At 71.0% G+C, this 115,343-nt stretch carries 98 protein-coding genes, 2 tRNA genes and 2 pseudogenes (2 of these 102 running past the window's edge); 71 read left to right on the forward strand and 31 right to left on the reverse strand.

The window, feature by feature from the left end; all coding sequences use genetic code 11:
• Both E5082_RS03305 and E5082_RS03310 read left to right on the forward strand, forming a co-directional pair.
• Positions 1-160: the 3' portion of a helix-turn-helix domain-containing protein gene (locus tag E5082_RS03305; protein WP_030807538.1), read on the forward strand. Its footprint begins 50 nt before the window's first position; 160 of the gene's 210 nt are visible here — the last part of the coding sequence; the start codon falls outside the window, past its left edge; it ends in the stop codon at positions 158-160.
• A complete protein-coding gene (locus tag E5082_RS03310; protein WP_135789753.1) occupies positions 160-723 on the forward strand; it encodes a Clp protease N-terminal domain-containing protein in 564 nt (187 codons plus the stop codon). The genes E5082_RS03305 and E5082_RS03310 overlap by 1 nt, the downstream gene beginning before the upstream one ends.
• Positions 724-745: 22 nt before the next feature.
• Here the strand turns inward: E5082_RS03310 and E5082_RS03315 are convergent, their stop codons facing one another.
• From E5082_RS03315 to E5082_RS03325, 3 genes are all read right to left on the reverse strand, one after another.
• Positions 746-1,786 carry a PadR family transcriptional regulator gene (locus E5082_RS03315; protein ID WP_135789754.1) on the reverse strand — a complete coding sequence of 347 codons (1,041 nt, stop codon included), beginning with the start codon at positions 1,784-1,786 and terminating at the stop codon, positions 746-748.
• A gap of 1 nt (position 1,787) precedes the next feature.
• Positions 1,788-2,678, reverse strand: coding sequence for a DUF4097 family beta strand repeat-containing protein (locus E5082_RS03320; protein WP_135789755.1), 891 nt, complete (start codon positions 2,676-2,678; stop codon positions 1,788-1,790).
• Positions 2,679-2,946: 268 nt separating this feature from the next.
• Positions 2,947-3,126: a DUF6104 family protein gene (locus tag E5082_RS03325; RefSeq protein ID WP_003992906.1), complete on the reverse strand. Its 180-nt coding sequence runs from the start codon at positions 3,124-3,126 to the stop codon at positions 2,947-2,949.
• A 226-nt stretch (positions 3,127-3,352) separates the two neighbouring features.
• Between E5082_RS03325 and E5082_RS33645 the strand changes: the two genes are divergently transcribed.
• The 8 genes from E5082_RS33645 to fxsT all read left to right on the forward strand — a co-directional run bounded on the left by E5082_RS33645 (position 3,353) and on the right by fxsT (position 16,774).
• Complete coding sequence (locus E5082_RS33645) at positions 3,353-4,201, forward strand: CU044_2847 family protein (protein ID WP_373310059.1); 849 nt, start codon at positions 3,353-3,355, stop codon at positions 4,199-4,201.
• 80 nt (positions 4,202-4,281) lie between these two features.
• The gene (locus E5082_RS03335) at positions 4,282-6,297 is read left to right on the forward strand and encodes a VMAP-C domain-containing protein (protein ID WP_308437537.1); all 2,016 of its coding nucleotides are present in this window, start codon (positions 4,282-4,284) and stop codon (positions 6,295-6,297) included.
• A gap of 106 nt (positions 6,298-6,403) precedes the next feature.
• Positions 6,404-7,438 (forward strand): AAA family ATPase, encoded by a 1,035-nt coding sequence (locus E5082_RS03340; RefSeq protein ID WP_135789757.1) that lies wholly within the window; start codon positions 6,404-6,406, stop codon positions 7,436-7,438.
• Positions 7,439-7,445: 7 nt separating this feature from the next.
• A complete protein-coding gene (locus tag E5082_RS03345; protein ID WP_135789758.1) occupies positions 7,446-10,736 on the forward strand; it encodes an SAV_2336 N-terminal domain-related protein in 3,291 nt (1,096 codons plus the stop codon).
• A gap of 40 nt (positions 10,737-10,776) precedes the next feature.
• Positions 10,777-10,962 carry an FxSxx-COOH cyclophane-containing RiPP peptide gene (gene fxsA / locus E5082_RS03350; protein WP_086695674.1) on the forward strand — a complete coding sequence of 62 codons (186 nt, stop codon included), beginning with the start codon at positions 10,777-10,779 and terminating at the stop codon, positions 10,960-10,962.
• A 137-nt stretch (positions 10,963-11,099) separates the two neighbouring features.
• The gene (locus E5082_RS03355) at positions 11,100-12,245 is read left to right on the forward strand and encodes an FxsB family cyclophane-forming radical SAM/SPASM peptide maturase (protein WP_135789759.1); all 1,146 of its coding nucleotides are present in this window, start codon (positions 11,100-11,102) and stop codon (positions 12,243-12,245) included.
• Complete coding sequence (locus tag E5082_RS03360) at positions 12,242-13,639, forward strand: aKG-HExxH-type peptide beta-hydroxylase (protein ID WP_135789760.1); 1,398 nt, start codon at positions 12,242-12,244, stop codon at positions 13,637-13,639. Before E5082_RS03355 ends, E5082_RS03360 begins: the two co-directional genes overlap by 4 nt.
• 129 nt (positions 13,640-13,768) lie before the next feature.
• Complete coding sequence (fxsT, locus tag E5082_RS03365) at positions 13,769-16,774, forward strand: FxSxx-COOH system tetratricopeptide repeat protein (protein ID WP_135789761.1); 3,006 nt, start codon at positions 13,769-13,771, stop codon at positions 16,772-16,774.
• 225 nt (positions 16,775-16,999) lie between these two features.
• Here fxsT and E5082_RS03370 read toward each other — a convergent pair whose 3' ends face one another.
• The 4 genes from E5082_RS03370 to E5082_RS03390 all read right to left on the reverse strand — a co-directional run bounded on the left by E5082_RS03370 (position 17,000) and on the right by E5082_RS03390 (position 23,792).
• Positions 17,000-20,833, reverse strand: a complete 3,834-nt coding sequence (locus E5082_RS03370; protein ID WP_135789762.1) for a multifunctional oxoglutarate decarboxylase/oxoglutarate dehydrogenase thiamine pyrophosphate-binding subunit/dihydrolipoyllysine-residue succinyltransferase subunit — start codon at positions 20,831-20,833, stop codon at positions 17,000-17,002.
• 314 nt (positions 20,834-21,147) lie between these two features.
• Positions 21,148-22,260, reverse strand: a complete 1,113-nt coding sequence (locus E5082_RS03380; RefSeq protein WP_135789764.1) for a HAMP domain-containing sensor histidine kinase — start codon at positions 22,258-22,260, stop codon at positions 21,148-21,150.
• A complete protein-coding gene (locus tag E5082_RS03385) occupies positions 22,257-22,997 on the reverse strand; it encodes a response regulator transcription factor (protein WP_030816749.1) in 741 nt (246 codons plus the stop codon). The genes E5082_RS03380 and E5082_RS03385 overlap by 4 nt, the downstream gene beginning before the upstream one ends.
• A gap of 108 nt (positions 22,998-23,105) precedes the next feature.
• Entirely contained in the window at positions 23,106-23,792 is a 687-nt protein-coding gene (locus E5082_RS03390) for a spermine/spermidine synthase domain-containing protein (protein ID WP_135789765.1), read from the reverse strand.
• 126 nt (positions 23,793-23,918) lie between these two features.
• Between E5082_RS03390 and lon the strand changes: the two genes are divergently transcribed.
• Entirely contained in the window at positions 23,919-26,348 is a 2,430-nt protein-coding gene (lon, locus tag E5082_RS03395; protein WP_135789766.1) for an endopeptidase La, read from the forward strand.
• A gap of 63 nt (positions 26,349-26,411) precedes the next feature.
• Here lon and E5082_RS03400 read toward each other — a convergent pair whose 3' ends face one another.
• Positions 26,412-27,239, reverse strand: coding sequence for a lysozyme (locus E5082_RS03400; RefSeq protein ID WP_135789767.1), 828 nt, complete (start codon positions 27,237-27,239; stop codon positions 26,412-26,414).
• A 226-nt stretch (positions 27,240-27,465) separates the two neighbouring features.
• Between E5082_RS03400 and E5082_RS03405 the strand changes: the two genes are divergently transcribed.
• Positions 27,466-27,957, forward strand: coding sequence for a MarR family winged helix-turn-helix transcriptional regulator (locus E5082_RS03405; RefSeq protein ID WP_135789768.1), 492 nt, complete (start codon positions 27,466-27,468; stop codon positions 27,955-27,957).
• A 19-nt stretch (positions 27,958-27,976) separates the two neighbouring features.
• Here the strand turns inward: E5082_RS03405 and E5082_RS03410 are convergent, their stop codons facing one another.
• Entirely contained in the window at positions 27,977-28,765 is a 789-nt protein-coding gene (locus tag E5082_RS03410; RefSeq protein WP_135789769.1) for a protein phosphatase 2C domain-containing protein, read from the reverse strand.
• A 381-nt stretch (positions 28,766-29,146) separates the two neighbouring features.
• Between E5082_RS03410 and E5082_RS03415 the strand changes: the two genes are divergently transcribed.
• The 5 genes from E5082_RS03415 to E5082_RS03435 are packed head-to-tail and all read left to right on the forward strand — an operon-like array spanning position 29,147 to position 34,715.
• Positions 29,147-31,876 carry a sensor histidine kinase gene (locus tag E5082_RS03415; RefSeq protein ID WP_190045313.1) on the forward strand — a complete coding sequence of 910 codons (2,730 nt, stop codon included), beginning with the start codon at positions 29,147-29,149 and terminating at the stop codon, positions 31,874-31,876.
• Positions 31,873-32,373: a roadblock/LC7 domain-containing protein gene (locus E5082_RS03420; RefSeq protein ID WP_135789771.1), complete on the forward strand. Its 501-nt coding sequence runs from the start codon at positions 31,873-31,875 to the stop codon at positions 32,371-32,373. Before E5082_RS03415 ends, E5082_RS03420 begins: the two co-directional genes overlap by 4 nt.
• Entirely contained in the window at positions 32,370-32,792 is a 423-nt protein-coding gene (locus E5082_RS03425; RefSeq protein ID WP_031181189.1) for a DUF742 domain-containing protein, read from the forward strand. Before E5082_RS03420 ends, E5082_RS03425 begins: the two co-directional genes overlap by 4 nt.
• Entirely contained in the window at positions 32,773-33,429 is a 657-nt protein-coding gene (locus tag E5082_RS03430) for a GTP-binding protein (RefSeq protein ID WP_031181190.1), read from the forward strand. Before E5082_RS03425 ends, E5082_RS03430 begins: the two co-directional genes overlap by 20 nt.
• Before the next feature lie 29 nt (positions 33,430-33,458).
• Positions 33,459-34,715 carry a styrene monooxygenase/indole monooxygenase family protein gene (locus E5082_RS03435; RefSeq protein ID WP_135789772.1) on the forward strand — a complete coding sequence of 419 codons (1,257 nt, stop codon included), beginning with the start codon at positions 33,459-33,461 and terminating at the stop codon, positions 34,713-34,715.
• 36 nt (positions 34,716-34,751) lie between these two features.
• Here the strand turns inward: E5082_RS03435 and E5082_RS03440 are convergent, their stop codons facing one another.
• From E5082_RS03440 to E5082_RS03470, 7 genes are all read right to left on the reverse strand, one after another.
• Positions 34,752-35,798: a C40 family peptidase gene (locus E5082_RS03440; RefSeq protein WP_135789773.1), complete on the reverse strand. Its 1,047-nt coding sequence runs from the start codon at positions 35,796-35,798 to the stop codon at positions 34,752-34,754.
• A 112-nt stretch (positions 35,799-35,910) separates the two neighbouring features.
• Positions 35,911-36,222 (reverse strand): hypothetical protein, encoded by a 312-nt coding sequence (locus E5082_RS03445; protein ID WP_135789774.1) that lies wholly within the window; start codon positions 36,220-36,222, stop codon positions 35,911-35,913.
• A complete protein-coding gene (locus tag E5082_RS03450) occupies positions 36,219-36,887 on the reverse strand; it encodes a TetR/AcrR family transcriptional regulator (RefSeq protein WP_135789775.1) in 669 nt (222 codons plus the stop codon). The genes E5082_RS03445 and E5082_RS03450 overlap by 4 nt, the downstream gene beginning before the upstream one ends.
• A gap of 50 nt (positions 36,888-36,937) precedes the next feature.
• A complete protein-coding gene (locus E5082_RS03455; protein ID WP_086695161.1) occupies positions 36,938-37,876 on the reverse strand; it encodes an AurF N-oxygenase family protein in 939 nt (312 codons plus the stop codon).
• 120 nt (positions 37,877-37,996) lie between these two features.
• A complete protein-coding gene (locus tag E5082_RS03460) occupies positions 37,997-39,454 on the reverse strand; it encodes a penicillin-binding transpeptidase domain-containing protein (protein WP_135790123.1) in 1,458 nt (485 codons plus the stop codon).
• A gap of 32 nt (positions 39,455-39,486) precedes the next feature.
• Positions 39,487-40,848, reverse strand: coding sequence for an FtsW/RodA/SpoVE family cell cycle protein (locus tag E5082_RS03465; protein WP_135789776.1), 1,362 nt, complete (start codon positions 40,846-40,848; stop codon positions 39,487-39,489).
• Between the two features lie 25 nt (positions 40,849-40,873).
• On the reverse strand, positions 40,874-41,284 hold the full coding sequence (locus tag E5082_RS03470; protein ID WP_135789777.1) for an SH3 domain-containing protein: 411 nt from the start codon (positions 41,282-41,284) through the stop codon (positions 40,874-40,876).
• Between the two features lie 145 nt (positions 41,285-41,429).
• Here E5082_RS03470 and E5082_RS03475 point away from each other — a divergent pair, with 145 nt between their 5' ends.
• Positions 41,430-42,215 carry an NERD domain-containing protein gene (locus E5082_RS03475; protein ID WP_135789778.1) on the forward strand — a complete coding sequence of 262 codons (786 nt, stop codon included), beginning with the start codon at positions 41,430-41,432 and terminating at the stop codon, positions 42,213-42,215.
• Here the strand turns inward: E5082_RS03475 and ligD are convergent, their stop codons facing one another.
• Positions 42,216-43,097 carry a non-homologous end-joining DNA ligase gene (ligD, locus tag E5082_RS03480; RefSeq protein ID WP_135789779.1) on the reverse strand — a complete coding sequence of 294 codons (882 nt, stop codon included), beginning with the start codon at positions 43,095-43,097 and terminating at the stop codon, positions 42,216-42,218.
• Positions 43,098-43,162: 65 nt separating this feature from the next.
• Between ligD and ku the strand changes: the two genes are divergently transcribed.
• The gene (gene ku / locus E5082_RS03485) at positions 43,163-44,206 is read left to right on the forward strand and encodes a non-homologous end joining protein Ku (protein WP_135789780.1); all 1,044 of its coding nucleotides are present in this window, start codon (positions 43,163-43,165) and stop codon (positions 44,204-44,206) included.
• Positions 44,207-44,935: 729 nt separating this feature from the next.
• Positions 44,936-46,003 (forward strand): hypothetical protein, encoded by a 1,068-nt coding sequence (locus E5082_RS03490; RefSeq protein ID WP_135789781.1) that lies wholly within the window; start codon positions 44,936-44,938, stop codon positions 46,001-46,003.
• Positions 46,004-47,307: 1,304 nt separating this feature from the next.
• On the opposite strand, the gene E5082_RS32260 is transcribed toward E5082_RS03490, so the two are convergent.
• Positions 47,308-47,685 (reverse strand): hypothetical protein, encoded by a 378-nt coding sequence (locus E5082_RS32260; protein WP_167513970.1) that lies wholly within the window; start codon positions 47,683-47,685, stop codon positions 47,308-47,310.
• Between the two features lie 532 nt (positions 47,686-48,217).
• Positions 48,218-48,832, reverse strand: coding sequence for a response regulator transcription factor (locus tag E5082_RS03505; protein ID WP_167513971.1), 615 nt, complete (start codon positions 48,830-48,832; stop codon positions 48,218-48,220).
• 291 nt (positions 48,833-49,123) lie between these two features.
• Between E5082_RS03505 and E5082_RS33535 the strand changes: the two are divergent.
• Positions 49,124-49,474, forward strand: a pseudogene (locus tag E5082_RS33535) (replication initiator); the annotation flags it as partial.
• A 291-nt stretch (positions 49,475-49,765) separates the two neighbouring features.
• On the opposite strand, the gene E5082_RS32265 reads toward E5082_RS33535, so the two are convergent.
• Positions 49,766-49,842, reverse strand: a tRNA-OTHER gene (locus tag E5082_RS32265).
• Between the two features lie 780 nt (positions 49,843-50,622).
• Here E5082_RS32265 and E5082_RS03520 point away from each other — a divergent pair.
• Together E5082_RS03520 and E5082_RS03525 are read left to right on the forward strand one after the other, a co-directional pair.
• Positions 50,623-51,534 (forward strand): helix-turn-helix transcriptional regulator, encoded by a 912-nt coding sequence (locus E5082_RS03520; protein ID WP_135789785.1) that lies wholly within the window; start codon positions 50,623-50,625, stop codon positions 51,532-51,534.
• A gap of 304 nt (positions 51,535-51,838) precedes the next feature.
• Complete coding sequence (locus E5082_RS03525; RefSeq protein WP_135789786.1) at positions 51,839-52,486, forward strand: DUF6308 family protein; 648 nt, start codon at positions 51,839-51,841, stop codon at positions 52,484-52,486.
• Positions 52,487-52,804: 318 nt separating this feature from the next.
• Here E5082_RS03525 and E5082_RS03530 read toward each other — a convergent pair whose 3' ends face one another.
• Positions 52,805-57,688, reverse strand: coding sequence for a DEAD/DEAH box helicase (locus tag E5082_RS03530; protein WP_208766222.1), 4,884 nt, complete (start codon positions 57,686-57,688; stop codon positions 52,805-52,807).
• 679 nt (positions 57,689-58,367) lie between these two features.
• Between E5082_RS03530 and E5082_RS03535 the strand changes: the two genes are divergently transcribed.
• The 14 genes from E5082_RS03535 to E5082_RS03600 all read left to right on the forward strand — a co-directional run bounded on the left by E5082_RS03535 (position 58,368) and on the right by E5082_RS03600 (position 68,533).
• Complete coding sequence (locus E5082_RS03535; protein ID WP_135789787.1) at positions 58,368-59,219, forward strand: helix-turn-helix domain-containing protein; 852 nt, start codon at positions 58,368-58,370, stop codon at positions 59,217-59,219.
• 97 nt (positions 59,220-59,316) lie between these two features.
• Positions 59,317-59,706, forward strand: coding sequence for an ATP-binding protein (locus E5082_RS03540; RefSeq protein ID WP_135789788.1), 390 nt, complete (start codon positions 59,317-59,319; stop codon positions 59,704-59,706).
• A gap of 175 nt (positions 59,707-59,881) precedes the next feature.
• Positions 59,882-60,733: a sigma factor-like helix-turn-helix DNA-binding protein gene (locus E5082_RS03545; protein ID WP_135789789.1), complete on the forward strand. Its 852-nt coding sequence runs from the start codon at positions 59,882-59,884 to the stop codon at positions 60,731-60,733.
• A complete protein-coding gene (locus tag E5082_RS03550) occupies positions 60,730-61,551 on the forward strand; it encodes an integrase (protein WP_135789790.1) in 822 nt (273 codons plus the stop codon). The genes E5082_RS03545 and E5082_RS03550 overlap by 4 nt, the downstream gene beginning before the upstream one ends.
• A gap of 184 nt (positions 61,552-61,735) precedes the next feature.
• Entirely contained in the window at positions 61,736-62,083 is a 348-nt protein-coding gene (locus E5082_RS03555; protein WP_135789791.1) for an SCO3933 family regulatory protein, read from the forward strand.
• A 5-nt stretch (positions 62,084-62,088) separates the two neighbouring features.
• Entirely contained in the window at positions 62,089-63,456 is a 1,368-nt protein-coding gene (locus E5082_RS03560) for an FtsK/SpoIIIE domain-containing protein (RefSeq protein ID WP_135789792.1), read from the forward strand.
• Between the two features lie 89 nt (positions 63,457-63,545).
• A complete protein-coding gene (locus E5082_RS03565; protein WP_135789793.1) occupies positions 63,546-64,256 on the forward strand; it encodes a DUF2637 domain-containing protein in 711 nt (236 codons plus the stop codon).
• A 13-nt stretch (positions 64,257-64,269) separates the two neighbouring features.
• Positions 64,270-64,449, forward strand: coding sequence for a mobile element transfer protein (locus E5082_RS03570; protein WP_135789794.1), 180 nt, complete (start codon positions 64,270-64,272; stop codon positions 64,447-64,449).
• Positions 64,450-64,463: 14 nt separating this feature from the next.
• Entirely contained in the window at positions 64,464-64,619 is a 156-nt protein-coding gene (locus E5082_RS03575) for a hypothetical protein (RefSeq protein WP_135789795.1), read from the forward strand.
• Positions 64,620-64,638: 19 nt separating this feature from the next.
• Positions 64,639-64,941 (forward strand): SpdD-like protein, encoded by a 303-nt coding sequence (locus E5082_RS03580; protein WP_135789796.1) that lies wholly within the window; start codon positions 64,639-64,641, stop codon positions 64,939-64,941.
• A gap of 99 nt (positions 64,942-65,040) precedes the next feature.
• The gene (locus E5082_RS03585; protein ID WP_135789797.1) at positions 65,041-66,417 is read left to right on the forward strand and encodes a replication initiator; all 1,377 of its coding nucleotides are present in this window, start codon (positions 65,041-65,043) and stop codon (positions 66,415-66,417) included.
• Positions 66,417-66,587: a helix-turn-helix transcriptional regulator gene (locus E5082_RS03590; protein WP_135790125.1), complete on the forward strand. Its 171-nt coding sequence runs from the start codon at positions 66,417-66,419 to the stop codon at positions 66,585-66,587. The genes E5082_RS03585 and E5082_RS03590 overlap by 1 nt, the downstream gene beginning before the upstream one ends.
• Positions 66,584-67,957, forward strand: coding sequence for a tyrosine-type recombinase/integrase (locus E5082_RS03595; protein ID WP_135789798.1), 1,374 nt, complete (start codon positions 66,584-66,586; stop codon positions 67,955-67,957). Before E5082_RS03590 ends, E5082_RS03595 begins: the two co-directional genes overlap by 4 nt.
• A 192-nt stretch (positions 67,958-68,149) precedes the next feature.
• Positions 68,150-68,533: a DUF6083 domain-containing protein gene (locus E5082_RS03600; RefSeq protein WP_135789799.1), complete on the forward strand. Its 384-nt coding sequence runs from the start codon at positions 68,150-68,152 to the stop codon at positions 68,531-68,533.
• 620 nt (positions 68,534-69,153) lie between these two features.
• Here E5082_RS03600 and E5082_RS03605 read toward each other — a convergent pair.
• A tRNA-Arg gene (locus E5082_RS03605) sits at positions 69,154-69,225 on the reverse strand.
• 735 nt (positions 69,226-69,960) lie between these two features.
• Between E5082_RS03605 and E5082_RS03610 the strand changes: the two genes are divergently transcribed.
• The 25 genes from E5082_RS03610 (at position 69,961) to E5082_RS03730 (ending at position 95,934) form a co-directional block, all read left to right on the forward strand.
• Positions 69,961-70,407 carry a response regulator gene (locus tag E5082_RS03610; RefSeq protein ID WP_135790126.1) on the forward strand — a complete coding sequence of 149 codons (447 nt, stop codon included), beginning with the start codon at positions 69,961-69,963 and terminating at the stop codon, positions 70,405-70,407.
• Positions 70,408-70,451: 44 nt separating this feature from the next.
• Positions 70,452-71,465 (forward strand): ArgS-related anticodon-binding protein NrtL, encoded by a 1,014-nt coding sequence (gene nrtL, locus E5082_RS03615; RefSeq protein ID WP_135789800.1) that lies wholly within the window; start codon positions 70,452-70,454, stop codon positions 71,463-71,465.
• Positions 71,466-71,481: 16 nt separating this feature from the next.
• Entirely contained in the window at positions 71,482-72,873 is a 1,392-nt protein-coding gene (lysA, locus tag E5082_RS03620; RefSeq protein WP_135789801.1) for a diaminopimelate decarboxylase, read from the forward strand.
• Positions 72,874-73,006: 133 nt separating this feature from the next.
• The gene (locus E5082_RS03625; RefSeq protein ID WP_190045312.1) at positions 73,007-74,356 is read left to right on the forward strand and encodes a homoserine dehydrogenase; all 1,350 of its coding nucleotides are present in this window, start codon (positions 73,007-73,009) and stop codon (positions 74,354-74,356) included.
• Positions 74,357-74,362: 6 nt separating this feature from the next.
• Positions 74,363-75,421, forward strand: coding sequence for a threonine synthase (thrC, locus tag E5082_RS03630; RefSeq protein ID WP_135789802.1), 1,059 nt, complete (start codon positions 74,363-74,365; stop codon positions 75,419-75,421).
• Positions 75,422-75,681: 260 nt separating this feature from the next.
• Positions 75,682-76,599: a homoserine kinase gene (gene thrB / locus E5082_RS03635; RefSeq protein ID WP_135789803.1), complete on the forward strand. Its 918-nt coding sequence runs from the start codon at positions 75,682-75,684 to the stop codon at positions 76,597-76,599.
• Between the two features lie 405 nt (positions 76,600-77,004).
• Positions 77,005-79,002, forward strand: a complete 1,998-nt coding sequence (rho, locus tag E5082_RS03640) for a transcription termination factor Rho (protein ID WP_135789804.1) — start codon at positions 77,005-77,007, stop codon at positions 79,000-79,002.
• Between the two features lie 348 nt (positions 79,003-79,350).
• The gene (locus tag E5082_RS03645; RefSeq protein ID WP_135789805.1) at positions 79,351-80,481 is read left to right on the forward strand and encodes an LCP family protein; all 1,131 of its coding nucleotides are present in this window, start codon (positions 79,351-79,353) and stop codon (positions 80,479-80,481) included.
• A 169-nt stretch (positions 80,482-80,650) separates the two neighbouring features.
• On the forward strand, positions 80,651-80,869 hold the full coding sequence (gene rpmE, locus E5082_RS03650) for a 50S ribosomal protein L31 (RefSeq protein WP_030815934.1): 219 nt from the start codon (positions 80,651-80,653) through the stop codon (positions 80,867-80,869).
• A 108-nt stretch (positions 80,870-80,977) separates the two neighbouring features.
• On the forward strand, positions 80,978-82,045 hold the full coding sequence (prfA, locus tag E5082_RS03655; RefSeq protein WP_135789806.1) for a peptide chain release factor 1: 1,068 nt from the start codon (positions 80,978-80,980) through the stop codon (positions 82,043-82,045).
• Between the two features lie 83 nt (positions 82,046-82,128).
• Complete coding sequence (gene prmC, locus E5082_RS03660) at positions 82,129-82,968, forward strand: peptide chain release factor N(5)-glutamine methyltransferase (protein ID WP_135789807.1); 840 nt, start codon at positions 82,129-82,131, stop codon at positions 82,966-82,968.
• A gap of 52 nt (positions 82,969-83,020) precedes the next feature.
• Positions 83,021-83,668 carry an L-threonylcarbamoyladenylate synthase gene (locus E5082_RS03665; RefSeq protein WP_086692404.1) on the forward strand — a complete coding sequence of 216 codons (648 nt, stop codon included), beginning with the start codon at positions 83,021-83,023 and terminating at the stop codon, positions 83,666-83,668.
• Between the two features lie 52 nt (positions 83,669-83,720).
• Positions 83,721-84,380: an arsenate reductase/protein-tyrosine-phosphatase family protein gene (locus E5082_RS03670; protein WP_030815947.1), complete on the forward strand. Its 660-nt coding sequence runs from the start codon at positions 83,721-83,723 to the stop codon at positions 84,378-84,380.
• 117 nt (positions 84,381-84,497) lie between these two features.
• The gene (locus E5082_RS03675; protein WP_135789808.1) at positions 84,498-85,736 is read left to right on the forward strand and encodes a serine hydroxymethyltransferase; all 1,239 of its coding nucleotides are present in this window, start codon (positions 84,498-84,500) and stop codon (positions 85,734-85,736) included.
• A gap of 151 nt (positions 85,737-85,887) precedes the next feature.
• Positions 85,888-87,231 carry an MraY family glycosyltransferase gene (locus E5082_RS03680; protein ID WP_135790128.1) on the forward strand — a complete coding sequence of 448 codons (1,344 nt, stop codon included), beginning with the start codon at positions 85,888-85,890 and terminating at the stop codon, positions 87,229-87,231.
• A 277-nt stretch (positions 87,232-87,508) separates the two neighbouring features.
• Positions 87,509-87,949 carry a Cg1360 family ATP-synthase-associated protein gene (locus E5082_RS03685; RefSeq protein WP_135789809.1) on the forward strand — a complete coding sequence of 147 codons (441 nt, stop codon included), beginning with the start codon at positions 87,509-87,511 and terminating at the stop codon, positions 87,947-87,949.
• Between the two features lie 210 nt (positions 87,950-88,159).
• Positions 88,160-88,996 carry a F0F1 ATP synthase subunit A gene (gene atpB, locus E5082_RS03690; RefSeq protein ID WP_086692398.1) on the forward strand — a complete coding sequence of 279 codons (837 nt, stop codon included), beginning with the start codon at positions 88,160-88,162 and terminating at the stop codon, positions 88,994-88,996.
• Between the two features lie 75 nt (positions 88,997-89,071).
• On the forward strand, positions 89,072-89,320 hold the full coding sequence (locus E5082_RS03695) for an ATP synthase subunit c family protein (RefSeq protein WP_018544514.1): 249 nt from the start codon (positions 89,072-89,074) through the stop codon (positions 89,318-89,320).
• Between the two features lie 40 nt (positions 89,321-89,360).
• On the forward strand, positions 89,361-89,906 hold the full coding sequence (locus E5082_RS03700) for a F0F1 ATP synthase subunit B (RefSeq protein WP_086692396.1): 546 nt from the start codon (positions 89,361-89,363) through the stop codon (positions 89,904-89,906).
• On the forward strand, positions 89,903-90,718 hold the full coding sequence (locus E5082_RS03705; protein ID WP_135789810.1) for a F0F1 ATP synthase subunit delta: 816 nt from the start codon (positions 89,903-89,905) through the stop codon (positions 90,716-90,718). The genes E5082_RS03700 and E5082_RS03705 overlap by 4 nt, the downstream gene beginning before the upstream one ends.
• 139 nt (positions 90,719-90,857) lie before the next feature.
• On the forward strand, positions 90,858-92,450 hold the full coding sequence (gene atpA, locus E5082_RS03710) for a F0F1 ATP synthase subunit alpha (RefSeq protein ID WP_135789811.1): 1,593 nt from the start codon (positions 90,858-90,860) through the stop codon (positions 92,448-92,450).
• Positions 92,451-92,471: 21 nt separating this feature from the next.
• Positions 92,472-93,389 (forward strand): F0F1 ATP synthase subunit gamma, encoded by a 918-nt coding sequence (locus E5082_RS03715; protein ID WP_135789812.1) that lies wholly within the window; start codon positions 92,472-92,474, stop codon positions 93,387-93,389.
• The gene (atpD, locus tag E5082_RS03720; RefSeq protein ID WP_135789813.1) at positions 93,390-94,826 is read left to right on the forward strand and encodes a F0F1 ATP synthase subunit beta; all 1,437 of its coding nucleotides are present in this window, start codon (positions 93,390-93,392) and stop codon (positions 94,824-94,826) included.
• Between the two features lie 112 nt (positions 94,827-94,938).
• A complete protein-coding gene (locus tag E5082_RS03725) occupies positions 94,939-95,316 on the forward strand; it encodes a F0F1 ATP synthase subunit epsilon (protein ID WP_135789814.1) in 378 nt (125 codons plus the stop codon).
• A 171-nt stretch (positions 95,317-95,487) separates the two neighbouring features.
• Positions 95,488-95,934: a DUF2550 domain-containing protein gene (locus E5082_RS03730; RefSeq protein WP_135789815.1), complete on the forward strand. Its 447-nt coding sequence runs from the start codon at positions 95,488-95,490 to the stop codon at positions 95,932-95,934.
• A gap of 85 nt (positions 95,935-96,019) precedes the next feature.
• Here the strand turns inward: E5082_RS03730 and E5082_RS03735 are convergent, their stop codons facing one another.
• Positions 96,020-97,846 carry a glycoside hydrolase family 18 chitinase gene (locus tag E5082_RS03735; RefSeq protein WP_135789816.1) on the reverse strand — a complete coding sequence of 609 codons (1,827 nt, stop codon included), beginning with the start codon at positions 97,844-97,846 and terminating at the stop codon, positions 96,020-96,022.
• A gap of 286 nt (positions 97,847-98,132) precedes the next feature.
• On the opposite strand from E5082_RS03735, the pseudogene E5082_RS03740 reads away from it, so the two are divergent.
• The 3 genes and pseudogenes from E5082_RS03740 to E5082_RS03750 all read left to right on the forward strand — a co-directional run.
• Positions 98,133-98,609, forward strand: a pseudogene (locus E5082_RS03740) (sensor histidine kinase); the annotation flags it as partial.
• A 97-nt stretch (positions 98,610-98,706) separates the two neighbouring features.
• A complete protein-coding gene (locus E5082_RS32790) occupies positions 98,707-98,913 on the forward strand; it encodes a hypothetical protein (protein WP_229918884.1) in 207 nt (68 codons plus the stop codon).
• Complete coding sequence (locus tag E5082_RS03750; RefSeq protein ID WP_135789819.1) at positions 98,910-99,110, forward strand: hypothetical protein; 201 nt, start codon at positions 98,910-98,912, stop codon at positions 99,108-99,110. Before E5082_RS32790 ends, E5082_RS03750 begins: the two co-directional genes overlap by 4 nt.
• Before the next feature lie 63 nt (positions 99,111-99,173).
• Here the strand turns inward: E5082_RS03750 and E5082_RS03755 are convergent, their stop codons facing one another.
• Entirely contained in the window at positions 99,174-99,746 is a 573-nt protein-coding gene (locus E5082_RS03755; protein WP_135789820.1) for a cob(I)yrinic acid a,c-diamide adenosyltransferase, read from the reverse strand.
• A 189-nt stretch (positions 99,747-99,935) separates the two neighbouring features.
• Between E5082_RS03755 and E5082_RS03760 the strand changes: the two genes are divergently transcribed.
• The 3 genes from E5082_RS03760 to E5082_RS03770 all read left to right on the forward strand — a co-directional run bounded on the left by E5082_RS03760 (position 99,936) and on the right by E5082_RS03770 (position 104,043).
• Positions 99,936-100,784, forward strand: a complete 849-nt coding sequence (locus tag E5082_RS03760) for a 3-hydroxyacyl-CoA dehydrogenase family protein (RefSeq protein WP_135789821.1) — start codon at positions 99,936-99,938, stop codon at positions 100,782-100,784.
• Positions 100,785-100,963: 179 nt separating this feature from the next.
• On the forward strand, positions 100,964-101,287 hold the full coding sequence (locus E5082_RS03765; protein ID WP_135789822.1) for an STAS domain-containing protein: 324 nt from the start codon (positions 100,964-100,966) through the stop codon (positions 101,285-101,287).
• Between the two features lie 257 nt (positions 101,288-101,544).
• A complete protein-coding gene (locus E5082_RS03770; protein ID WP_135789823.1) occupies positions 101,545-104,043 on the forward strand; it encodes an ATP-binding protein in 2,499 nt (832 codons plus the stop codon).
• A gap of 17 nt (positions 104,044-104,060) precedes the next feature.
• Here E5082_RS03770 and nucS read toward each other — a convergent pair whose 3' ends face one another.
• Positions 104,061-104,732: an endonuclease NucS gene (gene nucS, locus E5082_RS03775; RefSeq protein WP_135789824.1), complete on the reverse strand. Its 672-nt coding sequence runs from the start codon at positions 104,730-104,732 to the stop codon at positions 104,061-104,063.
• 298 nt (positions 104,733-105,030) lie between these two features.
• Between nucS and E5082_RS03780 the strand changes: the two genes are divergently transcribed.
• Positions 105,031-105,423, forward strand: coding sequence for an SCO5389 family protein (locus E5082_RS03780; RefSeq protein ID WP_135789825.1), 393 nt, complete (start codon positions 105,031-105,033; stop codon positions 105,421-105,423).
• Between the two features lie 113 nt (positions 105,424-105,536).
• On the opposite strand, the gene E5082_RS03785 is transcribed toward E5082_RS03780, so the two are convergent.
• A complete protein-coding gene (locus tag E5082_RS03785; RefSeq protein WP_135789826.1) occupies positions 105,537-106,565 on the reverse strand; it encodes an LLM class flavin-dependent oxidoreductase in 1,029 nt (342 codons plus the stop codon).
• Positions 106,566-106,807: 242 nt separating this feature from the next.
• On the opposite strand from E5082_RS03785, the gene E5082_RS03790 reads away from it, so the two are divergent.
• Positions 106,808-107,140 (forward strand): ATP/GTP-binding protein, encoded by a 333-nt coding sequence (locus E5082_RS03790; protein ID WP_135789827.1) that lies wholly within the window; start codon positions 106,808-106,810, stop codon positions 107,138-107,140.
• A 12-nt stretch (positions 107,141-107,152) separates the two neighbouring features.
• On the opposite strand, the gene E5082_RS03795 is transcribed toward E5082_RS03790, so the two are convergent.
• From E5082_RS03795 to mce, 5 genes are all read right to left on the reverse strand, one after another.
• Positions 107,153-108,007: an ABC transporter permease gene (locus E5082_RS03795; RefSeq protein WP_135789828.1), complete on the reverse strand. Its 855-nt coding sequence runs from the start codon at positions 108,005-108,007 to the stop codon at positions 107,153-107,155.
• Complete coding sequence (locus E5082_RS03800; RefSeq protein ID WP_135789829.1) at positions 108,004-109,131, reverse strand: ABC transporter ATP-binding protein; 1,128 nt, start codon at positions 109,129-109,131, stop codon at positions 108,004-108,006. The genes E5082_RS03795 and E5082_RS03800 overlap by 4 nt, the downstream gene beginning before the upstream one ends.
• A gap of 210 nt (positions 109,132-109,341) precedes the next feature.
• Positions 109,342-110,277 carry a coiled-coil domain-containing protein gene (locus tag E5082_RS03805; RefSeq protein ID WP_086694976.1) on the reverse strand — a complete coding sequence of 312 codons (936 nt, stop codon included), beginning with the start codon at positions 110,275-110,277 and terminating at the stop codon, positions 109,342-109,344.
• A 143-nt stretch (positions 110,278-110,420) separates the two neighbouring features.
• The gene (gene scy / locus E5082_RS03810; protein WP_135789830.1) at positions 110,421-114,266 is read right to left on the reverse strand and encodes a polarized growth protein Scy; all 3,846 of its coding nucleotides are present in this window, start codon (positions 114,264-114,266) and stop codon (positions 110,421-110,423) included.
• Positions 114,267-114,474: 208 nt separating this feature from the next.
• The gene (gene mce, locus E5082_RS03815) at positions 114,475-114,915 is read right to left on the reverse strand and encodes a methylmalonyl-CoA epimerase (protein WP_086694978.1); all 441 of its coding nucleotides are present in this window, start codon (positions 114,913-114,915) and stop codon (positions 114,475-114,477) included.
• Positions 114,916-115,064: 149 nt separating this feature from the next.
• Here mce and E5082_RS03820 point away from each other — a divergent pair, with 149 nt between their 5' ends.
• Positions 115,065-115,343: the 5' portion of an acetyl-CoA C-acetyltransferase gene (locus tag E5082_RS03820; protein WP_190045311.1), read on the forward strand. Its footprint extends 921 nt past the window's final position; only the first 279 of its 1,200 coding nucleotides appear in the window; its start codon is at positions 115,065-115,067; its stop codon lies beyond the right edge, outside the window.

Here is a 115,343-nt window from a genome sequence, read left to right on the forward strand (position 1 = left end):
GGTCGGGCTGCGGGCTGTGGCCGCACTGCGCAGGCTGCTGGAGCAACTGGAGGCGGTGCAGGTGCGCGGGGCGCGCAATCAGGGCTGGTCGTGGCAGGAGATCGCCGCCGAGCTGGGTGTCAGCAGGCAGGCCGTGCACAAGAAATACGGGAGGCAGTGATGTTCGAACGCTTCACCAAGGACGCCCGTGAGGTCGTCCAGGGCGCGGTCGCGCAGGCGGAACGGGCGGGCGCACGGTCCATCGGCGCCGAACATCTGCTGCTCGCCCTCCTGGACCGCGAAGGCAGCCGGGCCTCCTTCGCCTTCGCCGCGCTCGGCCTCGCCGAACGCAAGGACTCCCTGCGCGAGGCGCTGGCCGGGGCGCGGCGCCGGGCGGGCCTGACCCGCGCGGACGCGGACGCGCTCGCCGGCCTCGGGATCGACGTCACGGAGATCGTCTCCAGGGTCGAGGAGGCCCACGGTGCCGGTGCCCTGTCCGGCGACCGGCGTGACACGGGCGGCCGGCCGGGCCGCCGGACCTTCGAGCAGGATGCCAAGGACGTGCTGGAGGGGGCGCTGCGCGCCGCCGTCGGCCGCCGTGACCGGCGCATCGGCGACGAGCACCTCCTGCTCGCCCTCACCGTGCGGCCCGGAGTCCCCGCCGAGGTACTCGCCGACCACGGTGTGACCCAGGAGTCGCTGCGTCGGGTCCTGTACGGCGAGGGTGCCGCCCAGGCGGGCTGACTCGAGCCCCCTGTCGAGGGGCTCAGACCTTCGGGCCGTGGAGTATCGCGCCGATATGGGCCGCCGCCGTCGACAGATGGCGGCGGACGTCCTGGAGCTGGGTCTCGGTGACGCCGTGGTCGCGGGCCGCGTCCCGCACGTCGTCCCGGAAGCGGTCCAGCAGACGGTCCAGGTCACGGGCGGGGTCGCCGGTGGAGGGCTCGTGGGTCCAGGCCGGCTGGTACTCCATCGGGAAGTCCGGCGGGGTCTCGGAGTACTCCGGGCCGGGCTCGGCCTTTACGCTCCCGGTGCCCGCCGTGCCGGTCCGCCGGGTGTCGTCCTTGCCGAAGTCGCCGAAGTTGCCGAACTCCCGCGCCAGTTCGGCCAGGCCCTCGCGGACCCCGGTCGGCCAGTCGCCGCGGGTGAAATGGTCCTGCACCCGCTCCTGGACCCGGCCCGCGAGACGGCGCATCTCCTCCTGGGCCCGGGCGTTGGCCCGCGACTGCGCCTCCTGTGCCTGGCGCCGGGCCTGCTGGGCCTCCTCGCGGGCGCGGCGGCTCTCGTCCTTGGCGCGCCGGGCCTGCTCCTTCCACTCCTGCTTGGCGCGGCGCATCTCCTCCTTGGCGGTCCGCCACGCCTCGGAGTCACTACGGGCGCCCGGTTCCTCATAGGAGCCGGTGGTGCCCGCCTTGCCGGCGCGGGTACGGGAGGCGGCCGCGCGCATCTCGCGCCGGAGGTCGCCCGCGGCGCCCCGGACGTCGGCCTTGATCTCGGCGGCGAGTTCCGCGACGGACTCGCCGATCTCCATTTCCAGGTCGGCCAGTTCACCACTGCGCTCGGCCAGTTCGGCGCGGCCCGCGTCGGTGATCGAGTAGACCTTGCGGCCGCCCTCGGTGGTGTGGGTGACCAGGCCCTCGGCCTCCAGCTTGGCCAGGCGCGGGTAGACCGTGCCGGCCGAGGGGGCGTACAGACCCTGGAAGCGCTCTTCGAGGAGCCGGATCACCTCGTAGCCGTGGCGCGGGGCCTCGTCGAGCAGCTTGAGGAGGTACAGGCGGAGGCGGCCGTGGGCGAAGACGGGGGGCATGTCAGAGCACCTTCTTGTCGGTCGTGCCGTCCGCGGGGGAGGCGGAGGCGGGGCCGGGACCGGACTCCCAGGCGGTGTCGTCGTCCTCCTCGGCCGGGCGGCGCAGCAGGGCGATCGAGCCGGAGACGGTGGTGGCCCGGAGCTTGCCGCTGCCCGAGCCGAGGCGGCCGGTGATCTTGTGGGCGCCCCACTGGCCCTGGACGCGCAGGCCGTCGAAGGCGTTGGAGATCGAACCGCTCGCGGTGTTCGCCTCCACGTCGGTGTCGCCGGGGTGCGGGAGCCGTATGGCGATCTCGCCGGAGACGCTGGTCAGGCGTACGTCGGTGGGGCCCTCCGGGTCCAGGTCGATGATCATGGAGCCGCTGACCGAGTCGGCGCGGACGGAGGGGCCCGCCCCCTCGACCACCGTCAGATCGCCGGAGACCGACTTGAACCGCAGGTCGCCGCTGACGGCCTGGGCCTCCACGCTGCCCGAGACGGTGTCCGCGCGGACCGGGCCGGAGACGCCGACCAGGGTGGTGTCGCCGGTGACGCCCTTGACCACGGACGGGCCCCGCACCCCGGAGACGACCGCGGCGGCGCCCACCACGCCCACCTCGACGCGGGTGCTCGCGGGGACGGCCAGGGTGACCACCGCGCTGCGGCGCCAGCCCTCGCGGTCCAGCCACTTCAGGAAGCCCTTCCAGGGCAGGTCCTCGTACGCCACCGTCAGGGTGCCGTGCCGGTGGGTGACGATCAGGGGTGGGCCCTCGATGTCCGAGATCTCCAGACGGGCGGAACTCTCCTCGGTGCCGACGACGTTCACCGTGCCGTTGACCACGCGGACGTTCAACTCGGTCACGGGGGCGTCGAAGCTCAGCTTCTGGGGTTCGGCGACGGTCCACTCGGACACGGGTCCTCCTCGGGCGTGACGCGGACAGGCGGGCGACAAGCAGGCGGAGCGGGGCGGTGCGCGCCGGGCGAGCACGCCCACCCGTCACGCCATATCGCGTCTCCTGGCATTCACGATATATCGTGGCCGTCGGAAGTCAAGACACCCTTTCGGGGGACAAAGGCCCAGCGGTGTCCGGGCATGGCTGCGCGGACCCTGCCCCTTCGGGCGGGCCCGCAGGCGAAGTGGGCGAGGGCGGCCGGGGCCCCCGGGTGAGTGCCCCGAGCGGCTACTCGTCGTCCTCGTCGTCCAGTCGCGCCAGCCACGTGGCCAGGCGTTCCACCGGGACCTCGAAGTCGGGGTTCAGGTCGACGAACGTACGCAGTTGCTCGGCGAGCCACTCGAAGGTGACCTCTTCCTCGCCGCGCCGCTTCTCCAGTTCTTCGATGCCTCGGTCGGTGAAGTACATGGATGACGCTCCGTCGGTCTGTGCAGGGGTAGGGCCGGTCCCGGGCGGGAAGAACCCTCATTCGCGGACGTGACCGCGAGGGGAGAGGGCGCCGCCTGTTCCGGCTGGGGAGCCGGAAGAGGACAGGAAAAGCATAGGCAGCCGCCGGGCGAGGTGGGCAGCCGGTGCCCAGGGGCGCCGGTCACGGCCGGTGACGGGGGACGAGCGGGGAGAGGACGGGGGTCCGATGAACGGGGACTCGACGCGGGTGGCGCGGATCGAGCTGCCGGACGGTACGCCGGTGTGGGCACGGATCTCGGGCGCGGAGGAGTTGTCGTACACCGACACCGGCTTCCACGAGCGGGTGGAGGCCAGCGTGGAGAGCCTGCACTCGCTGATCACCGGGGTGGCGCGCTCGCTTTCCGCCCCACTGAGCGCGGTACGGCCAGACGAGGTCAGCGTGGAGTTCGGCATCGAGCTGACCGCGAAGGCCGGCAAGGTCGTCGGCCTCCTCGCGGACGGGGAGGCGAAGGCGGCACTGACGGTCACCCTGACGTGGAACGGGGGGCCGCCCGAGCCGGGGGCGGGTCCCGCGGCGGGGGTCGCGCCGGTCGGAGGCGTGCCGGAGGCCGGGCCCATGGGGGGCGGGACCGGTCCGGGTGCCGGAACCGGGCCGAGCGGACCGGCGCCGGGAGCCGGACCGGCGCCCACAGCGCCGAGAGCGGGGTCCGGCCCTGCCTCACAGGTGCCGCCACCCGGTCCTCAGCTTGCCTGGGCGCCGGATGCGGAGTCCGTCCGGGGCGGCCCCGTGACGGAAGCGCGAGCCGCCGACCCCACCTTCACCCCCGCCCCAGGAGCATCAGTGCCCGGCCCTCACACGGGGCTCGGCCACGCGCCGGCTGTAGCACCCGCCCGCACCGCCCCGACCGCCGTACCCGCCCCCGAGCCGCAACCCCCATCCCACGCCACCCCCGCCCCGCCCACCCCCGTCGCTCACCCGCACCGCGCCCCCCGCACACCCCCGCCCCCCGCCCCCGAACCCTCCCCGGCCCCCCGGCCCGAAGCGTTGTTCGGCGTGTGGGGGCATCCGGGATGAGCGCGGGGTACGGCGGGGGCGCACCGGAGGGGGACGGTGCTGCGGAGCTTGCGCTGCGTGACCTCGTTCTGGGGGCCACCGTGCGCATTCATCGCGCGGGGGCCGGGTATGCCCACGACGAGCCCGTCAGCTTCCTCGGCAGTGGTTTCTTCGTCGCGCCGAACTGGGTTCTGACCTGCGCACACGTGGTTCACGCCGGGGAGGGGGGCGAGGTCACCGTGGTGTACCGGAACAGCCCCTACGACGACCCGCGCCCGGTGCCCGGCCGGGTGGCCGCGATGCTCCCGGAGCAGACCGGGCGCCCGGTGCCGGGGAGCTGGCCCGCGCCCGACCTCGCCCTGGTCCGGCTGCGCGAACCGGTCGGCCACACCTGTGTGTACGTCTCCGAGCGCCCCAACCCGCACTTCGGCGGCACCAGGGTGTTCTACGCGGGATGGACCGCCCCACGGGGCAGGCTCCAGATCCTGGACGGCTCGCTCACCGTGCAGGGCACCATCAGCGCCTGGTCGCCGGAGGAACAGGTCCGGCTCGGGCAGAACGACCTCCCCTCCGGCGTCTCCGGCGGGCCCGTGGTCGACCCCGTACGCGGCGAGGTCGTCGGCGTGCTCAAGTCCCGCGCGGACCACGGGGGCGGCGGCACCTCCATCGGTGTGGAGCGGCTGCGCACGCTGCGGCTTCCCGCCGGCGGCGAGGACGTCTACCAGTCCGTCTTCCACGCCCACGACCGCTACCACCGCGACCGCCAGCAGAGCGCCGACTCGCCCGACCCCACCTGGGCCGACATCCAGGGTGAACTCGGCGCCCGCCCCGGCCGCACCCTCACCCCGCAGCAGCGCGGCGAGCTGCTCGGGCTGCTCGCCGACCTGCCCCCGCCGGTCAGCACCCGCGGCCTGCTCGACGTACTCCGCGCGCTGCCCGACTTCCGCGTACCGTCGCTGGTACCCGCCCCGCGCGGCTGGCGGGACGGGCTCGGGCTGCTCTACGAACACGCCCGGAAGGACGGCGCGCTGAAGCTGGTGCTCGACTACGCGATGGGCGTGCTCGCCGCCGAACGGCCGCCCGCGCCCAGCGCCCTCGCCGCCGAACGCGCCCTGTGGGAGTGGGTGCGGCACACGGCGGCCGGCCTGGACAGCGGTTACCGGCACGCCCTGGCCCAGCGGCGCACCGAGCTGCTCGGCCGGGCCCAGGCGGCGCACGGACAGGCCGCGTTCAGTGGCGGCGGCCGGGACACGGCGGTACGGCAGCCGGTGCGCCCGCCGCTCACCGCGCCGCCCGAGCCCTCCGTACTGCTGGTGGTGCTGCGCCGGGGCTGGGAGCCGGACCACTGCGACTGGTCGGTCTCGGTCGGCGGCGGCCCCGACCAGGAGCCGGCCCGGCTGTACGAGGGCGAACGCGCCCCGCTGGACGGCCTGGCCGACCACGTGGCCGCGCCCCTCGCCGAGGCGTTCCGGCACTGCGACGAGCCCGGCCGGCCCGCCACCCTGTACGCCGCCCTGCCCCATCTGCACCTCAGCCTGCCCGTGGACGACTGGCGCCTCACCCCCGACGGCCTCCCGCTCGGCGCCGAACGCCCGGTCCTGGTCCGCTGCTCGGACCGCGACCAGCTCCCCGACGAGACCCCGGCCTGGGAGGCGTACGAGGACCCGGACGCCGAGCGCCGGGACCGCTGGCGGCGGCTGCGTCCCCGCCCGGCGCACGCCGAGGTGCTGGACTGCGACGACGGCGTGCGCAGGCCCGTACCGGACACGGCGGCGCTGCGCGGGCTCGGGCCGCAGACCGTGCCGGTGCTGTGCCGTCCCGGCGATCCGCGTGCGGCGGACGGGCCGGCCGCGCTCGGCCGGGTGCTGCGGGCCGGGTTCGGGGTGGTGCTGTGGCGGCGGCGGCCGGACGGCGTGTGCGGGGAGTTCCACCGGGGCGTGAAGACGGCCGTGGACGACGGCGAGGGCGCCCTGTCCCTGCCCGGCGTGCTGCACGCCCTGCGCGAGCAGGTGTACGCCGGGCTCACCGAGGCGTACTGGGCGCACGGCACGACCCTGCTGTACGACGATCCGCACCGCCCCCTGCCCGGTACCGGAGACCTGCTGGAGGCCCCGTGATCCGGGGCCCCGGTTCCTCCCTGATCCCCTTACCAGCCGTCCGGCGGATCGATACCGTGAGGGACGTCCCACGGCTGCCCCCGGCGACGAGCGACGAGGACCGGACATGACCGAATCCAGCGAGTGGCTCATCTACCGAGGCGCCGGGGAACCCCACGACGGGATGAGCCGGCTGCCCCCGCCCCCGCCCTGGCGTGACTTCTCCGCACGCGGTGCCGAGACCGCCCGGGAGCCGGACGGTGACGGCTCCCGCGACCGCAGGCTCGGCGCGCACCGGCACCTGGCCGAACTGCACCGGCCAGGCGCCGAGGAGCTGGAGATGATCAACGCGGCGCTGTATCTGCGCCGCCCGCTCCTGGTCACCGGCAGCCCCGGCGCGGGCAAGAGCACACTCGCGCACTCGGTGGCGTACGAACTGGGGCTGGGCGAGGTGCTGCGCTGGTCCATCGTGAGCCGGTCCACCCTGCAGGACGGGCTCTACCACTACGACGCCATCGCCCGCCTCCAGGACGTGCAGATCGCCGCGCAGGGCGGCTACGGCAGCGCGGCCGGGAGCCCCGGTTCCGTCGAGGCCATCGGCGGCTACATCCGGCTCGGCCCGCTCGGCACCGCCCTGCTGCCCTCGGACACCCCGCGCGTGCTGCTCATCGACGAACTCGACAAGAGCGACATCGACCTGCCCAACGACCTGCTGAACGTGCTGGAGGAGGGCGAGTTCGAGATACCCGAGCTGCGCCGCCTGGCGGACCGGCTGCCCGACGGGGAGGCCGAGGTGCTCACCGCCGACGGCACCAAGGTCCGGGTGCGTGACGGCCGGGTCCGCTGCACGTCCTTCCCGTTCGTGGTGCTCACGAGCAACGGCGAACGGGACTTCCCCGCCCCGCTGATGCGCCGCTGCATCCATCTGGAGCTGGGCCGCCCGGACCACAACCGGCTCGCCACCTTCGTCCGCGCCCACCTCGGGGACGAGGCCGCGCGGGCCGGTGACGATCTCATCGCCCGCTTCCTGGAGCGCTCGCGCAGTGAACTGCTCGCCACCGACCAGTTGCTGAACGCCCTCTACCTCACCGACGCGGCCGCCCCGCCGAGCCGGGAGCGCCTGGCCGACCTGCTCATCCAGCGACTCGACCGCCCGAGGTGAGGAGCCGATGCCCGACGCACCGGCACGACACGGCCCCGACACCCCCGATCCGCTCGCCGCGCTCGTGCTCCAGTTGCGGAGGGCCGGCCTCGAACCGGACGTGGAGGGGCTGAGCGACGCCCTGTGGCTGGCCCGGTGGACGGGTGAGCGGGAGCCGGCCGGCGCGGCCGGGCGGGCCCGTGAGGTTCCCCCGCCCCCGCCCGTCTCCCCGCCCAAGCCCCACCTCCCGCCCGCGCCGGGGGGACCCGAGGCCCCGGCCCCCGGTCCCGACCGGAGCGTCCCCCTCTACCCGGCGCCCCGTGACGGCCAGACCCGTGTCGGGCCCGGTACCCGGCTCACCGCGCTCCCGGTCGGCGTCCCGGCCGCCCCCGCACTGCCCTCCACCCTCGAACTCCAGCGCGCGCTGCGGCCCTTGCAGGCGTACCACAGTGCGGCACCCCCGCTCCGCCGCGAGCTGGACGAGACCGCGACCGCCGAACTCAGTGCCCGGGCCGGGGGGTTGATCCTCCCCGTGTACCGCGAGGTACGGCGCGGGGACGCCCGGCTGCAACTGGTGCTGGACGCCGCGCCCTCGATGCGGGTCTGGGACCGCCTCTTCGCCGAACTGGAAGAGGTCTTCGCGCAGTTGGGCGCCTTCGGGGACATCCGGATCGCCCATCTGCACACCGGTCCCGACGGCGAGGCGACGGTCAGCGCCAGCGCCGATCCGCGCGGGGCTCCGCAGCACACCGTGGACCGGCTCAGCGATCCCACCGGGCGCCGGATCACCCTGCTGGTGAGCGACTGCGCGGGCCCGCTGTGGCGGTCCGGGGGCGCGCACCGGCTGCTGCACCGGCTGGCCAGGCTCGCCCCCGTCGCCGTGCTCCAGCCGCTCCCGCAGCGCCTGTGGAGCCGTACCCGGCTGCCGGTCACGTACGGCGAACTCACCCGTGGCGACACCCCCGGCGGCACCGCGCTGCGCGTCCGCACCCCCGACGGCGCGCCCGTCGTACCGCCGCCCGGTGTACTGCCCGTGCCGGTGCTGCCGCCCGAACCCGTGGCGCTCGGGGCGTGGGCGCGGCTGCTCGCCGGGGCCGGTGCCGGGCCGGTGTCCGGCGCGGTCGGCTGGGTGCGCGCCGACCAGCCGCCCGCACCGCAGGTGCGCGGCGGACGCAGGCCGACGCCGGTGGAGCGGGTCAGCCGGTTCCGCTCCGCCGCTTCGCCGGCCGCCGGCCGCCTCGCCGTCTACCTCGCCGCCGCCCCGCTCTGTCTGCCGGTGATGCGGCTGGTGCAGCGCACCATGCTGCCCGGCTCGGGCCCTGCCGAACTCGCCGAGGTGCTGCTCGGCGGCCTCGTCCGGCGGGCGGGGGAGGACCACGGGCCGGACGCCGGGCAGTGGTACGAGATGGAGCCGGAGGTGCGGGAGGCGCTGCTGTCCACGCTCGGCCGGGACGAGGCCCTGCTCGTCCTCAAGCACTGCTCCGAGTACATCGAGCAGCGCTTCGGCAAGGGCGGCGCCAACTTCCCGGCCCTCGCCCTCGCCCAGCTCGGCGGCACCAGCCACCCGGCGCGCGGGGAGGAGGACCCGGCGGGTGCCCGCCTGTTCGGCGCGTACCCCGGTGACAACGGCGACGCCACCCTCGTCCCCCAGCCCTTCGCCGAGGTCGCCGCGCGGGTGCTGGAGCGCTTCATGCCGCTGCCGGAGCAGTTCCGGCTCTACGGCACCCGCCCCGGCACCGCCGCCGGACCCAGGCCCACGCACCCGGCGGTGGTCCGGGCCCGCACGCTCCTCGCCCGGTTCGACGCCGACGGCATGGTGCAGGACGTGATCGACGCCGTACAGCTGCTGCGCGGCGCCACCGAGAACGAGCGCCCCGCCGGGGCCGACCCCGGACTGTGGGCCGAGTACGCGTACGCCACGCTGCGGCTGTGGGAGGTGCAGGGCGGCTCGGCGCTGCTGGCCGAGGCGGAGGCCGCCGCCGAGCGGGCCGTGGCCCATCCGCACGCCCAGCGGGAGCGGGCCGCGCTGGCCCGGGTGCTGCGGGCGGCCGCCACCGACCGCAGACGGCGCGGCGACCGGCCCGCCGCGCTGGACCTGCTGCGCCGCGCCGACCGGGAGTACGCCGTCGCCTGCGCCGCCCCCGACCTGGAGCCCGCGCAGGCGCTGCGGCTCACGCTGGAGCGGGTCGGAGCGCTGGAGGCGCAGTGGCGGCTCGGCGGGGACAGCGCGCTGCTCCAGGGCGCGGTCGGCATGCTGGAGGCGTTCGCCGACATCTGGCCCGACCGCAGACACCGCCCGCCCGAACTGCCCCTGGCCCACGGCAGACTCCTGCTCCGCCTGGCCGACGCCACCAACGACCCCGTACAGGCGCGGGGTTATGCCGCCCAGGCGGCCGGCTCGCTCCGTGACGCGCTGGCGGCCGGCGAGGACGGGGGTCGTGAACTCACTCTCATCCGGCTGGATCTGGTCGACGCTCTCCTCCGCTCCGGCGGTGACCTCGCCGAGGCCCGGGAACGCGTCGACGCCGCCCTCGCCACGACCACGGGACGGGCCCTGCGCGCCCAACTCCACGTCAGGGCGGGCCGGATCGGAGTCGCCCGGTACGCCGAGACGGGCGATCCCCGTGAACTCCGCGACGCGGCGGAGGCGTTCGCCCGCGCGGCCGCCGACACCTCCAGGGAAGCCGCCGACTACCCCGACGTCCTCGCCGAGTGGGGCGAGGTGCTGCTGCGCCGGGCCGACGCCGAGAGCGGGGAGCGCGCCTGGGAGGCCCTCGCCCACGCGATCCGCGTCCTGCGGGACTGCCGGCGCGAGACCCACACCGGCAGCCCGCACACCGCGCACCGCCTGCTGATGCTGGGTCGCGCCCTGATCCGGCGCTACCGGCTGCGCGGCGACCGGGTGGACCTGCGCGAGGCGGAGCACCTCTTCGGGCTCGCGGCGGCCGAGGCGGACGACCCGCTGCTGGCCGCCCGCTGCTCGCTGGAGCTGGGACAGGCGCAGTACGAGGCGTACCGGAGCCTGGCCCGGCCGACCCGGCTGGACGACGCGGTGGACGCCTTCCGGGCCGCGGCCGAGTCGGCGCGGGAGGCGGAGGCGGCGGCCGAGTCGGACCGCGACCGCCGGATCGCCGTCGAACTGGGCGCGCAGGCGCACCACTGGCGGGGTATGTCCTATGAAGCGGCCACCCGGCCGCGCGCGGCCCGCGACGCGTACCGCGCGGCCCGCGCCGAGTGGGCGCGGCTGCCCGAGGACAGCCTCGGCACCGGCGCCCCGACCGCCGAGGACACCGCCGGCCGGCTCGCCGGACTCGGCTGACCGGCACCGAGACCACCGAGGCACACCACGGGAGGCAGCGATGACGAGCGCGGGGGACGCGACACCCGTACCGGAGCACGGCGAGCCACTGCCGGATCTGCTCACACTCGACCTGGAGGAACTGCGCACCCTGGACCATCCCGTACTGCGCGAGGTCCTGGACACCCTCACCGAACGGGCGGGAAAACCCGCCGAGATGCTCTGGGGCTTCAACAACTGCCTCTGATCCAACCGCTCTTGGTCACCCGACGGCGGAATCCGGCAAGTTCCGCCGCCTTGCGTTTGGCGCCGGGCCGCGACCGGGAACGCCCCCGCACACACGGGCGAACGAGCCGCGCCCGCATCGCGGTACGGGGGTACGGGATGTCCGGGACGACCGCCGCCCCGACGCGGGCGCGACCGCGCCCCTTCCGCCAGTTCATCGTCAAGGCGCACGGCCGCTGCAACCTCGCCTGCCGCTACTGCTACCTGTACGAGGGCCCCGACCACACCTGGCGCACCCGTCCCGCCGCCGCCCCCGCGGAGGTGCTCGACCGCACCGCCGACCGCATCGCCCGGCACGCCCGCGACCACGCCCTCACCGCGCTCTCCCTCGTCCTGCACGGCGGCGAACCCCTGCTGGCCGGCGCCGGCACCCTGGCGCGCTTCACCGACACCGTCCGCGCCCGCGTGCCCGAGGGCTGCGCCGTGCACGCCACCGTGCAGACGAACGCCACCCTGCTCACCCACGACCGGGTGGCCCTCCTCGCCCGGCACGGCATCCGTATCGGCATCAGCCTCGACGGCGGGAACGCCACCCTCAACCACCGGCGCGTCGACCACGCCGGCCGCCCCTCCTGGCCCGCCGCGGCGCGCGGCGCCCGCCTGGTCGCCGACCACTTCCCCGAGGCGTACGCGGGTGTCCTCACCGTGGCCGACCCCACCACCGACCCCGTCGGGACCTACGAGTCCCTGCTCACCCTGCGCCCGCCCGTGCTCGACCTGCTGCTGCCCCACGGCAACTGGTCGGCCCCGCCCCCGCACGGGGGCGAGTACGGCGACTGGCTGTGCCGCGTCTTCGACCGCTGGTGGTCGGCCGGGCGGCGCGAGACGCGGGTACGGCTCTTCGAGGAGTGCCTCGCCCTGCTGCTCGGCCTGCCCGCCGCCACCGAGTCCCTGGGCCTCGCCCCCTTCGACGCCGTCGTCATCGAGACCGACGGCTCCATCGAACAGGTCGACTCGCTGAAGTCGGCGTACGACGGCGCCGCCGAGACCGGGCTCGACGTGTTCCGGCACGACTTCGACCAGGCCCTCGCCCACCCCGGCGTCGCCGCCCGGCAGGCCGGGCTCGCGGGACTGGCCGGGCGCTGCCGGGCCTGCCCGCTGGTCTCGGTGTGCGGGGGCGGCCACTACGCGCACCGCTACCGCGCCGGGCACGGCTTCGACAACCCGTCGGTGTACTGCGCCGACCTGCAGCGCTTCATCCGGCACGTGGCGGCGCGGCTCGCCGAGGAAGGAGGCACCCCGTGACGGCCCCGCTGGACCGCGCCCTCGCCGAACTCAGCCGCACCGGGGGCGGCCCCGACACCCTCGCCCTCCTCGTCCGCGACCAGGACACCCGGCGCATGCTGCTGCTGCGCGCCGTCCTCGACGCCGCCGAGGGGGCCGGCCCCGCCGACTGCCCGCCCGCCGCCAGGCGCCGGCTGCGCGAGGACTGGGCCCTGCTGACCGAGGCCGACCGCGCCGCCGACGGACCCCGCTCGCCCGCCCGGACCCGGCTCACCTACCCCTTGACCGGCCCCTGGGCCCGCCGCTGCCTGACCGCGCTCACCACCCCCGACGGCGCGGGTGAACTCCCGTTGGAACTGGCCTACTTCAGCGCCCTCGCCGCAGCCGCCGCAGCCCGCGCGGGCCTGCCGTTCAGCACCGGACTCACCGCCCGCGACGGCCTGCTCTGCCTGCCCTCGCTCGGCGTGCTGCGCACCGGGCGGACCGGCTCCGCCGCCATCGAGGTGCGGCACAAGAACGGCCGCCTGACCCTGCGCAGACGCGGCGCCTCCGACGTGCACGTCCGGCTGGAGCAGGGCGTCGGCGCCTGGTCCGGCGCGCCCGCCTGGACCCCGGCCCACGCCCTGCCCGGACTGCTGCCCGGCGCCGCCCCCGTACCGCTGGACGACCTCGACCCGTACCGCACCCCGCCCCACGACCCCGGACGGTTCGCGTTCAGCGGGGCCGGCGGGCCCGACCACGCCGAGCGCAAGCGCTGGCTGCAGGCGTGGTCCGGCACGGCACAGGCGCTGCGCACCGGCGGCGAGCAGCGGCTCACCGAGACCATCGCCCTGCTGCGCTGCCTGGTCCCGCTCGCGCCCCCGCCCGGCTCGGACGGCCGGGGCAGCTCCAGCGGCACCCGGCGCGAGGCGTTCGGCGCGCTGCTCAGCACCACCCCCGCCACCCCGGCCGCGCTGGCCGCCACCCTCGTCCACGAGATGCAGCACACCAAACTCGCCGCCCTCGGGGAACTGGTGGAACTGCACCGCGCCGGACCCGAGGCCCGCTACTTCGCCCCCTGGCGCCCCGACCCACGCCCCTACGACGGGCTGCTGCACGGCACCTACGCCCATCTGGCGCTGGCCGACCACTTCCAGCGCACCGCGCTCGCCGAACCCGCCCGCCGTGAGGCCGCCTGGGCCGAGCACGCCCGCTACCACGCCCAGGTCGCCGCGGCTCTGCCGGCGCTCGTCGCCTCACCCGATCTCACCCCCGCCGGACGCCGCTTCGTCGACGGCATGGCCGCCGCCCACGAACGGCTCTCCGCCCGCCCCGCACCACGGGGGCACACGGCGCGCGCGCAGGCGTACGTCAAGGCGGTGCGCGCCCTCTGGTCACAGCGCCAGCCCCCCACGCCGCCGATTCCGAACCGGTGAAATGCCGACTTCGCACCCCCCGCTGCGCGAAGATCGGCGCACCGAGGCGTTCGTCTCCGGCGGTCGCCGTACTCCCCAGGGCCGCGCCGAGGTTCTACGATTTCCTGTCTACGTGCTGGAGGCCGCCGCATGTCTGAATCCCGTACGCCGGCACCGAGCGGGAACGGGGCCGCGAGGCAGACCGTCACCATCAGCTTCGCCGGGTTCAACCGCGCCTGGGCCGCCTGGATCGGGGACCGGCTGGAGCGGCGCGGCCTCAGAGTGGTCTACCTGCGCTGGGACGCGCCCCCGGACCAGCCCCTCACCGACCTGCTGCGCGACCTCACCCTTGCCGAGGGCCGCACCCTGATCGTGGTCAGCGAGTGGTACTTCCAGCTCGGCCCGCGCACCCACGACGAGTGGAACGCGGCCCTGCGCGAGGTCGTCGGTGCCGATCCGGGCCGGTTCGCCGCCGTCTCCGTCACCAACGCCCCGCTGCCCTCCGCCGTCGCCGCGCTCGCCCCCGTCGACCTCACCAACATGGGCGCCGACGAGGCCGAACGCCGCCTGCTGGACCGCCTCGACCTGCCCCACGACACCCGCCCGGGCGACGACGCGGGGCGCCTGGCGCCCCGCTTCCCGGCCGCCATGCCCGACGTGTGGGGCGGGGTGCCGCGCCGCAACACCCGCTTCACCGGCCGCGAGCCGCTGCTCAACGACGCCTACCACCTGCTCCAGGGCAGCGATCCCGGCGCGGGTGTCCTCACCCTGCACGGCATGTCAGGCGTCGGCAAGACCCAGCTCGCCGCCGAGTACGTCTACCGCTTCGGCTCCGAGTACGACGTGGTGTGGTGGGTCAACGCCGAGAAACGCGTCAGCTACCGCCGCCTCCTCGCCGAACTCGCCCCCAAACTCGGCCTGTCCACCGGCGCCGAGTACGGCGAGCGGCTGCGCGCCGTCCGCGACGCGCTGCGCCGGGGCACCCCGTACTCCCGCTGGCTGCTCGTGCTGGACGGCGCCGACGAACCCGACCAGATCTGGGACCTCGTCCCCACCGGCCCCGGCCATGTGCTCATCACCTCCCGCAACCCCGAGTGGGGCGAGCACAACAGCAAGCTCCTCGAAGTCCCCGTCTACGGCCGCGACGAGTCGGTCGCCTTCATCCGCCGCCGCGCGCCCCGGCTCACCGAACCCGACGCCGACCAGCTCGCCCAGGCGCTGGAGGACCTGCCGCTGCTGCTGGACCAGACCGCGGGCTGGCTCAACGACTCCGACCTCTCGGTGGAGGAGTACATCGCCCTGCTGGACGGCGGGATCGACCAGGACGTGGTCAAGGTGTCCGCGGACTTCCCGCTCGCCTTCCAGACCGCCTGGTCGATACTGCTGAACAAGCTCCGCGAGACCGTCCCCGAGTCCGTCGACCTGCTGCGGCTGTGCACCTTCTTCGCCCCCGGCTTCATCCCGGTCAGGCTGCTGAAGGAGATGAACCACGACGACCTGCCCGAACAGCTCGCCGGGCTGCTGGACGACCCGCTGCTGTGGAACAAGGCCGTCAACCAGCTCCGCCAGTACTCCGTGGTCCGGCTGGAGTCGCACGAGGCCATGCTGGACGAGGCCGTCGCCTCCGGCGAGTCGGTCTACCTGCACCGGATGGTCCACCAGATCGTGCACAAGGACATGCCCGAGGCCGACCGGAGAGAGTTCATCGAGGTGGTCCGCCGCGCCCTCGCCGAGGCCGACCCCGGCCGCCCCACCGACACCCGCAACTGGGACGCGTACGCCGAGATCGTCCCGCACCTCAAGTACGCCGACGTGCTGCGCAGCAAGGACCGCCGGGTGCAGGGGCTGGTGCTCAACTGCCTGCGGTACATGCTGTTCGCGGGGGAGTACACGGCGGGCGTCAACCTCGGCGGCCGCGCCCTCGCCACCTGGCGCGAGCTGCTCGGCGAGTCCCACCCCCGCGTCTGGGAGGTGACCTACCACTACGCCAACCTGCTGCGCTCGGCCGGCCGCTTCCAGGAGACCGAGGCCATCGACCGCGCCGCCCGCGAGCAACTCCTCGCCGAACGCGGCGAACACGACCTCGACCACCTCAGGATGGCCGGCGGACTCGCCGCCGACCTGCGGGAACTCGGCCAGTACGACGCGGCCCTCGAACTCGACGAATGGCTCTACCCCACCTACCGCGAGCTGTTCGGCGAGCACGACTCGCGCACCCTCAACGCCCAGAACAACCTCGGCTTCACCCTGCGCCTCCTCGGGCGGTACGAGCAGGCCCGCGGCTTCGACACCCGGACCCTGGAGGCCCGCCGCCAGCTCCTCAAGGGCCGCCACCCCTGGACCCTGTTCTCCGAGGTCTCCTACGCGGTCGACCTGCGCCTGCTGGGCCGCTACGCCGAGGCCGAGTCGATCCAGACCAAGAACGTCCGCGAGTACCGCATCGTCATGGGCCCGGACAACCAGAACACCCTGCGCGCCGAGCACAACCTCGCGCTGTGCCGGCTGCGCGGCGGGGACCGGGCCGGGGCGGGCGAACTGCTCACCCGCGTCCTGGAGGGGCTGGAGCGCAAGCTCGGGGACAGCCACACGCACACCCTGGCCGCCGCGGTCAGCCAGAGCTGCTTCGCCCGCGAGCACGGCGACATCGACCAGGCCCGCGAGGCCAGCGAGTCCGTCCTCGCCCGCTACGAACTGCTGCTGCCCGAGGGCCACCCCTTCATCATCGGCGCCCGCGCCAACCACGCGCTGGTGCTGCGCAGCGTCGGCGAACGCGACCACGCCCACGTACTGATCGAGCAGAGCCTCGCCGACATGACCGCCGCGCTGGGGGAGACCCACCCCTACGCGCTCGGCTGCGCCGTCAACGCGGCCGCGCTGCGCAACCTGGTCGGGGACACCGAGGCCGCCGCCGACCTCAGCCAGATCACCATCCTGCGCGCCACCGACACCCTCGGCCGCACCCACCCCCTCACCCTGACCGCCCGCGTCGCCTACGCGGCCGACCTGCGCGCGCTGCGCGACCGCCAGCAGGCGGAGAAGGTCGAGCAGGAGGCCCTGTCCGACCTCGCGGCCACCCTCGGCCCCCAGCACGTCCACACCGTCTCCGCCCGCTCCCGCAACCGCCCGTACTGGGACTTCGAGCCCCAGGCGAGCTGAGCGCCGCCGCGCGGGGGCGGGGCCACGGTCGGACCGGTGCCCGCGCGGCAGCGGCGCCACTTCTGGGCCGGGCGTGGCACGAGGGTGGGACGAGTGGAGCCGCTGCCCGCCCACGGCCGTGGCGGAGCGGGAGATGGCCGGGCACCGCCCGGACGGCGAAGGGCCCGGCCCTCCGGATCAGATCCAGGAGAGCCGGGCCCTTCAGTGTTGCTCAGTGAGCAGGGGTCACGCCTCGAAGACCTCGTTCACCAGCTGCTCCTGCTCCGCCTGGTGGCGCTTGGCGGAGCCCACCGCCGGGGAGGAGCCGTGCGCGCGCGAGATACGGCGCAGGCGCTCGCCCGCCGGGACGTCGGCACCGACGGCCAGGTCCAGGTGGTCGATCAGGTTGAGCGCGATGAACGGCCACGCACCCTGGTTCGCCGGCTCCTCCTGCACCCAGAGGTACTTCTCGGCGTTCGGGTACTTGTTGACCTCGGCCTGGACCTCGGCGCCGGGCAGCGGGTACAGCCGCTCGATGCGGATGATCGCCGTGTCCGTGGCGCCGCGCTTCTTCCGGCCGGCCTCCAGGTCGTAGTAGACCTTGCCGGAGCAGAAGACGACCTTGCGGACGGCGGCCGGGTCGACCGTGTCGTCGCCGATGACCGGACGGAACTCGCCGGAGGTGAACTCCTCCGCCTTCGAGGCCGCCGCCTTCAGACGCAGCATCGACTTCGGGGTGAAGACGATCAGCGGCTTGTGGTCCGGGTTGTGGACCTGCCAGCGCAGCAGGTGGAAGTAGTTCGCCGGCGAGGTCGGCATGGCGACCGTCATGTTGTTCTGCGCGCAGAGCTGCAGGAACCGCTCCGGACGGGCCGAGGAGTGGTCCGGGCCCTGGCCCTCGTAACCGTGCGGCAGCAGCAGGACCACACCGGAGGTCTGGTTCCACTTCTGCTCGGCCGAGGAGATGAACTCGTCGACGACCGTCTGCGCGCCGTTGACGAAGTCGCCGAACTGCGCCTCCCACATCACCAGCGCGTCCGGGCGGGCCAGCGAGTAGCCGTACTCGAAGCCCATCGCCGCGTACTCGGAGAGCAGGGAGTTGTAGACGTTCAGCCGCGCCTGGTCCTCGGAGAGGTACTGCAGCGGGGTGTACTCCTCGCCGGTCTCCCGGTCGATGAGCACCGCGTGGCGCTGGCCGAAGGTGCCGCGCTGGGAGTCCTGGCCCGCCAGGCGGACCGGGGTGCCCTCCAGCAGCAGCGAGCCGATGGCCAGGGTCTCGCCCATGCCCCAGTCGATCGTGCCGTCCTCCACCATCGCCGCCCGGCGCTGGAGCTGCGGCTGGAGCCGCGGGTGGACGGTGATGTTGTCCGGGACGTTGACCTGGGACTCGGCGATCCGCTTGACGACCTCCGCGGAGATCGCGGTCGGGACCGCCGCCGGGAAGCCGTCCTTGGGCGCCTGGGACTCGCCCTGCGCCGGCTGCGAGGTGACCTCGCGGACCTCGGTGAAGACCTTCTCGAGCTGGCCCTGGTAGTCCTGGAGCGCCTGCTCGGCCTCCTCCAGCGTGATGTCACCACGGCCGATGAGGGACTCGGTGTACAGCTTGCGCACCGAGCGCTTCTTGTCGATCAGGTCGTACATCAGCGGCTGGGTGAAGGCCGGGTTGTCCGACTCGTTGTGACCGCGGCGGCGGTAGCAGATGAGGTCGATCACCACGTCCTTGTTGAACGCCTGACGGAACTCGAAGGCGAGCCGCGCGACGCGGACCACGGCCTCCGGGTCGTCGCCGTTCACGTGGAAGATCGGGGCCTCGATCATGCGGGCCACGTCCGTGGCGTACATCGAGGAGCGCGAGGACTCCGGGGCGGCGGTGAAGCCGACCTGGTTGTTGATGACGATGTGGACCGTGCCGCCGGTGCGGTAACCGCGCAGCTGCGACATGTTGAGGGTCTCGGCCACCACGCCCTGGCCCGCGAAGGCCGCGTCGCCGTGGATCGCCACCGGCAGCACGGTGAAGTCCGTGCCGCCCTTGTTGATGATGTCCTGCTTGGCGCGGGCGACGCCCTCCAGGACGGGGTCGACCGCCTCCAGGTGCGAGGGGTTGGCGACCAGCGAGACCGCGATCTGCTCGCCGTCCAGCCCGGTGAAGGTGCCCTCGGCGCCCAGGTGGTACTTCACGTCACCGGAGCCGTGCATCGACTTCGGGTCGAGGTTGCCCTCGAACTCCCGGAAGATCTGCGCGTACGACTTGCCGACGATGTTGGCGAGCACGTTCAGCCGGCCGCGGTGGGCCATGCCGATGACGACCTCGTCCAGGCGCGACTCGGCGGCCGAGTCGATGACCGCGTCCAGCAGCGGGATGACGGACTCGCCGCCCTCCAGCGAGAACCGCTTCTGGCCGACGTACTTGGTCTGCAGGAACGTCTCGAACGCCTCGGCGGCGTTCAGGCGGCGCAGGATGCGCAGCTGCTCCTCGCGCTCCGGCTTGGAGTGCGGGCGCTCGACGCGGTCCTGGATCCACTTGCGCTGCTTGGGGTCCTGGATGTGCATGAACTCGATGCCGGTGGTGCGGCAGTACGAGTCGCGCAGCACGCCCAGGATGTCGCGCAGCTTCATCATCGACTTGCCGGCGAAGCCGCCGACGGCGAACTCGCGCTCCAGGTCCCACAGGGTGAGCCCGTGCTCGGTGATGTCCAGGTCGGGGTGCTTGCGCTGCTGGTACTCCAGCGGGTCGGTGTCGGCCATGACGTGGCCGCGGACCCGGTAGGAGTGGATCAGCTCGAAGACTCGGGCGGCCTTGGTGACGTCGTCGTCGTGGCTGGCGTCGATGTCCTTGAGCCAGCGGACCGGCTCGTAGGGGATGCGCAGCGCCTCGAAGATGTCGTCGTAGAAGCCGTTCTCGCCGAGGAGGAGGTTCGCGACCTGGCGCAGGAACTCGCCGGAGGCGGCGCCCTGGATGACCCGGTGGTCGTAGGTCGACGTGAGCGTCATGACCTTGGAGACGCCGAGCTTGTTCAGGGTGTCCTGGCTGGTCCCCTGGAACTCCGCCGGGTAGTCCATGGAGCCGACGCCCATGATCACGGACTGGCCGGGCATCAGGCGCGGCACGGAGTGCACGGTGCCGAGGCCGCCGGGGTTGGTCAGGGAGACCGTGACACCGGTGAAGTCGTCCATCGTGAGCTTGCCCTCGCGGGCGCGGCGGACGATGTCCTCGTAGGCCTGCCAGAACTCGAAGAAGTTCAGCGTCTCGGCCTTCTTGATGGCCGCGACGACGAGCTGGCGGTCGCCGTTGGGCTTCACCAGGTCGATGGCCAGACCGAGGTTCACGTGCGGCGGCTTGACCAGGGTCGGCTTGCCGTCCTTCTCGCCGAACGAGTGGTTCATCGCCGGCATGGCCTTGATGGCCTGCACCATGGCGAACCCGATGAGGTGCGTGAAGGAGATCTTCCCGCCGCGGGCGCGCTTGAGGTGGTTGTTGATGACGATGCGGTTGTCGAACAGCAGCTTCACCGGGACCGCGCGGACCGAGGTGGCCGTCGGCAGCTCCAGCGAGGCGTTCATGTTCTTCGCCACGGCCGCGGACGGACCGCGCAGCGTCACGTACTCGGGACCCTCGGGGGCCTCCGTGGCGGGCGCGGCGGCGGCCTTCGGCCTGGCCGCGGGCGCCGGCTTCGCCGGGGCCTGTGCGGCCGGGGCGGCCTTGGCCGCGGGTGCCTGCGCCGGAGCCTGGGCCGGCGTGGCCGGGGCCTGCGCGGGCTTGGCGGCCGGAGCCGACTGGGCCGGGGCCTGCGCCGGGGCGGGCGCGGCCGGAGCCGGTGCGGCCTGGGCCGGGGGAGCGGTGGGGGTGGTGCCCGCGGCCCCCGCGGCCGCGGTACCCGCCGGAGCCGAGGCGGCGGGCGCCCCCGGCTTGTAATCGGCGAAGAAGTCCCACCAGGCACGGTCTACCGAATTCGGGTCCTGGAGGTACTGCTGATAGATCTCGTCGACGAGCCACTCGTTCGGTCCGAACGCCGCGGCGGCGCTCTTACCGGCTTGGTCGTCGGTGGAGACGTTCGAGTTACTGGGGGACTGTGGCGACACGGCGGTAACCGCCCTCTTCCGCTTCACAAGGTGATGGACAGCGGGAATAAAGGCTACGCCTCCCGGAGGGGGAAGGTCAGGTCGGGCCCGTTCATCGTCGTGCAAGTCACATCGCGAACCGCGTTTCGGGCCGTGAAATGGCGGGAAACAAGCGAGGTTCCGGATACGGGTGGGGAGTTGCGGGCACGCGGAATCGGGGCCCTGAGCGTCCTCGCTCCGCGCATCGCGCCGGCCCGTGCCTGATCACACGTGTCCGACTGGCGGAACGTATGTGATCTTGATCATCCGACTGAACCCCATGGGGGCCCGGAGCGTCAACTCGACGCCGGAACGGCTCCCGGAAGGGTGACGATGATCCGGCAACCGCGCTCGGATTCGGCCACACCGATCCGGCCGCCGTGCAGATCGACCGCCCAGCGGGCGATGGCCAGCCCCAGACCGGTGCCGCCGTCGCTGCCCGGACCGTGCGGGCGGGTGACCGCGCCCCGGTTGAACCGCTCGAACACGCGGTGCCACTCCGAGCGGGGGATGCCCGGACCCTCGTCCAGCACCTCCAGCTCCAGCGACTCCGGACGCGAGCCGCGCCGGGCCTTCACGGTGACCCGGCCGTGCGGCGGGCTGTGCTTGACCGCGTTGTCTATGAGGTTCGCCACCACCTGGTGGATGCGCTCGGGGTCGGCGTGCGCGGTCAGCTCGGGCGGAGATACGTCCAGGTGCAGATGCACGTCGGTACGGGTGTGGCTGCCGGAGCCGGAGGCGATGCCGGCGCGCGCGGAGGCGACCATGTTGGCCTCCTTGAGCACCCCGGAGAGGTACGGCCACACCTCGAAGCGGCGGGCCTTCAGCGGGACCACGCCGTTGTCGAGGCGGGAGAGGTCGAGCAGGGTCTCCACCAGCCGGCCGAGCCGGTCGGTCTGGCGCAGCGCGGTGCGCATGGTCTCCGGGTCGGCCTCGGTGACGCCGTCGACGATGTTCTCCAGCACGGCGCGCAGGCCCGCGATGGGGGTGCGCAGCTCGTGCGAGACGTTCGCGACCAGCTCCTTGCGCTGGAGGTCCTGCGCCTCCAGCTCGTCCGCCATGACGTTGATCGTGACGGCGAGGTCGCCCAGTTCGTCGCGGCGGCCCTCGCTCACCCGGCGGGTGTAGTCGCCGTGCGAGATGGAGCCCGCCACCGCGTTCATCTCGTCCAGCGGGGCGGTGAGCGAGTGGGCCACGAACTGGGTGATCAGCAGCGTGGCGATCATCGAGAAGACCGTGATGAAGCGCAGCTCGGTCTTGGTGTGCACCGCGATCATGGAGAGACCGGTGGTGATCAGCACCGAGATGACGACCAGCGCGCCCAGCTTGGTCTTGATCGAGAACGGGCGTACGCCGCCCCAGGGTTCGTCCCCGGAGCGCCGGCGCCCCGTTTCCCGTCCGCGGCTCACGGGGTCGGCGTCTCCAGCGCGTAACCGACCCCGTGCACCGTGCGGATGCGCTCGGCGCCGATCTTCCGGCGCAGGGCCTTGATGTGGCTGTCCACGGTCCGGGTGCCGGAGGCGTCCGCCCAGTCCCAGACCTCGGCGAGCAGCTGCTCGCGGGAGAGCACCGCGCGCGGGGTGTTGGCCAGGCACACCAGCAGGTCGAACTCGGTGGGCGTCAGGTGCACGTCGTCCGACTTCACCCGCACCCGGCGCTGGGCGTGGTCGATCTCCAGCTCGCCGAGGCGGAGTATCCCGGAGCGGGGCGTGGTCGCGGCCAGCGCGGCGCGCTCCATGCGGCGCAGCAGGACGTGCACCCGCGCGGCCAGCTCCCGCATGGAGAACGGCTTGGTCATGTAGTCGTCGGCGCCGACCCCGAGGCCCACCAGCATGTCGGTCTCGTCGTCGCGCGCGGTGAGCATCATGACCGGCACCGGACGGGACGCCTGCACACGGCGGCAGACCTCCAGGCCGTCGAAGCCGGGCAGCATGATGTCGAGGATCAGCAGGTCGGGCTGCCATGCCTCGGCCGTGTCGACCGCCGACGGACCGTCACCGGCGGTCTGCACGAGGAATCCCTCGGCGCGGAGCCGGGCCGCGATGGCATCGACGATCGTGGGGTCGTCCTCGACGACCAGGACCCGGCGCTGCGCGCCCTGTGACGTCGTCGCCGCACCGGTCTGGGAGGTGTGTGTCTGCTCCATCGCCCGCCCCTGTTGCTTTCCGGAATCCGTGGGGTGATCCCATGACTGCGATTGACGCTTGAATGATCCGCGTCACGCTGCACATTACGGGGACACGCCGGGCCGTCGCTATCCAGGTCGGACGGCGAGATGGACCACGTCGGGAACGCCACGGGCAACGGGGACCTCTTCGGTACGCACCTGTCGGAACCCGGCATTCCGCAAGGTTCCTTCAAATTCCGGAGAGGGCTGCGCGGACCACGTCGCCAGCACCCCGCCTGGCCTCAACACCCTTGCGCACGCGGCGAGTCCGCGCGGTGTGTAGAGACCTTCGTTGCCCTCCGTGACGGTCCAGCCGGGTCCGTTGTCGATGTCGAGACACACCGCGTCGAACGTGTCGGATGTCTCATTGACGAAACGGAGGAGATCCGCCTCCACGACGCGCGTGCGCGGGTCGGCCAGCGCGGCGGCGGAGATCTCGGCCAGCGGGCCGGTGCGGTGCCAGTCGATGACGGCGGGCTCGCGCTCGATGACGGTGATGCGTCCCCACCTGGGATCGGCGGCCGCGTGTGCCAGCGAGAAGCCGACGCCGAGGCCGCCGATCAGCACCTCCGGCGCCGGGCGGTCGTCCAGCGCGTCCCGCGCCGCGTCCACCAGCAGCCGCTCCGAGCGACCGTCGGAGGTGTCCATCAGGAAGCACCCGTTGGCGATGATCTGGAGCAGCGCCCCGCTGCGGCGCAGCGCCACCTCCCCGTACGGTCCCTCGCGCCGGTCCAGGACCACCGTGTCCGCGGCGCCGTCGTGCGTGGCAGTCATGCCGCCATCCTGCCCCGCCCGCCCGGCGATTCCTCGTTCGCCCAGAGCGAACGATGTTCGGGGAACATTGAACAGCTCAGGAGCATTGAGTCAGTGTTACTCAAGTTGACTGCCGAAGGGGAGATCATGGCTGCTGAGTCGGGTGAGTCCATGGAGTTCACGCTCGTTCTGCCTGTGCTGCCGCTCGACGGCGAGGTCGTGCTGCCCGGCATGGTCGTGCCGCTGGATCTGAGCGACGCCGAGATCCGGGCCGCCGTGGAGGCCGCCCAGGCCGCCGCCCGCGCGGAGTCCGGCAAGCCCAAGGTGCTGCTGGTCCCGCGCATCGACGGCACCTACGCCAAGACCGGCGTGCTCGGCACCGTCGAGCAGGTCGGCAGACTCGCCGACGGCGACCCCGGCGCCCTGGTCAAGGGCCGCCACCGGGTGCGCATCGGCGCGGGTACCACCGGTCCCGGCGCCGCGCTGTGGGTCGAGGGCGCCCGGGTCGAGGAGACCGTGCCCGAGCCGCTGCCCGGCCAGGTGACCGACCTGGTCAAGGAGTACAAGGCGCTGGCCACCACGTGGCTGCGCAAGCGTGGCGCCTGGCAGGTCGTGGACCGGGTCCAGGCCATCGACGACGTCTCCGCGCTCGCCGACAACTCCGGTTACTCGCCGTTCCTCACCACCGACCAGAAGACCGAGCTGCTGGAGACCACCGACCCGGTGGCCCGCCTCAGGCTCGCCGCCCAGCAGCTCCGCGACCACCTCGCCGAGCAGGACGTGGCGGAGACCATCGCCAAGGACGTCCAGGAGGGCGTCGACAAGCAGCAGCGCGAGTTCCTGCTGCGCCGCCAGCTCGAAGCGGTCCGCAAGGAGCTGCGCGAGCTGAACGGCGACGGCCCGGACGCGGCCGAGGAGTCCGACGACTACCGGGCCCGCGTGGAGGCCGCCGACCTGCCCGAGCGTGTCCGCGAGGCCGCGCTCAAGGAAGTGGAGAAGCTGGAGCGCTCCTCCGACCAGTCGCCCGAGGGCTCCTGGATCCGCACCTGGCTGGACACCGTCCTGGAGATGCCGTGGAACGAGCGGACCGAGGACGCGTACGACATCCAGGGCGCCAAGGAGATCCTGGACGCCGAGCACGCCGGTCTGGACGACGTGAAGGCGCGCATCACCGAGTACCTCGCGGTGCGCAAGCGGCGGGGTGAGCGCGGCCTCGGTGTGATCGGCGGACGGCGCGGCGGTGCCGTGCTGGCGCTGGTCGGGCCGCCCGGCGTCGGCAAGACCAGCCTGGGCGAGTCCGTCGCGCACGCGATGGGGCGCAAGTTCGTCCGGGTCGCGCTCGGCGGTGTCCGGGACGAGGCGGAGATCCGGGGCCACCGGCGCACCTACGTCGGCGCGCTGCCCGGCCGTATCGTCCGCGCGGTCAAGGAGGCCGGGTCGATGAACCCGGTCGTGCTGCTCGACGAGATCGACAAGGTCGGCTCGGACTTCCGGGGCGACCCGGCGGCCGCCCTGCTCGAAGTGCTGGACCCGGCGCAGAACCACACCTTCCGGGACCACTACCTGGAGGTCGAGCTCGACCTGTCCGACGTGGTCTTCCTCGCCACCGCCAATGTGCTGGAGGCGATCCCGGAGGCGCTGGCCGACCGGATGGAGATCGTCCGGCTCGACGGCTACACCGAGGACGAGAAGGTCGTCATCGCCCGCGACCACCTGCTCCCGCGCCAGCTGGAGCGGGCCGGTCTCACCGGCGAGGAGGTCACGCTGGAGGAGGGCGCGCTGCGCAAGCTCGCCGGGGAGTACACCCGCGAGGCGGGCGTGCGCACCCTGGAGCGGACCGTGGCGCGGCTGCTGCGCAAGGTCGCGGCCCAGCACGAACTGGGTGAGCGGGAACTGCCGTTCACCGTCCGTGAGGAGGACCTGCGCGGTCTGGTGGGCCGTCCGCACCACGTGCCCGAGTCCGCGCAGGACCCGGCCGAGCGCCGTACCGCCGTACCCGGTGTGGCGACCGGGCTCGCGGTCACCGGCGCCGGCGGCGACGTGCTGTACGTCGAGGCGTCGCTCGCCGACCCGGAGACGGGGGCGGCGGGGCTGACCCTGACCGGGCAGCTCGGTGACGTGATGAAGGAGTCGGCGCAGATCGCGCTGAGCTTCCTGCGCAGCCACGGCGCCGAGCTGGAGCTGCCGGTGGCCGACCTGAAGGACCGGGGTGTGCACATCCACTTCCCGGCGGGCGCGGTCCCCAAGGACGGGCCGAGCGCGGGCGTCACCATGACCACCGCGCTGGCCTCCCTGCTCTCCGGCCGGCTGGTCCGCACGGACGTGGCGATGACCGGTGAGGTCTCGCTGACCGGGCGGGTGCTGCCGATCGGCGGGGTGAAGCAGAAGCTGCTCGCCGCGCACCGCGCCGGGGTGACCACCGTGATCATCCCCAAGCGCAACGAGCCCGACCTGGACGACGTCCCGGCCGAGGTGCTGGAGAAGCTCGACGTGCACGCGGTGACCGACGTCCGCCAGGTGCTGGAGCTGGCCCTCGCGCCCGCCGCCACCGTGGCGGAGGCGCCGGTCGCGGCCTGAGCGGGGCGAAGGCCCGAGTCCCCTTTCACGAGGAGGCTCGGGCCTTTCGCGTACGCGGGAGGCTCAGCCGTTGGCCAGCGCCTGCACCCGGTCCAGGGCGCCGTTGAACCGGTCGTGGTCACCGACCGTCGGGCCGGACGAGGTGTACTGCCACATCGTGTGGAAGTCCCAGCCCGCCGGCAGCGTGCCCGGCGCGGTGGCGTACCGGGCGATCCACAGCGGGTTGACCGCGCCGAAGGCGGCGGTGTTGCCCGTGCACTGGGTCCACCAGCTCGTCGCCGTGTAGATCACCGCGTCCCGGCCGGTGCGCGCCCGGTAGGTGCCCAGGAAGTCCGCGATCCAGTTGGTCATCGCGGCCCCGGCCATGCCGTAGCAGGCGTCGCCGTACGGGTTCCACTCGATGTCCAGCACGCCGGGCAGCGTCCGCCCGTCCCGCGACCAGCCGCCGCCGTGGTCCACGAAGTAGTTCGCCTGCACCGCGCCGCTCGTGGTGTCCGGGGTGGCGAAGTGGTACGCCCCCCGGATCATGCCCACGTTGTACGAGCCGTTGTACTGCTGGGCGAAGTACGGGTTGGTGTAGTAGGTGCCCTCCGTGGCCTTGGTGTAGGCCCAGCGGACCCCGCTGTTCCACAGCGTGGTCCAGTCGACGTTGCCCTGGTGGCCGGAGACGTCGACGCCCTCGGTCTGGGCGGCCCTGGTGCCGGCCGGGACGCCGGAGCGGCCGTCGTGGGAGAGGACGCCCATGCCGAGGTAGGCATCGCCGCGGTGGGGCGCGGCCTGGGCGGGAGCGGCGAAGAGGACACCGAGGACGAGGCTGAGCGCGCCGAGCAGGGCCGTGACCAGGAGTGCGGACGTGCGGGGGCGGGCGGGACCGGGTCTGTGCACGGGCATGGCGTGGCCTTTCGGGGTGAAAGTGGGGGACCGGAAATGACCGACGAGCCTGTTGCGCCGGGCCGCCGCGAGGGGCCCGGCCAAGAAGCTACGCACGTAGATGCGGGGGTGGGAAGGGGGTCCGGATGCCGCCGTTGGTCTACGCCTGCGAAATACTGACGGAGCTGCGGCGATGACGGGGTCCGGCAGAAAATTTCAGACGGCGAAACCGGGCAGGGGTACTGAGGTGCACGAGGACGGGAACAACGGCACGGGCGAGGGCACCGCACCCGTGGCGCCGCGCTGTGCCGACCAGGAATTCCTGGCGCTGGAGCGTGAACTGACCGTGCTGCTGCGCCGGGCGCGCGCCAGTCAGGGGGAGATGGCGCGCGAGGTCCACCCCGACCTGGAATCGGCCGCGTACGGGCTGCTGATCCGGCTCGACGAGCAGGGCGGCCAGCGGGCCACCGAACTGGCCGCCTACATCGGCGTCGGCAAGGCCACCATGTCCCGCCAGTTGCGCGCCCTGGAGGACCTCGGCCTGATCGCCCGTGAGCCCGACCCGGCCGACGGCCGCGCCTGGCTGGTCACCCTCACCGACGAGGGCCGGGGCCGGGTGGGCCAGGTCCGCGAGGCCCGCCGCGCGCGCTACGTCAGCCAGCTCGCCCACTGGGACCGCCGCGAGGTCGCCGAGCTGGCCCGGCTGCTGCACGAATTGAACGGCGTCGCGGAGAAGTAGCCGAGAGCCGGGCGAACCCTCACAGCTCCACGTGGACGGCCGTCGCGTCGTCGTGCGTCTTGCCGCGGCCGAGGAACGCCCGCTCCTCGCGGTCCGCGAGCTCCAGCTCCCGCACCCGGTCCACCAGGGCACGGGTGCCCTCCTTGGCGACCAGGTCGAACAGGGCCGTCCAGTCGCCCTCGTGGAACTTCTCCGTCCAGCGGGCCGCGCCGTCGGTCAGCGCGACCAGCGAGCGCACCCGGGCACGCGGCACCGAGCCGGTGACCGCGTACCGGGCCACCTCGGGGTCGGCGGCGGCCGTGAAGAAGCCGCCCTCCTTGTTGCGCAGCTCGGCGTCCACCCGTTCCGCGCTGGCCAGCGCCCCGCGCGGCAGCCGGGCCAGCCGCTCGTCCAGCACCGGGGTCACCGTGCCGTCCGGGGCGCGCAGCAGCAGCGCGGAGTCCGACAGCACCAGGTACTCGACCGTCTCCGCCGACCAGCGGACCAGCACCACCGTCGCCTGGGGCGTACGCGGGTGAGAAAGGTCACAGCTGGTCAGATGGGCCTTCGATGTTTGGGTGATCGCCCGGCCGAGAATCTCCGCCAGCGTCAGATCTCGGTGGGAAACGGTCAGTTCGGTCAGCGCGCCGCCCAGCCGGGCGGTGAACCAGGGCACCGGGTGTGAGCAGCCCGGCGTGTACGGGGGCGGCGTCACCCCGTCCAGCAAGATCACGCAACCGCCCTGACCGCAGGCGGGTAGTCCGACCCCCGCGAAGTCCTCGTTGGGCCGGTCGGCGGTGCCGGGTTCCGAGACGAGATCAGTACGCACCCCGCCAGTCTGCACGAACCCTTCACGAGCGGGGGCAACGGCCGAAGCGCGTACCCGGATCGGTGCGACCGCCCGGCTCGGGCGCCGGAAATGGCGGCAATTGGCATGGTCCGGGAATGCGTGGCGGCGAATATTGCCAAAGCCTGCCCCGCGCGTCCAACCGGCCCGCCGCGCAAGGGTGTCCGGCGCGCCGCCGCGACTTGCCCGCCAACTCCCCTCCGATGTTCACTCCTTCGGGTGGCGGGTCAGGTGATGCGCGGCCACTGCCCACCGGCGCTGGGAGGGTCGGGAACCATGAACCGGGTGTACGCACCACTTGGCACCGAGACGACGGGGCGCCGCCCGGCCCTTCCGTAGACGAGTTCAGGATTGCGAGCACCGGTGCAGAAGAAGCGGCCTCGGCGCGCAGGCAGGCAGACGGCTCCCCAGGGGACCGCCGAGCAGAACCCCGTGGGCGCTGGACGCCCCACCCATGTGCGCAACCGGTTGATCGTCGCAGTGGCCGTGGTGGCCGCCGCCATAGCCGCGGCAGGCGCGCCCGCCCTGCTCACCGCTTCCGGGGACCTCCATGAGTCCCAGAAGCTGGTGACGCTGGCGGACGAGGCGCAGGACGCCCTCGCGCTCGCCCACTCGCTGGCCGACGAGCGCGACGAGGTCACCTCCTACGTGGCCGCCGGACGCCCCAGGGCCAAGGCGCCCTCCGAGCAGCGCGGCACCCGAGTGGACCGTCAGGTCGAGGACCTGCGCGCGGACACCGACCTGCCGTCCCGGCTGCGTACCGCGCTGGACGGCATCGCCACCGTCCGCCGCGCCGCGCTGACCGGCAAGACAGACGCGCTGCGCACCCACCAGGCGTACTCGGCCACCATCACCGAGCTGCACCGGCTCGCGGAGGAGCTGGCCGACCGCACGCCCCCGCGCGCGGGCTCCGGCGCCTACGCGCTCGCCGGTCTGGACACCGCCGTCCAGCAGTCCGCCGCCGCGCGCGGCCTGCTGCTGGCCGCGCTGAGCGTGCCCTCCACGCCCAGCACCTCGATCAGCCCGGTCACCGGCCTGCCCGTCACCACCAACGGCAGCTCCGAGGCCGACACCGCCCGCCGCGACGCGCTCACCGCCGCCGCCCAGCGGGCCCGGCTGCGCGCCGACGCCGGCCTCGCCACCTTCCGCGAGACCGCGCCCGGGGCCGCCGTCACCTCCTACGACTCCACGGTCACCGGCCCCGAGGTCAACTCCGCCGACAAGTACCTGGACTTCCTCACCGCCCAGCCCACCTTCGGCGACCGGCAGCTCGCCGTCAGCGCCAAGAAGCTGGACGCCGCGCTCTCCGCCCGCGTCGACCTGATGCGCGGCGCCGAGTCCGCCCTCTACGAGCGCCAGGGACAGAGCCTCGCCGCCTTGCGGGACGACGACGTCACCGGGCTGGAGATCCGCATCGCGGTGCTCGGCGCCCTGATGCTGGTCGCCGTCGGTGTCGCCACCGCCATGGCCCGCACCCTGACCCGCCCGCTCTCCGTGCTGCGCCGGGGCTCGGCCCGCCTGGCCGGCGCCGAGGACCCGGCCGGGCAGGAGCCGATCGCCTTCACCGGGCGCAACGACGAGTTCGCCCAGGTCGTCCGCTCGGTGAACGCCCTGCACGCGCACGCCGTCGCCCTGCACGAGCGGGTCGCCACCCTGGAGGCCGACCGCAAGCACCTGGTCGGCCAGCGCCAGAAGATGGCCGACGCCCGCGAGGAGCTGCGCGCCGAACTCAGCGACTCCAGCGCCCAGCTGGAGCGGCTGCGGGAGAGCATCGGCGGCACCTTCGTCAACCTCGCGCTGCGCACCCTCGGCCTGGTCGAGCGCCAGCTCTCCGTCATCGAGGGGCTGGAGGAGCGCGAGCAGGACCCGGAGCGCCTGGCCACCCTGTTCAAGCTGGACCACTTCGCCACGGTGATGCGGCGCCACAGCGAGAACCTCCTGGTCCTCTCCGGCACCGAGCACGTCCAGCCCGCGCACGGACCGGTCCCACTGGTCGACGTGGTCCGCGCGGCCGTCAGCGAGATCGAGCGGTACGAGCGCGTCCGGATCGCCGCGCTGCCCCCGCACGCCCATGTGGCCGGCTTCGCCGCCGACGACCTCTCCCACCTGCTGGCCGAACTGATGGAGAACGCCAGCTCGTTCTCCCCGCCCGACCTGCCCGTGGAGGTCTCCGCCTGGCTGCTGGAGTCCGGCGAGGTCATGCTCTCGGTGCAGGACGAGGGCATCGGCATGGCCGCCGAGCGGATGGAGCGGCTCAACGGCCGCCTCGCCGACTTCGACCCCGAGTCACCGTACGAGCAGGAGGGCGAGGACGGCCTCGGCCTCGGCCTGTACGTCGTCGCCCGGCTCGCCCACCGGCACGGCATCCGCGTCCAGCTGCGCGAGCAGAAGCAGGGCGGGGTCGCCGCCGTGGTGGTGCTGCCGCAGTCGCTGCTCGCGGAGATCCCGGCCGCCGCGGTCCCGCACCACGCCACCCGTACCGACGCCACGCAGAGCTTCTCCCTGCCCGGCGCCGACGCCGAGGCCAACTCCAACGTGCTGCGCGGCCGCCCCAAGGGCGCCGACCCGCTCGTCGCCCTCGCCGAGAAGGCCGTGGCCGACAGCGAGAGCGCCGAGAAGGCCGACGCCGGTGACACGGTGATCCCGCGCCAGGCCACCCGCGAACTGCCGCCCGAGCCGGCGCCCGCCGCGCCGCCGGGGGCGGCCCCCGAGACCACCATGGAGCTGCTGCTCCCGCCGGCCGCCCCCGCCGGCGAGAACACGGCCGCCATCCCCGAACCCGCAGCCCCCCTCCCCGCCGAGGCCACGCACGACCGCGCCCCGGACGAGACGGAGGAGAAGCTGACGAGCAAGGGCCTGCCCAAGCGCACCCCGAAGATCACCGCGCCCGAGGCCCCGGTCCGCCCGCGCGCCACAGGCGTCGACGCCGAGGCCCTGCGCCGCAGGCTCGGCGGCTTCCGCCAGGGCGCGCAGGCCGGGTACCGCGACGTCGAAGCGGAGATCGCCGAGCGCACCGCGCAGAACCAGCGGCCCGCCACCAGCGCGAACGCCGAAGAGTCCACGGGGGGACACGCCGAGGAGGCAAGCAGTTGACCACGCCCAGTACCTACGGACTGAGCAGTGAAGCCCGCAACCTGCATTGGCTGCTGACCAACCTGGTCGAGGAAGTACCCGGAATCCAGTCGGTCGCGGTCGTCTCCTCCGACGGCCTGCTCCTGCTGTCGTCCGACCCGAACCGCGCCGAGGCGGACCGGCAGAACCGGCCGGCCACGAAGGGCCCCCGCGGCTCGGCCGCCGACCTCGCCACCATCGTCTCCGGCATCGGCAGCCTCACCGTGGGCGCCGCCAAGCTGATGGACTACGGCTCGGTCAAGCACACCATGGTCGCCATGGACGAGGGCAGCCTCTTCGTCATGTCGATCAGCGACGGCTCGCTGCTCGGCGTGCACGGCTCCGCCGAGTGCGACATGAGCGTGATCTCGTACCACATGGCGCTCTTCGTCGGCCGGGCCGGGCATGTGCTCACCCCGGAACTCCGCAGCGAGCTGCGGAAATCCATGGAGTCCGAACCGAGCGGGAGCGTCCGATGAGCGCCATCGCCAAGAAGACGCAGCTCCCCACGCGCGGCGGCGACCGCAAGGCCGCCCGTGTGCGTCCCTACTCGCTCACCGGCGGCCGCACCCGCTTCGGCCACGTCCTCCTGGTGGAGACGTTCGTGGCCAGCACCGCGGCGCTGGACGCCCCGGAGGAGCGCAAGGAACTGGCGAACGGCACCGCTCCGCGCGTGATGCCGGAGATGGTCGCCATCGTCGAACTGTGCCGCCGTATGCGCACGGTGGCTGAGATCGCCGCGCTGCTGAGAATGCCGCTCGGCGTGGTCCGGGTGCTCCTGAGCGACCTCGCGGACCAGGGAAAGATCCGTGTTTACGGCACCGGGACCGGTCACGGCACCGGCCGTCCGGACCGCGCGCTGCTGGAAAGGGTGCTGAGTGGACTCCGCCGTCTCTGACGCGACCGCCCCCGTCGGGAACGCTCCCCTCGTCGACGGCCTGGCCGAGCCCGTCGAGGAACTGAAGTCCTGGCAGCAGGACCGCAGCCGGGCACCCGTCGCCACGAAGATCGTGGTGGCGGGCGGCTTCGGCGTCGGCAAGACCACCCTGGTCACCGCGGTCTCGGAGATCACCCCGCTCCAGACCGAGGCGCTGATGACCCAGGCGAGCGAGGAGACCGACGACCTCACCGCCACGCCGGGCAAGACCTCCACGACCGTGGCCATGGACTTCGGCCGCATCACGCTCGACGACGACCTGGTGCTCTACCTGTTCGGCACGCCGGGCCAGCAGCGCTTCTGGTTCATGTGGGACGACCTGGTGCGCGGCGCGATAGGCGCCGTGGTCCTGGCCGACACCCGCCGGCTCAAGGACTGCTTCCCGGCGCTGGACTACTTCGAGAGCTGCGGCCTGCCCTATGTGGTCGCGGTCAACCACTTCGACGGCAGTGAGATGTTCGGGCCGGAGGACGTGCGGGAGGCACTGACCATACCGGCGCACATCCCTGTCATGATCATGGACGCGCGGCGCCGGATCTCAGCGATCGAGACCCTCCTGGCCCTGGTGGGCCACGCGCTCGACGTAACCCCCGAGTAGCCCAAAGCCCCCGTAGGAGACACCCCCGCATGCGGAAGATACTCGTCGTGGGAGCCGGCCAGTCCGGTCTCCAGCTCGCCCTCGGCCTCCAGTCGCACGGCTACGAGGTCACCCTGATGTCCAACCGGACGGCGGACGAGATCCGTTCCGGCCGGGTCATGTCGACGCAGTGCATGTTCGACACCGCGCTCCAGCACGAGCGTGACCTCCAGCTCAACTTCTGGGAGTCCCAGGCCCCGAAGATCGAGGGGCTCGGCGTCTCGGTCGCCGCCCCCGGCTCCTTCGACCCCGGCCCCTCCCAGCGGGCCATCGACTGGGTCGGCAAGCTGGACGGCTACGCGCAGTCGGTCGACCAGCGGGTCAAGATGGCCGGCTGGATGGAGACCTTCGCCCAGCGCGGCGGCCAGCTCGTCATCCACGGCGCGGCCGTCGGTGACCTCGACTACTTCTCCCGCACCTACGACCTGGTGCTGGTCTCGGCCGGCAAGGGCGAGCTGGTGTCGATGTTCGCCCGCGACCCGGAGCGCTCCCCGTACACCGAGCCGCAGCGGGCGCTCGCGGTGGCGTACGTGCACGGGCTCGGCCCGCGGCCGGAGCACCCGGAGTTCGACGCGGTCCGCTGCAACCTGGTGCCGGGCGTCGGCGAGATGTTCGTGATGCCGACCCTGACCATCTCCGGCCGTGCCGACATCCTGTTCTGGGAGGGCATACCCGGCGGCCCGCTCGACGTGTTCAACGGCATCAAGGACCCCGCCGAGCACCTCTCCCTGACCCTGGAGCTGATGGAGAAGTTCCTGCCCTGGGAGTACGCCCGCGCCACCAAGGTGGAACTCACCGACGCCGGCGGCACCCTGGCGGGCCGCTACGCGCCGACCGTGCGCAACCCCATCGGCCGGCTGCCCGGCGGCGGCCTGGTCCTCGGCGTGGCCGACGTGGTCGTGGCCAACGACCCGATCACCGGCCAGGGCTCCAACTCGGCGTCCAAGTGCGCGGCCGCCTACCTCGCCTCCATCCTGGAGCGCGGCGACGAGCCCTTCGACGAGGAGTGGATGAAGGCCACCTTCGACCGCTACTGGGCGACCGCCCAGCACGTCACCAAGTGGACCAACGCCATGCTCGCCCCGCCGCCGGAGCACATCCTCAACCTCATCGGCGCCGCCGGCCAGCTCCAGCCGGTCGCCGACCGCTTCGCCAACGGCTTCAACGACCCGGCCGACTTCGAGAACTTCTTCTACGACCCCGCGAAGACGGAGGCGTACGTCGGCTCGGTGGCCGCCGGCGCCTGACGCACTCGACGACCCTCCCGGCCCCGTGCCCGCCTCTCACAGGCGGCGCGGGGCCGCGTCCGGTCGTACGGCGCCCAGGACCGGGTTGGCCGCCAGGGGGGAGATCTTGACGTTCTCGCCGGTGCGGGGAGCCTGGACCACCCTGCCGCCGCCCAGGTACAGGGCGACATGGGTCGCCTCGGGGAAGTAGATCACCAGGTCGCCGGGGCGCAGCGAGTTCAGCGGGACGTGGGGGAGCCGGGCCCACTGCTCCTGGCTGGTGCGGGGGATGGGGGTGCCCGCGCGGGCCCAGGCGCGGGAGGTCAGGCCCGAGCAGTCGAAGGAGGCCGGGCCCTCGGCGCCCCACCGGTACGGCTTGCCGAGCTGGTCCAGGGCGTAGCGGACCGCCTGTCCGCCCTCCGCCGAGGCCGGCCGGTTGTCGTCGCCGAGGGCGCCGGAGTCGGTGAGGCTCCGCTGCGCCCGGGCCACCCCGTCCTGCTCCAGCCGGGACACCTCGCCCCGCTGCGCCGGGGTGAGGGAGGCGAGGAGCCGCTCCACGTCCGCCAGGCGGCGGGTCACGTCGTCCCGCTGCTTCTTCTGCTTCCCGGCCAGGGTGAGCTGGGTGTCCAGCGCCCGGCGGGCCGACCTGGCGAGCGCGTCCGCGCGCTTCTCGGCGCCGGTCAGCCGGTCCAGGGTGGCGGCGCGTCGACCGGCGACGCGGCCGATGACATGGCCCTCGTCGAGCGCCTGCTGAGGGTCGCGGGCGAGGAGCAGGCGGACGTAGACGGAGAAGTTCGAGCTGTTCTGGTACTGCTGGCGGGCGAGCCGTCCGGCATCGCCCCGGCTGCCCTTCAACGCCATCCTGGCCTTGGCCAGTTCACCGTCCAGCCGCTTCACCTCGGCGCGCTGGGCGGTGAGCTTCTCGGCGGTGGCGTTGTAGGTCTCGGTGGCCTGCTCGGTCTGCCGGTACAGCTGCTGAAGGTCCGTCAGCAGCTGGGCCACCGGCCGCTGCGGCTTCGGCGCGGCGAGGGCGGGCGCGGGCGCGAGGGCGGCCTGGGCCGTGATCGCGGCCGTACAGGCCAGGCGCAGCAGGGTTCCTGACACGACATCACCTCCGGTACTGGGGCGGCGGACCTTCCGCCTGCCTCCGTACCGCGAGCTTGTGCCGCGCTTCGCCGGTCCGCGTGCCTAACGTGCGCGGACCGGCGCAACAATGTCACCCGGTCGGGTCGTCCGGCTTGCCGTGCGGCGTGTTGTCCCGCCTCGGCCTGGACCAGGGCCAGCGAAGCCGGTCGGCGTCGCCGAGGCCCTCCGGGTCGTGCACGTACTTCCACCCCCGCACCAGCCCCAGCCTCTTGGTATGTCCACGCGGGGTGCGCCGGTACACCAGCACCGTGGGCGGCCCGCCGGCCGCGTCCGGGACCGGGATGCGGTACGTCTTCGGGGGGTGGCCGGTCGGGCCGAGCAGCACGGGCAGCACCCGGCCGTCCATCGGTCCGCCCTCGAAGGGGGTGTCCTGACTCTTCACGCCCTCAAGTCTCGGTCATCCCCGGCGATCGCGGCGACGACGGCCGCCGTCTGCGGGTCGCGGCCTGCGGTCACCACCAGGACGGCGGTGAACTGCTCGACCAGCCAGTCCCGCAGCTCGTCTTTCGGCGGCCGCTTGTCCTCGTCCAGCCACATCAGCGAGGACGCCTCGACCGCCGCGACCCACATCCGCACCGTCATCCGCAGCCGGGGTCCCGGCTCGGTCACCCCGAGGTGGCTGTAGAGGTGCTCGGCGGCGGCCCGGCGCACCCCGTCCACGATGGCCGTGGTCCGGGAGGTCTCCACCACGCTGCCACCCTGGAGCAGGGCGCTGAACCCGGTGTCGTGCTCGTCCACGAAGGCCAGGTAGCGGTCGAGGACCCGCGCGAGCCGGGCCGCCGTCGGCCCCTCGCGGGGCTCGTCGAAGCAGAGCCGCAGCGCCTCGGCGGCCGACGTCAGCGCGGCCTCGTAGAGCTGCTGCTTGCCGCCGGGGAAGTAGCGGTAGACCAGCGGGCGGGAGACCCCGGCCGCCTCCGCCACGTCGTCCAGCGAGACGTCCTCGGGGGCGCGGTGCGCGAAGAGGGCCAGCGCCGATTCCAGGAGCTGACCGCGGCGCTGTTCCACGCTGAGGCGTCGGTAGGCGGGGGTGGCGGCCTGCGGGGTCATGACTGGCAGCGTAATCGCTCCCCTCCCGGCCGCCCTGCCCGGTCGCATCGCTACGCCAGCAGCCCCGACGCCTTCCACAGCCGCCGTCCGGCGCCGCGCAGGACGCCGATCTCGTCCAGGAACTCGGTGAGCCGGCCCGCGCCGGTCTGCATCACCTCGCGCCGGTGCCCGCTGGCCTTCACCTGGGCCAGCGCCTCGCGCTTGTCGAGGCCGACGTTGGTGTACACCTCCGGGTTGATGAAGGCGATGGAGAAGATCCGCGCGAACTCGCCGGAGGTGATACGGGTGAACTCCCGCGACCACTTCGGCGCCGTCACCATCTGGCGGCGCAGCTCCTCACGGGCGTACCGGACGTGCCGGGCCTCCTCCACCACGTGGATGCGCGTGACGCCCCGGATCAGGGGCTGCACCCGCTCGTCGGGGAAGGTGAGCCGCTGCATCCAGTCCAGCACCTCCTCGCCGAGCAGGGTGGCGGTGAAGGAGCCGGGCGTGGTGGAGATGGTCTTGAACAGGCGCCCGAGGTTCTGGTGGGCCCGGCTCACCGGGTACCAGGGGGTGCCGCCGCGGGTGACCACGCGGGCGAACATCTTGGAGTGCCGGCACTCGTCCTCGATCTCGGTGAGCGCGTACCGGACGTGGGCGCTGGTGGCCGGCTTGTCGTAGATGTGCCGGACCAGCAGCTGCATCAGGATCAGCTCGAACCAGATGCCCAGCGAGGCGAGCGCGGCGGCCTCGTGCCGGGACAGGTCGATGCGCTGCTCCTCGCTCATCCTGTGCCACAGCGGGGTGCCGTACAGCGACACCAGCTCCGGGGGCCAGAACCACTTGCCCTCCTCGAAGGGGGCGTCCCAGTCCAGCTCCTTGTCCGGGTCGAAGGAGTGCTTGGCGGAGGAGACGAGCAGTCGCTCGGCCACCTGCTCGCGGTCCTTCAGCGCGCCGAGCGCGTCGCGCAGCCCGTCGAGCGCGTCCGCTTCCGTCAGGGTCGTCATGGCCTTTGGTCACCTCGTCCAGCCAGGGGTACGTCGTCGTCCGCCTCTTATGAGACTGCGTGTCAGCAAGGGCGTCAATCCCTCGCGCACGACTTTTACCGACGACGGGTCACCTCCGGCTCAGGAACCGAGCACCGCCCGCATCACATCCCGGGCGATCGGCGCCGCGTCCCCGCCCCCGCTGATCTCCCCCCGGTCCGCCGAGGCGTCCTCCACCACCACCGCGACCGCCACCGCCGGCTCCGGCGCGCCGTCCGCCTGCGCCCAGGAGACGAACCAGGCGTACGGCAGCCCGGTGTTGCCGACCCCGTGCTGCGCGGTGCCCGTCTTGCCGCCGACCGTGGCACCCCGGATCGCCGCGTTGCCGCCGGTGCCGCGCTCCACCGCGTCCCGCATCAGCTCCTTGAGCCGGGACGCCGTCGACGCCCGCACGACCTGCGTCAGCGGATGGGTGCCGCCGCCCGCGACCGTCTCACCGCTGGAGCGGGTGGTGCGCTCCACGAGGTACGGCGCCCGCGCCTGCCCGCCGTTCGCCACCGCCGCCGACACCATCGCCATCTGGAGCGGGGTGGCCCGCGTGTTGTACTGCCCGATGGAGGACAGGCCGAGCTGCGCCTTGTCCACCACCGTGTCGAAGGTGGACTCCGCCACCGCGAACGGCACCCGGAGCTCCGTGTCGTTGAAGCCGAAGGCCCCCGCCGTCGCCGCCATGTCCCCCAGCCCCACGTCCACGCCCAGCTTGGCGAACACCGTGTTGCAGGACCACGCGAACGCCTCCCGCAGCGAAGCGTCCCGGCAGCCGTCGGCCTCGTTGGTCAGCCGGGTGGTGGTGCCCGGCAGCCGGTACGGGTCGGGGGAGTCGGTCGGCGCGTCCAGATCCGTGATCACCCCGGCGTCCAGCGCTGCCGCCGCCGTGACCACCTTGAACGTCGACCCCGGCGGATACGTCTGCCGCACCGCCCGGTTCAGCATCGGCTTGTCCGGATCGGCGTTCAGCTGCTCCCACGCCGCCGTCGCGCCCGTACCGTTCCCCGACAGCCGCGCCGGGTCGTACGACGGGGTCGACACCAGCGCCAGCACCCTGCCCGTGGCCGGCTCGATCGCGGCCACCGCCCCCTTGCGGCCGCGCAGCCCCTGGTACGCGGCCCGCTGGGCCCTCGCGTTCAGCGTGGTGACGACGTTCCCGCCGGGCGCCGCCCCGCTCGCCGTGTCGTGCCACACCGGGAACTGCGACAGCAGCGGATCGGTGCCGGACAGCAGCCGGTCCTCCGCGTGCTCCAGGAAGGTCGAGCCGAAGCGCTGCGAGGCGAAGCCGGTCACCGGGGCGTACAACGGGCCGTCCAGGTAGGTGCGTTCGTAGCGGAGCTGCTCGCCGGTGTCGCGGGAGCCGGTCACCGGCGCGCCGCCGACCAGGATGTTCCCGCGCGGCTGCTGGTAACGGGCGATGGCCGAGCGCCGGTTGGCCGGGTTGTCCCCGTACGCGCCCGCCTCGACCACCTGCACCCGCGCCGCGTTCGCCAGCAGCGCCAGCAGGAGGAGGCCGCAGAAGACCAGGGCGTGCCGGATGTACGGGGCCATCGGGCGGGTGCCGCCGTAGTCGCCCGGTCCGCTCACGGGGCCTCCTCGCCGTCGTACTGGCTGCGCGCCGAGTCGCTCACCCGGATCAGCAGGGCCACGATCGCCCAGTTGGTGACCACCGAGGAGCCGCCCTGGGCGAGGAACGGCATCGCCATGCCGGTCAGCGGGATCAGCCCGGTCACCCCGCCCGCGATCACGAACACCTGGAGCGCCAGGATCGACGCCAGCCCCACCGCCAGCAGCCGCCCGAACGGCTCCCGCAGGGCGAGGGCGGCCCGGAATCCCCGCTCCACCAGCAGGGCGTAGAGCAGGAAGATCGCCGCGAGCCCGGCGAGGCCCAGCTCCTCACCGGCCGTCGCCAGGATGAAGTCCGACTTGGTGGCGAAGCCGATCAGCGTGGAGTGGCCGAGTCCCAGCCCGGTGCCGGTCGTCCCGCCCGCCGCGAAGGCGAACAGCGACTGGGCGAGCTGGTTGGGTCCCTCGCCCGCGTCGATGGAGGCGAAGGGATGCAGCCAGTCCTCGATCCGGCCGTGCACATGCGGCTCCAGATGCCCGACCGCCCACGCGCCGAGCACCGCCAGCACCAGCCCCACCGCGATCCAGCCGGTCCGCCCGGTCGCCACGTACAGCAGCACCACGAACAGGCCGAAGAAGAGCAGCGAGGTGCCGAGGTCCCGCTCCAGCACCAGCACCCCGACGCTCAGCAGCCAGATCGTCACGATCGGCCCCAGCACCCGCCCGGTCGGGAACTGCAGCCGCCACAACCGGCGCCCGGTGTACGCCAGCGCGCTGCGGTTCGCGGCCAGGTACGCGGCGAAGAACACCGCGAGCAGCACCTTGGCGAACTCGCCCGGCTGGATGGAGAACCCCGCGATCCTGATCCAGATCCGGGCGCCGTTGACCGCCGGGAACAGGATCGGCAGCAGCAACAGCACCAGCGCGGCCGCCACGCACACGTACGAGTACCGCTGGAGCACCCGGTGGTCGCGCAGCCCCAGCACGACCACGATGAACAGCCCCACCCCGAGCGTCGACCACACCAGCTGCGCCGGGGCCGCCCGGTCGGCCGGGGTCTGGAGGTCGAGCCGGTAGATCAGCACCAGCCCGAGCCCGTTCAGCAGCACCGCGATGGGCAGCGGCAGTGGATCGGCGTACGGCGCCCGCAGCCGCACCGCGATGTGCGCGAGCAGCGCGAGACCGCCGAGCCCGGCCCCGTACCCCGCCGCGCCGGGCGGTACGGAACCGGTGCGGGCCAGGCCGACCGCGCAGTAGCCGTACACCGACAGCAGCACGGCCAGCACGATCAGGGCCAGCTCGACCCCGCGCCGCCGGGGCAGCCGGGGGCGCGGGACGGCGGTGCGGGAGGCGGGCGGCGCGGTCCCGGCCTGGGTCATCGGCGGGAGTTCCGCTGGCGGGGGATCAGCACCAGCGCGGGACGGGCCCGACGTTGCCGATGTACCGGGCCGAGGCCCACGCCCAGGTGCCGTCCGTCAGCAGGTACCAGAGCGGGTTGTCGCCGACCCGGTCGCCGTTCACCTTGCAGTAGATGGACACGTGCTCGCCCTGCTTCGCGAAGCGGACGCGGCGGGTGCCGCGGTCCGGGCGGTCGTGCAGCCAGATGCCGCCCTTGGCGGTCACCACACCCTCGTACCGGCGCGGGTCGCGGTCGCCGCGCCCGCCCGCGTGCCCGTCCGGGCCGCCCTCCTGCTGAGCGGCCGGCGCACCCCCGGCCGGGCCGTCCGAGGCACCGGCGGGCACCGCCCCGCCGAGCAGTACGCCCGTCACGGCCCCCAGAGCCAGGCCGTGGAAGAGGACGGAACGCAGGGACATGGAAGACCTCCGGAAAAGGACGGAACTGACTAACCGCCACATTAGGAGTTCACGGGTGCGGTGGCGCGCCGCAGTGGGCCATCGGGGAGGAGACGCTTGCTCCCTTCGGGGCGCGCTGGTCCCATGGGTGGGGGGTGATGGTGCGATGAGCGGACTCAGGGTGGTGCCGAGCCGGGGGCGGCTGTACGTGTGCGACGCGGGCGGGGGTGGCGTCGCCTGGTACGACCGGGGGAGCGGCCGGGTCAGCCTGCTCGTCGCCGAACGCGAGCGGGACGTGCTCGACGCGCTGAAGCCCTTCCTCACCGGCCCGGTGACCCTCGGACCGCCCCCGGTCCCGGACGCCGCCGAACTCGCCCGGCTGACCCTGCCCCCGGACGACGACCTCGCCCCGAACCGCCCGGGCGAGGCCCTGCTGGTGGCCCTCGACCGCGCGCCCGCCCCCAGGTTCCGTGCCGACCCGCGCCGCCGCGCCCTCCTCGCGGAACAGACCGTCGGCGCGGCCCTGGACCGGCTGGAGGAGGCGGGCTGCCGCACCCTGCACTCGATACCGCTGCCCGGCGGCGGCCGCATCCCGCACCTGCTCGTCGGCCCCGCCGGCCTCTTCGCCGTCGGCGCGCTGTACGCCCGCGGGCGGCGGGTGCGGCTCTCCGGCCCGCTGGTCGCGGTCGGCCGCCGCCCGCCCGAACCCCTCCCGCGCCGACTGCGCGCCGACGCCGGGCGTGCCGGGTACGCGCTGACGGCGGGGGTGCGCCCGGTGCTGGTCCTGGTCGGTCCGGCCGAGGTGAGCGTCACGGGGGATGCCGGGGGTCTGCGGGTGCTGCGGGAGACGGAGCTGCCGGGCCTCGCCCGTCCGGGCGCCGTACTGCGGCCTTCCGAGGTGGAGGCGCTGTACGCGCGGGCGCGGGACCGGCGGACGTGGGCCCGGCTGTGACTACGGCAGCCGTGCCGCCCGCTTCGGGTCGAGGAGACCCGCGAGGAGATCCCCGTACCGCTCCACCCTGGGCGCGACGTCCTCGGGGAGGAACGTCAGCTCGGCCGGGTCGCTGCAGCGCTCGACCTCTTCCCAGGTGACGGGCGTGGAGACGGTGGGGGCGCTGCGGGCGCGGACGGTGTAGGGGGCGGCGGTGGTCTTGCGAGCCGCGTTCTGGCTCCAGTCGACGAACACCTTGCCCGGCCTCAGGCTCCGGGTCATCCGGTGCAGCACCAGCCCCGGCATCGCCCGTTCCGCCTCCACCGCGAGCGCCTTGGCGTAGTCGCTCGCCTCCGCCGAGGACCCGCCCCGCACCGACGCCAGCAGGTGCAGCCCCTTGGACCCGGCGGTCTTGGCGTACGCCTCGATGCCGTCCGCCGCGAGCCGCTCCCGCAGCCACAGGGCGACCTCGCAGCAGTGGACGACCGTCGCGGGCGCGCCGGGGTCGAGGTCGAACACCAGCCGGTCGGCTTCGTCCGGCTTCTGGACCAGCCACTGGTGGGTGTGGAACTCGGTCACCAGGTTCGCCGCCCACATCAGGCTCGGCAGGTCCTGGATCACCACCATCCGGGCCGCGCCCGCGGAACGGGGCACCTCGGCGGTCGTGACCCAGTCGGGCGTACCCGGCGGCACGTTCTTGGTGAAGAACACCTCCCCGTCGGGGCCGTCCGGATACCGCAGCAGGGACACCGCCCGGTCCCGCAGATGCGGCAGCAGCACCCCGGCGGCGGTGGCGTAGTAGTGCAGCAGCTCGCCCTTGGTGAAGCCGGTCTCCGGGTACAGCACCTTCTCCAGATTGCTGAGCGAGACCCGCCGTCCCTCCACCTCCGTCACTGGCGTCATAGGATGACAATCCCAGAAATGGGACGAATGGGATAAATCGAAACCGTACGGAAGGGACCCGGCACGTGCGATCCATCTGGAACGGCGCCATCTCCTTCGGCCTCGTCAGCATCCCGATCAAGCTGGTGAACGCCACCGAGAGCCACGCAGTCTCCTTCCGTCAGGTCCACACCGAGGACAACGGCCGCATCCGCTACCGCAAGGTCTGCGAACTGGAGGACCGCGAGGTCACCCAGTCCGAGATCGGCAAGGCGTACGAGGGCGCCGACGGCGAGATGATCCCGATCACCGACGACGACCTCTCCCACCTCCCGCTGCCCACCGCCCGCACGATCGAGATCGTCGCCTTCGTCCCGGCCGACCGCATCGACCCGCTCCAGATGGACGCGGCGTACTACATCGCCGCCGCCGGGGCGCCGGCCGCCAAGCCGTACACCCTGCTGCGCGAGGCCCTCAAGCGCAGCCACAAGGTCGCCATCGCCAAGTTCGCGCTGCGCGGGCGGGAGCGGCTGGGGATGCTGCGCGTGGTCGACGACGTGATCGTCCTGCACGGCCTGCTCTGGCCCGACGAGGTGCGCGCCCCCGAGGGCGTCGCCCCCGACGTGGACGTCACCGTCCGCGACAAGGAACTGGACCTCGCGGACGCCCTCATGGACACCCTGGGGGAGGTCGACCTCAACGACCTGCACGACGAGTACCGCGAGGCCGTCGAGGAGGTCATCGCCGCCAAGGCCGCCGGCGAGACCCCGCCCGCGGCGCCCGCCCCGGCCGGCGACGGCAAGGTCCTCGACCTCATGGCCGCGCTGGAGAAGAGCGTCCGAGAGGCCCGCGAGTCGCGGGGCGGCGCGGGGGAGGCGGAGGTGCGGGACCTGCACGGGCGGGGGACGCCGAAGGAGACGGGGGCGAAGAAGTCGACGTCCACCACGGGGAAGACGGCCGCGAAGAAGACGGCGAGCGCGCGGAAGTCGACGTCGAAGGCGGGGGAGTCGAAGGGGGCGGCGAAGAAGGCGACGACGTCCAAGTCCACACCGAAGGCGACGGAGAAGAAGGCCGCGGCGAAGAAGGCGCCGGCGAAGAAGAGGGCGGCTTCGGGGAAGCGGTCGGCTTGAGGGGGTGGGGGGCGGCGGTGCGGGTGGAGGTGGGGTTGGCGGTGCGGGTGGGCCTGGCGGCCGGGGGCGGCACGGTAGGGGAGGGGGCAGTGGGCGAGCTGGGACCGTGGTCCGGGCTGCGGTGAGCGGGTAGCCGGTGGCTGGGGGCGGCACAGGGCTCCTCCGTGGCCACCCGCGCCCGCGTGAGTGGGGCAGTGGGCGAGCTGGGACCGTGGTCCGGGCTGCGGTGAGCGGGGTGGCCGGTGACTGGGGCGAGGGCGTCGTGCGCGTCGACCGTGCCGCCTGAGTCGGGAGGGCGAGGGTGTTCTGGAGGGTGTGGTGAGCGCGGCGGCCGGGGCGGACGTTGTCCACGTCGGCCTGGGGCGCGCGGGTGGGGGCGGCGGGGGTGTTGTGGAGGGTGTGGTGAGCGTGGCGGTCGGGCGGGCGTAGTCCACGTCGGCCCCGGCGGGCATGGGTCGGGGCGGCGGGTGTGACCTGGACCGGTGGGTGTCGGCCTCGGTGAGGGGGAGGTCCGGTGGCCGGGGCGAGGCGTCATCCATGTCGGCCCGTACCGCGGAGTGGGGGCATCGGGGGTGACCTGGGGCGATCGCCTCGGCCCCGGCGAGCGCGGCGCCCCGGGGCCAGAACCGGCGTCAGCCACGTACCCGAGGTCGCCGCCCGCGCACGCCCTCACCTCCCGTACCTCGGATTCCCCTCCCCGAACGGCGCGCCCTCAGGCACGATGAACGTGTGACATACGTGGTGACCGTGGCGATGGCCCCGCCCCAGGGGGCTCCGGAACTCGACGCGCTGCGCCGGGAGGGAGTGGTCTTCCTGCTGCGCAAGGGCTTCGACTCGCTGGAGGCGGTCGAGGGCCCGGACGGCATGGAGGTCGACCTGCTCGACGACGTGATCGCCGCCCATCCCGGCGGGGCCCTGCTGAAGCTGTTCGTGGACGCCCCGGCGCTGGAGTTCGCGGAGGACGCGGCGCGGGAGGTGGTGACGGAGCTGATGGAACGTACCGAGGCGCTGTCCGACTGGCGCCTGACCCGCTGCGCGGTGGAACTGAACTCCGAGCTGCTCCAGGAGAGCCTGGACGCGGCCGACGGCCCGGACGCCCCGCCCTCCGACCCCGCGGAACGCGCGAGGCGCCACGCGGCCGGCACGACCCCCGCGCCCCCGGACAGCCCCGGCCACTCGGAGAGCCAGGCGATGCGGAAGAGGCTGCGCGAACTGGCCCCGTCGCTCACGGCGTTCACCTTGGAGGCGTTCGGCCACGACGAGTCCGCACCGGAGTGCGAGGTAGGCAGAGAGGCGGCGGAGATAGCGGCGGGCGCCGTGGTCTACGCGATCGACCTCCTGGTGGACGAACTCTTCACCGACCTGGCCGCCTTGGAGGACGACGGCCCCACGGTCGCCCGCAGCAACGCGACGTTCATGATCCTGGACGACCTCCCCCCGCACCTGGCGGACGCCTACACGGTCCTCTTCACCCGCCGCCTGACCGTCACCGCGATCACCCTGACGGGCCGCCTCACCCGCCCCCCGTTCGACCACCCCACCTGCCTGGCCGAAGAACTCCTCCTGAAGTCGCTGTTGAACCAGGCGGAGGTGACGGCCGACCTCTACAGCCTCCTGTCGGACGAGGTAGCCCAGGCCCTGGAAACCTTCGCCACCACCCTCCACCCCCCAACCCCGCCCCGCCCGGCGACCCCGGAGGACCCGGACACGTGGTTCACGCCGTACACACCGGTGTCACCCGTGCATCCGTATGCGGCGAACGAGAACGAGGAGACGGTGGTGGAGTTGCCGGAGTGATCTGCCGTTCGGGCGACCTCCCGCTTTTCAGGCCGTGCCCTGGAGTGACTGGAGCTGCCGGCTTGGGGCAAGCAGAACCGTCGGCAGTTGCCGTTGTGTGCTGCTGTTGGCGTACCGGTTGGCGTACGCGGCACGCATGAGCAGATCCGTGGCGGCCGTGATCCTGCCATGCGGAGGATGCCCGGCCGCTGACGTCGTCCGCGCCATCAGCAACGAGGCCGAAGCGACCCTCGACTCGCGGCCTCACTCGCTACTCGGCCGACCGATCGAGTTCATCGCGATCCGCGGTCGAGTGGGCGCCGTCGGTAGCCGTGGCAACCCCCGTCGGGGCAGACGTCAGGGGCGAGCCGGACACGAGCGTGGCGAATTCCAGCTACACGGCCACCACTGGCAGAGATCATTGTCGTCGAAGTAAATTGACGGCAACCCGCTCAATAAAGGATCCGAGGCTCCTTCGGATCTAAAGCGTGGCTATTTATAGCGACAAGCGACGTGGTTAGTTCTAGCCCGTGCTGCGAGTTGACTCAAGGGACGGGCGAGGCCAGTATTGGGACTGAAGCCGCTTGGTCGGCTGTGCAAATTTCCGGGGCCCAGTGATGCGGTCTTACCGCGCATCGAGCCCCTTTCCCTGACCTGGGTCGAGTATCCGATAAACGGTACGAGTGGATCGGATACGTCCCCACAGACGGAGGGAAAACGATGAGAAAAGGACTTCTGGCAGCCGCGATAGCAGCGACGCTGTCCGCAGGGTCAGCCGTCAGCGCTATTCCAACGGCCCAGGCTGCCGCCGCTCCGACGGCGGCCCCTGCGGCGTCATGCAGTCTACAAAACGGGATGATTCGGGGTAGTGGCTTTACCCCCAATCAGGCATACAACGTCGTGGGTAATGGCGCGTCCATTTCTCGCGTCGCGGCGGGATCGACGGGCGACGTCCAGACCGGCTTCACCGGCGCTGGTCCGGTTTCTGTAGGCCCCGTTCAGTGCGCGTCGTCCGGATCGGCCTCAGGCGCATCGACATCCTCATCGGCCGCTTCGGCGGCAGTTGCAAGAGGGACAGCAGCCGCACAGCAGGCAGCACGCACAGGCGCCTCCCAGCAGCAAGCAGCCGCAATAGGACGGCAGGCGGCACAAGCAGAAGCACAGAGGCTCGGGTTGCCACCCTCCGTGGTGAACCAAATCACGAACAACGTGACAAACACTGTCAACAACACAATAACCGGAAACAACAACACCATCGGTGGCACTCAGATCGGCGGCCAGAACAACACCCAGGGCCCCACGCAGGGGAGCGGCAACAACAACACTCAGGGCCCCACACAGGGGAGCGGCAGCGGCAACACCCAGGGCCCCACGGGCGGCAGCACCACCACGAATCCGCCCGGCGGCAGCACCACGACCACGCCGCCTGGTGGCAGCACCACGACCACCCCGCCCGGTGGCGGCACCACTACGAGCACCCCGCCCGGTGGCGGCACCACTACGACCACCCCGCCCGGCGGTGGCAGCACCACGACCACCCCGCCTGGCGGTGGCACCACGACCACGCCGCCTGGTGGTGGCACCACGACGACCCCGCCTGGTGGCAGCACCACGACCACGCCGCCCGGTGGCGGCACCACTACGAGCACCCCGCCCGGTGGCGGCACCACCACGACTCCGCCCGGTGGCGGTACCGGCGCCAAGACAACAATTTCGGGTGCGGGATGACCCCGGCAATCCGTGGTGAGCGCTGGCCCGCGAGTGAGCCCCCGGGCCTCGCTGAGTCAATCAACCTCGGTTGAGCGGAACGCCATCAGATGAGTTCGCACCTCGCGGAGAGAATCCCTGCGAGGTGCGAGCAGGTCTGACGGCGCTTTGGAGTGACGAGACTTGAGGAAGACAACCTTGCAAATCCTCCGTCTTGCAGCAACAGCCTCTGCCGGTCTGATCGTTTGTGTCTGGGGCGCACCTGCGAGCGAGGCAACGTCCCTGCCGGATACACCGCAGGACCTATTTGCAAATTCACCGCTTCGATGTTATGCGACGCAAAGCAACCCGGAGGCGATTGTATGCTATCGGTTCTCGGCGAAGGCTGAATACAGGCATGGCGAGATTGTTTACGTCCCCATCCTTATTCAAGTGCCCATACCTTCAAATCCGCCGTCCGTGATCATCGTCAACAGCCTGAACGATATACATGCGAGCAGTGGGCCCGGATAGCGTGCTCGGCAGATATCACTCTCTGGAGTAGTTTTCCAGCATGCCACATTCAAGGGCCAGGCGGGTGAGGTCGGCCCTACGGCGGGAGCCATGCTTTCTGCCCAGTCGCTCCAGGTGTGTATGAACCGTGTTTTCAGTGATGTTTAACTTGATGGCGATCTCGCGATCTGTCGCGCCGCTGGCAATAAGCTGCAAGATTTCTCTCTCGCGGCTAGTGATACGAGGAGGAGCGGAAGGCAGGCCCTTGCCCGCGAGACTGGCGCCGAAGTAACTTCTTCCTGAGGCAACAGCGCGGATGGCCGTCGCGAGTTCCGAGTCGTCCGTTTGTCGACTCAGATAACCGCGGGCGCCGGCCCTGATGCACAGGACGGCGTCGGATTGGGCCCGCGAGGTCGATACCACAATGACCGCATACCCTTGCTGATGCAACTGGGCTACCTGTTCGGATGTCGCCTGATCGGATCTCCGCAGACTGGTTAGCACAACAATTTCTACGTCATTCGCCTCACAGAGCAAGTCATTCACGCTTTTGGTGAAGGTCGTAATCTGCAAATCCGGTTGGACGTTGATGGCCTGCGCGATGCCGAGCTGAAGCAACGACCACTCGCAAACAACGGCGACAGACGTCACAGAGGGGCTCATCAGCAGCTCCAACCTAGGCGGGCGACCGGCCACATGACACAGCGGAGTGGACGGTCGTTGCCTCCCACCGTCTGACCCCAGACTCGTCCCTCCCGGAAGAAGTGGCACCTCCGTTTGCCCCGGATGGGGGAAGACGACATGAAAGGGCTCGTGATCTCTGACTCTGCCCATGCACAGCGCCAGGAGCGGGTCTTCGCGCACCAGCGGGCTGTGCAAGCCCCGACCGGTGATGCGCGCCGACATCACCGGCGAACCCAAGAACGTCCCCGCGACCGTTCGGCCCCCCGCGTCTTCGCCGCCCTCACCGCGCCCTCGTTCGGCCAGGTCGCCGAGTTCCAGAAGCGTGGGGCCGTGCACTGCCACGCCATGGTCCGCCTCGACGGACCCGACGGTCCACGACACGCCCCGCCGGCCTGGGCCACCGTCGCCCTCCTGGATGACGCGATCCGGGCGGCCGCTGCTCGCGTCCCCGTACCGGTGCCCGCGGCCGGCAACTTCCCCTCGCGCGGGCTCCGGTGGAGCTCCGAGCTCGACGTGCAGCCCATCGGCGCCCTGGGGCGTGAGGAGCTGACGGAACAGGCCGTGGCCTCCTATGCGGCCAAGTTCGGCTCGCCGGTCGACCAAGGAACCTGAACCGTCACTGGCACGCCCCACGGAAGCGGGTCGGCCCGTATGGGCGCCGCGTCCATGACCTGCGGCACCCGTTCGTCTGCCTGCGCTTGGATCTTGGAGTCGCGCCGCATGTCGTCTGGGAGATCGCCCGCCACAGTGATCTGCAGGTCACTCTGCTGTCAGTACGCCAACACAACGCCCCGCTAATGATCTCGACGGGAGAGGGTGGGAGTCAGCGAGACTGACTCCCACCCTCTGCTCTCGGGTTTTAACCTAGTCAGCGCATGATTTCTGCTGACCCTGGGCAAGTGCCCCGGCAGGATTCGAACCTGCGCACACGGCTCCGGAGGCCGTTGGATAGTGCGCCGTTCGCCCAGTTCAGAGGCTCACAGCCCCGCTACCTGCACCCTGCCGTCCACGTATGGTCCACGAACCTCGGACCTAGCACATGTTGGCACGCCAGTCTTGCCGCGGCTCGTCGGCGAGGGAGGGCGACATCTGGCGATCAAGTGGGCCGTGAGCGAGCCCACTTGTAGACAAGCGGAACGTCGATCTGCATGCTTCTGACGGGATGTCCGCCATTTGGAGTATCGTACTGGTGCCGGAGCGTTACTCCTCCGACATGTAGGTGATCTTGCTCGCGGGGAAGCCTTGGCCCTCGCGCGGCCGGCACTAGAGGAGCGCAATCTCCCGTGGTACGTGTTCACCCCCGCTTCACTATGGTGCGGGCTGAAGGCCTGTGGCCCCGTAGGGACGACGGATACAGCGTGTGCACCACCTATAAGCGAGGGTGGTAGCCCGGATGGTAGGCCGCGACCTGAAGCCCTCCGACCATCCCAAAAAGGATGTCCGCCGAGTCCTGGAGAAGTGGGTTGGCCAAGGGTGGATGCTCCGTAAAGAAGGCCACTGGGGCAAGCTGTACTGCCCCTGCGAAGCGGCGTGCACCACCATCCCGATCTCCGGATCACCCCAAAACGAAGGGGCTCATGCGCGCAGGGTCGACCGTTTGGCGTCGCGCTGTCCCCTGCCACCGGAGGCACCCAACCGCAGCCTCACTGGACGGGCACGGGACTAGTTACGGCAATCTTTGTCCGACTTTGCCCCTGTTTTGCTGTTGACGAATGACAACACGTCTGCGACTGTGGTGGAGGACTAGGGGGCCAACCATGGACTACGACTTCACTTTTGTCGTCTCCGGCGTCGATGTGGATGACCAGGCTGCCGTTGACGCCCTGCTTGAGAACTGCGATGCGCTGTTGGCGCGAGCTGGTGGTGTTGACCTACTGAGCATCACTGGCTCTGGGGACTCCGCCATAGAGGCGGCACTGAGTGCTGCGTCCGCTGCCAGGGCTGCTGTACCGCAACTGCAGGTGTGTCGGCTGGATCGTGATCTAGTTGGTGTGCATGAGATTGCCGAGCGAACAGGACGCTCGCGGCAGAACGTCAGCCAGTGGATCGCCGGCGACCGCAAAGCCCAAGGTGAACGATTTCCTGCCGCCGAGGGAACTGTGGGCCGATCGCAAGCCTGGCTATGGAGCGAGGTTAATGAGTGGCTAGCTGCTCACGGCCTCGACGATGGGGTTGCTTATCCCACTCGAACTGAGATGGCAGAGATCGATGTAGCGCTCGCTAACTCGGTCACCCTGAACTTCACTGCTGCTGAGACACCTGGCTTCCAGGCTGGCCGAGACAAGGTGGTCGAGGAACTCCGAAACAATCACATCCCAGGGTTCATGAACTTCCTGGCGGGTCTCGATCACACGAAGGACGAGCACGGAGCTCATGTCTTGGTGGTGGCAGATTCGGCTGAACCAGCACGAGGCGTGATGGAACGCGTTTCGAGTGTCGGCCACGATGTGATCCTCATAACCGCAACCGATCAGTTCATGGCTACTGTGCTGTCGACTCGGGCCCAACTGAGGCCGACAAAGATCGTAACCGTGCCTCAAGCCGCCACCGTCGGCGAGTGGCTCGACCTGGTGCAAGAGAACCCACAGGCTGCGTTTGCTTTGGAGAGCACAGCAGCGTTCGATGAAGAAGTTCCGCCCATTCAGCGGCGCTTGGCAATCGCTGCGTAGGCGTTGCAGGGCCAGGTCGAAGGGGTTTTGACCTGGCCCTGAGCCATTGCTGGGCGCTTTGCCGACTAGCACATAGATGCGGCAGCCGCGGCCCCCCGCACCCGGTCTCAATCCACTACGCCGGTCCTCGCGACAGGCGGCTTTGGTCTGCGTGAGCAGGTTCAGTGAGGGCGCGAGCACCAGCACACGAGCCGACCGCAGCTCCTCCGCGCCGGACTCAGTGCCGACCGGCGCAAATGGCTCCTGCTCTCCCCCAACAAGCACAGCTTGGGCAGACATCCAACGGCTGTCAGGAGGTCCGGTGATGCTCAAGATTCCGTCGGCCCTGTGGGATCGGGCATACGTTGCCGAGCTGTTGCGTCGCTACTGGGCGGTCTTCCCGAACGGAGCGCCGGCTTACACCGGTTCGCGGTTCGAACGGTTCGCAGGGGGCGGAGACCGCCCCGAGGTGGCGAACCACTTCACGGCGGCGGATTTCATCGCTGTCGCTGCACTAAGCGTTGATGTACCCGTGCGAGCGATCCTCCGCGTTCTGGAGACGACGGAACCCAACCCCTTTAACAGCTTATTGCTGCGGATTCCCAGTGGCATCGAGTTGGCCGAATCGGAGGAACAGCAGATCGCCGAGGATGGCCCGGCATGGAAGCTGTGGTGGAGTTTGCGTCGGATTGACGGTGTTGGGCCAGTCGGCGCTGGGAAGCTACTCGCTCGGAAGCGCCCCCATTTGCTGCCCGTCTACGACTCGGTGATCAAGAAGGTGTTCGAGCGTCCATCAATGGATTTGCAATTCTGGTCCCACATGCGATTTGCACTTCGCGCCAACGGTTACGCGCTGGTAGCTCATCTCGACGATGTTCGGGGACTGGCCGGCATCGGCAAAGACATCAGCGTGCTGCGGATCCTCGACACAGCGGCATGGCTTCATGGTAAGGACAGCGGCATTGGGACCTGAACAGGCTAATGATGACCACGGCCTGCGTCCCTCCGGTATCTCGGCTGTGCACGCGGGGCAAGTGCATGCCGCTTGTGCGTCGCGCGCCGCATCGGGCGCTATTCGTGCGCGTCTGGCTTGGTGGAAGTGGCGACGTAGCGAGAGCCGATAGGTAGCGAGTTCCACGGAACTCTGCGCAGCTCTGCTGATGCTCTTCGCCTCCCCCAGGACACGGTTCCGGTAGGCCGCGTACGGGCATGGTGAACCAGCATGTCAAGGGCTCAGGCTATTCGTGGACGGAAGATCCCGTCCGCGAATAGTCCGCAACTGGCTGTTCTGCTACTCCAAGATATCGAGCGCGGGGAGGCTGTCCACGATCTTCATCGTCTCCAGGCTGACCGTGACGATGCGCTTGAGCAGGTCGATGATGTAGCGCGGGTCGTCGGACCAATCGTTGGGGTCGTTGACGATCTCCGACGCCTTGTCGACCTTGACCTGGTAGCGGTCGATGATCCACTCGATCGCGGAGCGTGCACCGAGCTGGTAGCGGTACGCCTCTTCCGGGATGTTGGTCAGCTTGACCCGGGTGTTGTAGATGATCGTCGACTGGTCGGCCTGCCCCTTGCTCTTCGAGACCTTCATCTTGGCGACCCGGTACAGCTCGCTGGGGGACGTGGCGGACGCGTCGCCGGCCACCGTCTCGACGATGCCCTTGTACGGCTCGGCCTGCTCGTAGTTGATGTGCAGGTCGGCGAGCTTACGGCCAGCCTCGGCGAAGCCGTGGAAGTCACGCACCTTGGGGATGCGCGGTAGGGACTTCTTCAGGTCGGCCTTGAAACGCTCGCGGTACTCCGGGGAATGGAGCAGGCCGTAGGTGTAGAAAAAGACGTCGTCCTTCGTGATGGCTGGGTCGGCATGCACCTTGCGGTAGTCCGCCAGGACTCCGTCGGTGATGTTGTCGACGCGCTCGTAGCTGTCGCCACTGTCGCCGAAGTCGAAGCCGCCCTCGACGGCAAGTTTGCGGTAGGTGTAGCGGGCGAAGTGCGGGCCGACGCTCTTGGTACCGACGGCGTGCAGATCCGGCACAGCATCCGTCATCAGGAGCGAGAAGGGCTCGTCAGACCCCGTACCGGTGACATAGAAGCCGAAGTTCTCACGGTCTGACGTCGGGAACATCTGCGGCAGCTTGCCGGGACGGTCATTAAGACTCTGATCGAAGTAGACATACTGCCGACAGAAGGGACGATAAAGGCTAGTAATTACACGGCTTGAATCGAACTCAAATTTTTGCTTTCGCGCAACCTTAGGAATCAGAGTAGAGGACCAGCTGATCTTCTTTTGATCGAAATCGATGAATCTCTCTACATCCGCAACGCCCGGGGTTGCGATCGCCCGAGCTCTACAGTGGTCAGCAAATTCCTCTACCTGGCCATTGTAGAATTCGATCATGGATTCCACATTTTCACCAAGCTTCCGCTCAGAGAAGTTGTAGACCCACGCGTCACGGTTGGTTTTGAGTCCGCCAGAGTGCAGTGCGAAAATGGGCGTCGCCGCCGCGTTCTTATCCTTGTCGCCGATCGCCTGGAACTCTGCAAAGCGTTCGTCGCGCTGGTTGATCCAGTCACCGTCGGCGTTCGGCTGGAGTTGTTTCCACTCCACGGTACCCAGGTCCTGAGTACGAAGCTCGCTCAGCTTCTCCTCACGGGTGCGGTAGTCCTCAACCTCGTGGTAGTACAACTCGCAGTCGGACGCGGGGGTGCCGTTCCTGTCACTCTTGACGAGCATCAGGATGGCGACGGTGTTCCGGCTACCCGAGCCGAAGATCTTGCCGCCTTCCTTCTTGGACCACTCTCCGGCGGTGCGCTGGTTGCCGCGCAGGTTGTAGCAGTAGATCGCATCGAATTCCTCAACCAGCGACTTGCGCAAGCCGTCGGCCGTGTTGCCGTCGATGTAGCCGCCGTTGGAGACGAAGGCGACTACACCTTCATCCTCGATGCGGTCGGAAGCCCAGCGGATGGCGCGGATGTAGGAGTCGTAGAGCGAGTTTTTGAGGGTCGCCGTCGACTTAGCGGCGTATGTCTCCTGGATGCGGCTGTCCAGGGTCTCGTATTTGAGGTTTTTGTTGTCGTCGTTCTGGTTATCCTGCCCGACCGAGTAAGGCGGATTACCGATGACGACTGTGACCGGCTGACTCTTTTGCCGCTTCGCTCGCTCGCTGTTGCCTTCCAGCACGTCCATGCCGTCGAGCTGCGCCGTGCCTTCCGCGAGCTGGAAGGTATCCGCCAGGACGATGCCCTCAAAGGGCCGGTAGTCGCCGCCGGCGAGGTCGTGGAAGGCTGCCTCGATGTTGACGGCCGCGATGTAGTACGCGAGGAGCACGATCTCGTTGGCGTGCAGTTCGCTGGTGTACTTTCGCAGGAGGTCGTCGGGTTTGATGAGCCCGGACTGGAGGAGGCGGACGGGGAAGGTGCCGGTGCCGACGAAGGGGTCGATGATCTGTACACCCTCGTCGGACAGGGACTTGCCGAGGTGCTTGGTTAGCGCTTGTTCGGTGGAGCGGATGATGAAGTCGACGACCTCGATCGGGGTGTAGACGATGCCGAGGGCGTCGGCTGTCTTGGGCAGGGCGGCCTTGAAGAATTTGTCGTACAGCTCGACGATGACGCGCTGGCGCCCCTCGTGGTTGTCGATGTCCTGAGCGCGGACCTTGACCGAGTGGTAGAAGCTCTCCAGGGTCTTGGCCTCGGCGTCGAGCCCCTGGTCGTCGAGGATGTCGAGCATCCCCTGCATGGCCCTGGAGACCGGGTTGTGCTCGGCGAAGTCGTAGTCCTTGAACAAGGCGTCGAAGACGGGCTTGGTGACGATGTGCTGGGCGAGCATGTCGACCGCCGCGTCATCACTCACGCCTGGGTTGATGGTCGCGCGCAGCTCGGCGACGAACTCCTCGAACGCAGTCCGCTTGTCGGGAAGAGCGAGTGCGGCCTTGATGCGGGTGACGTGGCGCTCAGCGATCTGGGCGATGTCCTTGGCCCAGTCCTCCCAGTAGTGGCGCTCGCCGACCTTGTCGACGATGCGGGCGTAGATCGCGTCCCGCCAGTCGCTTATGGAGAACAGGGCGTCCTGGATGTGCTGGGCGCCCTGGGCTTCCTTCTCCTTGGCGTCCTTCGCGGTGTCCGCGGTGCTGGAGCCGTCCTTGTCGCCGACCGCCTCGTCACCCGCACCGATGTGCCCGATGCCGATGATCTCGGGCTTCTTCTTGTTGAGCTCGATCTGGTTGACGGTCGCGTTGAAGCGGTCGTCGTGGGCACGCAGCGCCTGAAGGACCTGCCAGACGGTCTTGAAGCGCTGGTTGTCCGCGAGCGCCTTCTCCGGGGTCATCCCGGCGGGGACGGCGACGGGCAGGATGATGTAGCCGTAGTTCTTGCCCGGCGCGACGCGCATGACGCGTCCAACGGACTGCACGACATCGACGACGGAGTTGCGCGGGTTGAGGAACAGCACCGCGTCCAGGCTGGGGACGTCCACGCCTTCGGATAGGCAGCGGGCGTTGGTCAGGATGCGGGCGTTGCTCGGACCGGGGTCCTGCTTGAGCCAGTGGAGGAGCCGGTTGCGTCGCAGGGTATTGAACGTGCCGTCGACGTGTTCAACCTCGCAGTGCAGCACGTCGTCGTCAGCGTCGTCGTATGCGTCGACGACCTCGTTGAACCGCTCCATGATGGCTTTGGAGTCGGCGATGGACCGGGAGAACGCAACGGCCCGCTTCATCGGGGCGTCATCCCTGCCGAACCCGGAACCATCGGCGAAGGTGCCAGTGCGCTTCGCTAGGGCGTTCCAGCAACCAATGATCTTCGCCGCGTCGTCGATCCGTAGCTCGGAGTCGCCTCCAGAAAGACCTTCCTGGATGGTCTTGGCGACCACGTCCTCATCGATGGTGAGGATGAGGACCTTGTAGTCGGTAAGTAGTCCCTGCTCGACGGCCTTACCGAAGCCAAGACGGTGGAGCTCTGGACCGTACTTGGTCTCGTCGTCCATCGAGGCGACGGCCGCGGAGGCTCCCTTGGCTTCCTGCTTGGTGTCGTCGCTGTACACGCGCGGGGTGGCGGTCATGTACAGCCGACGGTCGGCGCCGATGAAGCTGTCGTCGTGGACACGGACGAACGTGGACTCGTCGTGGCCGGACAGGGTGACGCCAGTGGTGCGGTGGGCCTCATCGCACAGGATGAGGTCGAACCGCGGCATGCCCTGCTTCTGGGCGGCGGAAATCGTGGCGATCGACTGATAGGTCGAGAACACCACCGTCAGGCCCGGCACGGCCTCGACACTGGCCATCTGCGCCATCAGCCGGTCGGGGCTGGTCGTCGCCGGCAGGGCGAGGTCGTGGGTCGACATGTCCTTGTCGTCGCCCTGGGCCCTCTGCTTGCCGACCTGGGCATCGGAGCAGACCGCGAAGGCTCGCAGAGGGACCACGGCCTCATAGAACCACTCACGCAGCGACTGCGAGAGCAGGGCGATGGAGGGCACCAGGAACAGGATGGTGGTGTGCTCACCCTGGCCAGCCTTGGCCCGCTCCTGCTGAAGCCGTTCGGCGATCTTCAGACTGGTGAAGGTCTTACCGGTGCCGCAGGCCATGATGAGCTTGCCGCGGTCATCCTTGGCGAAGCCGGCGAAGACGTCGTCGATCGCCGCCTTCTGGTGAGGACGCGGGGTCTTCTTGTCCCGCAGCGTCATCTGAACTTCGTGGTCGATGCCGGCCGCGGGCAGGTGCCACTGGACAGCGCTGTTCGCGATGTCGGCCAGTCCTATCCGGGTGACGAAGATCTGCTGGTCGCTGAGCGCGGCTTCGGCGTTGTCGCTCCACCTGTCCGTCGTGGAGATGATCATCCGACGGGTGAAGGCGCCCTTGCCGGAGGCAGTGAAGAAGGAGTCGATGTCTTCCTTGCGGACCGTGTGATGCGGCTCGTAGAACTTGCACTGGATGGCGCAGAAGCCGCCGGTCTCACGATCCTGTGCAACCAGGTCGATGCCCGTGTCGCGCTTGTCCTGCTCTGCCCCCGGCCAGTCGGCCCACATCCATACCCTGGTGAACTGCTCAGTCCACTCCGGATCGGTGCTGAGGTACTGGACCATGAGCTCCTCGAAGCGGGTCCCCCGATCCCGGTTCACGGTGGATCCGTCACGGATCGCCTTGAGAACGTCGTGCACCGTCGTCGTGGTCTCAGTCAACTCGCTCCGCACCCCATCACCGTCCATGGCGCACCTGCCGGACGCCGGATTGTTTCCACTGAAAAGCTTCACAACTCTACTGCTCAAGTCCATGATCTAATTTCGATCAGGAACTTTCGATAGGGCCTTCAGCTAGCCCATCACGGGCAGTTCGCCCACGCAGCATTACCCACCCCTCACCCCTGCTCCCATCCCGTCCGCCGTCGACCCACACACCGTGGAGCGGGCGTGGTTCAGGGCGTCAAGGTGGAGCGCGCCACTGTACGAACGACCTTGACGCCCTGGGCCGCGTCTGCTCGGCTCTGCCTGGGTCGGCGGTGGACGGGATGGGAGCCCACCACCCTCACCACGATGTGCCCGCGGTCGGCAACGGTGCCCCTCCATCCCGGTGCCGGCCGATCCCCCGCCGGAGGCATCGTCTTGACCGTGGTTGCTTCGTGCGGTGATCGACTCACGGTTCTCGGCTCGCCCATCTGTGCGCGGCGCGGGCGCTGGCCGGGCTGGAGCGGGGCGTAGACAGGAGCGCAGGCCCGGCCGGGGGCCGGGCCGCGTGCGGGGAGCGGAGCGAGCCGCCTTGAACCAGTAGAGAAAGTTTGAATCACGCTCGGCACTGCTGCTGAGCACTGTGGCTCGCGTACCCAATCCGGCGTCTGCTGCTCCGTGGTGTAGAACGCTGACTATGGGGAGTGAGCGACGGGAGCGGATGAAGGCGCTTGGGGTCCGGCTTCGGGGCCTGCGTGCTGAAGCTGGCCTGACAGGTGCTGTGTTGGCGCAACGGGCTGGCGTAGGACAGCCCACCGTGTCCAAGGTGGAGAACGGGCGCATGGTCCCGAGCTTCGATGTCCTCGACCGGCTCTCTCGTGCTCTCGGCCTTGATGACGCGTCAGCTCGTGAGGTGCGTGACCTCCTGGTCGCCGTCGAGGCTGCCACTGACGCCAGGCTGGCATCCGATGATGACGGCGTTGCCGGGGCTGTCCTCGATGACGCCGTGAGGTCGGCTCGGCTGGTGCAGTCGTTCCAGTGCGTGGTGCTGCCGGCCATGCTTCAGAGCGCGGAGTACGCCCGCCACGTCTTCCAGAGTGCGCCGAATCCAACGCCTGAGGCAGTTGGCCGGGCTGTCGCTGCCCGGGTGGAACGGCAGAGTGCGCTGTACGAGTCGGGGCGCGAGTTCGTGTTCGTGCTGACGGAAGCCGTGTTGCGCACCTGGCCTGGCAGTCCGGCTTTGATGCTTGCTCAGCTCGACCGGCTGCTGGCCGTGGAGAGTCTGAGTTCGGTTCGGCTCGGGGTCATGCCGTGGCGTCGGGCGGTACCAGTGCTGCCTCGGCACGGCTTCACGTTGTGCGACCAACGAGCCGTCGTCATCGAGACGTTCACCAGTGAGCAGTTGGTGGCCGACCCGGCTGAGGTGGCCGCGTACGGGGAGACGTTCAAGCGCTTCGAGCGGGCTGCCGTCTTCGGTGGCGAGGTACGTGAGCTGTTGTTGCGGGTGATGCAGGAGTTCCGTGACTTGGGGGACGCCGCCACTCCTTAGAGGAATAATTCCTCTGGATGCCTGGTCCTCCGGCCCGACCTAGGAATACGCTGCCGCTGCACTGTCTAGCCCCCTAGACGAACAGAGGTGTTTTCCCATGCTCAAAAAGTGGTGCCGTGCCTTCCCCGGCCTCGCAGAAGAAGTGGCCCACGCCCGGCACTTCGTCGCATCGCTCACCGCACAGCTTGGCGCAGTCGATGACGCCGTCCTGGTCGTGAGCGAATTGGCGACGAACGCTGTACGGCACTCGCTCAGCGGCTCGGCCCACGGCTGGTTCCTCGTGGTTGTGGGCTTCAGTGACGATCTCGTGCGTATCGAGGTGATCGACCAGGGCGGTGATCGCGAGCCGCACCTGTGCGACGCGGCCAGCCAGGAAGAGGGCGGCCGCGGACTGTTACTGATCGCGAGCTGCGCCAAGGACTGGGGTGTGAAGAACTGGCCCGACGGGCGTTCCGTGTGGGCCGAAGTGGCGCGGGAGAGGGTGTGACCGCGCTCTGCTGGACGAGTGTCCGCCACTGCTCGACGGGTTGTGGCGTGTGACTCCTCGGGGCGTGCCTCGGTGGCGGTCGCGGTTCTATGTGGTCGGTGTTCGTACAGGACGGCGCCTGCCGCCCATTCCGTCTAGGGCCCTAGACTCCTGGGTACTGCTAGGAGGTGAGGTCATGTCGGACGAGCTGCAGCGGATCATGGCGATAGATGATCCGTACCTGCTACTGCGCGAGGTCACCACCAGGTTGGCCGACGCGCAGCAGGAGGTGACCGAACTGGCTCGCCTCCGCCGTCGCGTGGTGCAGGACCTGCATGCGCAAGGGCTCTCATACGCGCAGATCGCCGCGAAGGCCGGTCTGAGCCGCGGGCGCATCCACCAGATCCGGCACACCGGCCCGGCGCCGGAAGGCGCCTTCCTCGGTAGGGGTGCCGTCACTGTCGCCACCCCGCTGCGGCGCGACGACGAGCGTGGGCGGACGGTCGTCGCGGTGGACGACGTCAGTTCCGGCAAGCGCCTGGAGGACCTGGCGCGGTCGTACGGGCTCGATGTCACCTCGGAACACGTTCCGGTGAGTGGCGACATCGACCTGAACCGCGACGGCCTGGTCGTCGTCTGCGGTCCGCGCATGTCCCAGGAGATGTGGGACACCTACGCGCAAGATCCCGTCCTGCACTGGGAGCGTGCGGAAGACGGACCCTGGACGGTGGTCGACCGGCAGACCGGCACCGTGCACCGGTCGGGGCAGGACAGTGAACCGGCCCGGTCATACGACGTGGGCTATCTCGGTCGGCTGTCGCGCCCCGACGGCGAGGGCTCGCTGCTCGCCATCGCCGGCATCCACACCCAAGGAAGCCTCGGCGTCGTGCAGCTGCTCGCCAGTGACCTCAATACGCTGTGGGGGCAAGTGGGGGACCACCGCTTCTCCACCCTCGTGGGTGTCGAGTACGACCCGGAGACCAGCGAACCGCAGTCCGTCGAATTGCTCTGCCCCCTGTATCGGCACGACGAGGAGACCACTGCGTGAGGTTCGCCCTCGCCACCCAGCCTGCCGATCCCGAACGCGAGAACGAAGACTTCGCCGCAGTCGCTACCGGCGCAGCCGTGCTCCTCGACGGTGCCGGCGTCGGCGGGGTAGAAACGGGCTGCATGCACGGGGTCGCCTGGTTCTCCGGAACGCTGGGCGCCCTGCTGCTGCGCAGCATCGCGGCCCATCCTTCCCGGTCGCTGGCCGAGTGTCTGGGCGACTCGATCGGCGTTGTCCGTTCCTTGCACGAGGACAGTTGCGACCTCGCTTACCGAGCCAGCCCGACGAGTACGGTCGTCGCCGCCAGAGTCGGCGGGGGAGCCCTGGAGTACCTCGTCCTTGGTGACTCCACCCTTCTCCTCGCCGACGGCGATGGGGGAACGGAGGTCGTCACCGACCGGCGCCTGGACGTGGTCGGTAAGCGACTGCGCGGACCAGTCGACGCACTGCCCACGGGCTCGCCCGAACACTCCGCGGCGCTTGCCGAGTACCGCGATGCCCTGACGGGCCTCCGCAACCAGCCAGATGGTTTCTGGATCGCCGGCCCCGACCCGCGCGCCGCCGAAAACGCTCTGACCGGGACGGTCCCCCTCGACTCGCTGGTATCCGTGACGCTGATGAGCGACGGCGCGACGCGACTCGTCGACCGCTTTGAGCTGGCGGACTGGCGAGGGGCGTTGGCCGTTCTCAACTCCGACGGTCCGAGTGAGCTGATCCGACGCGTGCGGGAGGCCGAGGGCGAGGACCCCGATGGTCGGCGCTGGCCGCGTGGCAAGGCTCGCGACGACGCGACTGCCCTCCACTGGTTCCTGCCGTAGCGCGCTTCCGCTAGTCCGAGGCGCGTTCGTATACCCCCCTAGACAGTTGACGGGTCGTCGGCTACCTTTACCGTCAACCCCCCTAGACAGTCCGGGAGGGGCTCCCCCTCTGCTGTCTAGGGGGGTATCCGGATCGGATGGCGCCGAGCAACAAGCGCGTCGACAACCCAGTGAGGTACAGACAATGCGTGTAATCCCCGTGGACACTTCGGCCGCGACGCTCCTCGTCACCAAACTGCCCGAGGTCAAGGTGAAGGACCGGCAGACCGGTGAGATCGCCGTCGACCCGGTGACCAATCAGCGGCTGATGACGCTGGAGCTGGTGTTCATCGCGGCCGGTGGCTCCGACATGATCAAGGTCACCGTTCCCGAACAGGGCATCGGTGAGGGCTTGGTGATGGGCGCCCCGGTCATCCTGTCCGGCCTGGTGGCCCGGCCCTGGGAGAGTGAGTTCGGCGGCCGCAGCCGTCACGGCATCGCCTACCGGGCGGACGCCGTCATGGTCAGCGCCCCGGCTGCGGTGCAGGGCTGACCGCCATGGCTGACACCGTCCGGGTGCTGTTACCGGTCCTGCTGGTTGCGATCACGCTGGTGGTGGTGCGCCGGCGGATGCCGGTCCTGTTCTGGTGGCTCGTCGGGTATCCCGTCGTCGCGCTGCGGGTGCTCATCTCGTACCGGGCGACGATGGACGCCTGCGGCCTCACGGTTCCGGCGTCGGCCGTCCGTCGGGCCACAGCCCGAATGATGGGGCGGCAGGCGGCTCCCGTTCCGCCTCGCCACTCGTTGCCGCTGCCGACCGGGGCCGGGCTCGTGATGCGGCTGCGCATGGCTACCGGACAGGCGCCCGAGGACTTCACCGCCTCGGCCGACCGGCTTAGGCATGCCTGGGGCGCCCACGCCGTGTACGTGCGTCCCACCAAACCTGGTTGGCTCGAACTACGGTTGATCGGCTGGGACGTACTTGCCGACGTACGGCCGGCCCGGCGTCGCCTGGCGGCTGGCCCGCTCTGCCTGCCGCTCGCGCTGCGCGAAGACGGCCGATGGCACGTACGGGACTTCCGCACCGTGCCGCACGAACTGATCCTCGGCGCCACCCAGTCCGGCAAATCCGTCTACCTGCGGAACTTGCTGTGCGGCCTGGCCCGCCAATCGGTCGTCCTCGTCGGCATCGACTGCAAATGGGGCGTCGAACTCGCCCCGTTCGCACCCCGGTTGTCCGCGCTCGCTGACAGCCCGGACCGGGCGAACGAGATTCTCGACGTCCTGCTGGTGGAGATGGAGGCACGGTTCCGCCGCATTGGCCTCAGCGGCGCGGCCGGACCGGACGCCGTGCTCACCTCGGACGTGTGGGGGCTGCCGGACGACGTACGGCCGGTGCCGGTCGTGGTCGTCGTGGACGAGGTGGCGGAACTCTTCCTCGCCGCGAGCAAGGACGACGAGAAGCGACGGGACGCGATGGTCACCAAGCTGATCCGCCTCGCCCAGCTCGGCCGCGCGGCCGGCATCTACCTGGAGGTGTGCGGACAGCGCTTCGGCTCCGAACTCGGCAAGGGCGCCACCATGCTTCGTGCCCAGTTGACCGGACGGGTCTGCCACCGGGTCAACGACGAGTCGTCGGCGAACATGGCGCTGGCCGACATCGCTCCTGAGGCGGCCCTGGCCGCTACCTCCATCCCGGCCGAACGTCCCGGCTTCGCGATCGTCGGTGACTCCTCCGGCGGCTGGTCCCGTGTCCGCTCGCCTCACCTGACCCTCGACGACGCGGCGGCCGTGTGCCGCGATACCTCCGGCCTAGTGCCGGAACTGTCCCGGCTCGACTCCTTCCGGCCCGTCGTCGCCGTCGAGTCCGCCGGTCCGCCCTCATCCGCCGCTACCGCGCCCGCCGCTCGCCCGGTGACCGGGTAGCCGCGCCTCTTCCCGTAGGTCGGCGTGACCGCGCCTCACGCCACGTCCTTACCCCCTCCATGCCCGAAAGCGGAAGGAACGCCGTGCCCATGCGTGCCCACCTGGTCCGCGTAGACGCCGTGCTCGTGCAGGCGGTCATCGCCGGGGCCCTGTCCTTCTCTCACCTGCACGACCTCGCCGAAGCGTCCGGACAGGGCGGGTGGAAGGCATGGGCCTACCCGGTCAGTGTCGACCTGCTGCTGGTCGCCGCCTGGCGCCGGATGCGCGACGAGCACCGCGCCGGACGACCGGCCGGGGGACCACGGCTGTGGTTCCTGGTCGCCCTGGCCGCGTCCCTCGGTGCCAACGTCGCCACTGCCGGCCTCCTCGACCTGGGCCACGTTCCCGCCTCGCTCCGCGTCGTCGTCGCAGGCTGGCCCGCCATCGCCTTCTTCGGCGGAACACTCCTCGCCCACGCCCCGCACGACCCGGAAGCGTCGGCCACACCGGAGGACGGTACGGACGCTGCTGAGGAGCCACGCCGGACCCCGGACACCGCCGCCGCGCCCCATCAGGACGCCCTTCCGGCACCGTCCAACGATGGCGAACCCGCTGCTACGGCCACTGCCACCGGCCTGGCCGCCGGGCCCTCCCCAGCCCCGGTTCCCGCCGTCGCACTCCCGCCCGCCCTCATCGATCGCGCTCGTGCCCTGGCCGAAGAACACCGCTCGGCCACCGGTCGCCCCGCCGACCCCGACGCCGTACGCGCTCGGCTCGGCCTACCCCCGTCCATGACGGCATCCGTCGCCGCCCACCTCTGAGAGGAGCACCACCATGCACCGGCGCTTCCGCAACGTCCGTCGTATCGGCCCGGTGAACGTCGCCTCCTATCTCGACCGCGGAAGGAACCGCCACCTGGCCGCCTGCACCGCGCCACGTTGCGACTTCTCCGCCGAGTACGACAGCCGTGCCGCCGCCGAACTCGCCGCCCGCACCCACCGCTGCTCGGCCTGAGAGGAAACCACCACATGGACGTCCCGCTCTGGCTCGCCCTCCTCTGCATCGGGGTCCTGGGCGTCAAGCTCATCCGCCCGCCCTCGTGGCTCATCGCCGTGCTGCTCCTCGGCGGCTACCTCCTCGCCGACAGCCTGCTGGCCCCGGTCATCAACTCCCTCGTCAAGTAAACCGAAAGGAGATCCGCCCATGTTCCGCCCGAACATCCCGACCATGCCCCAGCCCACCGGCCTGGTCACCCCGCCCACCGTCGTCGAGCCGACCGCTATCACCCCGGCCGCCCCGACTCCGCCAGCCGCCGGCACCCCGGCATCGGCCCACCCCGCCGTCCAGCTCACTCCTAGCACCACGCTCGCCCTCGTCGGCGGCGGTACCGCCGTGGTCCTGGTCGTCGGCGCCGTCCTCGTCTCGATGCTCCTCGCCGTCGCCATCACGGCCACCTCCGTGGCCGTCTGCGCCGTGGTCATGCGCTCCCTTCTCACCAGGCGCTGACCACATCCGCTCCGCCCCGTTCGGCTTGCCCACGATGTCTAGCCCCCTGGACAAGCCGGGCGGGTTCCCAGCTTCCGTTCTCCAAGGAGGAACCCGCACATGCGTCCTGCGGCTCCGACCGGAGCCATCCGCCAACTGGTGACCCTCGTTCAGCAGGGCGACCTCAGCACCTACGCACGGCAGATCCACCGCCTCGGCGGCTGCGAGCGGCCGGTACGGATGGAGGGCCACCGGCTTGACGTCCACGCCCCAACTGGCGAGATCGTCCGGGAGATCGTGGACCGCGACCTCCCCGCCGGACAGCTCCTCATCCGCTGCAACAACCGCCGGGCCACCCGGTGCGCCGCTTGCGCCGAGGTGTACCGCCAGGACACCTTCCACCTGGTCACGGCTGGCCTGAGCGGGGGCAAGGGGATCGGCCCGGCCGTCGCCCAACACCCGCGCGTCTTCGCCACCTTCACCGCCCCTTCCTTCGGCCCCGTCCATAACCGGCCCGCAGGCGGTCGGTGCCGCTGTGGTCGTCGGCACCTGGAGGACGACCCCACCCTGGGCACGCCGCTCGACCCCGACCGGTACGACTACCGCGCGGCCGTCCTGTGGAACGCCCACGCAGGCGGGCTCTGGGCCCGCTTCACCACCTACCTGCGCCACCAACTCGCGTCCCGCGCGGGCATCGGACGCTCAGCTCTGCGCGAGTGCCTCAAGGTCTCGTACGCCAAGGTCGCCGAGTACCAGCGGCGCGGCGCCGTCCACTTCCACGCGGTCATCCGCCTCGACGGCCCGGACGGTGCCGAAGACGCTCCGCCGGCCTGGGCCACGACCGAATTACTCAGCGACGCGATCCGCTCGGCGGCCCGTCTCGCCGAAACGCCCGGCCCCGTCCTCGACGGCCGGTTGTACGCCGCCCGTTTCGGCGAGCAGCTCGACATCCGTCCCATCCGCTCGGCCGACTTCGCGGGCAGCTCGGAGCTGTCCAGCCGCGCTGTGGCCGCCTACATCGCCAAGTACGCCACCAAGGGCGCCGAGACCGCAGGCACCCTGGACCGCCCCATTCGCAATCCGATCACTGACTTGATCGGCTCGGGCGTCACCGACCACGCCCGGCGGATGATCCTCACCTGCTGGCACCTTGGTGCGCTCCCCGAACTCGAAGACCTGCGCCTGCGCAAGTGGGCCCACATGCTCGGCTTCCGCGGCCACTTCTCCACCAAGTCCCGTGCCTACTCCGTCACCCTCGGCGCCCTCCGTCAGGAACGCGCCGACCACAACGAAGCCTTGGCCCGCCAGCGTGCGGCCGAGGCTGGCCACCCACTGCCCGACCCGGACACCGTCCTCGTCCTTTCCCACTGGGTCTTCGCCGGGACGGGCCTAACTGCGGCAGAGCACCTCATCACTCACGGCAGTAGTGCCCCTACAGGCCAGGCAGATGACGACACGGAAGGAGCGCTGACGTGGACCACCGACGCGACGAACTGATGACCGTCCCGCAGATCCTCGCGGAGCTGGGTGGGGTGTCTCGCCGCACCTTCTACCGGTGGCGTGAACTGGGGCAGGGACCCGCTGCGTTCAAGCTGCCCAATGGCGAACTCCGAGTGTGGCGGGCTGACTTCGCCGCTTGGTTGCGTCAGTTGGAGGCGGCGGCGTGAAGTCTCTCGACGTGAAGGTGTGGGGTGTCCGGAAGCGGAACACCAAGAATCCGTCCTATGACGTCCGGTGGATGGTCGCCGGAAAGGTCTTTTCCGAGCAGTTTCGCACCAAGGGGCTGGCGGACCACTACCGGTCCAAGCTGCTCCGCGCTACCCATGCGGGTGAAGAGTTCGACACGGTGACGGGGTTACCGGAATCGATGGTCGAGAAGGCGGCCTCGATGACCTGGTACGCATTCGCTCTGAAGTACCTCGCCATGAAGTGGCCGCACGCGGCGCCCAACACGCGGAACGGAATCAATGAAGCGCTGACTGCCGTGACGATGGCCCTTCTCGACGAGCGTCCGGGGCAGCCGTCCGAGGAACTGCTCAGGAAGGCGCTGCGCAACTGGGCCTTTGTCCTTCCCGGTCCGGACGAGCGTGAATTGCCGACCGAGGTCGCGAACGTATTGCACTGGGTGGCCAAGGCGTCGCGCCCGCTCTCGGACCTCGGGGACGCCGCGATTGGCAGGGCCGTCCTGGACTCGCTCAAGCTGAAGCTCGACGGGACGGCGGCAGCCGCGGAGACCGTCCGGCGCAAGCGTCGGACACTCGTCAATGCGCTGCACTACGCGGTGGACCTGGGGGAGTTCAAGGAGAACCCGATCACGGGTATCCGCTGGAAGAAGCCGAAGGTCACCGGGGAGGTCGATCCTCGGGTGGTCGCCAATCCCGAGCAGGCTCGGACCCTGCTGACGGCGGTTTCGTACGTCGGTGGGTACAACCGTGCGCGTGGCCGTCGGCTCGTCGGCCTGTTCGCGCTCATGTACTACGGCGCCTTACGTCCGGCTGAGGCGGTCGGCCTCACCAAGGCGGACGTGAAGCTGCCCGAGACCGGCTGGGGGACAGTCCTGCTGAACCGGACGCGTCCCAGTGTCGGCAAGCAATGGACGGACTCCGGCGATACCCATGACGACCGTGGTCTGAAGAACCGGCCGGCGGAGGAGGTGCGGGTTGTGCCGGTCCCGCCCCAGCTCGTCGCCATCCTCCGGCAGCACCTCGACACCTTCGGCGCCGCCGAGGACGGGCGGCTGTTCACCAACGAGCGCGGGGGAGTGGTGGGCTCGTCCACGTACTACCGCGTCTGGCAGGAGGCCCGTGCGCTGGCGCTCCCGCCGGCCACGGCCGCTTCACCGCTTGCGGCCCGGCCGTACGATCTGAGGCACTCGGCCCTATCGACCTGGCTCAATTCCGGAGTGGACCCCACCGAGGTGGCCGAACGCGCCGGTAACAGCGTGGAAGTCCTGCTGAGCCGATACGCCAAGTGCATCGACGGACGGCAGGAGATCGCGAATCGCAAGATCGAAGATCTCTTGCGCGAATACGAGTGAATCACTGCTCGACCGCTTGCCCCCAGCTCTCAGGGTTGGGGGCTTCGTCGTGTATCGGCCTAGCTTCATCGGTCCTTGGTTGCTAGGTGCACCTGCCGGGTTGCATCGCATTTCTCCAGTGATTCCCCGTCCCGGCCGCCCCGTCCGGTTCGCGCTCTACGCAGGGAACGCCGCGATGCGGACCCTCGGCCTATGGGGGCTTTAGAGAAGGCGTCACGTCGGCTGAATGGCGGCCAGTCGCGTTGCCCGTTCTGTGGTTTGCCGCAAGATCGGGTGGCCACGCTGGAGCAGGATTGGGTGATGTTGGAGCCGGACATGGCTCCTCTGGCTCATACGGTGCCGGCGGACTACCGGTGGATCGAGCTCTCCGATGGGAGGGTGACCGTGTACGGCGTGTGTCCGCCCGATCAGTTCCAGCGGTGCCGCATCGAGCACCGATTGGCCTGCCCGGCGCAGGCGCTGCCGGATCTCTGGCCGTGGCTGACGACGCTCCGCGGGGAGAACGCGCGCCAGGCGGAACGGCAGGACGAGCCCAAGCCGCCTCCGTCCATTGAGGAATGGCCGGACGCCGGCTGACGGCCACGACGGAAATGGCGGGCCTGACCTGGGTCGATGCTCCCAAGATCCCGTCCATGAATAGTCCACAGACCCCGTCCTAGCTAGGGGCGCGGTGATCGCGAGAGGTTTCCTTAGGAATCTACCGAAAGGCTATTGACTTACGACGCCAGGCGTGGATCGTAGTTAGTAGCCCATAACACCGAAAGAGTTGCAAAGTCGATCAGGACGTCTAGTCGGCGAAGTGACTTGGACAGGATATGGTTCAGGCCCCCAGCAAGCCGGCGCGATACCGAGACGACAGTGACGACTGGAGTTTCAGGACACGCGCAGTACTACTGGGGACTGTTTTTTGCCCTCAGGGTGCGGCCACTGCACTGTGCTCTACCGCGACGGTCGGCCGACCGAGATCGGCTACGGCGGGGCACCGCCCGATGAACCGATCGTCAGGCCCCTGGACCTGTCCGGGGGCTTTGCTGTTTGCCGGGGCTGACCTGGGCAGACGTCTCAAGATCCTGTCCACGAATAGTCCACAGACGCCGACATACGGCCGCTTCGGGCGGCACATGCCTGCACATACGCGAAGACCCCGGCCTCAGCGTTTCCGCTGGTGACGGGGTCTTTGGGCACCTGATCCAAGGTGCCCCCGGCAGGATTCGAACCTGCGCACACGGCTCCGGAGGCCGTTGCTCTATCCCCTGAGCTACGGGGGCGTGTCGGGCGTTGCGCTGGGCGCTTGCGGCGACGGGTAGAACCCTAGCAGGTCTTCGAGGGTGATCAGGAACGGGTTTGCCCGGGCGGGGTCGACTGGCGGGCCCACCGTGGGGAGGGCCTTGTTCTGCGGCTCGGCCGGAGCCTGGCCATTGTGCGAGGTGTGCGTCCGGCACACGTGGTCCGGCGGGGTTTCTCCGTGGCCGGCTGCGCCTCCCCGCCTCCGCAAGTTCGCCCCAGGGATGGCCCGGCCGCACTCCGGCGCTCGGCCTGGCCTCCATTCGAGGCTCACCATGTCCGTGAACCGAGGTCTGGCGTCGGCCAGCAGCCGCCCCTACAGCGCCCCCCTCGTGTCCGTGGGCCTGGGTTCGGCGCCGACCGACGGCCGCTCCTACGGCGTCCCTCCGTCTCCGTGGTCCGGGACCTGGCATCGGCCGGCATCCACCCCTACGGCGCCCCTCTCGTGTCCGTGGGCCCGGGCTCGGCGCCGGCCGGCAGCCGCCCCTACGGCGCCCTCTCCCTCCGTGTCCGTGGTCCGGGACCTGGCATCGGCCGGCACCCACCCCTACGGCGTACCTCCGTGTCCGTGGGCCCCGGCCTGGCATCTGCCGGCGTCCACGCCTACGGCGGCCCACCGTGTCCGTCGTCCCGTCCCGTACCCCGCCCCCCCCGCAGCGGAGCGCCCCCCCCGTCCACCCAAATCCCACCACCACCCGTCAGAGCGAGAACTCCCGAAAATCGGGACGCGGCCGCCCGCCCCGACCTACTCTCGAGTTGTGTCAGGCGCGTCCGGCCGGGTGCTTGTTGTGGATGACAGCAAGGGCATCCGGCAGCTGATCAAGGTCAATCTCGAGCTGGAAGGGCTTGAGGTGGTGACCGCGGTCGATGGTGCCGAGTGTCTTGATGTGGTGCACCACGTGCGCCCGGACGTCATCACGCTCGACGTCGTCATGCCCCGTCTCGACGGGCTCAGTACCGCCGCCCGCCTCCGGGCCGACCCCCGTACCCGCGACCTCCCGCTGGCCATCGTCAGCGCGTGTACGCAGTACGAGGTGGAGAGCGGGCTCGACGCGGGCGTCGACGCCTTCCTGCCCAAGCCCTTCGAGCCCGACGAGCTGGTTCGCCTAGTCAAGGGGCTGCTGGAGCGGAGCGACCGGCGTGACGGGGTCTGCTTCGGCGGTTAGCCACCCGTCCCCGCCCCCTGTCCCACCTCCCCTAGGCTTGTCCCGTGACCCCCGCCGAGCTGTCCCGTACCGTCCTGGACGCGGTGTGCCGTGCCGTGGACGCCGGGGAGCTGGACGTGGCTCCGCCGGAACGGGTCACCCTCACCGAACCCGGCCCCGGCGGCTGCGGCGACTTCGCCACCAACGTCGCCCTCCGCCTCGCCCGTCCCGCCGCCCAGCCCCCGCTGCGCGTCGCCGACATCCTGCGAGCGCGGCTGCTCGACGCGGACGGGGTCCGCGATGTCGTCGTCACCGGGCCGGGGTTCCTCAACATCAGCCTCCGCGCCCGCGACGACCTGCTCACCGGGCTCGTCCGCGAGATCCGCGAGCGCGGTACGGAGTACGGGTACGGGGACGCCCTCGCCGGGCAGACCGTCGTACTGCGGGTGCCGTACGAGGTGCGCGCCGAGGTCGTCGCCGACGCCGTCGCGCGGATCGTCGCCACCCAGGGCGGCCGGGCGGAGATCGAGCACGGCGAGCCCGTCACGCTACGGCCGGTGCCCGCCCCCGAGGACCCCGCGCCGCTCGGCCCCGACGCCGCCCGCTGGGCCCTCCTCCACCCCGCCCCGCACGACCGGCCCCGCATCACCGCCGACCACCTCGTCCAACGCGAGATCAACCCCCTCTTCCGCATCCGCTACGCCCACGCCCGCGTACGCGCCCTGATCCGCAACGCCCACGACCTGGGCTTCACGGCGGAACCGGGCGAGCTGGGCTTCGCGGGTACGGCCGGCTCACCGGGCCACGACGCGGGCACCCCCCACCCCCTCCAGACCCCCCTCGCCGACCACCCCCGCATCCTCCGGACCGCCGCCACCGCCCAAGCCCCCGACCGTCTGGCCCGGCATCTCCTTGCCGTCGCCGACGCTCTCCTGCCCCTTCTCCCCGAGGTGCTCCCCGTGGGGGAGGAGAAACCCGGGGCCGCCCATCGCGCCCGGCTGGCGCTTGCCGAAGCCGCCGGGGCGGTGCTTGCCGGTGGCCTGTCCCTGCTCGGCATCGACGCACCCGAACACCTCTGAGAACAGAGAGCCACTCATGAGCCGTTCCGCCCACCCCGCCGGGCCCCGTCACGCCGATGTGCTGCCCGAGGGGCACTACTCGGCCCCGCCGGCCGACCTCAACTCCCTCGACCCCAAGGTGTGGGCCCACACCGTGCGCCGGGACGAGGACGGTGTCGTCAGCGTCGGCGGCCGCACCGTGACCGAGCTGGCGGAAGAGTTCGGCACGCCCGCGTACATCCTCGACGAGTCGGACTTCCGGGCCCGCGCCCGCGCCTGGCGCACCGCGTTCGGCACCGACGCCGACGTGTTCTACGCCGGCAAGGCGTTCCTCTCCCGCGCCGTCGTGCGCTGGCTGGACGAGGAGGGGCTCAACCTCGACGTCTGCTCCGGCGGCGAACTGGCCACCGCGCTGTCCGCCGGGATGGACCCCGCCCGCATCGCCTTCCACGGCAACAACAAGTCCGTCGAGGAGATCACCCGCGCCGTCGAGGCCGGCGTCGGCCGGATCGTGCTCGACTCCTTCCAGGAGATCGCCCGCGTCGCGCACATCGCGCAGGGGCTCGGCAAGCGGCAGCGGGTGCAGATCCGCATCACCGTCGGCGTCGAGGCGCACACCCACGAGTTCATCGCCACCGCGCACGAGGACCAGAAGTTCGGCATCCCGCTCGCGGGCGGCCAGGCCGCGGAGGCCGTACGGCGTGCTCTCACCCTCGACGGGCTCGAACTCATCGGCATCCACAGCCACATCGGCTCGCAGATCTTCGACATGTCCGGCTTCGAGGTCGCCGCCCACCGCGTGGTCGGCCTGCTGAAGGACATCCGCGACGAACACGGCGTCGAGCTGCCCGAGATCGACCTCGGCGGCGGCCTCGGCATCGCCTACACCAGCTCCGACGACCCCCGCGAGCCGCACGAGATCGCCAAGGCGCTCACCGAGATCGTCACCCGCGAGTGCGAGGCGGCCCGGCTGCGCGTCCCCCGTGTCTCCGTCGAGCCCGGCCGCGCCATCGTCGGCCCGACCGCGTTCACGCTGTACGAGGTCGGCACGGTCAAGCCGCTCGACGGGCTGCGGACGTACGTCTCCGTCGACGGCGGGATGTCGGACAACATCCGCACCGCGCTGTACGACGCCGAGTACAGCGTCGCCCTTGTCTCGCGCACCAGCGACGCCGAGCCGATGCTCACCCGCGTCGTCGGCAAGCACTGCGAGAGCGGGGACATCGTGGTCAAGGACGCGTTCCTCCCCGCCGACCTGGCGCCGGGCGACCTGATCGCCGTCCCCGCCACGGGGGCCTACTGCCGGTCCATGGCGAGCAACTACAACCACGTCCTGCGTCCGCCGGTCGTCGCGGTCGGCGACGGCGAGGCGCGGGTGATCGTCCGGCGCGAGACGGAGGAGGACCTGCTCCGGCTGGACGTCGGCTGAGCCTCCCCGAGGCCGCCCGGGGCCCGTTCCGGGAACACGAAACAGATGTCTCACGATTCGGACGAAAGGCGGAAAGCCCCATCCGGTGAGTGAGACTGGTCGAACCGTAGACGGTGAGAGGAAACGAGGTCGGATGATGCGTACGCGTCCGCTGAAGGTGGCGCTGCTGGGCTGTGGAGTGGTCGGCTCCGAGGTGGCGCGCATCATGACGACGCACGCCGACGACCTCGCCGCCCGCATCGGGGCCCCGGTCGAACTGGCCGGGGTCGCCGTACGGCGGCCCTCGAAGGTGCGCGCCGGGATCGACCCCGCGCTCGTCACCACCGACGCGACCGCCCTGGTCAAGCGGGGCGACATCGACGTGGTGGTGGAGGTCATCGGCGGCATCGAGCCCGCCCGCGCCCTGATCACCACCGCGCTGGAGCACGGCGCCTCCGTCGTCTCGGCCAACAAGGCCCTGCTCGCCCAGGACGGCGCCGCCCTGCACGCCGCCGCCGAGGAGCACGGCCGGGACCTCTACTACGAGGCCGCGGTCGCCGGTGCCATCCCGCTGATCCGCCCGCTGCGCGAGTCCCTCGCCGGCGACAAGGTCAACCGGGTGCTCGGCATCGTCAACGGCACCACCAACTTCATCCTCGACAAGATGGACTCCACCGGCGCCGGCTACCAGGAGGCCCTCGACGAGGCCACCGCGCTCGGGTACGCCGAGGCCGACCCCACCGCCGACGTCGAGGGCTTCGACGCCGCCGCCAAGGCCGCCATCCTGGCCGGGATCGCCTTCCACACCCGGGTCCGCCTCGACGACGTGCACCGCGAGGGCATGACCGAGGTCACCGCGGCCGACTTCCGCTCGGCGCGGGAGATGGGCTGCACCATCAAGCTGCTCGCCATCTGCGAGCGGGCCAGGGGCGGCGCGTCGGTCACCGCCCGCGTCCACCCCGCGATGATCCCGCTGAGCCACCCGCTGGCCTCGGTGCGCGGCGCGTACAACGCGGTGTTCGTGGAGTCCGACGCGGCGGGCCAGCTCATGTTCTACGGCCCCGGCGCCGGCGGCGCGCCCACCGCCTCGGCGGTCCTCGGTGACCTCGTCGCCGTCTGCCGCAACCGCCTGGGCGGCGCGACGGGGCCCGGCGAATCGGCGTACGCGGCACTGCCCGTCTCGCCGATGGGGGACGTCGTCACGCGGTACCACATCAGCCTCGACGTCGCCGACAAACCGGGTGTCCTCGCCCAGGTCGCCACGGTGTTCGCCGAGCACGGGGTGTCGATCGATACGGTCAGGCAGCAGGGTAAAAATCAGGGCAGCGGCGACGCCGTCGCCGTCGAGCAGGGTGGCGGCGGGCGACGGGAGGGCGGCGAGGCGTCCCTCGTCGTCGTCACGCACCGCGCCTCCGACGCGTCCCTCACCGGGACCGTGGAGGCGCTGCGCAAGCTCGACACCGTGCGGGGTGTCGCCAGCATCATGCGGGTTGAAGGGGAGTAAGCGGCAATGACCCACCAGTGGCGCGGAATCATCGAGGAGTACCGGGACAGGCTGCCGGTCACCGACAGCACGCCCATCGTGTCGCTCCGTGAGGGCGGCACGCCTCTCGTGCCCGCCCAGGTGCTCTCCGAGCGCACGGGCTGCGCGGTCCACCTCAAGGTGGAGGGGGCCAACCCCACCGGCTCCTTCAAGGACCGGGGCATGACCATGGCCATCACGCGGGCCAAGGAGGAGGGCGCCAAGGCGGTCATCTGCGCCTCCACCGGCAACACCTCCGCCTCCGCCGCCGCCTACGCGGTGCGCGCGGGCATGGTCTCGGCCGTCCTCGTCCCGGAGGGCAAGATCGCGCTCGGCAAGATGGGCCAGGCCCTCGTGCACGGCGCGAAGATCCTCCAGGTCGCCGGGAATTTCGACGACTGTCTCGACCTCGCGCGCGCCCTGAGCGACAACTACCCGGTGGCGCTGGTCAATTCGGTCAACCCGGTGCGCATCGAGGGCCAGAAGACGGCCGCCTTCGAGATCGTGGACATGCTGGGCGACGCCCCCGACATCCACGTCCTCCCGGTCGGCAACGCGGGCAATATCACCGCCTACTGGAAGGGCTACCGGGAGTACGCCGCCGACGGCCCGGCCACCCGCACCCCGCGCATGTGGGGCTACCAGGCGTCGGGCAGCGCGCCCATCGTGCGCGGCGAGGTCGTCAAGGACCCCTCAACCGTGGCCACCGCCATCCGGATCGGAAACCCCGCCTCCTGGAGTTACGCCCTGGCCGCGCGGGACGAATCCGGCGGCCACATCGACGAGGTGACGGACCGTGAGATCCTGCGCGCCTACCGGCTGTTGGCCGCGCAGGAGGGCGTCTTCGTGGAGCCAGCCTCCGCCGCCTCGGTGGCGGGACTGCTCAAGGCCGCCGAGCAGGGCAAGGTCGACCCCGGCCAGACCATCGTCTGCACCGTCACCGGCAACGGCCTGAAGGACCCCGACTGGGCCGTGGCCGGCGCACCGCAGCCGGTCACCGTGCCGGTCGACTCGGCCGTCGCCGCCGAGCGGCTCGGCCTCGCCTGACGCCAGGCCCGAGAGGGTGCACAGGGGGCTTGCGACACGCATCGTGCGCCTCCTGTGCGCCCTATGTCGCGGTGGAACCTTCCTTCGATAGGCTGGGGGCAACCCGCCCACCGCACATGCCCACCGCGTGTGGCACGGCGCCGCCGCCCCAAGCGGCCCCACGGGTTCTCCGTACGTCATCGAGTGTCCGCACCGGATGCCCCTCGCGGGCCATTCGGCAGTCACGTCCGTCAACGCAGCTCAAGGAGAGACTTCGAGCGATGGCCGGTCCCGCCTTCCGCGCCGCCGCCGTCCGGGTGCGCACCCCCGCCACCAGCGCCAACCTCGGTCCGGGCTTCGACGCCCTGGGCCTCGCGCTGGGGCTGTACGACGACGTGGTCGTCCGGGTCGCCGACTCCGGGCTGCACATCGACATCGCCGGTGAGGGCGGTGAGACGCTCCCGCGCGACGAGCGCCATCTGCTCGTACGCGCTCTGCGTACCGCCTTCGACCTGCTGGGCGGACAGCCGCGCGGGCTGGAGATCGTCTGCGCCAACCGCATCCCGCACGGCCGGGGCCTCGGTTCGTCGTCCGCCGCGATCTGCGCGGGGATCGTCGCCGCGCGCGCGGTGACCATAGGCGGCGAGTCCCGTCTCGACGACACCGCGCTGCTGGAGCTGGCCACCGAGATCGAGGGCCACCCGGACAACGTCGCGGCCTGTCTGCTCGGTGGATTCACCTTGTCCTGGCTGGAGTCGGGCGCCGCCCGCGCCATCCGGACCGAGCCCGACCCCTCCATCGTCCCGGTGGTCTTCGTGCCCGCGAAGCCCGTGCTCACCGAGACCGCGCGCGGACTGCTCCCGCGTACCGTCCCGCACGTCGACGCCGCCGCCAACGCGGGCCGTGCCGCACTGCTCGTCGAGGCCCTGACCCGGCGCCCCGAGCTGCTGCTGCCCGCCACCGAGGACCGGCTGCACCAGGAGTACCGCGCCCCGGCCATGCCGGAGAGCGCCGCACTGGTGGAAAGGCTGCGCGCGGACGGCGTCGCGGCCGTCATCTCCGGTGCCGGGCCCACGGTCATGGCGCTCACCGACGAGGCCACCGCCGACAAGGTGCAGGCCCTCGCGGGCGCCGACTGGGCGGCCAACCGGCTGAGCGTCGACACACAGGGAGCGAGCGTGCTGCCGCTTGCGCCCTGACACCCGGTTGCCGGATTTGGAGAGGGGGAATGTTTGTTGCATCCGGTAGTGTTAATCTCAAGTCTGCACCCGACCCCACCATGGCGAGGTGCTTCGTGTCCCCGTCAGGGACAGACATTCTTCCGGGAGCCTCCCAAGCCACTCCGTGTTCCGTGCGCCGTACCTGGGCAGTACGTCGTGTGGCAGCACTGAGCGAGTCAGCGGGCACGCTCCGGAATCGGCGCCGCCGCGCCATGTGACACCGGGTGTCACGGCTCGCGGGAGCGCCATCACCAGAAATTCTCTTCCGCCGCTTCATGGCGGACCACCGCCCCGGCTCGGTACTTCCGAATGGCACCGATGCCGGACAGCACAACCGGTCGCCGAGCCAGACAGGCCGACGTCCGCTCCAGGGAAGGACCCTTCGTGAGCGACACCACCGATCTGATGGGCGCACGTGTCGAGGAGACCGCTGCCGCGCCCGCCACGGACTCCGCGCCTGCCACCGGTGCCGGCTCCCGGCGGCGCCGTGGTACCGGCCTCGAGGGCATGGTGCTGGCCGAGCTCCAGCAGGTCGCCTCGGGCCTCGGCATCAGAGGCACCGCGCGGATGCGCAAGAGCCAGTTGATCGAGGTCATCAAGGAGGCCCAGGCCGGGGGCAGCGCCCCCAAGGCCGAGGCCGCCGAGGAGACCAAGCCCAAGCGCCGTGCCACCTCCAAGGCCCGTACGGGTGAGGCCGCCGGCGAGGCGAAGGCGGAGCAGGCCGCGCAGCCGGCCGCCGACAAGGCCGCCCAGATCGACATCCCCGGCCAGCCGGCCGGCGGTCCCGCCCGCTCGGGCGAGGCCGAGCGCGAGGACGCGCCGAGCGAGCGCCGCCGCCGTCGTGCCACCGCCGACGCGGGCAGCCCGGCCGCCGCCGAGTCCACCGAGACCAAGGGCGAGAAGAGCGAGCCGAAGGGCGACGCCCAGCAGCAGCCGCACGCCGACGGCAAGGCCGACGACGGCGAGGGCCGCGGCCGCCGCGACCGCCGGGACCGTGACCGCGACCGGGGCGGCCGTGACCGCGACCGCCGCGGCAAGGGCGACGACCAGCAGGGCGGCGGCCGTCAGGACCGCCAGCAGGGCCAGCAGCAGGGCGGCCGTCAGGACCGGCAGGACCGCGACCGCCAGCAGCAGGACGACGACGACTTCGAGGGCGGCCGCCGTGGCCGTCGCGGCCGCTACCGCGACCGCCGGGGCCGTCGTGGCCGCGACGAGATCGCCGAGCCGCAGGTCAACGAGGACGACGTCCTGATCCCCGTCGCGGGCATCCTGGACATCCTCGACAACTACGCGTTCATCCGCACCTCCGGCTACCTGCCGGGTCCGAACGACGTGTACGTCTCCCTCGCCCAGGTCCGCAAGAACGGTCTGCGCAAGGGCGACCACATCACCGGCGCGGTCCGCCAGCCGAAGGAGGGCGAGCGCCGCGAGAAGTTCAACGCGCTGGTCCGCCTCGACTCCGTCAACGGCATGGCGCCCGAACACGGCCGCGGGCGGCCGGAGTTCAACAAGCTGACGCCGCTGTACCCGCAGGACCGGCTCCGTCTGGAGTCCGAGTCCAATGTGCTGACGACCCGGATCATCGACCTCGTGTCGCCGATCGGCAAGGGCCAGCGCGGTCTGATCGTGGCCCCGCCGAAGACCGGCAAGACCATGATCATGCAGGCGATCGCCAACGCGATCACGCACAACAACCCCGAGTGCCACCTGATGGTCGTCCTGGTCGACGAGCGTCCGGAAGAGGTCACCGACATGCAGCGGTCGGTGAAGGGCGAGGTCATCTCCTCCACCTTCGACCGCCCGGCCGAGGACCACACCACGGTCGCCGAGCTGGCCATCGAGCGCGCCAAGCGTCTGGTGGAGCTGGGTCACGACGTGGTCGTGCTGCTCGACTCCATCACGCGTCTGGGCCGTGCGTACAACCTCGCCGCCCCGGCGTCGGGCCGTATCCTCTCCGGTGGTGTCGACTCCACGGCGCTCTACCCGCCCAAGCGCTTCTTCGGTGCCGCGCGCAACATCGAGGACGGCGGTTCGCTGACCATCCTCGCCACCGCGCTCGTCGACACCGGGTCCCGCATGGACGAGGTGATCTTCGAGGAGTTCAAGGGCACCGGCAACATGGAGCTCAAGCTCGACCGGAAGCTCGCCGACAAGCGCATCTTCCCGGCGGTGGACGTCGACGCGTCCGGTACCCGCAAGGAGGAGATCCTGCTCGGCAGCGAGGAGCTGGCCATCACCTGGAAGCTGCGTCGCGTGCTGCACGCGCTCGACCAGCAGCAGGCGATCGAGCTGCTGCTCGACAAGATGAAGCAGACCAAGTCGAACATCGAGTTCCTCACCCAGATCCAGAAGACGACGCCGGCTCCCGGCAACAGTGACTGAGCCCCGCTGAGCCACTCGCTTCGGATCTTCGGGCCGCCCCCGCCGCACACGCGACGGGGGCGGCCCCTTTTGCGTGCTGAACGCTCCCGCGAGACCTTTGCCACAGGTGTGACGTTCGGTACCGGCTTGGCTCGGTAGGGCCCCTTACGGGAAAGCCCAGGTGAACGGGGCAACGGTCCGCCGTTTCGAGCACGGAGGGTGACAGCTGTCGTACCAGGTGGCGCACCGCTTTGTGCGAGCCTGTCCCGAGTTTCCCTGTCCGACCAGGTGGAGCGACGATGGAGTGGTGATGACCGCTCCCGACCCTGAACGCAGGGGGTAACCGAACGGACGAGACCTAGGAGCGCAGTGTCCACCGAGAGCACGCCGGAGTCCGGCATACCGGAGACCGGAGACGGCCCCCGCGGCCGGAGCAAGGGGCGCCGCCGCAAGCCCCGCAGCACGGGCCGCAAGGCCCTGCTCGCCGCGGCATGGACAGCCGCCGGTGTGGTCGTGCTGGCGGGCGCCGGCGCCGGGTACGTCTACTTCAAGCTGAACGGCAACATCCGCAGCATCGACATCAACCAGGTGCTCGGCCGCGACCGGCCCGCGAAGGCCGACAACGGCTCGCAGAACATCCTGGTCCTCGGTTCCGACACCCGCGACGGCGCCAACCGGAAGATCGGCGGGGGAGCGGCCGACAGCGGCGCCCGCTCCGACACCGCGATGATCGTCCACCTCTACAAGGGCCACAAGAAGGCGTCCGTGGTGTCCATCCCGCGCGACACCCTCATCGACCGGCCCGCCTGCGCCGACACCAAGGGCCACACGTACCCGGCGGCGAAGAACGTCATGTTCAACTCGGCCTACGCCACCGGCGGCGCCCCCTGCGCGGTCAGAACCGTCGAGTCGCTCAGCGGCATCCGCATGGACCACTACCTGGAGGTCGACTTCGCGGGCTTCCAGCGCCTGGTCGACGACCTCGGTGGCGTACGCGTCACCACCACCCGCGCCATCCGGGACCCGGACAGCCATCTGAACCTGGCGGCCGGCACGCACACCCTCGACGGCGCGCAGGCGCTCGGCCTGGTGCGCACCCGGCACGGCGTCGGCGACGGCTCCGACCTCGGCCGCATCCAGCTCCAGCAGGCGTTCGTGAAGGCCCTCATCGCCCAGACCAAGCAGGTCGGCGTGCTGAGCAACCCCAAGAAGCTGTACGACCTCGCCGACACCGCGACCCGGACCGTCACCACCGACTCCGACCTCGGCTCGGTCAACTCCCTCGCGGACTTCGCGGGCGGCCTCAAGGGCATCAGCGCCTCCGGGATGCACATGGTCACCATGCCGGTGCAGTACGACCCGGCCGACCCCAACCGGGTGCTGCTGGAGCGGACCAAGGCCCGGCAGATATGGACGGCGCTGAGGAATGACCGGCCGGTCCCGGACTCCGCCACCGCGGGCTCGGCCACCGGTGGCGCCAAGGGCGTCGTCGCTCCCTGAGCCACCCCTGAGCCGCCCTGAGCCGCCCCGAGGGCCCGGGGAATAGAACAGCCCCACCCCCGGTTTTGGGGGATGGCGCCAGTCCTGGCAGACTGGTACGTCGGCTCCGGTTCACGCACCCGCATTCCCGCGGTGGCGACCCGGCGCCCTCCCGAACCTAGGAGACACCTTGAAGCGTGACATCCACCCCGAGTACTTCGAGACCCAGGTGAGCTGCACCTGTGGCGCCTCGTTCACCACCCGGAGCACCATCGACGGCACCATCCGTGCCGAGGTCTGCTCCGAGTGCCACCCGTTCTACACGGGCAAGCAGAAGATCCTCGACACCGGTGGCCGCGTGGCCCGCTTCGAGGCCCGCTTCGGCAAGGCTTCCGGCTCCAAGAAGTAGCGAGCCCCGAACCGCCGGTCCACGGTCGCGCCCCGCGAGGGGCGTGACCACGGACCGGCGTTTTTGGTCGCCCGCCAGTCCTTCACCCGCAGTAACAGGAGCCGAAAGATGTTCGAGGCAGTCGAGGAACTCGTTGCCGAGCACGCCGATCTGGAGCGCAAGCTCGCCGACCCGTCGGTCCACGCCGACCAGGCGAACGCGCGCAAGCTGAACAAGCGCTACGCCGAGCTGTCCCCGATCGTGGCCACCTTCCGCTCCTGGAAGCAGACCGGGGACGACATCGAGACCGCCCGTGAGCTGGCGGCCGACGACCCCGACTTCGCCGCCGAGGTCAAGGACCTGGAGAAGCAGCGCGAGGAGCTGACCGACAAGCTCCGCCTGCTCCTGGTCCCGCGCGACCCGAGCGACGACAAGGACGTCATCCTGGAGATCAAGGCCGGCGCCGGCGGCGACGAGTCCGCCCTGTTCGCCGGTGACCTCCTGCGCATGTACCTGCGCTACGCCGAGCGCGTCGGCTGGAAGACCGAGATCATCGATGCCACCGAGTCCGAGCTGGGCGGCTACAAGGACGTCCAGGTCGCGGTGAAGTCCCGCGGCCAGACCGAGCCCGGCCAGGGCGTGTGGGCCCGCCTGAAGTACGAGGGCGGGGTGCACCGCGTGCAGCGCGTGCCCGCCACCGAGTCCCAGGGCCGCATCCACACCTCCGCCGCCGGTGTCCTCGTCACCCCCGAGGCCGAGGAGGTGGACGTCGAGATCAACCCCAACGACCTGCGGATCGACGTCTACCGGTCCTCCGGCCCCGGCGGCCAGTCGGTCAACACCACCGACTCCGCCGTGCGCATCACCCACCTGCCCACCGGTGTGGTCGCCTCCTGCCAGAACGAGAAGAGCCAGCTCCAGAACAAGGAGCAGGCCCTGCGCATCCTGCGCTCCCGGCTGCTCGCCGCGGCCCAGGAGAAGGCCGAGGCGGAGGCCGCCGACGCCCGCCGCAGCCAGGTCCGCACCGTGGACCGCTCCGAGAAGATCCGCACGTACAACTTCCCGGAGAACCGCATCTCGGACCACCGCGTGGGCTTCAAGGCGTACAACTTGGACCAGGTGCTCGACGGCGAGCTGAGCACGCTGATCCAGGCGTGCGTCGACGCCGACTCGGCCGCGAAGCTCGCGAACGCCTGAGAACGCCCCGCAGGACCACGCACGAGGACCGGAGGACAAGCGTGCAGCAAGACTTCGGGGGGCGACCCCCGAGCCCCCGCAGCGTGCTGCTCGCGGAGGTGGCCCAGGCCACCCAGCGGCTGGCCGACGCCGGAGTGCCCTCCCCGCGCACCGACGCCGAGGAGCTGGCCGCCTTCGTGCACGCCGTCAAGCGCGGCGCCCTGCACACCGTGAAGGACTCCGACTTCGACGCCCGGTACTGGGAGGTCATCGCCCGCCGCGAGCAGCGCGAGCCGCTCCAGCACATCACTGGGCGGGCCTACTTCCGCTACCTGGAGCTCCAGGTCGGCCCCGGCGTCTTCGTGCCCCGGCCGGAGACCGAGTCGGTGGTCGGCTGGGCGATAGACGCGGTACGCGCCATGGACGTCGTCGAGCCCTGCATCGTCGACCTGTGCACCGGCTCCGGCGCCATCGCGCTGGCCCTCGCCCAGGAGGTGCCGCGCTCGCGGGTGCATGCCGTCGAGCTGTCCGAGGACGCGCTCAGGTGGACCCGTAAGAACGTCGAGGGCTCCCGCGTCGACCTGCGCCAGGGTGACGCCCTGACCGCCTTCCCGGACCTGGACGGCCAGGTCGACCTGGTCATCTCCAACCCGCCGTACATCCCGCTCACCGAGTGGGAGCACGTCGCCCCCGAGGCCCGCGACTACGACCCCGGGCTGGCCCTGTTCTCCGGCGAGGACGGGCTCGACCTGATCCGGGGCATCGAGCGCACCGCGCACCGGCTGCTGCGCCCCGGCGGTGTCGTCGTCATCGAGCACGCCGACACCCAGGGCGGCCAGGTGCCGTGGATCTTCACCGAGGAGCGGGGCTGGGCCGACGCGGCCGACCACCCCGACCTCAACAACCGCCCCCGGTTCGCCACGGCCCGCAAGGCGACGCTGTGACCACCGCGCAGAACCACTTCCAGAGTTACGTGTACGAGGAGGCCCGCTAGACATGGCACGGCGATACGACACCAATGACGCCACCGACCGCGTGACGGGCCTGCGCGAGGCAGCCGCCGCCGTACGCCGGGGCGAACTGGTGGTGCTGCCGACCGACACGGTCTACGGCATCGGCGCCGACGCGTTCTCCTCGGAAGCCGTCGCCGACCTGCTCGCCGCCAAGGGCCGGGGCCGCAACATGCCCACCCCCGTGCTCATCGGCTCCCCGAACACCCTGCACGGCCTGGTCACCGACTTCTCCGAGCTGGCCTGGGAACTCGTCGACGCCTTCTGGCCCGGCGCGCTCACCCTGGTCGCCCGGCACCAGCCGTCCCTCCAGTGGGACCTCGGCGACACCCGCGGCACGGTCGCCGTACGCATGCCGCTGCACCCGGTCGCCATCGAGCTGCTCACCGAGGTCGGCCCGATGGCCGTCTCCTCCGGCAACCTCACCGGCCACCCCGCCCCGGAGACCTGCGACGACGCCCAGCGCATGCTCGGCGACTCCGTCTCCGTCTACCTCGACGGCGGCCCCACCCCGGGCAACGTGCCCTCGTCCATCGTGGACGTCTCCGGCCCCGTTCCGCTGCTGCTGCGCCAGGGCGCCATCTCCCCGGAGGAGCTGCGCAAGGTCGTACCCGACCTCGAGGTGGCGAATTGACGGCCCCCCAGCGGTACGTCCCGCCCGAGCGCTCCGGGCAGGGGGTCACCCCATGCGCGGCATAGGCGGCGCGGACCGCCCGGCGGAGCAGACCACCACCTTCGGGTTCCCGCGCGACACCTTCCGCATCCTCCACGTCAGCACCGGCAACGTCTGCCGCTCGCCCATCACCGAGCGGCTGACCCGGCATTTCGTGGCGGAACGGCTGGGGGTGCTCGGCGGCGGCCTGATCGTGGAGAGCGCCGGCACCTGGGGCCACGAGGGCGCCCGGATGGAGGAGAACGCGGAGACCGTGCTCTCCGAGTTCGGCGCGGACGCGGCCGGGTTCACCGGCCGGGAGCTGCTGGACGAGCACGTCATCATGGCCGACCTGGTGCTGACCGCCACCCGCGACCACCGCGCCCAGGTCATCTCCATGGGCCACTCGGCGGGCCTGCGCACCTTCACGCTGAAGGAGTTCACCCGCCTGGTCCGCGCGATAGATCCGGCCACCCTGCCGCCCCTGGAGGACGGCGTGGTGCTACGCGCCCGCGCCCTGGTCCGCGCGGCCGCCGCGCTGCGCGGCTGGCTGCTCGCCCCCACCGCCGAGGCGGACGAGGTGTACGACCCCTACGGGGCGCCGCTGCCCTTCTTCCGCTCCATCGGCGACGAGATACGCGACGCCCTCGACCCGGTCGTCACCGCGCTGACGGGCGTGCCCGCCCGCATGTGACGCGCGCCGGGCTCCGGCGCGGGACGGGTCCGGCGGCCGAGCGGCCGCCCCCGGCACGGCCTACATTGGAGACCTGGGGTCCCGCCCCACGTCACCGTCGACCGCCCGGAGCCCGCCATGTCGGTCACACCCGTCCTGGAAGCGGACGTACTGAGCCGGCAGGACCCGGAGCTGGCCGAGATCCTGCGCGGGGAGCTGGACCGGCAGTCGACGACCCTCCAGCTCACCGCGGCCGAGAACTTCGCCTCGCCCGCCGTGCTCGCCACCCTCGGCTCCCCGCTGGCCAACAAGTACGCCGAGGGCTACCCCGGCTCCCGGTACCACGGGGGCTGCGCGCTGGCCGACACCGCCGAACGCATCGCCGTGGAGCGCGCCAGGGCCCTCTTCGGCGCCGAGCACGCCAACGTGCAGCCCCACACCGGCTCCTCGGCCATGCTGGCCGCCTACGCGGCCGTGCTGCGCCCCGGTGACACCGTCCTCGCCCTCAGCCTGGACGACGGCGGCCATCTCACCCATGGCTCGCCCGCGAACTTCTCCGGCTGCTGGTTCGACTTCGTCGGCTACGGCCTGGACCCGGAGACCGGGCTGGTCGACCACGGCGAGGTGCGCCGGCTGGCCCGCGAACACCGGCCCAAGGCGATCGTGTGCGGCTCGATCGCCTACCCCCGCCACTTCGACCACGCCTTCTTCCGCGACGTCGCCGACGAGGTCGGGGCGTATCTCATCGTCACCCTCGCGCACTCCGCCGGGCTGGTCGCCGGGGGAGCGGCGCCGAATCCGGTGCCGTACGCGGACCTGGTGTGCGCCACCACGCACAAGACGCTGCGGGGGCCGCGCGGGGGGCTGATCCTGTGCGGGGCCGGGCTGGCCCGGCGGGTCGACCGGGCGGTGTTCCCCTTCACCCAGGGCGGCGCCCAGATGAACAGCGTCGCCGCCAAGGCCGTCGCGTTCGGCGAGGCGGCCACCCCCGCGTTCGCGGCCTACGCCCACCAGACGGTCGCCAACGCGCACGCGCTCGCCGGATATCTGGCCGACGCCGGGTTCACGGTCGCCACCGGCGGCACCGACACGGCCCTCGTCGTGGCCGACCCCGCCCCGCTCGGCATGGACGGCCGCACCGCGCGCGGGCGGCTCGCGGCCGCCGGACTGGTGCTGGACTGCTGTGCGCTTGCGCACACCGGCGGCCGGGCGCTGCGGCTCGGCACCGCCGCCGTCACCACCCAGGGCATGGGGGAGCCGGCCATGGCCCGGATCGCCGCGCTGCTGGTCGGCGTGGTGACCGGCGCCCTGCACCCGGCCGCCGCACGGGCCGAGGTGCGCGAGCTGACCGCCGACTTCCCGCCGTACCCGGAGTGAGAACCGGGGTGAGAAGGGGAGGCGGAAGGGGTGGCATACGGGTACGGAACGCCCCCACGGAACCATCCCCGTCCCCCGCCGGTCCTTAACCGTACGTGTCCCTCGCTAGGGTGTGGGGCTGTGATGGCCAGCGAACTCTGTGGGGATGCCCGTGCGTGAATACCTGCTGACGCTTCTCATCACGGCCGCGGTGACCTACCTGCTGACAGGGCCGGTACGGAAATTCGCGATCGTGGCGGGAGCGATGCCGGAGATCCGGGCACGGGACGTGCACCGGGAGCCCACTCCGCGGCTCGGCGGTATCGCCATGTTCTTCGGACTGTGCGCGGGGCTGCTCGTCGCGGACCACCTGGAGAACCTCAACGAGGTCTTCGCCAAGTCCAACGAGCCCCGCGCCCTGCTGTCCGGGGCCGCGCTGATCTGGCTGATCGGCGTGCTGGACGACAAGTTCGAGATCGACGCCCTGATCAAGCTGGGCGGGCAGATGATCGCCGCCGGTGTGATGGTGGTGCAGGGTCTGACGATCCTGTGGCTGCCGGTGCCCGGTGTGGGCCTGGTCGCCGTCACCCAGTGGCAGGGCACCCTGCTGACCGTCGCCCTGGTCGTCATCACCATCAACGCGGTCAACTTCGTCGACGGCCTCGACGGTCTCGCCGCCGGCATGGTCTGCATCGCCACCGCCGCGTTCTTCATGTACGCCTACCGCATCTGGTACGGCTACGGCATCGAGGCGGCCGCCCCGGCGACGCTGTTCGCGGCGATCCTGATGGGCATGTGTCTGGGCTTCCTGCCGCACAACATGCACCCGGCGCGCATCTTCATGGGCGACTCCGGCTCCATGCTGATCGGCCTGGTGCTGGCCGGCAGCGCCATCTCCGTCACCGGCCAGATCGACCCGGACCGGCTGAACCTGTTCTCCGGTTCCGAGCGCAGCACCGTGCACCAGATGGTGCCCGCGTACATCCCGCTGCTGCTGCCGCTGTCGATCATCGCCATCCCGGCCGCCGACCTCGTGCTGGCCATCGTGCGCCGCACCTGGCGCGGCCAGTCGCCGTTCGCGGCGGACCGCGGGCACCTGCACCACCGGCTGCTGGAGATCGGGCACTCGCACAGCCGCGCGGTGCTCATCATGTACTTCTGGTCGGCCCTCATCGGCTTCGGCGTGCTCGCCTACTCGGTCAACTCGGCCTCGATGTGGATCGTCCTCGGCGTCGTCTTCCTCAGCGCCATCGGCCTGGTCATGCTCCTCCTCCCCCGCTTCACCCCCCACGCCCCCCGCTGGGCCCAGCACTTCGTCCCCCCGCGCTACCGCCGCTATCCGGAACCGTCGGAAGAGGGCGAGGAGGCGGGGACCGAGTCCGGCGAAGCGTCCACCGCAGCCCTCACCGACGCCACCACCGCCTCGACCGCGGTGGCGGCGGTGCCGGGCGTCAACGGGGCGACCGCGATCGGCGCTCGTACGCGTTCCGCCAAAAGTCGCAAGGTAAGAATCTGACTAGAGCATTGCCAAGTCGTGGGGGAGCAAAGCCCCCTAATACCAGACAAGCCCACCCGGTTCTTGCACCTGTGCGCGTTGTCACTCTCATGTGTGACGATCGATACGTCTCCAGGTAAAGACCTCATCAAATAGTTTGTGATACGGTTCACGAGAACCCAGGACAGAGCCGGAGACCGTGAAGCCACGGTTCGACGGCGTGAGAGTTTCCGTACTCGGTCCGGGACTACGCTCGTCCATGACGACACCTGCCCCCTGTGAAAGCGGAGTTGCCGCCATGCCGTCCAATGACGTCCGGATTCTTGCCCAGGCCGCGGTGCCCACGGCTGCCGTCGGCGCGATCGCCGCCGTTGTCAGCGGTGTGGTCGCCGGCGGCAAGGGTGCGATCGGGGCCGTCGTGGGCACACTGATCGTCATCCTCTTCATGGGGATCGGTCTTTACGTCCTGCAGCGCACCGCCAGGTCGTTCCCGCAGCTGTTCCAGATGATGGGCCTCATGCTCTACGCGGCCCAACTCCTGCTGCTGGTCGTCTTCGTGGCCGTTTTCAAGAACACGAACCTGTTCAACCCCCGGGCCTTCGCCATCGTCCTGGTGGTCACCACCCTGACGTGGATCGCCGCGCAGGCGCGCGCCCACATGAAGGCCAAGATCCTCTATGTCGATCCCGATGCTCCGTCGAAGGAAGACAAGTCCCACAAGACGGACCGCTCGTCATGAGGGGTAGGGCCGGGATAAAGGCGCGGGAGAGATCCTGCTATCGTCCGGTGCCAACTGCGGCATCGCGGGCGCGGGCATTCGAGCTGACGCCTGTTCCACTGCGAGGCTAGATGCCCCCCAGCCGCCCCCACATCCGTAACACCAGTCCCGTGCCGAACCGCGGCCGTACGCCGCGCCGACACAACGAGGTTGCCGTACCTATGCGCCACGATGAAGGAGCCCGCGGTGAGTGCTGACCCGACGCAGACGCTCGCTTTCGACACGAGCTGTCACCTGTTCTCCGGGTGCGGCTTCCCGGCTCCGGGCCTGCACTCGTTCCTGTTCAAGCCGCTCTGGGGCGACGCGGACAGCAACCTGTACTTCAACAAGACGATGCTGCTGGCCCTGATCGGCTCCATCGTCGTCGTGGCCTTCTTCTGGGCGGCCTTCGCCCGCCCGAAGGTCGTCCCCGGCAAGCTCCAGATGATCGCCGAGTCCGGCTACGACTTCATCCGGCGCGGCGTCGTCTACGAGACCATCGGCAAGAAGGAGGGCGAGAAGTACGTACCTCTGGTCGTCTCGCTGTTCTTCTTCGTCTGGATGATGAACCTCTGGTCGATCATCCCGGTCGCCCAGTTCCCGGTGACGGCGATCATCTCGTACCCGGCCATCCTGGCCGCGATCGTCTACGTCCTCTGGGTCGGTCTCACCTTCAAGCGCCACGGCTTCGTCGGCGCCTTCAAGAACTTCACCGGTTACGACAAGTCGCTCGGCGCGGTGCTCCCGCTGTCGATGACGATCGAACTGTTCTCGAACCTGCTGGTCCGGCCGTTCACGCACGCCGTGCGGCTCTTCGCCAACATGTTCGCCGGTCACACGCTGCTGCTGCTCTTCACGATCGCCAGCTGGTACATGCTGAACGGCATCGGCATCGCCTACTCCGGTGTCTCGTTCGTCATGGTCCTCGTGATGACCGCCTTCGAACTCTTCATCCAGGCTGTCCAGGCGTACGTCTTCGTGCTCCTCACGTGCAGCTTCATCCAGGGCGCGCTCGCCGAGCACCACTGAGCCCGCTCAGCCACACCCATCCAGACATCCGGTGGCCATCCCCCACCGGACATTGAAAGAGAAGGAAGAACCGGCATGTCCGCTCTCGAAACCCTTGCCGCCGGTGTCCAGATCAAGGGCAACCTCGGCTCCATCGGTTACGGTCTCGCCGCCATCGGTCCGGGCGTCGGCGTCGGCATCATCTTCGGTAACGGCACGCAGGCCCTCGCCCGCCAGCCCGAGGCGGCCGGCCTGATCCGCGCCAACCAGATCCTCGGCTTCGCCTTCTGTGAGGCGCTCGCCCTCATCGGTCTGGTCATGCCGTTCGTCTACCCGGCCTCCTGATCCGACCGCCGCGTTACCCATAGACGAAAGGCACTGATACATGAGCCCCCTGGTAATGCTGGCGGCTGAGGAGGCCGAGAACCCCCTCATCCCGCCGATCCCAGAGCTCGTCATCGGCCTGATCGCCTTTGTCATCGTCTTCGGCTTCCTCGCCTGGAAGCTTCTCCCGAACATCAACAAGGTTCTGGAGGAGCGCCGCGAAGCGATCGAGGGCGGGATCGAGAAGGCCGAGGCCGCGCAGACCGAGGCTCAGAGCGTCCTCGAGCAGTACAAGGCCCAGCTCGCCGAGGCCCGTCACGAGGCCGCCCGGCTGCGCCAGGAGGCTCAGGAGCAGGGTGCGACGCTCATCGCGGAGATGCGGGCCGAGGGCCAGCGTCAGCGCGAGGAGATCGTCGCCGCCGGTCACGCCCAGATCGCGGCCGACCGTAAGGCCGCCGCGGCCGCGCTCCGCCAGGACGTCGGCAAGCTCGCCACCGAACTGGCCGGCAAGCTCGTCGGTGAGTCCCTCGAGGACCACGCCCGGCAGAGCCGTGTGATCGACCGCTTCCTCGACGAGCTCGACGAGAAGGCCGAGGCCACGCGATGAACGGAGCGAGCCGCGAGGCCCTGGCAGCCGCACGGGAGCGTCTCGACGCGCTGACGGACTCCACCTCCGTGGATGCCGCGCAGCTCGCCGACGAGCTGGCGGCCGTCACCGCGCTGCTCGACCGCGAGGCCGGCCTGCGCCGGGTCCTCACCGACCCGGCGCAGCCCGCCGAGGCCAAGGCCGAGCTGGTGCGGCGCCTGATCGGCGGCCAGGTGAGCGGTCCGACCGCCGACCTGGTGGCCGGCATGGCCCGGTCCCGCTGGTCGCAGCCCCGCGACCTGGTGGACGCGCTGGAGCAGCTGGCGGACATCGCCGACCTCACCGCCGCGGAGAAGTCGGGCACGCTGGACGACGTCGAGGACGAGCTGTTCCGGTTCGGCCGCATCGTCGCCTCCGACCCGGCTCTGCGCGCCGCGCTGACCGACCGGTCGGCGTCCACCGCGGCCAAGGCCGAGCTGGTGCACCGGCTGCTGGGCGGACGGGCCAAGCCCGCCACCGAGCGTCTGGTCACCCGGCTGGTCACCGCGCCGCGTGGACGTAGCCTGGAAGCGGGACTCGAGTCCCTGTCCAAGCTGGCCGCGGAGCGCCGGGACCGGCTGGTGGCGATCGTCACTTCGGCGGTCCCGCTGAGCGAGGCCCAGAAGCGTCGCCTGGGCGACGCCCTGGCCAAGCTCTACGGCCGCCGGATGCACCTCAACCTGGACGTGGACCCCGAGGTGATCGGCGGTGTGCGGGTGCAGGTCGGTGACGAGGTCATCAACGGCTCCCTGGCGGACCGGCTGGACGACGCCGCCCGCCGTATGGCGAGCTAGAACGTAAACAAGCAGTACGTAAGTAATTACGGCCCTGGTTGGGCCGTGCAGAGGATTCACCTCGTTCAGGGGGGAGTCCGGAGTCAGACATCCCCCCAAAGTGAAACTTCGGGCCCAACAAGGAGAGCAGGGAACCCAGATGGCGGAGCTCACGATCCGGCCGGAGGAGATCCGGGACGCACTGGAGAACTTCGTCCAGTCGTACAAGCCGGACGCGGCCTCGCGCGAGGAGGTCGGTACGGTCACCGTCGCCGGCGACGGCGTCGCGAAGGTCGAGGGTCTTCCCTCGGCCATGGCCAACGAGCTGCTGAAGTTCGAGGACGGCACCCTCGGCCTCGCCCTCAACCTCGAGGAGCGCGAGATCGGTGCCATCGTTCTCGGCGAGTACAGCGGCATCGAGGAGGGCCAGCCGGTGCACCGCACCGGAGAGGTCCTCTCCGTCGCCGTCGGCGACGGCTACCTCGGCCGTGTCGTCGACCCGCTGGGCCAGCCGATCGACGGTCTCGGCGAGGTCGAGACCGACGGCCGCCGCGCCCTCGAACTGCAGGCCCCCACGGTCATGCAGCGCCAGTCGGTGCACGAGCCGATGGAGACGGGCTACATGGCGGTCGACGCCATGACCCCGATCGGCCGCGGCCAGCGCCAGCTCATCATCGGTGACCGCCAGACCGGCAAGACCGCCCTGGCCGTCGACACGATCATCAACCAGCGCGACAACTGGCGCACCGGCGACCCGAACAAGCAGGTCCGCTGCATCTACGTCGCCATCGGCCAGAAGGGCTCCACCATCGCCGGCGTGCGCCGCGCGCTGGAGGAGAACGGCGCGCTGGAGTACACGACCATCGTCGCCGCCCCGGCGTCCGACCCGGCCGGCTTCAAGTACCTGGCGCCGTACACCGGTTCCGCCATCGGTCAGCACTGGATGTACCAGGGCAAGCACGTCCTGATCGTCTTCGACGACCTGTCGAAGCAGGCCGACGCCTACCGCGCCGTGTCCCTGCTGCTGCGCCGCCCGCCGGGCCGCGAGGCCTACCCCGGTGACGTCTTCTACCTGCACTCCCGTCTGCTGGAGCGCTGCGCGAAGCTCTCCGACGACTTGGGCGCCGGCTCGATGACCGGTCTGCCGATCGTCGAGACGAAGGCCAACGACGTCTCGGCGTTCATCCCGACCAACGTCATCTCCATCACCGACGGCCAGTGCTTCCTGGAGTCGGACCTCTTCAACGCCGGTCAGCGTCCCGCGCTGAACGTCGGTATCTCCGTCTCCCGAGTCGGTGGTTCCGCCCAGCACAAGGCGATGAAGCAGGTCTCCGGCCGACTGCGCGTGGACCTCGCCCAGTTCCGTGAGCTGGAGGCGTTCGCCGCCTTCGGTTCCGACCTGGACCAGGCGTCCAAGAACCAGCTCGAGCGCGGTCAGCGCATGACCGAGCTGCTGAAGCAGGACCAGTACCAGCCGATGTCCACCGAGGACCAGGTCGTCTCGATCTGGGCCGGTGGTACGGGCCGCATGGACGACGTGCCGGTCGAGGACGTCCGCCGCTTCGACAGGGAGCTGCTGGAGTTCCTGCACCGCAAGCACCAGGGCCTGATGACCTCCATCCGGGAGGGCGGCAAGCTGTCGGACGACACCCTGCAGGCCCTCAGTGACGCGATCGCGGAGTTCAAGAGGCAGTTCGAGACCTCGGACGGCAAGCTCCTCGGCGACGACACCCCGGCCTCTCCCGCCAAGTGACGTAAGGAAGGGACCTGACTCATGGGAGCCCAGCTCCGGGTCTACAAGCGTCGCATCCGATCCGTCACCGCGACCAAGAAGATCACCAAGGCGATGGAGATGATCGCCGCCTCGCGTGTCGTCAAGGCGCAGCGCAAGGTGGCGGCCTCCAAGCCGTACGCGGACGAGCTGACCCGCGCGGTCAAGTCGGTCGCCACCGGTTCGAACACCAAGCACCCGCTCACCACGGAGGCCGAGAACCCGACCCGTGCCGCGGTCCTGCTCCTCACGAGCGACCGCGGTCTGGCCGGCGCCTTCAACTCCAACGCCATCAAGGCGGGCGAGCAGCTCACCGAGCGCCTCGAGCGCGAGGGCAAGCAGGTGGAGACGTTCATCGTCGGCCGCCGCGGTGTCGCGCACTACAACTTCCGTGAGCGCAAGATCGCGGAGGCGTGGACGGGCTTCACCGACGAGCCCACGTACGGGGACGCCAAGAAGGTCGCGGCGCCCCTCATCGAGACCATCGAGACGCCCGAAACGGACGGCGGCGCGGACGAGCTGTACATCGTCTTCACCGAGTTCGTCTCGATGATGACGCAGACGGCGGTCGCCGAGCGGCTGCTCCCGCTGCGCCTCGACGAGGTCACGGAGGAGAAGACCGGCGACGGTGAGATCCGCCCGCTGTACGACTTCGAGCCCTCGGCGGAGGACGTCCTGGACGCCCTGCTGCCGCGGTACGTCGAGAGCCGGATCTACAACGCGCTGCTCCAGTCGGCCGCTTCGAAGCACGCCGCCACGCGGCGCGCGATGAAGTCGGCCACCGACAACGCGGGTGAGCTGATCAACACGCTCTCCCGTCTTGCCAACGCGGCCCGCCAGGCCGAAATCACCCAGGAAATCAGCGAGATCGTCGGTGGCGCCAGCGCCCTGGCCGACGCGACCGCGGGGAGTGACCGATAAATGACCACCACTGTTGAGACCGCGGCGGCCACGGGTCGCGTCGCCCGCGTCATCGGCCCGGTCGTCGACGTGGAGTTCCCCGTCGACGCGATGCCGGAGATCTACAACGCCCTGACCGTCGAGGTCGCCGACCCGGCGAAGGACGGCGAGAAGAAGACGCTGACCCTCGAGGTCGCCCAGCACCTGGGCGACGGCGTGGTCCGCACCATCTCGATGCAGCCCACCGACGGTCTGGTCCGCCAGTCCGTCGTGACGGACACCGGCGCAGCCATCTCCGTCCCGGTCGGCGACTTCACCAAGGGCAAGGTGTTCAACACCCTCGGTGAGGTGCTGAACGTCGACGAGAAGCACACCGGCGAGCGCTGGCCGATCCACCGCAAGGCCCCGAACTTCGACGAGCTCGAGTCGAAGACCGAGATGTTCGAGACGGGCGTCAAGGTCATCGACCTGCTCACCCCGTACGTCAAGGGCGGCAAGATCGGCCTGTTCGGCGGTGCCGGTGTCGGCAAGACGGTGCTCATCCAGGAGATGATCTACCGCGTCGCCAACAACCACGACGGTGTCTCCGTGTTCGCCGGTGTCGGTGAGCGCACGCGTGAGGGCAACGACCTCATCGCGGAGATGACCGAGTCGGGCGTCATCGACAAGACCGCGCTCGTCTTCGGTCAGATGGACGAGCCGCCGGGCACCCGTCTGCGCGTCGCGCTGGCCGGCCTCACCATGGCCGAGTACTTCCGTGACGTCCAGAAGCAGGACGTGCTGTTCTTCATCGACAACATCTTCCGCTTCACGCAGGCCGGTTCCGAGGTCTCCACGCTGCTCGGCCGTATGCCGTCCGCCGTGGGTTACCAGCCGACCCTGGCCGACGAGATGGGCCTCCTCCAGGAGCGCATCACCTCGACGCGCGGTCACTCGATCACCTCGATGCAGGCGATCTACGTCCCCGCGGACGACCTGACCGACCCGGCCCCGGCCACCACGTTCGCCCACCTCGACGCGACGACGGTGCTCTCCCGTCCGATCTCGGAGAAGGGCATCTACCCGGCCGTGGACCCGCTGGACTCCACGTCCCGCATCCTGGACCCGCGGTACATCGCGCAGGAGCACTACGACTGCGCCATGCGCGTCAAGAACATCCTGCAGAAGTACAAGGACCTCCAGGACATCATCGCGATCCTCGGTATCGACGAGCTGGGCGAGGAGGACAAGCTCGTCGTCCACCGTGCCCGTCGTGTGGAGCGCTTCCTGTCCCAGAACACCCACGTCGCCAAGCAGTTCACCGGCGTGGACGGTTCGGACGTTCCGGTGGACGAGACCATCGCCGCGTTCAACGCGATCCTCGACGGTGAGTACGACCACTTCCCGGAGCAGGCGTTCTTCATGTGCGGTGGCATCGAGGACCTCAAGAAGAACGCGAAGGAGCTGGGCGTCTCCTGACACCCGCGCTCCTGGCCGGGGGGGCGGGCACGTCCCGCCCCCTCGGCCACGCCCCCTAGAATTGACCCCGACACCCGGCACATCCGCCGGGTGGTGATCCGAGGAGCCAACCTTGGCTGCTGAGCTGCACGTCGAGCTGGTCGCCGCCGACCGCCAGGTCTGGTCCGGCGAGGCCACCCTGGTCGTCGCGCGCACCACGTCCGGCGACATCGGCGTCATGCCCGGTCACCAGCCGCTGCTCGGTGTGCTGGAGTCGGGCCCGGTGACCATCCGCACCAGTGACGGCGGGACCGTCGTCGCCGCTGTGCACGGCGGTTTCATCTCGTTCGCGGACGACAAGCTGTCGCTGCTGGCCGAGATCGCCGAGCTGGCGGAGGAGATCGACGTCCAGCGCGTCGAGCGCGAGCTGGAGCGAGCGAAGGCGGAGGACGACGAGGATGCCCAGCGTCGCGCCGACGTCCGTCTGCGGGCGGCGACCTCCACGCGCTGATCATCGCGCCGTGTGACCATCATTCAGCCGCGGCCGGCCCGGAACATTCCGGTGCCGGTCGCGGCTGAGGTGAATCCGGGTGTTTTTCCGGTTCCATTACCTGGCTCTGCGGTTTCATTACCCTGAGCCGAAAGCAGTTCCACTACCTGGGAGACGAGGAGGTCGGTGCCGATGGTCCTCGCTCTGACTGTGTGCGGAATCGTGGTCGCGCTCGTGGTGGTGGGTCTGTTCCTGTTCGGCCTGCGCCGCAGGCTCATCCAGCGTTCCGGCGGCACCTTCGACTGTTCGCTGCGCTGGGACGTGGGGGAGCAGTCCGATGTGAACGGCAAGGGCTGGAGCTACGGCGTGGCCCGCTACAACGGGGACCGCATCGAGTGGTTCCGGGTGTTCTCCTACGCCCTGCGCCCGCGCCGGGTGCTGGAGCGCTCGCGGATCGAGGTGGCCGGACGCCGGCTGCCCGAGGGCGAGGAGGAGCTGGCGTTGCTGTCCGACGCGGTGATCCTCGCCTGTGTCCATGAGGGCACCCGCCTCGAACTAGCCATGAGCGAAGACGCGCTGACCGGATTTCTCGCGTGGCTGGAAGCAGCCCCGCCCGGTCAGCGAGTGAATGTGGCGTAGCCACATTCACTCGCTGGGGGTCCCCCCGGACGAAGTCTGGGGGAGCGTCAACGTCGCTCAGAGGTCGGTGACCTCTCGAATTCCCTTACGACAGGCCGTTGCTGAGGGCCGTCACGAGTTCACCGTTGCTGGTGTCCCCGGTGAAGTCCCAGAAGAACGCCCCGCCCAGGCCCTGGCTCTTGGCCCAGCTCATCTTGCCGGCGATGGTCGACGGGGTGTCGTACGACCACCAGTTGCTGCCGCAGTGGGCGTACGCGGTGCCGGCGATCGTGCCGGTTACCGGGCAGGAGCCCTTGAGCACCTTGTAGTCCTCGATGCCCGCCTCGTAGGTGCCCGGAGCGGCTCCCGTGGCGGTGCCGCCGGGGGCGTCCTGGGTGACACCGGTCCAGCCGCGGCCGTAGAAGCCGATGCCGATGAGCAGCTTGTTCGCCGGGACGCCGACCGCCTTGTACTTGGCCATCGCGTCGGCGGTGGTGAAGCCCGCCTTCGGGATGCCGCTGTACGAGGTGAGCGGGGAGTGCGGAGCCGTCGGACCCTTGGCGTCGAAGGCGCCGAAGAAGTCGTACGTCATCACGTTGTACCAGTTGAGGTACTGCGACGCGCCCGCGTAGTCGGCGGCCTCGATCTTGCCGCCGCTGGAGCCGTCCGCGGTGACCGCGGCGGTGACCAGGTAGTTGGCGCCGAACTTGGAGCGCAGCGCGGAGACCACGTTCTTGAAGGCCGCGGAGCCGCTGGTGTCGCAGGACAGACCGCAGGCGTTGGGGTACTCCCAGTCGATGTCGATGCCGTCGAAGACATCGGCCCAGCGGGGGTCCTCCACCAGGTCGTAGCAGGACTGGGCGAACGCGGCCGGGTTCTTGGCCGCCTCGCCGAAGCCGCCGGACCAGGTCCAGCCGCCGAAGGACCACAGCACCTTGATGTTCGGGTACTTGGCCTTGAGCTGGCGGAGCTGGTTGAAGTTGCCGCGCAGCGGCTGGTCCCAGGTGTCGGCGGCGCCGCTGACCGACTGGTCGGCGGTGAACGCCTTGTCGTAGTCGGCGTAGGAGTCGCCGATCGCGCACTTGCCGCCGGTGACGTTGCCGAAGGCGTAGTTGATGTGCGTGATCTTGGAGGCGGAGCCGGACGTCACGATGTTCTTGACGTTGTAGTTCCGGCCGTAGATGCCCCACTCGGTGAAGTAGCCGAGCTTGACCTTGTCCCCGGTGGCGGGCGGCGGGTTGGTGCCGCCGCCGGTGGTGCGCACGGCCGTCGCTGCGCTCGCCGGACCGGTCTGGTCGGCGGTGTCGCGGGCGCGCACGCTGTAGGAGTAGTCCGTGCCGGCGGTGAGACCGGTGTCCGTGTACGAGGTGGTGGTGACGGTGGCGACCTTGGCGCCGTCGCGCAGGACGTCGTAGTTCTTGACGCCCTTGTCGTCGGTGGCGGCCGACCAGCTCAGCTTGACCGAGGTGTCGGTCACGGCGGAGGCGGTGGGCTTGCCAGGGGCGGAGGGCGCCGCGTCGCCGGGCACCGTGGTGCCGTCACAACTGTCGCCGTTCAGCTTGCAGTTGCTCGGCGAGCCGGAGCCCGCGCCGTTGAAGGCGAAGGAGATGGAGGAGCCGGGGGCGACCGAGCCGTTGTACGACTTGTTCTTCGCCGTCCAGTGGGTGCCGGAGGAGGTGACGTCGGCGTCCCACGCGGAGGTGACGGACGTGCCCGAGGGGAAGTCCCACTCGATCGTCCAGGAGCTGATGGCGGTGGTGCCGGTGTTCTTGACGGTCCACTTGCCTTCGAAACCGCTGCCCCAGTCCTGGGACTTCACATAGCTCGCGGTGACGTTGGTGGCCGCCTCGGCGGGGGCGGCCAGGCCGACGAGGCCGGCCAGGGGGAGCAGCAGGGTCACGGCACCCGCCGCGACTCTGTGTCTGAAGCGCATGTGCGCCTCCCTCGATGTCGGGGGGAACTTCCAGAGGCATGGGGGGCATGACTGAGCCTTCACGCCCATGCTGCCGCGAGAATAGGAAAGGTCTGGACCAGCGGTCAATAGGTCTGGACCATTTGTTCCGCAATTCGACTTAACCTCAACTCCGCTGCTGGCGCGGGAGTTTGACAGCGCATGAGGAGGACCTCGCCGACACCGCCGTGGCCGGGCTACGGCGGCGGGACCGGGGCGCCGATGTCGCGCCGGACACCGAACCGGGGGTCACCGTGCCGGGGAGCAGGCGGTGGTCTTGGTGGCCGATCAGGGGCCCGGCATACCGCCCGCGTCCCGGCAGCGGCCCTTCGAGCGGTTCCCGCGGGGGCCGCACAGCACCGGCTCCGGGCTCGGACTCACCCTCGTCGCCCAGCAGGCCGCGCTGCACCGGGGGAGCGTCGGCGTCACCGGCGGCCCGGACGGCACCGGGGCCCGCTTCGAGGTGCCGCTGCCGTTGGACGGTACGGCGGTGCCGGGGCGGCGGGACCGGCTGACCGGGACGGCCGGGGCGGACCGGTCGCAAGGTTTCCCCGAAGAGACCTCCTGGCCTCCGGGGCGACGGGCGGCACCACGGCCCGACCCGGACGTGAACGGAGGCGCACACGGACACGCGACGAAGCACCCGCACCCTCCTCGCCGGCCTCGCCACCGCGGCGCTGCCGGCAGGCTCGGCCGGTGCCGCGTCCGCCGCCGGCGCCTCTCCCGGCGCCGAGCCCGCCGGTGACGGGGCGCGAGCCCTCTGCAAGCGGGCTCTGAAGGCCGGCAGGCGCATCGGCCGCGCCCTGAAGCGACTCGAGGCGGGCAAGGCCCGGCGCGGCTCCGTGGCCCGCCTCCAGCAGCGCGTCGACCACGCCAGGAAGGCCGGCCATACCGGGATCGCCACCTTCCTCCAGGGCCGCCTCGACACCCGCGAGTCGCTGAAGAAGGACCTGCAGCAGCGCAAGCAGGACCTGGCCGGGGTCAAGACCTGGTGCGCGAAGAACGACGGCGGCAAGAACGACAGCGGCAAGAAGGGCAGTGGCAAGTGAGGCGCGGCTTCCGGCGCGCGGCGGCGGCCGTCACCCTGGCTGCCCTCGCGGGCCTCACCACCGCCTGCGGCCACGACGAGGCCGCCACCCCGACCAGCACCCCTTCGGGCTACGCGGACATGAAGCAGAAGGTCGACGCGGCGGAGTCGGCGGCCGCCGCGGCCGACCGCGACGCCACCGGTGACGCCGACCGGTAGAGGCAGCGGCAGCGATCGGACCGGGCACGGCCCCCGGAGGCGCCCCCGTCGCCGTACCCGGTCCTAGCGCTCGCCGCCCGGCACCCAGAGCACGTCGCCGGTCTCCTTGTTGGCCGTGCGGGCCAGGATGAACAGCAGGTCGGAGAGGCGGTTGAGGTAGGTCGCGGTGAGCGGGTTCATCGTCTCGCCGTGCACCTCAAGTGCCGCCCAGGTGGAGCGCTCGGCCCGCCGGACCACCGTGCACGCCTGGTGCAGCAGGGCCGCGCCGGGCGTGCCGCCGGGCAGGATGAACGAGCGCAGCTTCTCCAGCCGTTCGTTGAACCGGTCGCAGTCCTGCTCCAGCCGGTCCACGTAGAACTGCTCGACCCTCAGTGGCGGGTACTCCGGGTTCTCCACCACCGGCGTCGACAGGTCGGCGCCCACGTCGAAGAGGTCGTTCTGCACCCGGGTGAGGACCGTGACGACCTCCTGGTCCAGCCCGCCCAGCGTGACGGCGGTACCGATCACCGCGTTCGCCTCGTTGGCGTCCGCGTACGCGGAGATCCTCAGATCGGTCTTGGCGGTCCGGCTCATGTCGCCCAGGGCGGTGGTGCCCTGGTCGCCGGTCCTGGTGTAGATGCGCGTCAGATTGACCATAGGGTCAGCGTAGTTGCCCCAAAGGGCGCGAAGCGGTGCGGATTTGACGGACCGGAGCGGCACAACCGGAACGTGACGGGTGTCTCACGCCCTGAGACCGTGACACGCATTACTTACGGTCCTCAAGGCGTCGCCCGAGCGCTAATGTCCGCCGAGAGGAACCATAAACAGCGCGTAAGGGGAGTCGGAGTGGCAGGGAAGCTCGCCGTCATCGGGGCCGGTCTCATGGGGTCCGGCATCGCCCAGGTCGCCGCACAGGCCGGCTGGGACGTGGTTCTGCGCGACGTCACCGACGAGGCGCTCAAGCGCGGTACCGACGGCATCCGGGCCTCCTACGACAAGTTCGTCGCCAAGGGCAAGCTGGACGCGGCCGACGCCGAGGCCGCCCTCGCCCGGATCACGCCGACCACCGACCTGGACGAGGTCGCCGACGCGGACATCGTGATCGAGGCGGTCTTCGAGAAGCTGGAGGTCAAGCACGAGATCTTCCGCGCGCTCGACAAGATCGTGCGCCCGGACGCCGTGCTCGCCTCCAACACCTCCGCCATCCCGATCACCAAGATCGCGGCCGCCACCGAGCACCCCGAGCGCGTGGTCGGCGTGCACTTCTTCTCGCCGGTGCCGATGATGCAGCTCGTCGAGCTGGTCCGGGGTTACAAGACCAGCGACGAAACCCTCGCCACCGCACGGGAGTTCGCCGAGTCGGTCGGCAAGACCTGCATCGTCGTCAACCGCGACGTCGCCGGGTTCGTCACCACCCGCCTCATCTCGGCCCTCGTGGTCGAGGCCACCAAGCTCTACGAGTCGGGCGTGGCCACCGCCGAGGACATCGACCTCGCCTGCAAGCTGGGCTTCGGGCACGCCATGGGCCCGCTCGCCACCGCCGACCTCACCGGGGTCGACATCCTGCTGCACGCCACCGGCAACATCTACACCGAGAGCCAGGACGAGAAGTTCGCCCCGCCGGAGCTGATGCGCCGGATGGTGGACGCCGGTGACATCGGCCGCAAGAGCGGGCAGGGCTTCTACACGTACTGACCGCGTCCGGATCACCCGCCGATCCCGTGCGCGTCCGTACAGCCGCTCAGGGGTATCACCCCCGCGGGTGAATTCGGTATCGGTTCGCTTACAACCAGCAACCACATCGACACCCACACAGTCAGACGTTGCACAGCACCGTCACGGAGAACGCCACTCGCACTCAACGGGGAGCGCATATGTACATCAGGGGCGACCACGCCGAGCTGGTCGTCGGGGGGCGCCTCGACGTCCGCAGCGCGGCGGACGCCCGTACGGCCCTCCACGCGGCGGTCGACGACGGGATCGGCGATCTGGTGCTGGACCTGTCCGAACTGGACTCCTGGGACGCCACCGGACTCGGCGTCATCATGGGCGCACACCGGCGCGCGGGCCGCTGCGGCCGGCGGCTGGTGCTGCGCCGGGTGCCGCCGCAGATGCAGCGGCTGCTCGTGGCCACCCGGCTGCACCGCATCCTCGCCATCGAGGGCGGAGTCGGCGTGGAGTCGCTGCCCCGCGTGTGAGGTTCCGGAACCGGGGCAGGCTCCAACTCGTCCCGAACGGCGCGTCGCGCACATTCCTCACCGGAAGGTGATCTCCCGGATCTCTCGGGCCGTCCGGCACCCCGCCCTGTCGGTGACCCCTGCCGACGGTTTAGGGTTCGGTCGCCCGCCGCCTCGTGTAATCCGCGAGCGGGCCCGGACCAGAAGCGACAGCGCGATGTGCGGCAGGCCGGGAGGGGCCGAGATCGGCACACGACGCTTTTGGGGGCTTTGAACCCATGGACCCGATACTTCCGGGAACCGAGGACCACGGTCAGGCACTGAGCCGCCGTCCGCCGCGGGACCCCCTCACTGCCGACTTCGCCCCGAGCGGTCCCGTGCCCGCCCGCACCACCCGGCTGGTCTGCGGCGACTTCCTGCTCACCGTCAACCCGGTCGACGGCAGCGAGATAGAACCCTGCCCGCCGCACGAGTGCCCCCAGGCCCCCGCCAAGCGCACCCCGGCCGCCCGGGCCGAGTACGAGCGGGCCGCCCTGCCGCCCGCCCCGCCCGGACACCGGATGCCGGAACCCGAGTTGCTGGAGCGTCAGGAGATACGCGAGCGGCTGGTCCGGCTGCTCACCCGCGGCCGTACCGTCCGCCTCACCGGCCCCGGCGGCTCCGGCCGCACCGCCCTGCTCGACCTCGTCGCGGAGGACTGCGCCGACCTCGCCCCCGACGGCGTGGTCCGGCTCGACGGCCTCCACCGCACCCCCGACGACCTGCTGCGCGACCTCTTCCACACCGTCTACGACGCCCCCCGCCACCGCCTTCAGCCGGACGAGCTGCGCGAGACCGTCAAGGAGATCGGCGCCGTCGTCCTCATCGACGACCTGGAGTTCGGCGGCACCGCCCTCACCGAACTGCTCGAAGCCGCCCCCGAGTGCGCCTTCCTCCTCGCCGCCACCCCGGACACCCCCGCGGCCGCCGGTGACGTCGAGGACGTCGACCTGCCCGGCCTCGACCGCGCCGCCGGGGTGGAGATCCTGCAGCGGTCGGTGGGGCGGGACCTCACCGAGGAGGAGGCGGTCTGGGCCGGCGACCTCTGGTTCGAGTCCGAGGGCCTGCCGCTGCGCTTCGTCCAGGCCGGCGCCCTGCTCCGCCAGCGCGAGCAACTGCGCGCCAGCGGCGACGTGGTCGACGAGTACGGCGTCTTCGAGGACGTACGCGGCCCCGCCGACGCGGTGCTCGACCTGCCGGTGGAGGACGAGGAGGCCGAGGAGGTGCCGCTGCCGTCCCTCGCGGAGGCCGCCGCGCCCGCCCCGCTGCTCGCCTCCCGCCTTAAGCCCTCCGCCCGAGCCGCTCTGCGCTTCGCCGTCGCCCTGGACGGCGAGCTGCCGCACCCGGCGCATCTGCCCGCCCTGGTGGGCGACACCCACGCCGACGCCGCGCTCGGCGAACTCCTCGGCTGCGGGCTCGTCTCCCCGGCCGGCCCCCGCTACCGCCTCGCGGCCGGGGTGCGCGCCCAGCTGGAGGCCGCCGGATACGACGAGGACGCCCCCGCCGAGGCCCGTACCGCCGCCCGGCACTACGCCTGGTGGGCCGCCCACCCCTCCGTCACCCCCGAGCGGGTGTGCGCGGAGGCCGCGGCGGTGCTGACCGCGCTGGAGACCGTGCTGCCCGGCACCGAACCGGCCGCCGAGGGCGACGACGAGCAGGCGACCGCCGTCCGGCTCGCCCACGCGGCCGGCGCCGCCTTCGCCGCCGGGCTGCACTGGACCGCCTGGGAACAGGCCCTGCACGCCGGGTCCGAGGCCGCCCGCCTCGCCCAGGACGTCCCGGAGCGGGCCTACTTCCACCACGAGCTGGGCATCCTTGCCCTGGTCGACGGCCAACTGGACCGCGCCCGCTCGGAGCTGGAGGTCTCGCACGGGATGCGCACCGCGCTCTCCGACATGCGGGGCACCGTCGCGGGCCGCCGCGCGCTGGCCCTGGTCGCGGACCGCAGCGGCGACCTGCCGGGCCTCGCCGCGCTGATGGCCGCCGAGGAGCCCCCAGCCACCGGCACGGCGCCGCTCGCCCCGGCCCCGGCCGCGTTCACCCCGTCGTACGCCTATGGGCAGGAGACGGTCGTCGCCCGGCAGTCCGGCGCCGCGAAGGAGCGCGCCGGGGTACGGGCCATCGCGCGGCGCAATCTGGTGGCCGCCGGGTCCGGCGCGCTGCTGGTCGCGGTGCTCGGCACCGTCGTCACCCTCGGCATGACCTCCGACGAGGACGCCGGACGCAACCCGTCGAGCAATGTGGGCGGCAACCCGACCGCGACCCAGGACCTGGACGACGGCACGCTGGGCGCCGTCCCGAAGCGGGACGAACCCGCCCCGGCCGGCGTCACCACCACCCGCCCGGTCGGCCCCGGCCCGGACGGCACCCCCGGCACCTCGGACGACCCCCCGCCGTCCGCCACCACCGCCAGCCCGAGCGCCGACCCGACGGGCACCCGGGGCACCGGCGGCGCGACGAGCCCCGAGCCGACGCACGGCGGCGGCTCCACCGGACCCACGGGCACGCCGACCAAGACGGGCAGGCCGTCGACGCCTCCCGGCAGCACCGGCGTGCCGACGACGCCGGGGGAGCCGACCGACACCGGCGAGCCGAGCACGCCCAGCGACCCGACCACACCCCCCACGACCTCCACCTCGGCCGGCGGTCCGGCCGACGGTGCCACGGCGTCCGCGCCCGCCTCCAGTGAGGCCACCGAGACCACGGAGAGCGCGAGCACCGAGCCGCCGGTGATCTGAGGTGCCCGAAGGGCGGGTCAGAACAGGCGGAGCTTGTCGTCCTCGATGCCGCGCATGGCGTCGTAGTCGAGGACCTGGCAGCCGATGCCCCGGTCCGTGGCCAGCACGCGGGCCTGGGGCTTGATCTCCTGGGCCGCGAACACCCCGCGCACCGGAGCGAGATGGGGATCGCGGTTGAGCAGCTCCAGATAACGGGTGAGCTGCTCCACGCCGTCGATCTCGCCGCGTCGCTTGATCTCGACGGCGACCGTGCCGCCGTTGGCGTCCCGGCACAGGATGTCGACCGGGCCGATCGCCGTCATGTACTCGCGGCGGATCAGGGTGTAGCCCTCGCCGAGGGTCTCGATGCGGTCGGCGAGCAGCTCCTGGAGGTGCGCTTCCACGCCGTCCTTGATCAGACCGGGGTCCACGCCCAGTTCGTGGGACGAGTCGTGGAGGACTTCCTCCATCGTGATGATCAGTTTCTCGCCCGCTTTGTTGATGACGGTCCACACGCCCGCCTCGTCACCCGTGCCCTCCTTCAGGGTGCAGGGCGGCGACATCCAGTTGAGGGGCTTGTAGGCCCGGTCGTCCGCGTGGATGGAGACGCTGCCGTCCGCCTTGACCAGGATCAGGCGGGGGGCCGAGGGCAGGTGGGCGGTGAGCCGGCCGGCGTAGTCGACCGAGCACCGGGCAATGACGAGACGCATGGTCGGCAACGCTACTCGACGCGCACCCGTGCACGCGATTCGCCCGCGTCCCACCACCTGCCCGCCGCCACCCCCGTCCGGTGGGCCACCCCAATTGTCCCCGATAACTCTTGTTCATCCCTGGCCGATTGTGACCGCAGGACGACCGTTCCATATACGCATTCTGCTGGTGTGGTCACCGACGGTTGCCTACCGTAGGAGCAGGGAGGCCGCGTGGGGGTACGGAGCGTCTCCGGTGTCGCGCACTCCCTTATCTGTCCGGCAACCCCTGTCCATCGGGGGTGCGAGAGGAGAACCCATGTCGCTCGACGTCTCACCGGCCCTACTGGAACAGGCCGAGCGAGGCGAGGTCGACGAAGCAGAATTCGTCGACTGCGTCCGGACCTCCCTGCCCTTTGCGTGGGAGATGATCAGCTCCCTGGTGGCCCAGCTGAAGGTGGACGGCGGACTTTTCGCCGACAACCAGACGCCCCCGCCGGACGAGCAGGCGCGCGGCCAGTTGCTGCGCGCGCTCGCCAGTGACGCCATACGGGGCGCTCTCCAGCGTCACTTCGGCGTACGCCTGGCCTTCCAGAACTGCCACCGGGTGGCGGTGTTCCCGCTGGACCCGTCGGTGGACGAGAGGCTGGCCCGCTTCACCTCGGTGCGCGCCCAGCTCCTCAACCAGTCCCCGGAGCTGCGGGACTGCTGACGCACGCGCGCGACGTCGGCTCCATGAGCCGCCGGCTTGCCGTTCCCGTCCGGGGGAGGTGCATGCGGGACGGGCGCGGCAGGCTCTCCCGGCGGCCGGGGAGCCGGTGGCGGTCAGCGCAACTGCGGCAGCACCTCGGCGCCCAGGCGCCGCAGGTTCTCCTCGGTCGCGCCCAGATCGCCGGAGCCCTCGACGAGCAGGGCGAAGCGGGAGATCCCGGTCCGCTCCGCGGTGGCCGCGAGACGATCCGCGGCCAGCCGGGGCGTACCCACCGGGTGCAGCCCGCAGAGCAGTTCGGTGTAGGCGTACGGGTCGCGCATCGCGCGCGCCCGGCCGTCCACCGTGACATGGGCCTCAAGGCCCCACTTGAGCCAGCCCGGCATCGCTTTGAGCAGCGTCTCCACCGCGTCGGGGCGGCTGTCCGCGAGCTGGCAGACGCCGGCCGAGACATGGCCGGCGGCCGCGATCTCCCCGGGCGAGCGGCCCGACTCGCGGGCGTGGCGCCGCCAGAGGGCGACCATCTCGGCCTTCTCCTCGTCCCCGACGTGCATCCCCAGCAGCATCGGCAGACCCCGCTCCGCCGCCAGCCGCACGCTCTTGGGGGAGGTGCACGCCACCACCACCTCCGGGCCCGGCGTCTCGGTCAGCGCGTCCGACGGGCGCGGCACCACCGGCACCTCGCGGAACGCGTACCGCTCGCCCGAGGCGCCGACCGACGGCTCGCGCAGCCAGCGCAGCAGCAGGTCCAGCGACTCCGGGAAGCCGCGCTCGTACGCCCCGAGCCCCGTGCCGAACACCTCGAGGTCCACCCAGGGCCCGCCCCGGCCGACACCCAGGGTGAACCGGCCGCCGCTGGTGACGTGCAGCAGCGCGGCCTGCTCGCCGAGGGCCACCGGGTGGACGGTGGGCAGCACACTGACCGCGGTGCCGACCCGGACCCGGCGGGTGCGGCCCAGCAGCAGGGCGGCCAGGGTGACGGCCGACGGACAGGTGCCGTACGGCACGAAGTGGTGCTCGGCCAGCCACACCGTGTCCAGACCGGCCTCGTCGGCCACCTCGGCGCAGCGCACCGCCCGGTGCAGGGCCTCTCCGGCGCCCTGGCCCGGATACTGGGCCGCCAGCACAAAACTTCCAACGCGCATCGCATTTCCCGCTTCCTTGGCTCCGACCGGGAGCTCCCCCGACCGGCATAACCACATGACACGTGCCCAGGACACGGCTTCGTGAAGGGATTTGCGGATTGTCTGCAGAATGGTCGCTTCTCTGCTGAAATGGATCGGCCTGGAAGGGGACTTGTACGGGTTGACGCCCTACGCGTACCCCGGCCGCCGCCGCGTAGGCTGGACGCGGCCCGTGCTCCCTGTATAGCCCCAAGAGGTGTCCCGTGTCCCCGCGTCGCAACCGACCCAAGGCGGCAGGCTCGTCCGGCCGAGGTGCCGAGGACGACCGGTCGGGCCGGTACGGCGGCTGGCAGTCCACCGAGAGCTGGCAGGGCGAGGAGTGGAGCGTCCGCCATGTCGCCGGGGCGAGCGCCGACGGCAAGACCTACCGCTGTCCCGGCTGCGACCAGGTGATCCACTCCGGTGTCCCGCACGTGGTGGCCTGGCCGGAGCACGCGGGCGTGGACGACCGGCGGCACTGGCACAAGGCGTGCTGGAACGCACGGGACCGCCGCACCACACGGGTACGGCGGTCCGGAAACTCGCCCTGGTTCTGAAGGACGGCGTGCTTACACGTCCCGGCTCTCCAGCAGCGCGTACGCCCCGGCGAACGCCGCCGCCGTCACGCCCAGCATGATCCACAGCGGCTCCCAGCCCGAGGGGCCGGAGTGGCTGAGGGTGTTGTCGTAGAAGACGCCCATCTGGCTCGGGATCGAGTACTCCAGCAGCGCCTGCTGCACCTTCTCCAGCGAGCCGGCGTTCATGAACAGCGCGATCACCAGCGGGGCCAGCACGGCGCCGATCATGATGGTGATGGCGCCCGCGGAGTGCCGGATCATCGAGCCGACCAGCAGCGACAGCAGGCCGAGCAGCGCGATGTAGAGGCTGATGCCGAGCGTGGCCTTCAGCCATTCCGCGCCGGACGGGGTCCGGGTGCCGTTGCCCTCCAGCATCGAGGTCTGGATCAGCGCCACCAGGGACACCGTCGCCAGCGTCACCACGAAGGCGACCACGAAGAACACGATCGACTTGGCCGCCAGCACCCGGCCCCGGCTCGGGCACGCGGTCATCGTCGTACGGATCATGCCCGTGCCGTACTCGGACGCCGTGGTCAGCACGCCCAGCGTCATCACGCACATCATGCCGAGCAGCAGCCCGAAGAAGCCGAGGGTCAGCGGGTTCTGGCCGTCCAGCTCACCGGCGTTCCGGACCGCCACCGCGGCCAGCAGGCCGATGCCGACCACGAGCAGGACGAACACACCGAGCGTCCACACCGTGGAGCGCACCGACTTCATCTTCGTCCACTCCGAGGCCAGCGCGTGCCCGAGATGCGTGGGCGTGACCGGGATCGGTGAGCTGTAGCCGGACGGGAGACCGCCGGACGCGGGGGGCGCCTCGGGCATCGGGGGCTGCTGGGTGCTCATCGGGAGTCCTCGGGCTTCGTCGGTTCGGCGGGCACGGCGTACGGGTTCGGCGCCTCGGGGCCGGGCGCGGCCGGCGCCGGCGGGGCGTACGGGACGCCCGGCTGGGGCGGCGGCGGGGCGTACCAGCCCGGCTGGCCCTGGCCCGGCACCGGCATCGGGGGCTGCACACCGGGCGGCAGCGGCTGCTGGAGCCCGGAGCGCTGGTCCACGGTGGAGCGGTAGTCGACGACGCCCTGCGTCATCCGCATGTACGCCTCCTCCAGCGACGCCTGGTGCGGCGACAGCTCCCACAGCCGTACGTCCGCCTCGTGCGCCAGGTCGCTGATGCGGGGGAGCGCCAGCCCGGTCACCCGGAGCGCGCCGTCCAGCTCGGGCAGCACATGGCCGCCCGCCTCGGTCAGCGCCGAGGTCAGCTTCTCCCGCTGCTGCGGCTCGGTGTCCGGGGTGCGCACCCGCGCGAAGTCGGCGGAGTTGGCGGAGATGAAGTCGGTCACGCTCATGTCGGCGAGCAGTTGGCCCCGCCCGATCACGATCAGATGGTCGGCGGTCAGCGCCATCTCGCTCATCAGGTGCGAGGAGACGAAGACCGTACGGCCCTCCGCGGCGAGCGCCTTCATCAGATTGCGGACCCAGAGGATGCCCTCGGGGTCGAGGCCGTTGACCGGCTCGTCGAACAGCAGCACCTGCGGGTCGCCCAGCAGGGCGGCCGCGATGCCGAGGCGCTGGCCCATGCCGAGCGAGAAACCCTTGGAGCGCTTGCGGGCCACTTCCTGGAGCCCGACGACCCCGAGCACCTCGTCCACCCGGCGGGCCGGGATGCCGGAGAGCTGGGCGAGGCTGAGCAGATGGTTGCGGGCGCTGCGGCCGCCGTGCACCGCCTTGGCGTCGAGCAGCGCGCCGACCTGGCGGGCCGCGTTGGGCAGCTTGCGGTACGGGTAGCCGCCGATGGTCACCGAGCCGGAGGAGGGGTTGTCCAGCCCGAGGATCATCCGCATGGTCGTCGACTTGCCGGAGCCGTTGGGCCCGAGGAAACCGGTCACCGCGCCGGGACGCACCTGGAAGGAGAGGTCGTGCACGGCGGTCTTGTCGCCGTACCACTTGGTCAGGCCAACAGCCTCGATCATGCTCCGCACCCATCGGAAGGTTCAGGACAGCGTGGCGCGTGCCCCCGTAAGGGTTAGGAGGATAACCGGGCCGGAGCGGTTCCGCTCAAGAGAAAGTAAAGCCAAAGGCTCACGGCGCGTGTCCGGTCACCGCCGAGAGCGGCCGAAGCCCTCTGCCGCGTCGGCGGCAGAGGGCTTCGCCCGCGCTCAGCGGGAATGCGCCCCAGGACGTTACCGGGTCTGCTGCGCCGGCACGCCGCGGCCCGCGGTCTCGTCCTCCACCGGGGAACCGGCGGCGGCGACCGCGGCACCCGTCAGCGTGGCGAGCATCTCGCGGACGTTGGTGAGCTGGGCGTTGATGCTGTCGCGGCGGTTGGTCAGCGCCGCCAGCTCCCGCTCGGACTCCGAACGGATGCGGTCCGCCTTGGCGTTGGCGTCGGCCACGATGTCCTCGGCCTGACGCTGGGCCGTCTCCACCGTCTGGCGCGCACGGCGGTCGGCGTCGGTGCGCAGCTTCTCCGCCTCCAGACGGAGCTGCTCGGCGCGGTGCTCGATCTCCGCGAGCCGCTTCTCCGCCTTCTGCTGACGCGACGCCAGGTCCCGCTCGGACTGCTCGCGGCGCTTGGCGAGGTTGGTCTCGAAGTCGGCGGCGGCCTGCGCGGCCTTGGCGCGGGTCTCCTCGAAGAGGGCGTCGGCCTCCTCGCGCTTGGACTGCGCGTCCTTCTGCGCGTCGGCGCGGAGCTGTGCCGCCTCGCCCTTGGCCTTCTCGACGATCCGGACGCCCTCGTCCTCGGACTTCGCCTTGCGCTCGGCGGCGAACGACTCCGCGTCGTTGCGCACCTGCTGGGCGGCCGACTCGGCCAGCTCACGGTGCTGTTCGGAGGCGCGCCGGGCCTCCTCGCGCAGGTCCTTCGCCTCCTCCTCGGCAAGGCGCAGGATCTTCTCGACCCGCGCGCCCAGACCCGCGTACGACGGCTCCGCGTCGGTGATCTGGGCCTGGGCGTTCTGCGTTTCGAGGTGGAGCTCCTCGATGCGCTTCTCCAGTGCGGTGATCCGGGAGAGCGCGCTGTCACGGTCGGAGACGAGCTTGGAGATGCGTTCGTCCACCTGAGCACGGTCGTATCCACGCCGCACTAGCTCGAAGCCGTAGGGGGAAGTGTCGCTCATGGGGTTCCTGTCGAATGAGACCGGTGAGGTGATAGAGGGAATCCTAGGCGCCCAAGCGGTGTGTCATCGCGCGGATACGTTTTTGGTCTGGAGAATGACACCTCTTTCGGGTGGCCGACCCCCCAGAACTTGCCATGTCCGTCCTAACCGTCGGAGTTCTTGCCGCCCGACCGGGGCGGACCCACCGTCGCACCCGCCTTGACCCCGCCGTCCTTGCCCGCCGGGCCCTCGAACGACTCCAGCGCCTCCAGCACGTCCTGCACCCGCGAGATCTCGGTGTTGATGTCCTCGCGGCGGCGCACCAGGATCTCCAGCTCGCGCTTGCCCTCCTCGACCGTGCGCCGCGCCTCGCGGATCGCCTCGGCCTTCAGGTCCTCGGCCTCCTTGACGAGCCTGGACTTCTTCTGCTCGGCCTCCTTGAGCAGACCCTCCGCCTTCTTCACGGCGGCGATCCGCACCTTGCCCGCCTCGGAGTTGGCCTCCGACACCAGCTCCTTGGCCGTCGCCTGCGCCTTGGCGAGCTGCTCCTCGGCCGCCTTGATCAGCGCGTCGCAGCGGTCGCCCGTCGACTTCATCGTCTCGGCCGCCTCCCGGCGGGCCCGCTCGTGCAGCTCCTCGATCTCCGAGGTGACCCGCTCGCGCAGCTCCTCGGCCCGCTCCCGGATCGCGGTCGCGTCCCGGCGCGCACCGACCAGCAGCTCGTCGGCGTCCGTACGGGCCTTCTCCACACGGGCGTTGCCCGCCACCGTCGCCTCGGCCACGATCCGCTCGGCCTCGGTACGGGCCGCGCCCACCATCGAATCGGCCTGGCCCTCCGCCTCCGCGGTGGTCTTCTGCGCCTGCTGCCGCGCCTCCGCGAGCAGCTTGTCCGCCTCGGCCGCCGTCTCCGAGATGAGGGTGTCGACCTGCTCGGCCGCCTCCGAACGCCGCTTGTTGGCCTCGCTGCGCGCCTCGTCCAGCGTCCGTTCGGCCTCCTCGCGAGCGGAGTTGGTCAGCCGCTCGGCCTCCGTCTCCGCCTCGGACCTGACCCGCTCGGCCTCGGCGCGCATCCGCTCCGCGTGCCGCTGCGCCGTACCGACCGTCTCCGCCGCCTCGGCGCGCAGCCGCTCGGCGTCGTCGGTCGCGTCCGCGATCAACTGCTCGGCGCCCGCCACCGCTTCGGCGCGGACTCGCTCCGCCTCCGCGGCGGTCTCGTTCTGGAGCCGCTCCGCCTCGGAACTCGCCTCGGTGATGAGGGTGTCGGCCTGCGTCGCCGCGTCCGACCTGATGCGGTTGGCGTCCTCGCGGGCGTCCGCCCGGGTCCGGGACGCGGCCTGGTCGGCCTCCGCCAGCTTGTCCGACGCCTCGGTCCGCACCCGCTGCGCGTACTCGGCGGCCTCCGAGCGCAGCCGCTCCGACTCCTGGGCCGCCTCGGCGACCGTGTGCTCGGCGAGGGCCTTGGCCGCCTCGGACTCCTCGGCGGCCTCCCGGCGCAGCCGCGTCGCGTCCTGGCTCGCCCGCTCCCGCTCGGCGTAGGCGTCGGTGCGGACCCGGTCCGCCTCCTCCTCGGCCTCCCGCCGGGTACGGTCCGCCGCGTGCTCGGCGGCCGAACGCAGCCCGGCGATCTCCTCCTGCGCCTGCTCGTGCAGCCCGCTGACGGAGTCCCGTACCTGCGCCGCGTGGGTCTCGGCGGCGGACACCATCTCGGTGGCCCGGCGGTCCGCCTCCTCCACCAGCCGGGTCGCCTCGGCCTGCGCCTCCTCCACGCGGGTGCGCGCCGCGGCCAGCAGTTCCTCGCTCTGCTCGCGGGCCCGCTCGCGCTCCTGGTCCGCCTCCTCGCGGGCGGCACCGAGCAGCTCCTCAGCCTCGCGGCGGCGCCGGGCGGCCTCCTCCTGGGCGGCGGCCAGCGTCTCGGACGCCTCGGTGCCCAGCCGCTCGGCGGCGGCCTGCGCCTCGGCGCGGACCCGGTCGGCGCTCTCCTGGGCCTCGGCCTTGAGCCGCTCGGCCTCGGTCGCGGCCTCCGACCGCAGCCGCACGGCCACCGACTCGGCCTCGGCACGCGAGGCGGACGCGTCCGCCGCGGCCTCGTCCCGCAGCCGCTCGGCCTCGGTCGCGGCCTGCTCCTGGAGCGTACGGATGCGCTCGGCGGCCTCCGACCGCAGCCGCTCGGCCTCCTCACCGGCCTCGCGCCGGATACGGGACGCCTCCTCGCGGGCCTCGGTCAGCGCCTGCTCGGCCGACTCGAGGCGCTCGTGCGCCTCGGTCTGCAGCCGGGTCAGCTCACCGGCGGCCTCCTCGCGGCGGGCCGCGGCGGCCTTCTCGGCCTCCTCGCGCAGCTCGCGGGCGGCCTTCTCGGCGTCCGCGCCGACCGTCTCGGCCCGCTCCTCGGCCTCGGCCTTGAGCCGCTCGGCCTCCTTGCGGGTGCGCTCCAGCGTCTCCTCGGCCTGCCGGCGCAGCGTGGTCGCGCGCTCGATGGCCTCGGTGCGGACCTTCTCGCTGTCGGTGGTGGCGGTCTTGCGCAGCTCGTCCGCGTCCGCCTTGGCCTTGGCGAGGAGTTCCTCGGCGGACTTGGCCGCCTCCTCGATCTGGGTGACGGCCTCCCGCCGTGCCTCGGCGCGGATGGAGTCGCCCTCGGTGACCGCGTCGGCGCGCAGCTGCTCGGCCTCGCCGCGCAGACGCCGGGCCTCCTCCTGCAGCTCGACCGTCTTGGCCCGGTACTCCTTGGTGTCGTCCTTCGCCGTGCCCTTGAGCTGCTCGGCGATGTCGTGCGCCTCGGCGCGCAGCCGGTCCGCCTCCGCCTCGGCCTCCGAGCGGATACGCTCGGCCTCCTCGGTGGCGGCCTTGGTGGTCCTGCGGGCGTCCTCGGCGGCCTTGTTCAGGACCTCCTCGGCCGTCCGGGCCGCCTTGGAGAGCTGGCTCGCGGTCTCCTCGGCGGTGGCGCTGCGGGCGTTCTCCCCGGCCTCGGCGAGGATCTTCTCCGCCTCGGCACGGGCGTCCGCGACGATCTGCTCGGCCTCCGCCTTGGTGGTCTCGGCCTCCTTGGTGGCCTCGCTGACCAGCCGGGCGACCTGCTCCTTGGCGGTGCGCGTCCGGGTCTCGTTGGCGGCCTCGGCGCCTGCCAGCGCCTTGGCGGCGGCCTCCTTCGCCTCGGTGACCAGCTTCTCCGCCTCGGACCGGGCGCTGCGCAGCGCGCGCTCGGCCTCCGCCATCCGCTCCTCGGCGGTGCGGCTCAGCTCGGCGGCCTGCCGGCGCGCGGCGTCCGACTCGCTGGCGGTGGAGGTACGGAGCTGCTCGGCGTGGTCGGTGGCCTCCTGCGCCTGCGAGGAGGCGGCGTTCAGCAGCCGCTCGGCGTCGGTACGGGCCCGGCGCAGGATCTGCTCGGCCTCGGCACGGGCCGCCTCCGCGTCGGTGCGCAGCCGCTCACGGGCCTCGTGGGTCAGCCGCTCGGCCTCCGCCCGGGCGGCGGCCATGGCCTGCTCGGCCTCGGCGCGCGACTCGTCCAGCAGCCGGCGGGCCTGCTGCTCGGTACGGGCCCGGAGCTGCTCGGCCCAGGCCACGTTCTCGTTGACGTGGGACTCGACGGTCTGGCGGCGCTCGGCCAGCTCCTGGTCGAGCTGCTGGCGGCGGGTGACCGCCTCCTGGTGCAGCTCCGCCTGGAGCCGGGCGGAGTGCTCGGCGTGCTCCTGGAGGATGCGCTGGGTCTGCGCGCGGGCCTGGCTCAGCTCGCGTTCGGCGTCCTGCCGCAACTGGTCGGCCTGCACCTGGGCGTTGCGGAGCAACTGCTCGGCCTGGTAGCCGATGTCACCGCCGTCGTAGGCGGGACGGGTCATCAGGGTGCGGCGCGCCTCGTGCAGCTTGGCGCGCAGCACCTCGACCTGGTAGCCGAGATCCTCGGCGTGCTGGATCGCCTTTTCCCGCTCGGTCTTCAGCCGCTTCATCTCGGCCTCGAACCGAGAGAGGTGGTCGACGTCAGCCGCCGGCTCTCGCTCCTGGCTCTCGTAGCCCCGCACTGCGCGGTCCCATCCGTCCCCTGGTGAATTACTCCGACGAGCACCGTCCATCCGCCGGACGGGGCCCTCCGGGGAATGGTGTCAGATCAACGGCGGAGCACGGGCTGCTGCCCCGACGCTCGTCCCCCGAAACCCGGACCCCGGCATCGGTCGTCCCCCGTGTTCGGGGACGACCGCCCCCAACCCTACCGGCCCTTATGTACGAGAGTCAGTGCTCAGGTGACTCAACTGCCGCCGAAGTGACCAGTTCTGTCAGGACTCCATGGCAATCCTTGGGGTGCAGGAAGGTGATCCGGGACCCCATGGAGCCGACTCGGGGCTCGTCGTACAGCACCCGTACGCCCTTGTCGCGGATGTCGGCGGCGTCCGCGTCCACGTCCGCGGTGCCGAAGGCGATGTGGTGCACGCCCTCGCCGTTCTTGGCCAGCCACTTGCCGACCGCGGAGTCCTCCCGCGTCGGCTCCAGCAGCTGGAGGTAGGAGGCGCCGCCGTCCGAGGTCTCGTTGATCTTGAGCATGGCCTCCCGGACACCCTGCTCCTCGTTCACCTCGGTGTGGAACACCTCGAAGCCGTAGGTCGTCCGGTAGAACTCGACAGTGGTGTCGAGGTCGTGGCAGGCGATCCCGATGTGGTCGATTCGCGTCAGCATGGTTTCAGTGCAGCGCTCCGGCGGTGGTTACGCAACGTGCGCGCGATCACACCGTAAGGGCGATGACGGGCTCCGGTACCGGTCAGTACATTCGAAGTAAACCCTCGTTCACTCCTCGGCTGTGCAGGCCGGTAAGGGGATCGCAGCTCATGTCTTCTGGAAAGACCACCTCTGTGATCGTCGCGGGCGCGCGGACGCCCATGGGACGGTTGCTCGGTTCGCTGAAGTCCTTCTCGGGTGCCGACCTGGGCGGCTTCGCCATCAAGGCCGCCCTCGACCGCGCCGGGATCAGCGGCGACCAGGTCCAGTACGTGATCATGGGCCAGGTACTCCAGGCGGGTGCCGGTCAGATCCCGGCCCGCCAGGCGGCGGTCAAGGCCGGCATCCCGATGAACGTGCCGGCGCTCACGGTCAACAAGGTCTGCCTC

It is taken from the genome of Streptomyces griseoluteus (assembly GCF_004784465.1).
GTDB classification, from domain to species: Bacteria; Actinomycetota; Actinomycetes; order Streptomycetales; family Streptomycetaceae; genus Streptomyces; species Streptomyces griseoluteus.

Excerpts from the sequence above, each read along its gene's own strand:
- E5082_RS03310 (WP_135789753.1), top strand. The coding sequence starts at position 160 with ATGTTCGAACGCTTCACCAAGGACGCCCGTGAGGTCGTCCAGGGCGCG.
- E5082_RS03315 (WP_135789754.1), bottom strand. The coding sequence starts at position 1,786 with ATGCCCCCCGTCTTCGCCCACGGCCGCCTCCGCCTGTACCTCCTCAAG.
- E5082_RS03325 (WP_003992906.1), bottom strand. The coding sequence starts at position 3,126 with ATGTACTTCACCGACCGAGGCATCGAAGAACTGGAGAAGCGGCGCGGC.
- E5082_RS33645 (WP_373310059.1), top strand. The coding sequence starts at position 3,353 with ATGAACGGGGACTCGACGCGGGTGGCGCGGATCGAGCTGCCGGACGGT.
- E5082_RS03340 (WP_135789757.1), top strand. The coding sequence starts at position 6,404 with ATGACCGAATCCAGCGAGTGGCTCATCTACCGAGGCGCCGGGGAACCC.
- E5082_RS03345 (WP_135789758.1), top strand. The coding sequence starts at position 7,446 with ATGCCCGACGCACCGGCACGACACGGCCCCGACACCCCCGATCCGCTC.
- fxsA (WP_086695674.1), top strand. The coding sequence starts at position 10,777 with ATGACGAGCGCGGGGGACGCGACACCCGTACCGGAGCACGGCGAGCCA.
- E5082_RS03355 (WP_135789759.1), top strand. The coding sequence starts at position 11,100 with ATGTCCGGGACGACCGCCGCCCCGACGCGGGCGCGACCGCGCCCCTTC.
- fxsT (WP_135789761.1), top strand. The coding sequence starts at position 13,769 with ATGTCTGAATCCCGTACGCCGGCACCGAGCGGGAACGGGGCCGCGAGG.
- E5082_RS03385 (WP_030816749.1), bottom strand. The coding sequence starts at position 22,997 with ATGGAGCAGACACACACCTCCCAGACCGGTGCGGCGACGACGTCACAG.
- E5082_RS03390 (WP_135789765.1), bottom strand. The coding sequence starts at position 23,792 with ATGACTGCCACGCACGACGGCGCCGCGGACACGGTGGTCCTGGACCGG.
- lon (WP_135789766.1), top strand. The coding sequence starts at position 23,919 with ATGGCTGCTGAGTCGGGTGAGTCCATGGAGTTCACGCTCGTTCTGCCT.
- E5082_RS03400 (WP_135789767.1), bottom strand. The coding sequence starts at position 27,239 with ATGCCCGTGCACAGACCCGGTCCCGCCCGCCCCCGCACGTCCGCACTC.
- E5082_RS03425 (WP_031181189.1), top strand. The coding sequence starts at position 32,370 with ATGAGCGCCATCGCCAAGAAGACGCAGCTCCCCACGCGCGGCGGCGAC.
- E5082_RS03435 (WP_135789772.1), top strand. The coding sequence starts at position 33,459 with ATGCGGAAGATACTCGTCGTGGGAGCCGGCCAGTCCGGTCTCCAGCTC.
- E5082_RS03450 (WP_135789775.1), bottom strand. The coding sequence starts at position 36,887 with ATGACCCCGCAGGCCGCCACCCCCGCCTACCGACGCCTCAGCGTGGAA.
- E5082_RS03455 (WP_086695161.1), bottom strand. The coding sequence starts at position 37,876 with ATGACGACCCTGACGGAAGCGGACGCGCTCGACGGGCTGCGCGACGCG.
- E5082_RS03460 (WP_135790123.1), bottom strand. The coding sequence starts at position 39,454 with ATGGCCCCGTACATCCGGCACGCCCTGGTCTTCTGCGGCCTCCTCCTG.
- E5082_RS03465 (WP_135789776.1), bottom strand. The coding sequence starts at position 40,848 with ATGACCCAGGCCGGGACCGCGCCGCCCGCCTCCCGCACCGCCGTCCCG.
- E5082_RS03470 (WP_135789777.1), bottom strand. The coding sequence starts at position 41,284 with ATGTCCCTGCGTTCCGTCCTCTTCCACGGCCTGGCTCTGGGGGCCGTG.
- E5082_RS03475 (WP_135789778.1), top strand. The coding sequence starts at position 41,430 with ATGAGCGGACTCAGGGTGGTGCCGAGCCGGGGGCGGCTGTACGTGTGC.
- ligD (WP_135789779.1), bottom strand. The coding sequence starts at position 43,097 with ATGACGCCAGTGACGGAGGTGGAGGGACGGCGGGTCTCGCTCAGCAAT.
- E5082_RS03520 (WP_135789785.1), top strand. The coding sequence starts at position 50,623 with ATGGACTACGACTTCACTTTTGTCGTCTCCGGCGTCGATGTGGATGAC.
- E5082_RS03525 (WP_135789786.1), top strand. The coding sequence starts at position 51,839 with ATGCTCAAGATTCCGTCGGCCCTGTGGGATCGGGCATACGTTGCCGAG.
- E5082_RS03535 (WP_135789787.1), top strand. The coding sequence starts at position 58,368 with ATGGGGAGTGAGCGACGGGAGCGGATGAAGGCGCTTGGGGTCCGGCTT.
- E5082_RS03540 (WP_135789788.1), top strand. The coding sequence starts at position 59,317 with ATGCTCAAAAAGTGGTGCCGTGCCTTCCCCGGCCTCGCAGAAGAAGTG.
- E5082_RS03545 (WP_135789789.1), top strand. The coding sequence starts at position 59,882 with ATGTCGGACGAGCTGCAGCGGATCATGGCGATAGATGATCCGTACCTG.
- E5082_RS03555 (WP_135789791.1), top strand. The coding sequence starts at position 61,736 with ATGCGTGTAATCCCCGTGGACACTTCGGCCGCGACGCTCCTCGTCACC.
- E5082_RS03560 (WP_135789792.1), top strand. The coding sequence starts at position 62,089 with ATGGCTGACACCGTCCGGGTGCTGTTACCGGTCCTGCTGGTTGCGATC.
- E5082_RS03565 (WP_135789793.1), top strand. The coding sequence starts at position 63,546 with ATGCGTGCCCACCTGGTCCGCGTAGACGCCGTGCTCGTGCAGGCGGTC.
- E5082_RS03570 (WP_135789794.1), top strand. The coding sequence starts at position 64,270 with ATGCACCGGCGCTTCCGCAACGTCCGTCGTATCGGCCCGGTGAACGTC.
- E5082_RS03575 (WP_135789795.1), top strand. The coding sequence starts at position 64,464 with ATGGACGTCCCGCTCTGGCTCGCCCTCCTCTGCATCGGGGTCCTGGGC.
- E5082_RS03580 (WP_135789796.1), top strand. The coding sequence starts at position 64,639 with ATGTTCCGCCCGAACATCCCGACCATGCCCCAGCCCACCGGCCTGGTC.
- E5082_RS03585 (WP_135789797.1), top strand. The coding sequence starts at position 65,041 with ATGCGTCCTGCGGCTCCGACCGGAGCCATCCGCCAACTGGTGACCCTC.
- E5082_RS03590 (WP_135790125.1), top strand. The coding sequence starts at position 66,417 with ATGACCGTCCCGCAGATCCTCGCGGAGCTGGGTGGGGTGTCTCGCCGC.
- E5082_RS03600 (WP_135789799.1), top strand. The coding sequence starts at position 68,150 with ATGGGGGCTTTAGAGAAGGCGTCACGTCGGCTGAATGGCGGCCAGTCG.
- lysA (WP_135789801.1), top strand. The coding sequence starts at position 71,482 with ATGAGCCGTTCCGCCCACCCCGCCGGGCCCCGTCACGCCGATGTGCTG.
- E5082_RS03625 (WP_190045312.1), top strand. The coding sequence starts at position 73,007 with ATGATGCGTACGCGTCCGCTGAAGGTGGCGCTGCTGGGCTGTGGAGTG.
- thrC (WP_135789802.1), top strand. The coding sequence starts at position 74,363 with ATGACCCACCAGTGGCGCGGAATCATCGAGGAGTACCGGGACAGGCTG.
- thrB (WP_135789803.1), top strand. The coding sequence starts at position 75,682 with ATGGCCGGTCCCGCCTTCCGCGCCGCCGCCGTCCGGGTGCGCACCCCC.
- prfA (WP_135789806.1), top strand. The coding sequence starts at position 80,978 with ATGTTCGAGGCAGTCGAGGAACTCGTTGCCGAGCACGCCGATCTGGAG.
- E5082_RS03665 (WP_086692404.1), top strand. The coding sequence starts at position 83,021 with ATGGCACGGCGATACGACACCAATGACGCCACCGACCGCGTGACGGGC.
- E5082_RS03670 (WP_030815947.1), top strand. The coding sequence starts at position 83,721 with ATGCGCGGCATAGGCGGCGCGGACCGCCCGGCGGAGCAGACCACCACC.
- E5082_RS03675 (WP_135789808.1), top strand. The coding sequence starts at position 84,498 with ATGTCGGTCACACCCGTCCTGGAAGCGGACGTACTGAGCCGGCAGGAC.
- E5082_RS03685 (WP_135789809.1), top strand. The coding sequence starts at position 87,509 with ATGCCGTCCAATGACGTCCGGATTCTTGCCCAGGCCGCGGTGCCCACG.
- atpB (WP_086692398.1), top strand. The coding sequence starts at position 88,160 with ATGAAGGAGCCCGCGGTGAGTGCTGACCCGACGCAGACGCTCGCTTTC.
- E5082_RS03695 (WP_018544514.1), top strand. The coding sequence starts at position 89,072 with ATGTCCGCTCTCGAAACCCTTGCCGCCGGTGTCCAGATCAAGGGCAAC.
- E5082_RS03700 (WP_086692396.1), top strand. The coding sequence starts at position 89,361 with ATGAGCCCCCTGGTAATGCTGGCGGCTGAGGAGGCCGAGAACCCCCTC.
- E5082_RS03705 (WP_135789810.1), top strand. The coding sequence starts at position 89,903 with ATGAACGGAGCGAGCCGCGAGGCCCTGGCAGCCGCACGGGAGCGTCTC.
- atpA (WP_135789811.1), top strand. The coding sequence starts at position 90,858 with ATGGCGGAGCTCACGATCCGGCCGGAGGAGATCCGGGACGCACTGGAG.
- E5082_RS03715 (WP_135789812.1), top strand. The coding sequence starts at position 92,472 with ATGGGAGCCCAGCTCCGGGTCTACAAGCGTCGCATCCGATCCGTCACC.
- atpD (WP_135789813.1), top strand. The coding sequence starts at position 93,390 with ATGACCACCACTGTTGAGACCGCGGCGGCCACGGGTCGCGTCGCCCGC.
- E5082_RS03730 (WP_135789815.1), top strand. The coding sequence starts at position 95,488 with ATGGTCCTCGCTCTGACTGTGTGCGGAATCGTGGTCGCGCTCGTGGTG.
- E5082_RS03735 (WP_135789816.1), bottom strand. The coding sequence starts at position 97,846 with ATGCGCTTCAGACACAGAGTCGCGGCGGGTGCCGTGACCCTGCTGCTC.
- E5082_RS03755 (WP_135789820.1), bottom strand. The coding sequence starts at position 99,746 with ATGGTCAATCTGACGCGCATCTACACCAGGACCGGCGACCAGGGCACC.
- E5082_RS03765 (WP_135789822.1), top strand. The coding sequence starts at position 100,964 with ATGTACATCAGGGGCGACCACGCCGAGCTGGTCGTCGGGGGGCGCCTC.
- E5082_RS03770 (WP_135789823.1), top strand. The coding sequence starts at position 101,545 with ATGGACCCGATACTTCCGGGAACCGAGGACCACGGTCAGGCACTGAGC.
- nucS (WP_135789824.1), bottom strand. The coding sequence starts at position 104,732 with ATGCGTCTCGTCATTGCCCGGTGCTCGGTCGACTACGCCGGCCGGCTC.
- E5082_RS03780 (WP_135789825.1), top strand. The coding sequence starts at position 105,031 with ATGTCGCTCGACGTCTCACCGGCCCTACTGGAACAGGCCGAGCGAGGC.
- E5082_RS03785 (WP_135789826.1), bottom strand. The coding sequence starts at position 106,565 with ATGCGCGTTGGAAGTTTTGTGCTGGCGGCCCAGTATCCGGGCCAGGGC.
- E5082_RS03795 (WP_135789828.1), bottom strand. The coding sequence starts at position 108,007 with ATGAGCACCCAGCAGCCCCCGATGCCCGAGGCGCCCCCCGCGTCCGGC.
- E5082_RS03800 (WP_135789829.1), bottom strand. The coding sequence starts at position 109,131 with ATGATCGAGGCTGTTGGCCTGACCAAGTGGTACGGCGACAAGACCGCC.
- E5082_RS03805 (WP_086694976.1), bottom strand. The coding sequence starts at position 110,277 with ATGAGCGACACTTCCCCCTACGGCTTCGAGCTAGTGCGGCGTGGATAC.
- mce (WP_086694978.1), bottom strand. The coding sequence starts at position 114,915 with ATGCTGACGCGAATCGACCACATCGGGATCGCCTGCCACGACCTCGAC.